The 109,824-nt window shown below is 67.1% G+C and carries 118 protein-coding genes, 1 tRNA gene and 1 riboswitch (2 of these 120 only partly in view); of the genes, 59 read left to right on the top strand and 60 right to left on the bottom strand.

The genetic code is table 11. The annotated features are described in order from the left end of the window. Window positions 1-112 carry the final stretch of a hypothetical protein gene (locus ASG75_RS00860; protein WP_056384850.1) on the top strand. Its footprint begins 269 nt before the window's first position, so only the last 112 of its 381 coding nucleotides appear in the window; its start codon lies off the left edge, out of view; its stop codon occupies window positions 110-112. Window positions 113-233: 121 nt separating this feature from the next. On the opposite strand, the gene ASG75_RS00855 is transcribed toward ASG75_RS00860, so the two are convergent. The 3 genes from ASG75_RS00855 to grxC all read right to left on the bottom strand — a co-directional run bounded on the left by ASG75_RS00855 (window position 234) and on the right by grxC (window position 2,053). After that, window positions 234-1,247 carry an isocitrate dehydrogenase gene (locus tag ASG75_RS00855; RefSeq protein WP_056384848.1) on the bottom strand — a complete coding sequence of 338 codons (1,014 nt, stop codon included), beginning with the start codon at window positions 1,245-1,247 and terminating at the stop codon, window positions 234-236. Between the two features lie 168 nt (window positions 1,248-1,415). Continuing rightward, window positions 1,416-1,793: a carboxymuconolactone decarboxylase family protein gene (locus ASG75_RS00850; protein WP_056384846.1), complete on the bottom strand. Its 378-nt coding sequence runs from the start codon at window positions 1,791-1,793 to the stop codon at window positions 1,416-1,418. Continuing rightward, on the bottom strand, window positions 1,790-2,053 hold the full coding sequence (grxC, locus tag ASG75_RS00845; RefSeq protein ID WP_056384845.1) for a glutaredoxin 3: 264 nt from the start codon (window positions 2,051-2,053) through the stop codon (window positions 1,790-1,792). Before grxC ends, ASG75_RS00850 begins: the two co-directional genes overlap by 4 nt. A 111-nt stretch (window positions 2,054-2,164) precedes the next feature. Here grxC and ASG75_RS00840 point away from each other — a divergent pair, with 111 nt between their 5' ends. From ASG75_RS00840 to ASG75_RS00805, 8 genes are all read left to right on the top strand, one after another. After that, window positions 2,165-3,787 carry a M48 family metalloprotease gene (locus tag ASG75_RS00840; RefSeq protein WP_200935568.1) on the top strand — a complete coding sequence of 541 codons (1,623 nt, stop codon included), beginning with the start codon at window positions 2,165-2,167 and terminating at the stop codon, window positions 3,785-3,787. A 73-nt stretch (window positions 3,788-3,860) separates the two neighbouring features. Then, on the top strand, window positions 3,861-4,550 hold the full coding sequence (gene phoB, locus ASG75_RS00835; protein ID WP_056384841.1) for a phosphate regulon transcriptional regulator PhoB: 690 nt from the start codon (window positions 3,861-3,863) through the stop codon (window positions 4,548-4,550). Window positions 4,551-4,623: 73 nt separating this feature from the next. Continuing rightward, a complete protein-coding gene (gene phoR, locus ASG75_RS00830) occupies window positions 4,624-5,892 on the top strand; it encodes a phosphate regulon sensor histidine kinase PhoR (RefSeq protein WP_056384839.1) in 1,269 nt (422 codons plus the stop codon). A 52-nt stretch (window positions 5,893-5,944) separates the two neighbouring features. After that, the gene (gene ppk1, locus ASG75_RS00825) at window positions 5,945-8,047 is read left to right on the top strand and encodes a polyphosphate kinase 1 (RefSeq protein ID WP_056384837.1); all 2,103 of its coding nucleotides are present in this window, start codon (window positions 5,945-5,947) and stop codon (window positions 8,045-8,047) included. An 85-nt stretch (window positions 8,048-8,132) separates the two neighbouring features. Further along, window positions 8,133-9,650: a Ppx/GppA phosphatase family protein gene (locus tag ASG75_RS00820; RefSeq protein WP_056384835.1), complete on the top strand. Its 1,518-nt coding sequence runs from the start codon at window positions 8,133-8,135 to the stop codon at window positions 9,648-9,650. Between the two features lie 69 nt (window positions 9,651-9,719). Further along, window positions 9,720-10,430, top strand: a complete 711-nt coding sequence (locus ASG75_RS00815; protein ID WP_056384833.1) for a peptidylprolyl isomerase — start codon at window positions 9,720-9,722, stop codon at window positions 10,428-10,430. A 7-nt stretch (window positions 10,431-10,437) separates the two neighbouring features. Further along, window positions 10,438-11,166 (top strand): UDP-2,3-diacylglucosamine diphosphatase, encoded by a 729-nt coding sequence (locus tag ASG75_RS00810; RefSeq protein WP_056384831.1) that lies wholly within the window; start codon window positions 10,438-10,440, stop codon window positions 11,164-11,166. 37 nt (window positions 11,167-11,203) lie between these two features. Beyond that, window positions 11,204-12,037, top strand: a complete 834-nt coding sequence (locus ASG75_RS00805; protein WP_056384829.1) for a methyltransferase domain-containing protein — start codon at window positions 11,204-11,206, stop codon at window positions 12,035-12,037. A 413-nt stretch (window positions 12,038-12,450) separates the two neighbouring features. On the opposite strand, the gene ASG75_RS00800 is transcribed toward ASG75_RS00805, so the two are convergent. The 6 genes from ASG75_RS00800 to ASG75_RS00775 all read right to left on the bottom strand — a co-directional run bounded on the left by ASG75_RS00800 (window position 12,451) and on the right by ASG75_RS00775 (window position 18,076). Next, window positions 12,451-12,543, bottom strand: a tRNA-Ser gene (locus ASG75_RS00800). A 77-nt stretch (window positions 12,544-12,620) separates the two neighbouring features. Continuing rightward, window positions 12,621-12,827 carry a carbon storage regulator CsrA gene (csrA, locus tag ASG75_RS00795; protein ID WP_056384827.1) on the bottom strand — a complete coding sequence of 69 codons (207 nt, stop codon included), beginning with the start codon at window positions 12,825-12,827 and terminating at the stop codon, window positions 12,621-12,623. A 270-nt stretch (window positions 12,828-13,097) separates the two neighbouring features. Continuing rightward, window positions 13,098-15,725 (bottom strand): alanine--tRNA ligase, encoded by a 2,628-nt coding sequence (gene alaS, locus ASG75_RS00790; protein ID WP_056384825.1) that lies wholly within the window; start codon window positions 15,723-15,725, stop codon window positions 13,098-13,100. 84 nt (window positions 15,726-15,809) lie between these two features. Continuing rightward, a complete protein-coding gene (locus ASG75_RS00785; RefSeq protein ID WP_056384823.1) occupies window positions 15,810-16,346 on the bottom strand; it encodes a regulatory protein RecX in 537 nt (178 codons plus the stop codon). 32 nt (window positions 16,347-16,378) lie between these two features. Further along, window positions 16,379-17,416 carry a recombinase RecA gene (gene recA / locus ASG75_RS00780; protein WP_056384821.1) on the bottom strand — a complete coding sequence of 346 codons (1,038 nt, stop codon included), beginning with the start codon at window positions 17,414-17,416 and terminating at the stop codon, window positions 16,379-16,381. Window positions 17,417-17,566: 150 nt separating this feature from the next. Continuing rightward, the gene (locus ASG75_RS00775) at window positions 17,567-18,076 is read right to left on the bottom strand and encodes a CinA family protein (protein WP_056384820.1); all 510 of its coding nucleotides are present in this window, start codon (window positions 18,074-18,076) and stop codon (window positions 17,567-17,569) included. A 90-nt stretch (window positions 18,077-18,166) separates the two neighbouring features. Here ASG75_RS00775 and mutS point away from each other — a divergent pair, with 90 nt between their 5' ends. Further along, window positions 18,167-20,743: a DNA mismatch repair protein MutS gene (gene mutS / locus ASG75_RS00770; protein WP_056384817.1), complete on the top strand. Its 2,577-nt coding sequence runs from the start codon at window positions 18,167-18,169 to the stop codon at window positions 20,741-20,743. A 190-nt stretch (window positions 20,744-20,933) separates the two neighbouring features. Then, the gene (locus ASG75_RS00765; RefSeq protein WP_056384814.1) at window positions 20,934-22,376 is read left to right on the top strand and encodes a catalase; all 1,443 of its coding nucleotides are present in this window, start codon (window positions 20,934-20,936) and stop codon (window positions 22,374-22,376) included. A gap of 9 nt (window positions 22,377-22,385) precedes the next feature. On the opposite strand, the gene ASG75_RS00760 is transcribed toward ASG75_RS00765, so the two are convergent. The 4 genes from ASG75_RS00760 to ASG75_RS00745 all read right to left on the bottom strand — a co-directional run bounded on the left by ASG75_RS00760 (window position 22,386) and on the right by ASG75_RS00745 (window position 25,128). After that, window positions 22,386-23,045: a response regulator gene (locus ASG75_RS00760; protein WP_056384813.1), complete on the bottom strand. Its 660-nt coding sequence runs from the start codon at window positions 23,043-23,045 to the stop codon at window positions 22,386-22,388. Between the two features lie 98 nt (window positions 23,046-23,143). Continuing rightward, the gene (locus ASG75_RS00755; RefSeq protein ID WP_056384811.1) at window positions 23,144-23,542 is read right to left on the bottom strand and encodes an RNA-binding S4 domain-containing protein; all 399 of its coding nucleotides are present in this window, start codon (window positions 23,540-23,542) and stop codon (window positions 23,144-23,146) included. Between the two features lie 34 nt (window positions 23,543-23,576). Next, the gene (locus tag ASG75_RS00750; protein ID WP_056384810.1) at window positions 23,577-24,164 is read right to left on the bottom strand and encodes a response regulator; all 588 of its coding nucleotides are present in this window, start codon (window positions 24,162-24,164) and stop codon (window positions 23,577-23,579) included. 70 nt (window positions 24,165-24,234) lie between these two features. After that, window positions 24,235-25,128, bottom strand: a complete 894-nt coding sequence (locus ASG75_RS00745; RefSeq protein ID WP_056386898.1) for an AEC family transporter — start codon at window positions 25,126-25,128, stop codon at window positions 24,235-24,237. A 141-nt stretch (window positions 25,129-25,269) separates the two neighbouring features. Between ASG75_RS00745 and ASG75_RS00740 the strand changes: the two genes are divergently transcribed. From ASG75_RS00740 to pnuC, 3 genes are all read left to right on the top strand, one after another. Beyond that, window positions 25,270-26,406 carry a phosphotransferase gene (locus tag ASG75_RS00740; RefSeq protein WP_056384808.1) on the top strand — a complete coding sequence of 379 codons (1,137 nt, stop codon included), beginning with the start codon at window positions 25,270-25,272 and terminating at the stop codon, window positions 26,404-26,406. A 32-nt stretch (window positions 26,407-26,438) separates the two neighbouring features. Continuing rightward, window positions 26,439-26,534, top strand: a riboswitch (TPP riboswitch). A 55-nt stretch (window positions 26,535-26,589) separates the two neighbouring features. Further along, window positions 26,590-28,773 (top strand): TonB-dependent siderophore receptor, encoded by a 2,184-nt coding sequence (locus tag ASG75_RS00735; protein ID WP_056384804.1) that lies wholly within the window; start codon window positions 26,590-26,592, stop codon window positions 28,771-28,773. Between the two features lies 1 nt (window position 28,774). Beyond that, a complete protein-coding gene (gene pnuC / locus ASG75_RS00730) occupies window positions 28,775-29,362 on the top strand; it encodes a nicotinamide riboside transporter PnuC (RefSeq protein WP_056384802.1) in 588 nt (195 codons plus the stop codon). A gap of 66 nt (window positions 29,363-29,428) precedes the next feature. On the opposite strand, the gene ASG75_RS00725 is transcribed toward pnuC, so the two are convergent. Further along, window positions 29,429-31,126: a hypothetical protein gene (locus ASG75_RS00725; protein ID WP_056384800.1), complete on the bottom strand. Its 1,698-nt coding sequence runs from the start codon at window positions 31,124-31,126 to the stop codon at window positions 29,429-29,431. A 27-nt stretch (window positions 31,127-31,153) separates the two neighbouring features. Between ASG75_RS00725 and ASG75_RS16110 the strand changes: the two genes are divergently transcribed. After that, window positions 31,154-31,306, top strand: coding sequence for a hypothetical protein (locus tag ASG75_RS16110; protein WP_157616859.1), 153 nt, complete (start codon window positions 31,154-31,156; stop codon window positions 31,304-31,306). Window positions 31,307-31,636: 330 nt separating this feature from the next. Next, complete coding sequence (locus tag ASG75_RS16105) at window positions 31,637-31,867, top strand: hypothetical protein (protein ID WP_157616858.1); 231 nt, start codon at window positions 31,637-31,639, stop codon at window positions 31,865-31,867. Window positions 31,868-31,964: 97 nt separating this feature from the next. On the opposite strand, the gene ASG75_RS00720 is transcribed toward ASG75_RS16105, so the two are convergent. Both ASG75_RS00720 and ASG75_RS00715 read right to left on the bottom strand, forming a co-directional pair. After that, the gene (locus tag ASG75_RS00720) at window positions 31,965-32,363 is read right to left on the bottom strand and encodes a hypothetical protein (RefSeq protein WP_056384798.1); all 399 of its coding nucleotides are present in this window, start codon (window positions 32,361-32,363) and stop codon (window positions 31,965-31,967) included. 80 nt (window positions 32,364-32,443) lie between these two features. Continuing rightward, the gene (locus tag ASG75_RS00715; protein WP_235580120.1) at window positions 32,444-34,777 is read right to left on the bottom strand and encodes a toll/interleukin-1 receptor domain-containing protein; all 2,334 of its coding nucleotides are present in this window, start codon (window positions 34,775-34,777) and stop codon (window positions 32,444-32,446) included. Between the two features lie 204 nt (window positions 34,778-34,981). Between ASG75_RS00715 and ASG75_RS00710 the strand changes: the two genes are divergently transcribed. Beyond that, window positions 34,982-35,602 (top strand): DUF4124 domain-containing protein, encoded by a 621-nt coding sequence (locus ASG75_RS00710; RefSeq protein ID WP_200935567.1) that lies wholly within the window; start codon window positions 34,982-34,984, stop codon window positions 35,600-35,602. Window positions 35,603-35,621: 19 nt separating this feature from the next. Here the strand turns inward: ASG75_RS00710 and ASG75_RS00705 are convergent, their stop codons facing one another. After that, complete coding sequence (locus ASG75_RS00705) at window positions 35,622-36,245, bottom strand: phosphatase PAP2 family protein (RefSeq protein WP_056384795.1); 624 nt, start codon at window positions 36,243-36,245, stop codon at window positions 35,622-35,624. 261 nt (window positions 36,246-36,506) lie between these two features. Here ASG75_RS00705 and ASG75_RS00700 point away from each other — a divergent pair, with 261 nt between their 5' ends. Next, window positions 36,507-37,076 (top strand): hypothetical protein, encoded by a 570-nt coding sequence (locus tag ASG75_RS00700; RefSeq protein WP_056384792.1) that lies wholly within the window; start codon window positions 36,507-36,509, stop codon window positions 37,074-37,076. Between the two features lie 274 nt (window positions 37,077-37,350). Here ASG75_RS00700 and ASG75_RS00695 read toward each other — a convergent pair whose 3' ends face one another. Next, complete coding sequence (locus ASG75_RS00695; RefSeq protein WP_200935566.1) at window positions 37,351-38,010, bottom strand: TetR/AcrR family transcriptional regulator; 660 nt, start codon at window positions 38,008-38,010, stop codon at window positions 37,351-37,353. Window positions 38,011-38,175: 165 nt separating this feature from the next. On the opposite strand from ASG75_RS00695, the gene ASG75_RS00690 reads away from it, so the two are divergent. Beyond that, window positions 38,176-38,676 carry a hypothetical protein gene (locus tag ASG75_RS00690; protein WP_056386892.1) on the top strand — a complete coding sequence of 167 codons (501 nt, stop codon included), beginning with the start codon at window positions 38,176-38,178 and terminating at the stop codon, window positions 38,674-38,676. Window positions 38,677-39,099: 423 nt separating this feature from the next. Here the strand turns inward: ASG75_RS00690 and ASG75_RS00685 are convergent, their stop codons facing one another. Then, window positions 39,100-39,789 (bottom strand): hypothetical protein, encoded by a 690-nt coding sequence (locus tag ASG75_RS00685; protein ID WP_056384790.1) that lies wholly within the window; start codon window positions 39,787-39,789, stop codon window positions 39,100-39,102. Between the two features lie 89 nt (window positions 39,790-39,878). Here ASG75_RS00685 and ASG75_RS15795 point away from each other — a divergent pair, with 89 nt between their 5' ends. After that, the gene (locus tag ASG75_RS15795) at window positions 39,879-40,832 is read left to right on the top strand and encodes an HNH endonuclease (protein ID WP_082547450.1); all 954 of its coding nucleotides are present in this window, start codon (window positions 39,879-39,881) and stop codon (window positions 40,830-40,832) included. A 106-nt stretch (window positions 40,833-40,938) separates the two neighbouring features. After that, window positions 40,939-42,159: a hypothetical protein gene (locus ASG75_RS16100; RefSeq protein ID WP_157616857.1), complete on the top strand. Its 1,221-nt coding sequence runs from the start codon at window positions 40,939-40,941 to the stop codon at window positions 42,157-42,159. 599 nt (window positions 42,160-42,758) lie between these two features. Here the strand turns inward: ASG75_RS16100 and htpG are convergent. Both htpG and htpX read right to left on the bottom strand, forming a co-directional pair. Then, the gene (htpG, locus tag ASG75_RS00665; RefSeq protein ID WP_056386890.1) at window positions 42,759-44,630 is read right to left on the bottom strand and encodes a molecular chaperone HtpG; all 1,872 of its coding nucleotides are present in this window, start codon (window positions 44,628-44,630) and stop codon (window positions 42,759-42,761) included. Window positions 44,631-44,769: 139 nt separating this feature from the next. Then, entirely contained in the window at window positions 44,770-45,672 is a 903-nt protein-coding gene (gene htpX, locus ASG75_RS00660; RefSeq protein WP_056384782.1) for a protease HtpX, read from the bottom strand. Window positions 45,673-45,778: 106 nt separating this feature from the next. On the opposite strand from htpX, the gene gluQRS reads away from it, so the two are divergent. Continuing rightward, window positions 45,779-46,642 (top strand): tRNA glutamyl-Q(34) synthetase GluQRS, encoded by an 864-nt coding sequence (gluQRS, locus tag ASG75_RS00655; RefSeq protein WP_056384780.1) that lies wholly within the window; start codon window positions 45,779-45,781, stop codon window positions 46,640-46,642. 111 nt (window positions 46,643-46,753) lie between these two features. Continuing rightward, window positions 46,754-47,494, top strand: a complete 741-nt coding sequence (gene phbB / locus ASG75_RS00650; protein ID WP_056384778.1) for an acetoacetyl-CoA reductase — start codon at window positions 46,754-46,756, stop codon at window positions 47,492-47,494. An 18-nt stretch (window positions 47,495-47,512) separates the two neighbouring features. Here the strand turns inward: phbB and ASG75_RS00645 are convergent, their stop codons facing one another. Then, complete coding sequence (locus ASG75_RS00645) at window positions 47,513-48,370, bottom strand: tRNA threonylcarbamoyladenosine dehydratase (RefSeq protein WP_235580119.1); 858 nt, start codon at window positions 48,368-48,370, stop codon at window positions 47,513-47,515. 76 nt (window positions 48,371-48,446) lie between these two features. On the opposite strand from ASG75_RS00645, the gene ASG75_RS00640 reads away from it, so the two are divergent. Then, entirely contained in the window at window positions 48,447-48,836 is a 390-nt protein-coding gene (locus ASG75_RS00640) for a cytochrome c (RefSeq protein WP_056384776.1), read from the top strand. 58 nt (window positions 48,837-48,894) lie between these two features. Here ASG75_RS00640 and ASG75_RS00635 read toward each other — a convergent pair whose 3' ends face one another. The 6 genes from ASG75_RS00635 to ASG75_RS00610 all read right to left on the bottom strand — a co-directional run bounded on the left by ASG75_RS00635 (window position 48,895) and on the right by ASG75_RS00610 (window position 52,935). Then, entirely contained in the window at window positions 48,895-49,197 is a 303-nt protein-coding gene (locus ASG75_RS00635) for a DUF962 domain-containing protein (RefSeq protein ID WP_056384774.1), read from the bottom strand. Between the two features lie 59 nt (window positions 49,198-49,256). Beyond that, a complete protein-coding gene (locus tag ASG75_RS00630) occupies window positions 49,257-50,132 on the bottom strand; it encodes a pirin family protein (RefSeq protein ID WP_056384773.1) in 876 nt (291 codons plus the stop codon). Window positions 50,133-50,142: 10 nt separating this feature from the next. After that, a complete protein-coding gene (locus ASG75_RS00625) occupies window positions 50,143-51,204 on the bottom strand; it encodes an NADH:flavin oxidoreductase/NADH oxidase (protein WP_056384771.1) in 1,062 nt (353 codons plus the stop codon). Between the two features lie 51 nt (window positions 51,205-51,255). Then, window positions 51,256-52,173: an alpha/beta fold hydrolase gene (locus ASG75_RS00620; protein WP_056384769.1), complete on the bottom strand. Its 918-nt coding sequence runs from the start codon at window positions 52,171-52,173 to the stop codon at window positions 51,256-51,258. A gap of 86 nt (window positions 52,174-52,259) precedes the next feature. Beyond that, entirely contained in the window at window positions 52,260-52,469 is a 210-nt protein-coding gene (locus ASG75_RS00615) for a cold-shock protein (protein ID WP_007507924.1), read from the bottom strand. A gap of 256 nt (window positions 52,470-52,725) precedes the next feature. Next, entirely contained in the window at window positions 52,726-52,935 is a 210-nt protein-coding gene (locus tag ASG75_RS00610; protein ID WP_056384767.1) for a cold-shock protein, read from the bottom strand. 339 nt (window positions 52,936-53,274) lie between these two features. On the opposite strand from ASG75_RS00610, the gene ASG75_RS00605 reads away from it, so the two are divergent. Beyond that, a complete protein-coding gene (locus ASG75_RS00605; RefSeq protein ID WP_056386886.1) occupies window positions 53,275-53,733 on the top strand; it encodes a hypothetical protein in 459 nt (152 codons plus the stop codon). A 27-nt stretch (window positions 53,734-53,760) separates the two neighbouring features. On the opposite strand, the gene ASG75_RS00600 is transcribed toward ASG75_RS00605, so the two are convergent. Beyond that, complete coding sequence (locus ASG75_RS00600) at window positions 53,761-54,996, bottom strand: crosslink repair DNA glycosylase YcaQ family protein (RefSeq protein ID WP_056384765.1); 1,236 nt, start codon at window positions 54,994-54,996, stop codon at window positions 53,761-53,763. A 183-nt stretch (window positions 54,997-55,179) separates the two neighbouring features. Between ASG75_RS00600 and ASG75_RS00595 the strand changes: the two genes are divergently transcribed. Both ASG75_RS00595 and ASG75_RS00590 read left to right on the top strand, forming a co-directional pair. After that, the gene (locus ASG75_RS00595; RefSeq protein ID WP_235580118.1) at window positions 55,180-55,662 is read left to right on the top strand and encodes a hypothetical protein; all 483 of its coding nucleotides are present in this window, start codon (window positions 55,180-55,182) and stop codon (window positions 55,660-55,662) included. A gap of 114 nt (window positions 55,663-55,776) precedes the next feature. Then, a complete protein-coding gene (locus ASG75_RS00590) occupies window positions 55,777-56,874 on the top strand; it encodes a phospholipase A (RefSeq protein ID WP_056384763.1) in 1,098 nt (365 codons plus the stop codon). Window positions 56,875-56,955: 81 nt separating this feature from the next. Here the strand turns inward: ASG75_RS00590 and ASG75_RS00585 are convergent, their stop codons facing one another. Beyond that, entirely contained in the window at window positions 56,956-57,438 is a 483-nt protein-coding gene (locus ASG75_RS00585) for a peptidylprolyl isomerase (RefSeq protein WP_056384760.1), read from the bottom strand. Between the two features lie 145 nt (window positions 57,439-57,583). Then, entirely contained in the window at window positions 57,584-58,069 is a 486-nt protein-coding gene (locus tag ASG75_RS00580; RefSeq protein WP_056384758.1) for a glutathione peroxidase, read from the bottom strand. A gap of 99 nt (window positions 58,070-58,168) precedes the next feature. Between ASG75_RS00580 and ASG75_RS00575 the strand changes: the two genes are divergently transcribed. From ASG75_RS00575 to ASG75_RS00565, 3 genes are all read left to right on the top strand, one after another. After that, entirely contained in the window at window positions 58,169-59,179 is a 1,011-nt protein-coding gene (locus tag ASG75_RS00575) for a methionine ABC transporter ATP-binding protein (RefSeq protein WP_056384756.1), read from the top strand. Then, window positions 59,176-59,853, top strand: coding sequence for a methionine ABC transporter permease (locus ASG75_RS00570; protein ID WP_056384754.1), 678 nt, complete (start codon window positions 59,176-59,178; stop codon window positions 59,851-59,853). The genes ASG75_RS00575 and ASG75_RS00570 overlap by 4 nt, the downstream gene beginning before the upstream one ends. A gap of 65 nt (window positions 59,854-59,918) precedes the next feature. Continuing rightward, complete coding sequence (locus ASG75_RS00565; protein WP_056384753.1) at window positions 59,919-60,713, top strand: MetQ/NlpA family ABC transporter substrate-binding protein; 795 nt, start codon at window positions 59,919-59,921, stop codon at window positions 60,711-60,713. 185 nt (window positions 60,714-60,898) lie between these two features. On the opposite strand, the gene pncB is transcribed toward ASG75_RS00565, so the two are convergent. Beyond that, a complete protein-coding gene (pncB, locus tag ASG75_RS00560; protein WP_056384751.1) occupies window positions 60,899-62,080 on the bottom strand; it encodes a nicotinate phosphoribosyltransferase in 1,182 nt (393 codons plus the stop codon). 334 nt (window positions 62,081-62,414) lie between these two features. On the opposite strand from pncB, the gene ASG75_RS00555 reads away from it, so the two are divergent. Beyond that, window positions 62,415-63,224 (top strand): cytochrome c, encoded by an 810-nt coding sequence (locus tag ASG75_RS00555; RefSeq protein WP_056384749.1) that lies wholly within the window; start codon window positions 62,415-62,417, stop codon window positions 63,222-63,224. 47 nt (window positions 63,225-63,271) lie between these two features. On the opposite strand, the gene ASG75_RS00550 is transcribed toward ASG75_RS00555, so the two are convergent. The 4 genes from ASG75_RS00550 to ASG75_RS00535 all read right to left on the bottom strand — a co-directional run bounded on the left by ASG75_RS00550 (window position 63,272) and on the right by ASG75_RS00535 (window position 66,291). Further along, window positions 63,272-64,288 carry an aminopeptidase gene (locus tag ASG75_RS00550; RefSeq protein WP_235580153.1) on the bottom strand — a complete coding sequence of 339 codons (1,017 nt, stop codon included), beginning with the start codon at window positions 64,286-64,288 and terminating at the stop codon, window positions 63,272-63,274. 78 nt (window positions 64,289-64,366) lie between these two features. Further along, a complete protein-coding gene (locus ASG75_RS00545) occupies window positions 64,367-64,831 on the bottom strand; it encodes a hypothetical protein (protein ID WP_082547448.1) in 465 nt (154 codons plus the stop codon). Window positions 64,832-64,966: 135 nt separating this feature from the next. After that, window positions 64,967-65,587, bottom strand: a complete 621-nt coding sequence (locus ASG75_RS00540) for a histone H1-like repetitive region-containing protein (protein WP_056384746.1) — start codon at window positions 65,585-65,587, stop codon at window positions 64,967-64,969. A 95-nt stretch (window positions 65,588-65,682) separates the two neighbouring features. After that, window positions 65,683-66,291 (bottom strand): rhomboid family intramembrane serine protease, encoded by a 609-nt coding sequence (locus ASG75_RS00535; RefSeq protein WP_056384744.1) that lies wholly within the window; start codon window positions 66,289-66,291, stop codon window positions 65,683-65,685. A gap of 201 nt (window positions 66,292-66,492) precedes the next feature. Here ASG75_RS00535 and ASG75_RS00530 point away from each other — a divergent pair, with 201 nt between their 5' ends. After that, entirely contained in the window at window positions 66,493-67,371 is an 879-nt protein-coding gene (locus ASG75_RS00530; protein ID WP_056386882.1) for a PhzF family phenazine biosynthesis protein, read from the top strand. Between the two features lie 49 nt (window positions 67,372-67,420). Here the strand turns inward: ASG75_RS00530 and ASG75_RS00525 are convergent, their stop codons facing one another. After that, the gene (locus ASG75_RS00525) at window positions 67,421-68,599 is read right to left on the bottom strand and encodes an NAD(P)/FAD-dependent oxidoreductase (RefSeq protein WP_056384742.1); all 1,179 of its coding nucleotides are present in this window, start codon (window positions 68,597-68,599) and stop codon (window positions 67,421-67,423) included. 119 nt (window positions 68,600-68,718) lie between these two features. On the opposite strand from ASG75_RS00525, the gene ASG75_RS00520 reads away from it, so the two are divergent. Then, window positions 68,719-69,201, top strand: a complete 483-nt coding sequence (locus ASG75_RS00520; RefSeq protein WP_056384739.1) for a YajQ family cyclic di-GMP-binding protein — start codon at window positions 68,719-68,721, stop codon at window positions 69,199-69,201. A 2-nt stretch (window positions 69,202-69,203) separates the two neighbouring features. On the opposite strand, the gene ASG75_RS00515 is transcribed toward ASG75_RS00520, so the two are convergent. Both ASG75_RS00515 and ASG75_RS00510 read right to left on the bottom strand, forming a co-directional pair. Further along, on the bottom strand, window positions 69,204-69,857 hold the full coding sequence (locus ASG75_RS00515) for an NrsF family protein (protein WP_056384737.1): 654 nt from the start codon (window positions 69,855-69,857) through the stop codon (window positions 69,204-69,206). Between the two features lie 4 nt (window positions 69,858-69,861). After that, window positions 69,862-70,449: a sigma-70 family RNA polymerase sigma factor gene (locus tag ASG75_RS00510; protein ID WP_056384734.1), complete on the bottom strand. Its 588-nt coding sequence runs from the start codon at window positions 70,447-70,449 to the stop codon at window positions 69,862-69,864. 205 nt (window positions 70,450-70,654) lie between these two features. On the opposite strand from ASG75_RS00510, the gene ASG75_RS00505 reads away from it, so the two are divergent. From ASG75_RS00505 to ASG75_RS00495, 3 genes are all read left to right on the top strand, one after another. Next, window positions 70,655-72,376, top strand: coding sequence for a cytochrome c biogenesis protein DipZ (locus tag ASG75_RS00505; RefSeq protein WP_056384733.1), 1,722 nt, complete (start codon window positions 70,655-70,657; stop codon window positions 72,374-72,376). A 33-nt stretch (window positions 72,377-72,409) separates the two neighbouring features. After that, window positions 72,410-73,012 (top strand): peptide-methionine (R)-S-oxide reductase MsrB, encoded by a 603-nt coding sequence (msrB, locus tag ASG75_RS00500; protein ID WP_056384729.1) that lies wholly within the window; start codon window positions 72,410-72,412, stop codon window positions 73,010-73,012. A gap of 100 nt (window positions 73,013-73,112) precedes the next feature. Then, on the top strand, window positions 73,113-73,940 hold the full coding sequence (locus ASG75_RS00495) for an SH3 domain-containing protein (RefSeq protein ID WP_056384727.1): 828 nt from the start codon (window positions 73,113-73,115) through the stop codon (window positions 73,938-73,940). A gap of 24 nt (window positions 73,941-73,964) precedes the next feature. Here ASG75_RS00495 and ASG75_RS00490 read toward each other — a convergent pair whose 3' ends face one another. Continuing rightward, window positions 73,965-74,423, bottom strand: a complete 459-nt coding sequence (locus tag ASG75_RS00490; protein WP_056384725.1) for a hypothetical protein — start codon at window positions 74,421-74,423, stop codon at window positions 73,965-73,967. Between the two features lie 88 nt (window positions 74,424-74,511). On the opposite strand from ASG75_RS00490, the gene trxC reads away from it, so the two are divergent. Next, window positions 74,512-74,955: a thioredoxin TrxC gene (gene trxC, locus ASG75_RS00485; RefSeq protein WP_056384723.1), complete on the top strand. Its 444-nt coding sequence runs from the start codon at window positions 74,512-74,514 to the stop codon at window positions 74,953-74,955. Here the strand turns inward: trxC and ASG75_RS00480 are convergent, their stop codons facing one another. Next, the gene (locus ASG75_RS00480; RefSeq protein ID WP_056384721.1) at window positions 74,956-75,861 is read right to left on the bottom strand and encodes a LysR substrate-binding domain-containing protein; all 906 of its coding nucleotides are present in this window, start codon (window positions 75,859-75,861) and stop codon (window positions 74,956-74,958) included. Window positions 75,862-75,953: 92 nt separating this feature from the next. On the opposite strand from ASG75_RS00480, the gene ASG75_RS00475 reads away from it, so the two are divergent. The 3 genes from ASG75_RS00475 (at window position 75,954) to ASG75_RS00465 (ending at window position 78,790) form a co-directional block, all read left to right on the top strand. Then, the gene (locus ASG75_RS00475) at window positions 75,954-76,550 is read left to right on the top strand and encodes a LysE family translocator (RefSeq protein ID WP_056384719.1); all 597 of its coding nucleotides are present in this window, start codon (window positions 75,954-75,956) and stop codon (window positions 76,548-76,550) included. A 25-nt stretch (window positions 76,551-76,575) separates the two neighbouring features. Further along, the gene (locus ASG75_RS00470) at window positions 76,576-77,202 is read left to right on the top strand and encodes an NADPH-dependent FMN reductase (protein ID WP_056384717.1); all 627 of its coding nucleotides are present in this window, start codon (window positions 76,576-76,578) and stop codon (window positions 77,200-77,202) included. Window positions 77,203-77,284: 82 nt separating this feature from the next. After that, a complete protein-coding gene (locus tag ASG75_RS00465) occupies window positions 77,285-78,790 on the top strand; it encodes a peptidase S10 (RefSeq protein ID WP_056384715.1) in 1,506 nt (501 codons plus the stop codon). 44 nt (window positions 78,791-78,834) lie between these two features. Here the strand turns inward: ASG75_RS00465 and egtD are convergent, their stop codons facing one another. Then, window positions 78,835-79,824: an L-histidine N(alpha)-methyltransferase gene (gene egtD / locus ASG75_RS00460; RefSeq protein ID WP_056384713.1), complete on the bottom strand. Its 990-nt coding sequence runs from the start codon at window positions 79,822-79,824 to the stop codon at window positions 78,835-78,837. Beyond that, a complete protein-coding gene (egtB, locus tag ASG75_RS00455; RefSeq protein ID WP_056384712.1) occupies window positions 79,821-81,071 on the bottom strand; it encodes an ergothioneine biosynthesis protein EgtB in 1,251 nt (416 codons plus the stop codon). Before egtB ends, egtD begins: the two co-directional genes overlap by 4 nt. 236 nt (window positions 81,072-81,307) lie before the next feature. On the opposite strand from egtB, the gene ASG75_RS00450 reads away from it, so the two are divergent. Continuing rightward, on the top strand, window positions 81,308-81,754 hold the full coding sequence (locus ASG75_RS00450; protein WP_056384709.1) for a DUF6491 family protein: 447 nt from the start codon (window positions 81,308-81,310) through the stop codon (window positions 81,752-81,754). Window positions 81,755-81,840: 86 nt separating this feature from the next. On the opposite strand, the gene ASG75_RS00445 is transcribed toward ASG75_RS00450, so the two are convergent. The 3 genes from ASG75_RS00445 to ASG75_RS00435 all read right to left on the bottom strand — a co-directional run bounded on the left by ASG75_RS00445 (window position 81,841) and on the right by ASG75_RS00435 (window position 85,036). Then, window positions 81,841-82,263, bottom strand: a complete 423-nt coding sequence (locus tag ASG75_RS00445) for a hypothetical protein (protein ID WP_056384708.1) — start codon at window positions 82,261-82,263, stop codon at window positions 81,841-81,843. A gap of 62 nt (window positions 82,264-82,325) precedes the next feature. Continuing rightward, on the bottom strand, window positions 82,326-84,512 hold the full coding sequence (gene rlmKL / locus ASG75_RS00440; RefSeq protein ID WP_056384706.1) for a bifunctional 23S rRNA (guanine(2069)-N(7))-methyltransferase RlmK/23S rRNA (guanine(2445)-N(2))-methyltransferase RlmL: 2,187 nt from the start codon (window positions 84,510-84,512) through the stop codon (window positions 82,326-82,328). Next, window positions 84,509-85,036, bottom strand: a complete 528-nt coding sequence (locus ASG75_RS00435) for an alpha/beta fold hydrolase (protein WP_056384704.1) — start codon at window positions 85,034-85,036, stop codon at window positions 84,509-84,511. Before ASG75_RS00435 ends, rlmKL begins: the two co-directional genes overlap by 4 nt. Before the next feature lie 90 nt (window positions 85,037-85,126). On the opposite strand from ASG75_RS00435, the gene ASG75_RS00430 reads away from it, so the two are divergent. The 8 genes from ASG75_RS00430 (at window position 85,127) to ASG75_RS00405 (ending at window position 90,105) form a co-directional block, all read left to right on the top strand. After that, window positions 85,127-85,681 (top strand): N-acetylmuramoyl-L-alanine amidase, encoded by a 555-nt coding sequence (locus ASG75_RS00430; RefSeq protein WP_056384703.1) that lies wholly within the window; start codon window positions 85,127-85,129, stop codon window positions 85,679-85,681. Between the two features lie 28 nt (window positions 85,682-85,709). Further along, entirely contained in the window at window positions 85,710-86,546 is an 837-nt protein-coding gene (locus ASG75_RS00425; protein ID WP_056384700.1) for an AraC family transcriptional regulator, read from the top strand. 83 nt (window positions 86,547-86,629) lie between these two features. Continuing rightward, window positions 86,630-86,767, top strand: coding sequence for a hypothetical protein (locus ASG75_RS16565; RefSeq protein ID WP_200935565.1), 138 nt, complete (start codon window positions 86,630-86,632; stop codon window positions 86,765-86,767). Next, window positions 86,764-86,964, top strand: a complete 201-nt coding sequence (locus ASG75_RS16095; RefSeq protein WP_235580117.1) for a hypothetical protein — start codon at window positions 86,764-86,766, stop codon at window positions 86,962-86,964. Before ASG75_RS16565 ends, ASG75_RS16095 begins: the two co-directional genes overlap by 4 nt. Next, complete coding sequence (locus ASG75_RS00420; protein WP_056384699.1) at window positions 86,961-88,004, top strand: saccharopine dehydrogenase NADP-binding domain-containing protein; 1,044 nt, start codon at window positions 86,961-86,963, stop codon at window positions 88,002-88,004. The genes ASG75_RS16095 and ASG75_RS00420 overlap by 4 nt, the downstream gene beginning before the upstream one ends. A 55-nt stretch (window positions 88,005-88,059) precedes the next feature. Continuing rightward, complete coding sequence (locus ASG75_RS00415) at window positions 88,060-88,926, top strand: acyl-CoA thioesterase II (RefSeq protein WP_056384697.1); 867 nt, start codon at window positions 88,060-88,062, stop codon at window positions 88,924-88,926. A 35-nt stretch (window positions 88,927-88,961) separates the two neighbouring features. Beyond that, complete coding sequence (locus ASG75_RS00410) at window positions 88,962-89,354, top strand: hypothetical protein (protein ID WP_056384695.1); 393 nt, start codon at window positions 88,962-88,964, stop codon at window positions 89,352-89,354. A 43-nt stretch (window positions 89,355-89,397) separates the two neighbouring features. Further along, window positions 89,398-90,105 (top strand): arginyltransferase, encoded by a 708-nt coding sequence (locus tag ASG75_RS00405; protein WP_056384691.1) that lies wholly within the window; start codon window positions 89,398-89,400, stop codon window positions 90,103-90,105. A 1-nt stretch (window position 90,106) separates the two neighbouring features. On the opposite strand, the gene ASG75_RS00400 is transcribed toward ASG75_RS00405, so the two are convergent. Beyond that, complete coding sequence (locus ASG75_RS00400; RefSeq protein ID WP_056384689.1) at window positions 90,107-91,633, bottom strand: FMN-binding glutamate synthase family protein; 1,527 nt, start codon at window positions 91,631-91,633, stop codon at window positions 90,107-90,109. Between the two features lie 102 nt (window positions 91,634-91,735). Next, entirely contained in the window at window positions 91,736-92,917 is a 1,182-nt protein-coding gene (gene purT / locus ASG75_RS00395) for a formate-dependent phosphoribosylglycinamide formyltransferase (RefSeq protein WP_056384687.1), read from the bottom strand. Between the two features lie 131 nt (window positions 92,918-93,048). On the opposite strand from purT, the gene ASG75_RS00390 reads away from it, so the two are divergent. Genes ASG75_RS00390 through ASG75_RS00380 form a run of 3 tightly spaced genes read left to right on the top strand, consistent with a single transcriptional unit; the run spans window position 93,049 to window position 94,924 of the window. Next, entirely contained in the window at window positions 93,049-93,924 is an 876-nt protein-coding gene (locus ASG75_RS00390) for an SPFH domain-containing protein (protein ID WP_056384686.1), read from the top strand. A 9-nt stretch (window positions 93,925-93,933) separates the two neighbouring features. Further along, window positions 93,934-94,128, top strand: coding sequence for a hypothetical protein (locus ASG75_RS00385; RefSeq protein ID WP_056384684.1), 195 nt, complete (start codon window positions 93,934-93,936; stop codon window positions 94,126-94,128). Window positions 94,129-94,153: 25 nt separating this feature from the next. Further along, window positions 94,154-94,924, top strand: a complete 771-nt coding sequence (locus ASG75_RS00380; protein ID WP_056384682.1) for a CPBP family glutamic-type intramembrane protease — start codon at window positions 94,154-94,156, stop codon at window positions 94,922-94,924. On the opposite strand, the gene ASG75_RS00375 is transcribed toward ASG75_RS00380, so the two are convergent. Both ASG75_RS00375 and ASG75_RS00370 read right to left on the bottom strand, forming a co-directional pair. Next, window positions 94,921-95,334: a hypothetical protein gene (locus ASG75_RS00375; RefSeq protein ID WP_056386880.1), complete on the bottom strand. Its 414-nt coding sequence runs from the start codon at window positions 95,332-95,334 to the stop codon at window positions 94,921-94,923. The two genes, ASG75_RS00380 and ASG75_RS00375, sit on opposite strands and share 4 nt — an antisense overlap. A gap of 49 nt (window positions 95,335-95,383) precedes the next feature. Further along, window positions 95,384-95,761: a DUF423 domain-containing protein gene (locus tag ASG75_RS00370; RefSeq protein WP_056384680.1), complete on the bottom strand. Its 378-nt coding sequence runs from the start codon at window positions 95,759-95,761 to the stop codon at window positions 95,384-95,386. A gap of 81 nt (window positions 95,762-95,842) precedes the next feature. Between ASG75_RS00370 and ASG75_RS00365 the strand changes: the two genes are divergently transcribed. Both ASG75_RS00365 and ASG75_RS00360 read left to right on the top strand, forming a co-directional pair. Continuing rightward, window positions 95,843-96,460, top strand: a complete 618-nt coding sequence (locus tag ASG75_RS00365) for an SCO family protein (protein WP_056384678.1) — start codon at window positions 95,843-95,845, stop codon at window positions 96,458-96,460. Beyond that, window positions 96,457-96,966, top strand: coding sequence for a copper chaperone PCu(A)C (locus ASG75_RS00360; protein WP_056384676.1), 510 nt, complete (start codon window positions 96,457-96,459; stop codon window positions 96,964-96,966). The genes ASG75_RS00365 and ASG75_RS00360 overlap by 4 nt, the downstream gene beginning before the upstream one ends. Window positions 96,967-96,980: 14 nt before the next feature. Here the strand turns inward: ASG75_RS00360 and ASG75_RS00355 are convergent, their stop codons facing one another. The 7 genes from ASG75_RS00355 to ASG75_RS00325 all read right to left on the bottom strand — a co-directional run bounded on the left by ASG75_RS00355 (window position 96,981) and on the right by ASG75_RS00325 (window position 105,306). After that, window positions 96,981-97,862, bottom strand: a complete 882-nt coding sequence (locus tag ASG75_RS00355) for a cytochrome c oxidase assembly protein (RefSeq protein ID WP_056384674.1) — start codon at window positions 97,860-97,862, stop codon at window positions 96,981-96,983. A 112-nt stretch (window positions 97,863-97,974) separates the two neighbouring features. Then, window positions 97,975-99,891: a Gldg family protein gene (locus ASG75_RS00350; RefSeq protein ID WP_056384672.1), complete on the bottom strand. Its 1,917-nt coding sequence runs from the start codon at window positions 99,889-99,891 to the stop codon at window positions 97,975-97,977. A gap of 3 nt (window positions 99,892-99,894) precedes the next feature. Beyond that, the gene (locus ASG75_RS00345; protein WP_056384670.1) at window positions 99,895-100,629 is read right to left on the bottom strand and encodes an ABC transporter permease subunit; all 735 of its coding nucleotides are present in this window, start codon (window positions 100,627-100,629) and stop codon (window positions 99,895-99,897) included. Further along, entirely contained in the window at window positions 100,626-101,573 is a 948-nt protein-coding gene (locus ASG75_RS00340) for an ABC transporter ATP-binding protein (protein ID WP_056384668.1), read from the bottom strand. The genes ASG75_RS00345 and ASG75_RS00340 overlap by 4 nt, the downstream gene beginning before the upstream one ends. Window positions 101,574-101,737: 164 nt before the next feature. Next, window positions 101,738-103,105, bottom strand: coding sequence for a hypothetical protein (locus ASG75_RS00335; RefSeq protein WP_056384666.1), 1,368 nt, complete (start codon window positions 103,103-103,105; stop codon window positions 101,738-101,740). A 229-nt stretch (window positions 103,106-103,334) separates the two neighbouring features. After that, on the bottom strand, window positions 103,335-103,976 hold the full coding sequence (locus ASG75_RS00330) for a response regulator transcription factor (RefSeq protein ID WP_056384664.1): 642 nt from the start codon (window positions 103,974-103,976) through the stop codon (window positions 103,335-103,337). A gap of 106 nt (window positions 103,977-104,082) precedes the next feature. Continuing rightward, a complete protein-coding gene (locus tag ASG75_RS00325) occupies window positions 104,083-105,306 on the bottom strand; it encodes a sensor histidine kinase (protein WP_056386878.1) in 1,224 nt (407 codons plus the stop codon). 198 nt (window positions 105,307-105,504) lie between these two features. Between ASG75_RS00325 and ASG75_RS00320 the strand changes: the two genes are divergently transcribed. The 5 genes from ASG75_RS00320 to ASG75_RS00300 all read left to right on the top strand — a co-directional run bounded on the left by ASG75_RS00320 (window position 105,505) and on the right by ASG75_RS00300 (window position 108,618). Continuing rightward, entirely contained in the window at window positions 105,505-106,125 is a 621-nt protein-coding gene (locus ASG75_RS00320) for a GNAT family N-acetyltransferase (protein ID WP_056384662.1), read from the top strand. Further along, complete coding sequence (gene minC / locus ASG75_RS00315; RefSeq protein ID WP_056384659.1) at window positions 106,122-106,892, top strand: septum site-determining protein MinC; 771 nt, start codon at window positions 106,122-106,124, stop codon at window positions 106,890-106,892. Before ASG75_RS00320 ends, minC begins: the two co-directional genes overlap by 4 nt. A 37-nt stretch (window positions 106,893-106,929) precedes the next feature. Continuing rightward, complete coding sequence (gene minD, locus ASG75_RS00310; RefSeq protein ID WP_056384657.1) at window positions 106,930-107,745, top strand: septum site-determining protein MinD; 816 nt, start codon at window positions 106,930-106,932, stop codon at window positions 107,743-107,745. A gap of 5 nt (window positions 107,746-107,750) precedes the next feature. After that, window positions 107,751-108,035 (top strand): cell division topological specificity factor MinE, encoded by a 285-nt coding sequence (gene minE, locus ASG75_RS00305; protein WP_056386876.1) that lies wholly within the window; start codon window positions 107,751-107,753, stop codon window positions 108,033-108,035. A gap of 88 nt (window positions 108,036-108,123) precedes the next feature. Further along, window positions 108,124-108,618 carry a hypothetical protein gene (locus tag ASG75_RS00300; protein ID WP_056384655.1) on the top strand — a complete coding sequence of 165 codons (495 nt, stop codon included), beginning with the start codon at window positions 108,124-108,126 and terminating at the stop codon, window positions 108,616-108,618. Here ASG75_RS00300 and chaB read toward each other — a convergent pair. The 3 genes from chaB to ASG75_RS00285 form a co-directional block, all read right to left on the bottom strand. Continuing rightward, window positions 108,593-108,859: a putative cation transport regulator ChaB gene (gene chaB / locus ASG75_RS00295; protein WP_056384653.1), complete on the bottom strand. Its 267-nt coding sequence runs from the start codon at window positions 108,857-108,859 to the stop codon at window positions 108,593-108,595. The genes ASG75_RS00300 and chaB overlap by 26 nt on opposite strands. A 188-nt stretch (window positions 108,860-109,047) precedes the next feature. Further along, window positions 109,048-109,638, bottom strand: a complete 591-nt coding sequence (locus ASG75_RS00290; protein WP_200935564.1) for a DNA-3-methyladenine glycosylase — start codon at window positions 109,636-109,638, stop codon at window positions 109,048-109,050. Continuing rightward, a protein-coding gene (locus tag ASG75_RS00285; RefSeq protein ID WP_056384649.1) for an isocitrate lyase/phosphoenolpyruvate mutase family protein crosses the window boundary here: on the bottom strand, window positions 109,631-109,824 show its 3' portion. Its footprint extends 646 nt past the window's final position; the window shows 194 of its 840 coding nt (coding positions 647-840); the start codon falls outside the window, past its right edge; its stop codon occupies window positions 109,631-109,633. The genes ASG75_RS00290 and ASG75_RS00285 overlap by 8 nt, the downstream gene beginning before the upstream one ends.

The following is a 109,824-nucleotide window of genomic DNA, read 5'->3' as shown; positions in this document are numbered from 1 at the left end:
CGTCGAACGCGAGTTCAACGGCTGCGCCGAGTGCCAGCAATGTAGCCTGCACCGCAGCAGCGATGCAGGCGAAAGCCCAGAACACACAAGCCAGGCTGGGGATCACCCGTGATGGCATCGTGGATTTCAGCGGTCGCGTGGCGCAGCCCGGGAGCCTAACCGCTCGACCGGCGTCGATCCAACAAAAAAGCCGCGGAGCGACCGCGGCCTTTTTGGCGACCAGCGTGCCCGGATCAGGCCGCGAGGCGCTTCACGATCGCGTCGGCGAAGCTGCTGGTGCTGCCCTTGCCGCCCAGGTCCGGCGTCACGCTGTCGCGGTCGTTCGTCATGGTGTCGCGGATCGCCTGGCGCAGCCGGTCGCCCTTGGCCACCATGTCCAGGTAGTCGAGCATGTCGGCCGCGGCCAGCAGCAGCGCGCAGGGGTTGGCGATGCCCTTGCCGGCGATGTCCGGCGCCGAACCGTGCACGGCCTCGAAGATCGCCGCGTTGGCGCCGATGTTGTCGCCCGGCGCCAGGCCGAGGCCGCCGACCAGGCCGGCGCACAGGTCCGACAGGATGTCGCCGAACAGGTTGGTGGTGACGATCACGTCGAACTGCTCGGGCTTCATCACCAGCTGCATGCAGGTGTTGTCCACGATCATCTCGTTGAACTCGATCTGCGGGTATTCCTTCGCGATCTCGCGCGCCACGTTGAGGAACAGGCCCGAGCTGGTCTTCAGGATGTTCGCCTTGTGCACCGCGGTGACCTTCTTGCGGCCCTTCTTCACCGCCAGCTCGAACGCGTAGCGCACGATGCGGCTGCTGCCCTTACGCGTGTTGCGCGCGACCGACTCGGCGATCTCGCCGTCGGCGGACAGGGTCTGCCCCTCGGAGCGGTACGCGCCCTCGGTGTTCTCGCGCACGGTGATGATGTCGATGTTCTCGTAGCGAGACTTGGTGCCCGGGAAGCTCACCGCCGGACGTACGTTCGCATACAGGTCGAAGTGCCGGCGCAGGGTCACGTTGACCGAGGTGAAGCCGCCGCCGATCGGCGTGGTCAGCGGGCCTTTCAGGGCAACCTTGTGCTCGGCGATCTTGTCCAGCGTGGCCTTGGGCAGCAGGTCGCCGTGCTTGTCCAGCGCGACCATGCCGGCGTCGACGAAGTCATAGGAAAGGCCGCAATCCAGCGCGTCGAGCACGCGCAGCGTGGCGGTCATGATCTCCGGGCCGATGCCGTCGCCGGGGATCACGGCAATCGTCTTGCTCATGGGGGGAACTCCTTGAAACGAAAACTACGGGCGGCACGTGCGCATGGGGATGAGCACGTGCCGAAACCGGTCAATTATCGCCGATAAGCCCCCGCGCGAACAGGGCGGGCGCCCCGCAAGACGTTGAAAATACTCGCACGCAGCATTGCAAAAAGCCGCAGGCGTCGCTCAGGCGTGGTCGGCGCATTCCGGCGCGGCGGACTCGCCGGCTTCCAGCTTGTCGAGAAAATCCACCGCGCGGCGCAGATGCGGGATCACGATCGAGCCGCCCACCACCAGACCCACGCTGAATACCTCGAAGAACTCGTCGCGCTGCACGCCGGCGTCCTTGCACTGGGCCACGTGGTAGCTGATGCAGTCGTCGCAGCGCAGCACCATCGAGGCGACCAGGCCCAGCATCTCCTTGGTCTTCACGTCCAGCGCGCCGGCCTTGTAGGTCTGCGTGTCCAGCGCGAAAAAGCGCCGCACGACCTGGTTGTCCTCGGCCAGGATGCGCTCGTTCATGCGCTGGCGGAACGCGGTGAATTCGGCAAGTTTGTCGCTCATGCCGCCTGCTCCAGCAGCTCGGCCAACTTGCCGCTGCGGTCGGCGGCAACGAGGTCGTCGTAGCCGCCCACGTGCCGGTCGTTGATGAAGATCTGCGGCACCGTGCGGCGGCCGCCGCTGCGCGCCAGCATCGCGTCGCGCTGTGTCGCGTCGGTGTCGACGCGCACTTCGGTCCACTCCAGCCCCTTGGACTTGAGCAGGTTCTTGGCCGCCACGCAGTACGGGCACACCGCGGTGGAATAGACCTCGATCTTGGACATCACAACACTCCGCAACTAGGGAAAGGCCGTCACTAAATGGGGTCGCGCGCCGGCAGCTCAAGCGGAACCGACACGGCGGACCACGGTCACAATGCTATTGTCACTCACCTTATGAGCATGGCACCACGACCACTCGCACCGCGCCTGCTGACGGCGCTGATCACCGCCGGGCTGGCTTGCGCCGCCGGCGCCCAGCAGGACGTGCGCCTGCCCGACCTGGGCAGTTCGGCGAACGCGCTGATCTCGCCGCAGGAAGCGCAGGATTACGGCGCCTCCATGCTGCGCCAGATGCGTGCGCTGGACATGGTGGTGGACGACCCGCTGCTGGACGACTACATCAACGACCTCGGCTACCGGCTGGCCGCCAGCAGCGACAAGCCGAAGGAACACTTCGCGTTCTTCGTCGTCAAGGACCAGGAAATCAACGCGTTCGCCGCACCCGGCGGCTACATCGCGGTGAACGCCGGGCTGATGACGATCACCCGCGACGAAAGCGAGCTGGCCGGCGTGGTCGCACACGAAATCGGCCACATCACGCAGAACCACCTGCAGCGCGCGTTCGAGGATTCGAAGAAGGACGCGCCGCTGATGGCGCTGGTGCTGCTGGGCGCGATCGCCGCCGGTGCCGGCAGCGGCAGCGGCGACGCGCCGATGGCGGTGCTGGCCGGCGGCCAGGGCCTGATCGCGCAAAAGTCGATCAACTTCACCCGCAAGGACGAGATCGAGGCCGACCGCGTCGGCATCCAGACGCTGGCCAAGGCCGGCTTCGACCCGAACGCGATGGCCGGCTTCTTCCAGCGCATGCAGGACGTCATGAGCGCCGGCGCCGGTGGCGAGGATGTGCCGGCCCTGCTGCAGACGCACCCGGTGACGACGATGCGGATCAGCGACGCGAAGGCGCGCGCCGGCGCGCTGATCGCCGCGCAGAAGCTGCGCCCCGCCGGCACCATCATGGACAAGCTGCAGTGGGAGAAAAACACCGCGCCGATCGCGTTCGTGAAAGACCCCACGACGTTGTTCCAGCCGCCCGCCCGCGGCCACCTGGACAGCTACGCCCTGATGCGCGAGCGCGTGCGCGTGTTGGCCGGCGATGCGACCAAGCTGGCCACCTACTACAGCGCCAGCCTGCAGTCCCGGCAGGATTTCGACACGCCGCCGAACCGCTACGGCTACGCGCTGGCGCTCACCCGCAGCGGCCGCGGCGCCACGGCGATCGAACAACTGCAGCCGTTGCTGCAATCCCACCCGGAAAACCTGATCCTGAAACTGGCGCTGGCCGACGCCCGCCTGCAGGCCGGGCAGCGCGCCGCGGCGCTGACGATCTACAGCGAGCTCAATACCCAGTCCCCACGCAATCGCGCCGTCGCGCTCGCCTACGCCAAGGCACTCACCGCCGGCGGCGACCAGGAGCAGGCCCATCTTGCCGCCAACCTGCTGCGGCCGCTGCTGGACAATGCCAGCGAGCCGGAGATCTACAGCACCTACGCCCGCGCCAGCGACAAGGCCGGCGACAGCGTGCGCGCCGGCGAGGCCTTCGCCGACGCCAGCTACTATTCCGGCCGTCCGTACGACGCGATGGAACAGCTCAAGCGGCTGCTCAAGCGCGACGACCTGGACTACTACGCGCGGGTGCGCATCCAGGCGCGCATCGCCGAGCTGACCCCGCTGGTGCTGGAACTGCACAAGCGCAAGATCAAGACCGAAGACAGCCCGGACAGCGGCTCCCGGCAGTAGGCACACCACTGTCATCGACACGTAACATCCATCCGCTGCAATATGCCCGTCACAAGCCAAGGCAGACCACGGCGTGCACAAACGCATCCTGATCGTTGAAGACGAGACCTCGATTCGCGAAATGATCGCCTTTGCCCTGCGCAAGGCCGGCATGGACGCGATGCAGGCCGCCGATGCCCGTGCCGCCCAGCTGGCGCTCGCCGAACAGGTGCCCGACCTGATCCTGCTGGACTGGATGCTGCCGGGCATGAGCGGCCTCGAACTGGCCCGGCGCCTGCGCAAGGAAGAGCTCAGCCGCGAGATCCCGATCATCATGCTCACCGCACGCGGCGAGGAGATGGATCGCGTCAACGGCCTCGAAGCCGGCGTCGACGACTACGTGGTGAAACCCTTTTCCACCCGCGAGCTGGTCGCCCGGATCAAGGCCGTACTGCGGCGCAGCCAGGGCGACGACGGCTCCGGCGTGGTCGAACTGGGCGGCCTGCGCATCGACGGCCCGGCACACCGGGTGTTCGCCGGCGACGAGCCGGTGCCGATCGGCCCCACCGAATACCGTCTGCTGTACTTCTTCATGACCCATGCCGAACGCGTCTACTCGCGCACGCAGCTGCTCGACCACGTCTGGGGCGGCAGCGTGTACGTGGAAGAGCGCACCGTCGATGTGCATATCCGCCGCCTGCGCAAGACACTGGAGCCGTGGAAGCTGGACGAGCTGGTGCAGACCGTGCGCGGCACCGGCTACCGCTTCTCGACCAGCACCTGAGCCGGCGCGGGCAAGCTTGCGGTCTTCGCGGCTTTTGCCGATGCTGGCTCGCCCTCCACACTCCGGCGCCAGCATGACCCCGCCCAGCACGTCTTCCTGGAAACTGCCCGCGGCACTCGCCGCGGCGCTGTGCGCCGGCGCCGTGCTGGGCTGGCTTGCCGGTGGGCGCGTGGCCGCAGGCGTCGCCTTGGTCGCCGTGGTCGAAGTCGTCTTGCTGCTGACCCGGATCCGTCATCAAGCGCGGGCCATGATGACTGCATCGACTGCCGGCAGCCCTCTCCAGCATGACCGTTTCATGACGCGTTCCCGCCGCCTTGCCTCCTCCCTGCGCGATCTTCGCAACGTTGCCGGCCAGTTGCCGGATGCGGTGGTGCTGCTCGACCGGCAGCAGCAGATCCGCTGGTTCAACCATGCCGCCGAGAACCTGCTCGGGCTGCGCCGCCCGGATGATCGCGGCGCGGCGCTGCAGCAGCGGCTGGCCGGCTCGGAGCTGGCCACCTGGCTGCGCGACGGCGCGCGCGAGCCGCTCGCCGATGTCACCGCCCCCGGCCGGGCGGACAGCCAGCTCAACGTCAGCCTGCTGCCGTTCGGCGATCAGGAGCAGTTGCTGCTGGCGCACGACATCAGCCATCTGAACCGGCTCGAACAGGTGCGCCGCGACTTCGTGGCGAACGTGTCGCACGAGTTGCGCACGCCGTTGACGGTGATCCATGGCTACCTCGAACTGCTCGACCCGGAGGACGTGCCCGAGCTGGCGGCGGTGCTGGGCGAGATGCGCACGCAGTCGAAACGGATGGGCCAGATCGTGGAAGACCTGCTGACCCTGTCGCGGCTGGAAACCCAGCACGAAGTGATCGACGAACGCGTGCCGATGGCGGCGCTGCTGGCCACCGTGCGCAAGGAAGCCGAGGCGCTCAGCCAGGGCCGCCATCGCATCGTGCTGGAATCCACCGCCGAGGCGGACCTGCTCGGCTCGCCGAAGGACTTGCACAGCGCGCTGTCGAACCTGGCCAGCAACGCGGTGCGCTACACCCCGGCCGGCGGCAGCATCACGATCCGCTGGCAGCGCGTACCCGACGGCGCGGTGTATTCGGTCAGCGACACCGGCTTCGGCATTCCGGCCTCGCACCTGGCCCGGCTCACCGAACGCTTCTACCGGGTCTCCTCCAGCCGCTCGCGCGACAGCGGCGGCACCGGCCTGGGCCTGTCGATCGTCAAGCACGTGCTGAACCTGCACCGGGCACAACTGCGCATCGAGAGCGCACCGGGTGTCGGCTCCACCTTCTCCTGCCATTTCGGCGCGGCCCGCCTGCTCACTCCCGGCAGCGGCGACGAAAGCTGAAAGCCGCGGCGGCGCGGCATGCAATGGCCCGGGGCATGCGCCAGAATGCGGCATGGCCCAGCCTTCTCCCACATCACCCGCATCGCCCGACGCCACCGACCTGACCACCCCCGGCCTTTACCTCAGCCGCGAGCTGGCCGCGCTGGAGTTCAACTTCCGCGTACTGGCGATGGCTCGCGAGACCGCCGTGCCGCTGCTGGAGCGGCTGCGCTACCTGAGCATCGTGGCGAACAACCTCGACGAGTTCTTCGAGGTGCGCGTGGCGATGCTCAAGCATCACCACGCCTACGGCTCGGCCGCCCCGGGACCGGACGGCATTCCTTCCGGCGAGCTGCTGGCGCGTATCCGCAGCCGCGTGCTGGATCTGGTCGCCGAGGTCTACGCCGCCTGGCAGGAACAGATCGGCCCGCAACTCGACGCCGAGCAGATCCACATCCTCACCCGCAAGCGCTGGAACCCGCGCCAGCACCGCTGGCTGCGCGGCTACTTCGAGCACGAGGTGCTGCCCGTATTGTCGCCGCTGGGACTGGACCCGGCGCACCCGTTCCCGCGCATCCTCAACAAGACGCTGAACATCGCGGTGGTGCTGCGCGGCCGCGACGCGTTCGGCCACGAGGGTCACATGGCGCTGGTGCGCGCGCCGCGTTCGCTGCCGCGGATCATCCGCGTGCCGGCCGAGGTCAGCGGCCCGGGCGAGCATTTCGTGTTCCTCGCCGAACTGCTGCAGGCCTTCGTCGACCTGATGTTCCCCGGCCTCAAGGTGGTCGGCTCGTACCAGTTCCGGGTCACCCGCAACAGCGAGCTGATCGTCGAGGAGGCCGAGGTGGAGAACCTCGCGCTCGCCCTCAGCGAGGAGCTGGTCGGGCGCGGCTATGCGCGCCCGGTGCGGCTGGAGATCGCCAACGATTGCCCGCAGGCGATCACCGCGATGCTGACGCAGAACTTCCAGTTGGATGACGCCGACGTGTACCGCTGCGACGGCCCGGTCAACATCATCCGCGCGGGCCTGATCTACGACTGGCTGGACCGGCCGGAACTGAAGTTTCCGCGCTTCAACCCGCAGCTGCCGCCGGCGCTCGAAAGCGGGCGCAACAAGTTCGACCTGATCGGCCAGCGCGACGTGCTGCTGCACCACCCGTACCAGAGCTTCGCCGCGGTGATCGACCTGCTGCGTCAGGCCACCGCCGACCCGCAGGTGCTGGCGATCAAGCAGACCCTGTACCGCGCCGGCGAGGACACGCCGCTGGTCGATTTGCTGGTCGAGGCGGCGCGCAACGGCAAGGACGTCACCGTGGTGATCGAGTTGCGCGCGCGTTTCGACGAGGAGGCCAACATCCGCCTGGCCACGCGCCTGCAGGAGGCCGGCGTGCAGGTGGTCTACGGCGTGGTCGGCTACAAGACCCACGCCAAGATGATGCTGATCGTGCGCCGCGAGGGCGACACGCTGCGCCGCTACGTGCACCTGTCCACCGGCAACTACCACCAGGCCAACAGCCGGATGTACACCGACATCGGCCTGATGACGGCGAACCCGGAGATCGGCGAAGACCTGCACAAGGTGTTCCAGCAGTTGTCCGGCCTGGGTCCGATCATCGAGCTGAAACGGCTGCTGCATTCGCCGTTCACGCTGTACCCCAGCGTGCTGGCGAAGATCGAGCGCGAGACCGCGCACGCGCAGGCCGGCCGCCCCGCGCGCATCGTCGCCAAGCTCAACGCGTTGAACGAGGCGCGCGTGATCGAAGCGCTGTACCGCGCCTCGCAGGCCGGCGTGGAGATCGACCTGATCGTGCGCGGCGCGTGCACCCTGCGCCCCGGCCTGCCCGGCATTTCCGAGCGCATCCGCGTGCGCTCGATCGTGGGGCGCTTCCTCGAGCACAGCCGGGTGTACTGGTTCGCCAACGACGGCGACCCCGATATCTACTGCGCCAGCGCCGACTGGATGGAGCGCAACCTGATGCGGCGGATCGAGGTGGCGTTCCCGATCCTCGACCCCGAACTGGCCGCGCGCGTGTTCGAGGAAACCCTGGCCAACGGCCTGGCCGACAACACCCAGGCCTGGCTGCTCGGCAGCGACGGCCGCTACGTGCGCGCCGAGCCCGGCGACAACCCGCCGTACAGCGCGCAGTCGGGCCTGCTCGAACGCTACCGCCAATGAACCGGACGATCCGCATGAGCCGCCGTTTTCTTCCGTTCGCGCATGCATGCGAGAATCCGCGCTTTGCCGTCGCCGGAGCCCGGGCGTGAGTCCAGCCGAACAGACACCGATCCGCGACGGCGAACTGATCGCCGCCGTGGACATGGGCTCGAACAGCTTCCACATGGTGGTGGCGCGCATGGAACACGGCGAGCCGCGCGTGATCGACCGCCTGCGCGATACCGTGCGGATGGCCGCCGGCCTGCGCGCCGACGGTACCCTGGACGCCGAACGGCGCGCCCGTGCGATGGCCTGCCTGGCCCGTTTCGGCCAGCGCATCGCCGGCCTGCCATCGATGCGGGTGCGCGCGGTGGCCACCAACACGGTGCGCCGGCTGGCTTCGCCGCAGACTTTCCTGACCACCGCCGAGGCCGCGCTCGGCCATCCGATCGAGGTGGTCTCCGGGCGCGAGGAAGGCCGCCTGATCTTCCTCGGTGCGGCGCACGACCTGCCTGCTTCGCGCGAGCCGCGGCTGGTGATCGACGTCGGCGGCGGCAGCACCGAGTTCATTATCGGCCGCGGGCTGGCGCCGCTGCACACCGAGAGCGTGCAGGCCGGCTGCATCGCCTCGACGTTGCGCTTCTTCCCCGGCGGCAAGCTCACCCGCAAGCGCTGGCAGCGCGCGCGCAGCGAGATCGGCGTGCTGCTGCAGCAGTTCGCCGAGGACTTCCGCGAGTCGGGCTGGCAGGATGCCTATGGCTCCTCCGGCACCGCCAAGTCGATCGGCGCGGTGGTGCAAGCGATGAAATTCTCCGACGACGGCATCACCCCGGCCTCGCTCGCCGCGCTGCGCGACGTGCTGATCGAGCAAGGCCAGATCGGCACGCTGAAGCTGCCCGGCCTGATCGAGGACCGCGCGCCGGTGATCGCCGGCGGCGTGGTGATCTTCGAGGCGGCCTTCGCCGCGCTCGGCATCGAGCGGCTGCGCGTGTGCGAAAGCTCGATGCGCGAAGGCCTGCTGTGGGACCTGCTCGGCCGCGCCGGCGGCAGCGATCCGCGCACCGCCAGCATCGACGCGCTGGCCACCCGCTACGGCGTGGATCGCGCCCAGGCGCGCCGGGTCGAGTCGACCGCATTGATGCTGTTCGACCAGGTCGCGCGCGCCTGGAAACTGGACGCCGAGGCCCGCGAGTGGCTGTCGTGGGCCTCGCGCGTGCACGAGATCGGCCTGGCCATCGCGCACAGCCAGCATCACCATCATGGCGCCTACATCCTGCGCCACGCCGACCTGGCCGGCTTCTCGCGGCAGGAACAGCAGCTGCTGGCCGCCGTGGTCGAAATGCACCGGCGCAAGCCGGACAAGGCGGTGCTCGCCACCTTGCCGCAGCGCTATCGCCAGCTGGCCCGCTACACCACCGCGCTGCTGCGCCTGGCGGTGCTGTTCCGCCGCGCACGCCGGGCCGAGTCGCTGCCGCAAATGAAGCTCACCGCCAGCAGCAAATCACTGCGACTCACCCTGCCGCTGGTCTGGTTCGAGCAGCACCCGCTCAGCGAGGCCGATCTGCAGCAGGAACAATCGCCGATGGCTGAGTTGGGCGTCAAGCTGGACATCTCCAGCAGCTGAGCGCGCCGACAAACCAGGTTCCGCCGCGGCCGCGTATCATGTCCGGACGCCCAAACAGCCTTGATGCCCATGTTGAAATTCCTGCTCGCCACGCTGCTCCTGATCCTGCCGCCGACGCTGGCGGCACAGACCGCCAAACCGACGCCGGCCGCCACGCCATCGCCGCAGGTCGTGCTGCGCACCTCGCAAGGCGACATCACGCTGGAGCTGTACCCGGACAAGTCGCCGAAGAGCGTGGCCAACTTCCTGCAATACGTACGCGACGGTTTCTACGACGGCACCCTGTTGCACCGTGCCATCCCCGGCTACCTGGTGCAGGGCGGCCTGTACACCCGCGACCTGCAACCCAAGCGCACGCGATCGGCCGTCGCCAGCGAGGCGGACAACGGCCTGTCCAACCTGCGCGGCACCGTCGCCGTCGCCCGCGGCGCCGACCCGAATTCCGGCACCGCGCAGTTCTTCTTCAACCTGGTCGACAACCGCCGGCTGGATTTCGTCGGCAACCAGAGCGGGCTGACCTGGGGCTATACCGTGTTCGGCAAGGTGACCAAGGGCATGGACGTGGTCGACAAGGTCGCCGCATTGCCCACCCGCGCACTCGGCCCGTTCGCCGGTGACGTGCCGAACCCGCTGGTGCTGATCGAAAGCGCCCGCGTGATCGGCGAGGAAGCCCCGGCCCCCGCCGCCAGTGCGGCAGCGCCGGCCACGGCTGCGTCGGCGCCGACCAGGCCCGCCGCCAAACCAGGCAGGAAAGCCGCCAAACCAGCCGACAAGGGCTGACGTCGCGATGGCCACCTTGTTCATCGCCGACCTGCACCTGGACCCCAGCCGCCCGCAGATCACCGATCTGTTCGAACGCTACCTGGCCGACGATGAAGTCCGCCACGCCGGCGCGCTGTACATTCTCGGCGACCTGGTCGAGGCCTGGATCGGCGACGACGACGACGCGGAGTTGCCCGCGCGCATCGCCGCCGCCACCCGTACCGTGCGCGACGCCGGCGTGCCGGTATACTTCATGGCCGGCAACCGCGACTTCCTGCTCGGCCCGGCGTTCGCCGCACGCGCCGGCCTGACCCTGCTCGACGACGGCACCGTGCACGACATCCACGGCTGCCGCACCCTGCTGATGCACGGCGACGTGCTGTGCACCGACGACATCGCCTACCAGGCAGTGCGCAAACAGGTACGCACGCCCGAGTGGCAGGCGCAGATTCTGGCGATGCCGCTGCAGGCGCGCCGCGCGTTCGCCGCCAAGGCGCGCGAGGACAGCAAGGCGCACACCGGCAACACGATGGAAAGCATCATGGACGTCAACGCCGACGCCGTGGCCGAAGCCGTGCGCAAGGCGGGTGTGACCCGGCTGATCCACGGGCATACGCACCGCCCGGCCGTGCACGATTTCCAGCTCGACGGCGCGCCCGCGCAACGGATCGTGCTGGGCGACTGGTACGAGCAGGGCTCGGTGCTGCGGGTGGATGCGGACGGCGTCGAACTGCGCGGGCTGGCAGTGAAATGAAGCGCCTCGCGCAGGACAACCTGGGCATGGTGACCGGATGAGTGCATCGCCTGGCCTGCTCGGCGATACGGCGGCTCGCGACTACTCGCACAAGCTGCGGCTGTTCAATGCATTCGCGGAACCCGAACTTCACCGGGTCATCGCCAGCCTGGAGCTGAAACCCGGGGCGCGCGTTCTCGACGCGGGATGCGGCACCGGCGAGGTGCTGCGCTGGTTCGCCGACGAAGTGGGGCCTGATGGCGCCATCGTCGGGATCGACCTGGCGACGGCGCACGCGGCAGCCGCCCGCGCGAGCGCCCCGCCGACGGCGCTGGTGCTGCAGGCGGATCTGCTGAAGACGCCGCTGCGCAGCGAGAGCCTCGATCTGATCTGGTGCATGAACACGATCAACCACCTGCACGACCCGGTCGCCGGGGCGCGGCAGCTGGCCTCCCTGCTGCGTCCCGCCGGTCGTATCGCGCTGTGCCAAAGCTCGGTGCTGCCCGACATGTACTTTGCCTGGGACGCGAGGCTCGAACGCGTAGTCAACGAGGCGGTGCGCCAGTACTACCGTGATCGTTACGGCGTCAGCGAACGGGATCTGGCAGCGGTCCGATCCATGGTCGGCGTGTTGCGCCAGGCGCAGTTGCGCAACGTCAGTGCGCAGACGTTCGTGATCGAACGCGTCGCCCCTCTCGGAGCGGCGGACGAGGCTTATCTTGTCGAGGCCATTTTCCGCAACACCTGGGGAGCGCGGCTGCAGCCGTACCTGTCAGGCGACGACTACGACGAGCTCACGCGTCTTTGCGATCCGCAGCACCCGCAGTTCGCGCTGCGTCGAGCGGATTTCCACTTCGTGCAGACTTTTACGGTGGTGGTTGGGGAGCGGTGAGGCTGGTAATACGCAAAACGCCGCTTCGATGAAGTGCGCGATAGCGTGAAGTCCGCAGGGGATTGTTCGGCCCATCCATGGGCCTCACCCCTCCGCGCTGGCGCGCTCCAGGGCCAGCCTGCGGCTGTCCGAATTTGTTCCTGACAAATTCGTCGAACCCACTAGGGTTCGTCCACCACCTCTCTCCGCCAGATACGCAAAACGCCCCTTCGATGAGGTGCGCGATAGCGTGAAGTCCGCGGGGGATTGTTCGGCCCATCCATGGGCCGAACCCCTCCGCGCTGACGCGCTGCGGGGCCAGCCTGCGGCTGTCCGAATTCGCTCCTGGCGAATTCGTCGAACCCGTCAGGGTTCGTCCACCACCTCTCTCCGCCAGATACGCAAAACGCCCCTTGCGGGGCGCTTTGCGTATCTGGCGGAGAGAGAGGGATTCGAACCCTCGATAAGGTTTTTGACCCTATACTCCCTTAGCAGGGGAGCCCCTTCGGCCACTCGGGCATCTCTCCGGGGTTTTCTTCGCATTGCTGCGGAGCCGGCAAGGATACCGACCGACGCGGACGAGGTAAAGCCTTAATTCACGCGATCAATGCTCGGCGGAATCGTCGGGCGCGGCGCCACCGGCATCGTGCTCGCCTTTGATCCGCTGATAGATCTCTTCGCGATGGACGGCCACGGTTTTCGGTGCATTGATGCCGATGCGCACCTGGTTGCCTTTCACGCCAAGAACGGTAACGGTCACCTCGTCGCCGATCATCAGGGTTTCACCGACCCTGCGGGTCAGAATCAACATGATTGCTACTCCATAAATGCTGTTGGTCACAGGCCTGCGGATTGACGGTGCCTCACCCCTGAGCGTCCGTCCGTCCACAGTTCGACGATTGATCCGCCGAAGGCCCTACCGCCTTCCCGGCTCACAGCCAAAACACTCCTGAGCGTCCTGACTGGCGACACCACCGTTACCGATTGCGCCGACACTTGGTCGATAGTAACTGAGCCTGATTCTTCTGTGCAATGCGCCCGAACCGCTACAAACGTAGCGTTCAGCTTGCGCCGACGCAGGTTACTGGGCCGAAATCCAATCCGGCAATGCCGACAGGATGACGGGCAGGTTCGGCGCATCCGTTCCACCGCCCTGGGCCATGTCCGGCCGCCCGCCGCCCTTGCCGTCGATCTGCGCGGCGACGTGCGCCACCACGCTGCCGGCCTTGACCCTACCCAGCGCCTTGCCGTGCACGCCGGCGATCAGCGAGACACGGCCATCGGCCGCACCGGCCAGCAGGATCACGCAGTCGCCAAGCTGCTGCTTGAGCTGGTCCACGCTGTCGCGCAGCGACTTCGCGTCGAGCCCTTCCAGCCGCGCCGCCACCACCTTGATGCCATCGACATCCTTCGCGGCCCCCGCCAGGTCGGCGGTGGCCGAACCGGCCGCCTTGCTGCGCAGCGATTCAAGCTCGCGCTCGAGCTTTTTCTGGCGGTCGAAAAGCTGGCGCAGCTTTTCCACCGCCTCGTCGCCGCTGCTGGAAAGCAGTTGCGAGAACTCGGTCAGGCGACGCTCCTCGTCGGCTACCCAGGTCAGCGCGCCGGCACCGGTGACCGCCTCGATGCGGCGCACGCCGGAAGCCACGCCGGCCTCGCTGACGATCTTGAACAAGCCGATGTCGCCGGTGCGCCCGACATGGGTGCCACCGCACAACTCGGTGGAGAAGTCGCCCATCCTCAGCACGCGCACTTCGTCGCCGTACTTCTCGCCGAACAGCGCCATCGCGCCGAACTCGATCGCTTGGTCGTAGCCCATGTTGTGCACTTCGGCGACCGCGTTGCGGCGCACCTCGGTGTTCACCAGCGCCTCGACCCGGGCCAGTTCGTCATGACTCATCGGCTTGAAGTGCGAAAAATCGAAACGCAGCCGTTCCGGCGCTACCAGCGAGCCCTTCTGCGCGACATGGTCGCCCAGCACCTTGCGCAGCGCCGCATGCAGCAGATGAGTGGCCGAATGGTTGAGCACGATCGCCTGGCGCCGCGATGCATCCACCTGAGTCTCGACCACGTCACCGGTACGCAACGGCTGCCCACCACGCCAGCGGCCGGCATGGCCGAAGAACACGCCACCCATCTTCAACGTATCGCCGACCTCGAAGCGGCCGGCCGCGTTGGACAGCGCGCCGGTGTCGCCGACCTGGCCGCCGGACTCGGCGTAGAACGGTGTGCGATCGAGGATCAGCAGGCCCTCCTCGCCTTCGCCCAGCTGATCGACCTGCTTGCCGCCGCGCACGATGCCGAGCACCTTGCTGCCTTCACTCTGCAGCGCCTCGTAGCCGAGGAAAACCGTGGGCTTGAGCTGGCTAGCCAGCTCGGCCGGCATCTGCCCCTTGGCCTCGAACTTGCCGGCGGCGCGGGCGCGCTCGCGCTGTTCGTTCATGGCCTGCTCGAAGCCGTCCATGTCTACCTCGAGGCCGCGCTCGCGCGCGATGTCGGCGGTGAGGTCGACCGGAAAGCCGTAGGTGTCGTACAGGCGGAAGGCATCCACGCCTGGGATGGTCTTGCCCGACTTCGCCGCGACTTCGTCGAACAGGCGCATGCCGTGTTCCAGCGTCTCGCCGAAACGATGCTCCTCGGTACGCAGCGCGTCTTCGACGAACGCCTGCTTCGCCGGCAGCTCGGGATAGGCCGCGCCCATTTCCTCGACCAGCGGCTGCACCATCTTCCAGAAGAAATCGCCGCGCACGCCGAGCATCCAGCCGTGCCGCAAGGCGCGGCGGATGATCCGGCGCAGCACGTAGCCGCGCCCCTCGTTGGACGGCAACACGCCGTCGACGATCAGGAAGGCGCAGGCGCGGATATGGTCGGCGATTACGCGCAGCGACTTGTTGGCCAGGTCCTTCGTGCCGGTCAGCTCACTGGCGACGCGGATCAGGTGCGCGAACAGGTCGATCTCGTAGTTCGAATGCTTGTGCTGCAGCACCGCGGCGAGACGCTCCAGGCCCATGCCGGTGTCCACGCACGGCGCCGGCAGCGGGCTCAGCGTGCCGTCGGGCGCGCGGTCGAACTGCATGAACACCAGATTCCAGATCTCGATGTAGCGGTCGCCGTCCTCGTCCGGCGAACCGGGCGGACCGCCGGCAATCTCCGCGCCGTGATCGTAGAAGATCTCGGTGCACGGACCGCACGGACCGGTGTCGGCCATCTGCCAGAAATTGTCGGACGCATACGGCGCGCCCTTGTTGTCGCCAATGCGCACGATGCGTTCGGCCGGCACGCCGACCTGCTTGTTCCAGATGTCGAAGGCTTCGTCGTCGGTGTGATAGACGGTGACCCACAGCTTGTCCGCCGGCAGCTTGAAGACTTCAGTCAGCAGCTCCCATGCGTAGGCAATCGCGTCGCGCTTGAAATAGTCGCCGAACGACCAGTTGCCCAGCATCTCGAAAAACGTGTGATGGCGCGCGGTATAGCCCACGGCGTCCAGATCGTTGTGCTTGCCGCCGGCGCGCAGGCAGCGCTGCACGTCGGCTGCGCGCACGTAGGGCAGCTTCTCGCTGCCGAGGAACACGTTCTTGAACTGCACCATGCCCGAGTTGGTGAACAGCAGGGTCGGGTCGCTGGCCGGCACCAGCGAGCTGGACGGCACGATGGTGTGGTCCTTGGAGCGGAAGTAGTCGAGGAAGGCGGAGCGGATGTCGGAGGTTTTCATGCGGATCAAAGGTGGCAGGCGATAAAGGCCACGCCGCGGCCAGGCCACCCGACCCGTCAACCCATCATTTGCGGATGATGGATTTCAGGAAATATCGTCGGCTTCGTCCACATCGGCGTGGGTAACACTTCGTACTGTGGCGGCGGCAAAGCCGCGGCGCAAGAGGAATTGCGCCCGCCGGGTACGTTCGGCGGGGTCTGCCGTGCCCGCGCCACCGTAGCGGCGACGCAGTTGGGCGGCGGCCGAAGCGGCCCAGTCGACCTCGGCTTCGTCCAGCAGCTCGCGGATGCGTGCGTCGGCCAGGCCGTGGCTTTTCAGCTCCACGCGCAGGCGCAGCGGGCCGTAGCCCTGAGCGATCCGGCTGCGCAGCAGCACCTCGGCGAAGCGGTCGTCGTCCTGGTAATGCTGCTCGCCGAGCCGGTCCAGCGCGGCGGCGGCTTCGTCGCCCTCGTAACCGCCCTGGCGCAGCTTGGTCTTCAGCTCCTTGCGCGAATGCTCGCGACGCGCCAGCAAGCCCAGCGCCTTGTCGTACGCGCTGCGCTTCGGCCTGGCCGGATCGTCCTTGCCGGGCGGGCGTTTCATGACCACGCAAACGGACATGGCCCGGGCAAGCCGGGCCATGTCTTCCGCCGGGGAACGCCAACGATCACCGCTCAGACTTCCTCGAGCGCCTCTTCCGGCGCGGCAGGGGCCGGCTTGCCGACCGGCACCAGCAGGCGCTCGCGCAGCTGCTTGTCGATCTCGTTGGCGATCGCCGGGTTGTCGCGCAGGAACTGGCGCACGTTCTCCTTGCCCTGGCCGATGCGGTCGCCGTTGTAGCTGTACCAGGCGCCGGACTTGTCGATCAGGTTCTGCGCCACGCCCAGTTCGATGATCTCGCCCTCACGCGAGGTGCCCTCGCCGTACAGGATTTCGAACTCGCACTGGCGGAACGGCGGCGCCACCTTGTTCTTGACCACCTTGACGCGGGTTTCCGAGCCGATGATCTCGTCGCCCTTCTTCACCGCGCCGATGCGGCGGATGTCCAGGCGAACCGAGGCGTAGAACTTCAGCGCGTTGCCGCCGGTGGTGGTCTCGGGGCTGCCGAACATCACGCCGATCTTCATGCGGATCTGGTTGATGAAGATCACCAGGGTGCCGGACTTCTTGATGTTGGCGGTGAGCTTGCGCAGCGCCTGGCTCATCAGGCGGGCGTGCAGGCCGACATGGGAGTCGCCCATCTCGCCCTCGATTTCCGCCTTCGGGGTCAGCGCGGCGACCGAGTCGACCACGACCATGTCCACCGCGCCCGAGCGCACCAGCATGTCGGCGATTTCCAGCGCCTGCTCGCCGGTGTCCGGCTGCGACACCAGCAGGTCGTCGACCTTGACGCCGAGCTTTTCCGCGTAGGTTGGATCGAGCGCATGCTCGGCGTCGATGAACGCGGCGGTGCCGCCGGCGCGCTGGCAGCTGGCGATCGCCTGCAGCGTCATGGTGGTCTTGCCGGACGACTCCGGCCCGTAGATCTCGACCACGCGGCCGCGCGGCAAGCCGCCGACGCCGAGCGCGATGTCCAGCCCCAGCGAACCGGTGGACACCGTCTCGATCGCCTCGTTCACACGATCGCCCATGCGCATGATCGCGCCCTTGCCAAACTGCTTTTCGATCTGGCCGAGGGCGGAAGTGAGCGCCTTGCGCTTGTTGTCATCCATCGTCTGTATTCCGGTTGGGCTGTGAATGGGTTGCATGATGCCCGGATCGAATCTCACCGGCTGCGATCACGCTGGCGCGATCGCGGACGATCGGCACTGACGCGGCCAGTATCCCACACCGGTCAAGCCGGTCTGGCGGCAGACGGCGCGTCATTCCGTCAGCGTTCTACGCAAACCGATGAGCGCCGCCGCCACGGTCTGCCGCCGCACCGCCTCGCGGTCGCCCGGAAAGTGGAACAACTGCGCATGGCCATAGCCGCCACGGCGCTTCCAGCCGATCCAGACCGTGCCGACCGGTTTGTCCGGGGTGCCACCCGATGGCCCGGCGATGCCGGTCACCGCCACCGCCACGCCGGCGCCAAAGCGCGCCAGCGCGCCGGACACCATTTCCAGCACGGTTTCCTCACTGACTGCGCCGGTGTGCTCCAGCGTGCGCGGGTTGACCCCGAGCAGCGCCTCCTTCGCCTCGTAGCTGTAGGTCACCACGCCGGCATCGAACCAGGCCGAGCTGCCCGGCAGGTCGGTCAGCGTCTTGGCGATCCAGCCACCGCTGCAGGACTCGGCCGTCACCAGCATCAGCCGGCAGCGTTGCACCTCGTCGGCCACCTCGCCGGCCAGTGCCAGCAACTCGGCATCGGTAGGAACAGACGACAACTCCATGCGAGACTCCCGAACTTGAACGAAACTTTGCGCCACGCGCAGAGGCACCGTTCTACCTGTTCCGCGCGACCACGCCAAGACTTGCATTGCATGAACCAAGACGATCTCACCAAGCACACCCCGTTCATGCGGCAGTACCTGTCGGCCAAGGCCGAGCACCCGGACGTGCTGCTGTTCTTCCGCATGGGCGATTTCTACGAGCTGTTCTACGACGACGCGCGCAAGGCGGCGCGACTGCTCGACATCACCCTGACCCAGCGCGGGCAGTCGGGCGGCGCGCCGATCTCGATGGCCGGCGTGCCGTATCACGCGGTGGAAAACTACCTGGCGCGGCTGGTGCGCCTCGGCGAATCGGTGGCGATCTGCGAGCAGATGGGCGACCCGGCGCTGGCCAAGGGCATCGTCGAACGCAAGGTGGTGCGCATCGTCACCCCCGGCACGGTGACCGACGCGGCGCTGCTGGAGGAACGCCGCGACAACCTGCTGCTGGCGATCGCCGCCGGGGCGCATGGCGCGTACGGGCTGGCCTGGGTCGACCTCAGCAGCGGCCGCTTCCTGCTCACCGAAATACCGAACGCCGAGGCGTTGGCCGCCGAGCTGGCACGGCTGCAGCCGGCCGAGACCCTGATCGGCGAGGACGTGGCGTGGCCGAAACTGGTTAGCACCCTGCCCGGCCTGCGCAAGCGGCCGCCATGGCACTTCGACAGCGATGCCGCAAAACGCGAACTGAACCGCTTCTTCGGCACCCGCGACCTTGGCGGCTTCGGCGTGGACAAGTTGCCGCTGGCCGTCGCCGCCGCCGGCTGCCTGCTCGGCTACGTCGAGGAAACCCAGAAAAGCGCGCTGCCGCACCTCACCGGCATGGCGGTGGAAAGCGCCAGCGAGACGATCGCGCTGGACGCGGCCACGCGCCGCAACCTGGAACTGGATACCCACCCCAGCGGCCGCACCGAACACACCCTGCTCGGCGTGCTCGACGAAACCGTGACGCCGATGGGCGCGCGAGCGTTGCGCCGCTGGCTGACCCGGCCGCTGCGTTCGCGCGAGCTGCTGCGCCAGCGCCACCAGGCGATCGGTACGCTGATCGACAGCCGCCGTTACGACAGCCTGCGCGAACAGCTGCGCGGCATCGGCGACCTCGAACGCATCCTCGCCCGCGTGGCGCTGCGCTCGGCGCGCCCGCGCGACCTGTCCACCTTGCGCGACGGCCTTGCCGCGGCGCCCATGTTGCGCGAACAGATCGCCACGCTGGACAGCCCGCTGCTGCACGCCCTGGTCGAACGCATCGGCGACCACGCGGACAGCGCCGCCCTGCTCGCCCGCGCCGTGGTCGAACAACCGCCGGTATTGCAGCGCGACGGCGGCGTGATCGCCGACGGCTACGACGCCGAACTCGACGAGCTGCGCCGCCTGTCCACCCACGCCGACCAGTACCTGGTCGAGCTGGAGGAACGCGAGAAGGCCTCCTCCGGCATCACGACGCTGAAGGTCGGCTACAACCGCGTGCACGGCTACTACATCGAGATCACCAAGGCGCAGTCGGACAAGGCGCCCACGCATTACACGCGCCGGCAGACGACGAAGAACGCCGAGCGCTACATCACCGAGGAACTGAAGGCATTCGAGGACAAGGTGCTGTCGGCGAAGGAACGCTCGCTGATGCGCGAACGCGCGCTGTACGAGGCGCTGCTCGACACGCTGACCGAAAAACTCGAACCGCTGAAAACCGCCGCCGCCGCGATGGCCGAGCTGGACGTGCTGGCCACCCTGGCCGAGCGCGCCGAGGCACTGGACTGGAGCGCCCCGCAGCTCACCGACGAACCCGGCATCGCGATCGAACGCGGCCGCCATCCGGTGGTCGAGAAAGTCCGCGACGAGCCGTTCGAGCCGAACGACCTGAAGCTCGACGACACCCGCCGCATGCTGGTGATCACCGGCCCGAACATGGGCGGCAAGTCCACCTACATGCGCCAGAACGCGCTGATCGTGCTGCTCGCGCACATCGGCAGCTACGTGCCGGCGGCGAGCGCGGTGATCGGCCCGATCGACCGCATCTTCACCCGCATCGGCGCCGGCGACGACCTCTCGCGCGGCCAGTCCACCTTCATGGTGGAAATGAGCGAGACGGCGAACATCCTGCACAACGCCACCGCCGACAGCCTGGTGCTGATGGACGAGGTCGGCCGCGGCACCAGCACCTACGACGGCCTGTCGCTGGCCCGCGCCGCCGCCGTGCACCTGGCGCGCAGCAGCCGCGCCTACACGCTGTTCGCCACCCACTATTTCGAGCTCACCGAACTGGCCAACGAGTTCGCGGCGATCGCCAATGTGCACCTGGACGCCGTCGAATACGGCGAGCAACTGGTGTTCATGCACGCGGTGAAGGAAGGCCCGGCCAACCGCAGCTTCGGCCTGCAGGTAGCGGCGCTGGCCGGTTTGCCGAAATCGGTGATCGCCGATGCGAGGCGCACCCTGGCCGAACTCGAGCGCGGCATGCACCAGCACGCCAGCACATCCGCGCCGGCCGCCGATGCCTCGCCACAACTGGGCCTGTTCGCCCCGGCGCAACCCTCCGCCGCCGAACGCGCGCTGGAACAGATCGACCCGGACGCACTGACCCCGCGCGAGGCGCTGGAAGCGCTGTACCGCCTGAAACAGCTGGGCTGACCACGACGGCAACCGACGTTGCCGCTACCACGTTGCGCTAACACCCCATCGGCGATGCTGACCTGTCGAGCCCGGCCGCGGCCGTCTCAACCATAGACATGGGCTATGGTCTACATCAGAACATTCGAATTCCGCTTATCGCCACGCCTGCGTACATTGGCCGAACACCCAAGCCCCACAGGAGCCCACCATGAGCCAGGACCGCAAGACCCTGACCACCGACGCCGGTGCACCGCTGGCCGACAACCAGAACAGCCTCACCGCCGGCCCGCGCGGCCCGCTACTGGTGCAGGACGTCGCGCTGTTCGAGAAGCACGCGCACTTCAACCGCGAGCGCATCCCCGAGCGCGTGGTACATGCGAAGGCCTCCGCCGCGTTCGGCACGCTCACCATCACCCACGACATCACGAAATACACTCGCGCCAAAGTGTTCAAGCCGGGGGAGCAGACGCCGATGCTGGCGCGTTTTTCTACCGTGGCCGGCGAGCGCGGCGCGGCGGATGCCGAGCGCGACGTGCGCGGCTTCGCGCTGAAGTTCTATACCGGGGAAGGCAACTGGGATCTGGTCGGCAACAACACGCCGGTGTTCTTCATCCGTGACCCGTACAAGTTCCCCGACTTCATCCACACGCAGAAGCGCGACCCGCGCAGCAACATGCGCAATCCGACCGCGATGTGGGACTACTGGTCGCTGTCGCCCGAGTCGCTGCACCAGGTGACCACGCTGATGAGCGATCGCGGCATCCCCGCCACGCTGCGCCACATGCACGGCTTCGGCAGCCACACCTACAGTTTCTGGAACGAGGCCGGCGAGCGTTACTGGGTGAAGTTCCACTTCAAGACCCGGCAAGGCATCAGGAACCTCACCAATGCCGAAGCGGCGACGCTGATCGGCAACGACCGCGAATCGCACCAGCGCGACCTGTACGAGGCGATCGAGCGCAAGGATTTCCCGCAGTGGACGCTGTACGTGCAAGTGATGCCCGAGGCCGACGCGGAGAACACCTGGTACAACCCGTTCGACCTGACCAAGGTATGGCCGCACAAGGACTACCCGCTGATCGAGGTCGGCGTGATGGAACTGAACCGCAACCCGGACAACTACTTCGCCCAGGTCGAGCAGTCCAGCTTCTCACCCGCCAACGTGGTGCCCGGCATCGGCTTCTCGCCGGACAAAGTGCTGCAGTTCCGCCTGTTCTCCTACGCCGATGCGGCGCGTTACCGGCTCGGCGCGAACCACGACCAGCTGCCGGTGAACCAGCCGCGCTGCCCGGTGCACAACTACGCACGCGACGGGTCGATGTGCTACGGCGACAACGGCGGCGGCAGCGTGAACTACGAGCCGAACTCGTTCGGCGGCCCGGTCGAGGACCCCTCGGTGAAGGAGCCGCCGCTGCGGATCTCCGGCGACGCCGATCGCTACGACCACCGCGCCGACAACGACGATTACCGGCAACCCGGCGACCTGTTTCGTTTGATGAGCGATGCGCAGAAGCAGCAGTTGTTCGACAACATCGCCGCGGCGATGCAGGGCGTACCGGAGGAAATCATCCGCCGTCAGCTCGGCCACTTCGCCAAGGCCGACCCGGCCTATGCGGCAGGCGTAGCCAAGGTGCTGGGGTTGGCGATCTAACCCGAACCGTCAGCCGATGCCGTGAACCACCTGCAAGGTGGCTTGCGGCATCGCGACCGCGCCGGTCAGGTGCGGCGTGGCATCCGCATCGGGCATCGCGATATCCGGAATGTCGGCCAGGTCGTCGGCCGACAATTCCTCGGCCGACAGCACCGGCGGCGACGCCAGTTCGACCGGCTCCGGCGGCAACCGGCCGGCCAGCCGCCCTGACTGCACCAGCTGGCCGATGCGCAGATACACCTCGTCGCGGTCGAAGGGCTTTTGCATGAAATCGTCGGCACCGAAGCGCTGCACGTAGAACTGCTCGGTCGCCTGCGGGTTGCCGCTGATCATCACGATCGGGATGCCCCGGGTCAGCGGGTCGTGGCGCAGCGCGCGCAACACCGCAAACCCGTTCATGCCCGGCATCACGATGTCCAGGAAGATCAGCTCCGGCTGCTCGCTGCGGGCCAGCTCGATCGCATCCTTGCCCTCGGTGGCCTTGAGCACGGCGTAACCGTCCTGGCGCAGCATCTTGCCGAGCACGGCGCAGATCGTGGGCGAATCGTCGACCACCAGCATGCGCGCGCCCAGCGCCGCCTGCGGCTCCACCCGATGCTCGACGGCTGCGTGGTTGCCCAGCAGGCGTTTGAAAAAACCGATGCCATTCATCAGCGCGTGCCCGTCCATGCAAGCCTCCCGGCTCTGTGGGATGACGCGGCGGCGCCAAGCCCGTGGATTTACATGGATATTCCCGCAGATCTGGCCGGTATTCTGCGATGTACTGCTCAGCGCGCATCCTTGAGCCGTCGCAATTCGCGCCGTGCCTGCTTATCCGGCCGCTTCAGCGGGCCGCTCGCGCCAACCAGCCGATGCTGTTCACGCACCGCTTCGCGGGCGGCACGGCTGGCGTCGGTCTCGCGGTACAGCGTCTGCGCCGCGCTGGCCGGACCGCGTTTGTCGGACAGCACCAGCAGCTCGACTTCCAGCCGCTCCTCGCCGCGGCTGATCTTCAGGCGGTCGCCGACGTGCAGTGCCTTGGCCGGCTTGCAGCCCATGTCGTTGACGTCGACGCGGCCGCCGTCGATCGCCTGCCGGGCCAGGCTGCGCGTCTTGAAGAAACGCGCCGCCCACAGCCATACGTCGGCGCGGGTATCGGTCGTCGGGTGGGTGGGCGGCTTGTTCATCGCGGGGATTATCGCGCCCCCGCGAACGCGGTACTCATGCCTGCCCGGTGGGCGGCACGATCAGGTCCTGCGGATCCGGCATCGCGATGTCGGGGATGGCGGCGTGTTCGGCGGCGGTGTGTTCGGGCTCGGCCGGCAACGATTCCTCCGCCGTGCGCTGGCGCACCACCAGTCGGCCGCGGCGCGTGAGGTGTTCGATGCGCGCGAACACTTCACTGCGGCCGAACGGCTTCTTCATGAAATCGTCCGCGCCGAAACGCTGCACGTAGAACTGCTCGGTCGCCTGCAGGTTGCCGCTGATCATCACGATCGGGATGTCCCGGGTCAGCAGGTCGTGGCGCAGGGCGCGCAATACCGCGAAGCCGCTCATGCCGGGCATCACGATGTCGAGGAAGACCAGGTCGGGGCGTTCCGTGCGCGCGATTTCCAGCGCGCTTTCGCCATCGGCCGCCTTCAGCACCACGTGACCGTTCTGCGCCAGCATCTTGCCGAGCACGGCGCGGATGGTGGCCGAGTCGTCCACCACCAGGATGCAGGCTTCCTTCGGCTCGCCGCTGCGGGGCACCGCACGGCGCTCGCCGTGATCGCCGAACATGCGCTTGATCAGATCGAAACCTGCCATGACACGAGCTCCCCCTGCCCATGAGATTCCGCCGCTAGTCTCGGTGTAGCGCAGACCGGACGCAAGCTGCTCAAGCACCCAGCAGCAGGTTGCCCAGCGGGATGGTGAGCAGCGACAGCACGATGCCGGCGCCGAGCACGGTGTTCGCCAAGGCCGGTTCCAGTCCGTACTCGTCGGCCAGGATCGTCGCCGACACCATCGGCGCCATCGCTGCCTGCAACACGCCGACGGTGAGCACCAGCCCGTCGACACCGGCGGCCGCGCCCACCGCCCAGCACAGCAACGGCGCCAGCAGCAGCTTCCAGCCCAGTCCCCAGCTGGCTGCGCCGAGTTGCCGCTGACCCGGATGGAACTTGAACTGCAAGCCGACCGAGAACAGCGCCAGCGGCGTCAGCGTGGCGCCGATCGGTGCGAACACGCCATTCAACAGCTCGGACCAGCCGCCGCACAGGCCGGCGACGATGCCCACCACCAAGGCGATGAAAGCCGGAAACGTGACGATGCGCCGGACGATCAGACGCGGCTGCAGCGTGCGCCCCGAATAGACCGAAGCCACCACGATGCCGGCCGACGCCAGCACCGGAAACGCACCGATCTGATCGGCCACCACCGCCAGCGCCAGACCCGCCTTGCCGTGCAGGGCCTCGATCATCGGATAGCCCATGTACGCCGTATTGCCCAGCCCGCAAACCAGGGTCAGCGCCCCCGTGCGCTGCCGCGACCAGCCCAGCCGCGGCCCGAGCAGGCCGAACAGCAGCCACGCGCCGCCGAAGGTGAGCCACATCGCCGCCACCAAAAACCACAGCTGCGGATCGAACTTCACCTTCGGGATCAGTTCCAGCACCAGCGCCGGCAACGCCACATTGAGCACCCACCAGTTGATGCCCGGCACGATTCCCGCCGGCGGTTTCGCATAGCGCGCCACCAGGGTGCCGAGGATCAGGCAGACGAACAGCAGCAACATCGCACTCATGGAACGGGGCCACGGGGAAAGTCGGCCATTATAGGGATGGCACGCCGTGTACCGATGGCGGCCGCACGTGACGCCTTGTCCTTTCGGGGATAATCCACGGCCTGCCCTGCCTGCGGATATCTCGCCATCTCCATGAACGACCCGCTCCACCTCGCCCACGGGCTGGCCGGCGACAACACGCCGCCGGACTGGCCGCCGCTGACCGCCGGCGAGGTCGAGATGCTGCTACGCGGCTACCCGGCGCTCGGCGCCCCGGCCCGCCTCGACTGGCACAGCCCGCGCCCGCTGTCGGCCGCCTGCCTGGTCGAGACGGAGCACACCACCGTCTTCGTCAAGCGCCATCACTGCAGCGTGCGCTCGGCCGCCACGCTCGCCGAGGAGCATCGCTTCATCGCACACCTGCGCGACCGCGGCATGCCGATCCCGGCGGTGCTGCGCGACGCGCACGGGCAGACCGCAGTGGCATCCGGCGACTGGGTCTACGAAGTGCACGAACGAGCCGCCGGCATCGACTTGTATCGCGAGGCGATCTCGTGGGAGCCGCTGCCGAACCACGCGCACGCGCTCACCGCCGGGCGCATGCTGGCCGCGCTGCACGACGCGGCGACGGACTACCGCGCGCCCCAGCGCGACACCCACATCCTGGTCGCGCGCAGCGAGCTGATCGCGGCGCCCGATCCCGTCGCCGCGCTGCGCGCGCAACTGCCGCAGCGCCCAGGCCTGGCCGACTACCTGCGTGATCGGGACTGGCCGAACGACTTCGCCGAACTGCTCGCCCCGTGGCACGCCGCCGCCCAGCCACAGCTGGCGCAGCAGGCGCGGTTGTGGACGCACGGCGACTGGCACGTCTCCAACCTGTGCTGGAACGGCGGCGACAGCGACGTGCGGATCAGCGCCGTGCTCGACTTCGGCCTCGCCGCCGCCAACTTCGCGCTGTTCGACCTCGCCACCGCAATCGAACGCAACGCGATCGCCTGGCTGGCGCTCGACAGCGGCGCCAACGCCGCCCACCCCGACATCGCCCGCACCCTGATCGAAGGCTACCGCCGGCAACGTGCGCTGAAGGCGGCCGACCTGCACCTGCTGGCGGACCTGCTGCCACTGGTGCACGTGGATTTCGCGTTGTCCGAGGTGGAGTACTACCACGCCATCACGCACTCGCGTGCGAACGCCGACGTGGCCTACGGCACCTTCCTGTGCGGTCACGCCGCGTGGTTCCGCACGCCGGCCGGCCACGCCATGCTGCAGGCCATCCGCGAGCTCGCCTGACCACGCCGCGGCGATTCGTGGTTCAATAGACGTTCTTGAAGCGGGGGTGCCCGGCGTTGCCGGGCTGAGAGAGTCCCTTGGAACCTGACCCGGTTAGTACCGGCGTAGGGAGCTTGCAGATCCGGCATGTCCTCGCGACAGCCGGGTCGCCGTCGCTTCGTCCGTACTCCCTTGACGACGACGATGACGATGCCACTTCCCCGCACTCCCCTGATCCTTGCCCTGCTCGCGGCCATGGCGCCCGTCCATGCCGGCGACACCAGCAGCGAACCGCAAGCCACGCGGCTGGCGCCGGTGCACGTACAGGCCGACAGCACCAAGGGCTACCACGCCGACAACTCGCAGTTGGACACCTTCGGCAGCTTCGGCAACGCGCCGCTGCAGGACACGCCCGCCGCGATCACGGTGATCACCCGCGACCAGATCGACGACCGCCAGCCGCGCACCCTGAGCGAACTGGCGCGCGCCGACGCCGCGCTGGGCGACAGCTACGCGCCGGTCGGCTACTACCAGGACATCGCGATCCGCGGTTATGCGCTGGATCCGGCTACCGGCTTTCGGTTCAACGAAATGAGCATGGCCGGCGAACAGCTGCAGCCGCTGGAAGACAAAGAGCGCGTGGAAATCCTCAAGGGCCTCGGCGGTCTCGAAGCGGGCGTGGTCGCGCCGGGCGGGCTGATCAACTACGTCAGCAAGCGCCCGGCCGACGTGCACAGCGCCACCGTCGGCACCGACTCGCACGGTTCACGTTACCTCGCGATGGATGTCGGCGCCTGGCTGACGCCCACCTTCGGTGTGCGCGTGAATGCCGCCCACGAGGACATGAACTCCTATGTGCGGCACACCGATGGCCGCCGCACGTTCCTCTCGCTGGCCGCCGACTGGAAGATCAATTCGAACGCCACGCTGCGGCTGGACACCAATTACCAGACCAGCGGGCAGCGCTCGGTCTCCGGCTACCAGCTGCTCGGTGGCAGCATGATTCCGGCGCATCCCAGCCGCAGCCGCATGCTCGGCTTCGAGCCGTGGCAGCGGCCGGTGGGCATCGACGCCAGCAACAGCACGCTGCGCTTCGACTACCGCTTCAGCGACCGATGGAGCGCGCAATTGTCGGCCGGCCACAGCCATGTCGTGATCGACGACAACGTGGCGTTCGCCTACGGCTGCTTCTACTCGCCGGCCTGCGCCAGCGGCGCCACACCCGGCTGGTTCTTCGCGCCGAACGGCGACTACGATGTCTACGACTACCGCAGCCCCGACGACACCCGCGTCAACGACGAGGCACGTGCCGTATTGAAGGGCTCGTTCGACACCGGCCCGCTCAACCACGAAGTCAGCCTCGGCGCCAGCGCGTTCCGCCGCACCATCGACCGCCGCCCCTACGTCTACGACTACGTCGGCACCGCCAATATCGACGAAGTCGATCCGCCCTACTTCGCGCCTTCGCCGAACCAGCCCGGACTGTCGGCACGCCGGCTGACCAGTTGGCAGCATTCGATGTTCGCGCTGGACCGCGTGCACCTCGGCCCGCAGTGGCAGGTACTGCTCGGCGGCCGCTTCGTGCGCCTGCACGAGCGCGCCTACGACGACACCGGCGCACCCGAACGCGACACCCGCCTCGGCAAGGCGCTGCCGCAGGCCGCCGTGCTGTGGCAGCCCACCACGCAACTGACCACCTACGTCAGCTACAGCGAAAACCTGTCGCTGGGCAACGAAGCGCCGTACTGGACCTCCAACGGCGGCACCACGCTGGCCCCGCTGCTGGCGCGCCAGGCCGAAGCCGGCGTGAAGTACGCCTGGAGCGACGCGCTGAGCCTTTCGGCCGCGCTGTACCGTCTCCGCCAGCCGTACCAGTTCGCCCAGCCGGACAGCACCGCCGAGGGCTTCACCTTCGTGCAGCAGGGCAACGAGGTGCACAGCGGACTGGAACTCAACGCCGCCGGCCAGGTCACCGACAACCTGCGCCTCACCGCCAGCCTCAACCTGATCCAGGCGCGCGCCGAGAGCACCGGCGCCCCGGCCTACGAAGGCCACCAGGTGGTCAACGTGCCGCGCCTGCGCAGCGCGTTGTATGTCGACTACCGCCTGCCGTTCGCACCCCGGCTCGGTCTGCTCGGCGGCTGGCGCTACGCCAGCCCCAACGTGGCCACGCCGAACGGTCTGACCCGCGTGCCGGCGTACCACGTGTTCGACGCCGGCCTGCGTTACGCCAGCCAGTGGAACGGCCATGCGCTGACCTGGCGGCTCAGCGTCGACAACGTGTTCAACCGCTTCTACTGGCGTGACACCGGCAGCTCCGGCGGCGACAGCTACCTGTTCCCGGGCGCACCGCGGCTGGCCCGGCTCTCGCTGACCGTCGCGTTCTGAGATGACCTGGGTCGAACTCATCGCCGCGCTGGTCAGCGCCTGGGGCGTCTGGCTCACCACCCGCCGGCGCCCGTGGTGCTGGCCGGTGGGATTGATCTCGGTGCTGGTCTACGCGTGGGTATTCGTCCACGCGAAGCTCTACTCCGACGCTCTGCTGCAGCTGGCGTTCGCGCTGCTGATCGGCTACGGCTGGTACCGCTGGCTGCAGCACATGGGCGAGGACGGCCGCGTGGAAGTGGCCGCGCTGCCGCGACGGCAAGCGATCGTGCACCTGGCGATCGGCAGCCTCGGCGCGCTGGCGCTGGGCGCGTTCATGCACTACCGCACCGACGCCGCCCTGCCCTGGCTGGACGCGGCACTCACCGCCTTCAGCCTGGTCGCGCAATGGTGGCAGGCCAAGCGGCACGTCGCCGCGTGGTGGCTGTGGATCGTGGTGGACGTGATCTACGTGGGCGAATACGTCTACAAGCACCTGCTGATCACGTCGGTGCTGTATGTGGGGTTCGTGGCACTGGCGGTGATCGGCCTGCGCGCATGGCGACGCGTGAACAAGGCGCCCACGCCACCTCTCCCCATCCCACCTCGCTGAAGCTGGCCGTACCGCGACATCGCTCCCCGGAAGCCCTCCACTCGGGCGCCCGCCAAGCCGGAACGATCAGAGCTTGCTGTGCTCCACCTGGCGTTCGCGCTGCATCAGCGTCCATTCGGCGTGTTCGGTGAGTGCCGCGTCGCCGAGCGAAAGCAGGATCTGTCGCTGCAGCACGGGATCGTGCGTGCGGTCCAATGCCGCGCGTGCGTTGGCGAAGATGCGCTGCATGAAGCGGTACTGTCTGATCAATTCCTTGTCGGCCTTGCGGTAGGCGTAAGCCTCGCGCACGGCGGCGATGATCGATAGCACCGCCATGACCATCACCAGGGTGGTCTTGGTTTCCTGCGACAGCTTGAGCACGAATACGGCGAGGAACACGCTGATCGCCACGCCGCCCCACAGGCTGAGCGAGCCGATCGCTTCGGTCACATGGTGCAGGCCGGTGCGCTCGATGGTCTTGCGCTCGTAGTAATGAAGCTGCCCGGACTTTCCCGATTCCCCCACCCACTCCGCAATGACGTCCGCCAGCGCAGTCGGTGGGGACGCCGCCACACCGACCACCACGTCGAGACCGGCGGCACGCATGACGTTGCGGATCCAGCCCAGCTCGATGTTCTGCTTCTGCAGGAAGTTGTCATGCGCGAACTCGTGGTCGGCATTCGCCGAGATGCCCGCCCGTCGCCAGTACGACTGGATCCGCAAGCCCTCCGCCAGCGCGCGGTAATCCAGATACTTGCGGTGCCAGCCGCGATACCGGGCCAGCGCCGCCACCGCGCCGCCGCTGGCGAACAGGAACAGGAACAGGTAGATCAGGAAGTTCTGCGCGGGCATGTGCGCATAGAACGTGAAGGCGATGCCCATCAAGGCCGCCAGCGTGTAAGTCAGGCGCATGGCCAGCAGTACCCGCCGCTGGAAATGCATCGCCAGCCAGTCGGCGGCATGGAACAGCCGATCGATCGCCGCGGTGTCGCGCGTTCCGGCGGCCGGTTGCGCGGGCGCGGCCGCCTCGATCTCGTCGGCGTATTTGTCGCACTCGCGATTGAACTCGACCATGCGCGCGAACATCACCCGGAAATCCGCCGGCAGGCTATCGGCGGCGGAAGCCGTGTCAGCGGTACGCCATAGCGCCTGCAAAGGCAGTAGCCCGGCAGCCGGCGCTCCATCGAGCCCGTCGCGCGAACAGATGATGTGATAGAGCAGGCTCTCGTCGCCACCGCCCAGCACGTGGCGCGTATCCCGGCGACGGTCGATCAGGCCCGGCATGCTGCCGCTCAGATGGTATTTCACGATCTGCGCGGTGCCGCCGAGCCGGCCCGATTCTTTGCCGTCCCAGATCGCCAACAGGACATGGCAGTGGCTGGCGATATACACGCCGGCCTTGGCGTATTGACGATCGCGCGCGAGGCCCGGCGTGCCGAGATCAAGCAGCGACTGTGCCTTCGGCAACGGCAGCGGCAGCGGCACGATCTCGGCCTGAGCGCACAGCGCGTCGAAACTGGCGCGCACCGCCGGGTCGGCAAAGTCGTCCACGTACAGTTCCCGCGGCAACGGCAACGGCGCGACCAGGCGCGCACCGGCGGCGAGCGCCTCGTGCGCCACCAACTGGTCGCCGCCCTCGGCCAACGCAGACAGCACCACCAGCGGCAGCTCGGGGAAATCGCGCCGAAGTTGCGCCAGGAAATCCCGCACGCGCTGCCGGATCGGCTCGATCTCGTCGGCGGGGATGTTGCGATGGCTGGTGACGCCGATGACCAGGGGAGTCATGTGGCTTCCGGGCGATGAATGGTCACGATGGACAGGTCACGCACAGCTTCACAAACCCATGCTCCGGAAAAAGCCATGCGGCTGCTTTCTCACGAAACCGCACGAATTCTGCTGGATGCCTGGAGTGGTGTTGGCGCCGACGCGACCTACCTGTTTTTTATCATCGGTTCGGTGGCTTGATTCGGAGTTGGCGTTCTTGTCAGCTCGGATTCCAGATCGGGTTCGCTGTTTGCCCCGTCATTCTCGTTCTCGACTGGTAGAGGCGCAGCCGTGGTGTTCTGATTTTCAGTATTGGTCTTTGACATGACGGTCTCCAGAGTGGTTGAAGTAAATGGGTGCTAGCCGTGTCTGCGTCCTTAGCTTTGTTTCGATGCCGTGTAGGGCTTCAGTTGGCAAGAGAGAAGAGACGGTTGAGATGCGACGCTGATCAGCGTCGCAGAGCCATACGGCGGATGGCGGATGGCGGGCCGCAGTCTTGGACAAGGCTTGCGGCCCGCGCAGTCTTGCTAATTGTTTTTGATCGATGGGTTCGTACTTGTTTCGGTAGACACGCAACTCTGGCTGCCAATCGCGCAAGCGAACCAGTTGCTGATGGCAGCCGTAAACGAGCCCGAGGAACTCGTGATCGGCGTACTGGCACTGGCAAGTACCGAAGTCGCCGCCAAGGCGACGCCCAGAACCACAGACAATACAATGCGCTTCATGATTTCATCCTCACATTGTGCGGCGATGCCGCGTTGAACATCGATGGCTTTCAGTACAACGAATCGGGTTTCCTTGTTATCCGCTCATGGCGCACCTCCTTGGGTTCGATGGCTGATCCAGGTGTAAGCAGGTATCAACGATTTTTGATCGTCGGATCCGTGGTCTGCTCCGTGATGGATGTCTTCTTCGACTGATAGGGCACATTGCCGATCGTGGCGCTCAGCTGATAGATCCAGTCTCCCGCCGTGCTGGCGCTGTTGTTGAGGTCGCTCATGGTTATTTCGTTGCCGTTCGGACTCAGCGTTGGGGGCCCGAAGATACCTGCGGGTGGCGGCGTGCCGACCCAGGCGAAACCAGGTTCCGGATCGCTTTGCGTATTGAACGATCCCGAGGCCGCATTGCCGGTCAGCTGCCAGGTGATGGTTTGCGCGTTGGGACTACGGCTGACGTGGTTCGCGCCGTTACTCTGGTCGATATCGAGATACGGCGGGGTCGTGCTCGTGTCGAGCGTGACATGGAGATTGTTCGGCATGATGGATTCCTTGGTGATGAGGGTTTGATCCGACACCGCACTTGCCGGTGTTGCCTGTCCCCTGTTCGTTGCGCCCGGCCTTACTGGCGGGTGCTGGTGTCGGTTGCCGCCAGCAGTTTTTGCTGGAATGCCGCATTGACCGGATAGTCGATCCGCGCGTGCAGCAGCACGGCCAGCAGCGCCGCATCGCGGTAGCCGCTGCCCCACAGTTGCCGGATCACAACCTGCGCCTCGGCTTTCATGCCCAGCGCCAGCAGCGCCTCGACCTGCAACGCCCGCAGACGCGGATCGTCGCCGCCGCTTTTCACCGCCTGCATCGCGTTCAAGGCATCGCTGCGCAGTTGCCGAGTGGCCCGCGCGTCATCGGATACCGCCGCGAGCAAAAGCTGCGCTCCTGCCGTCGCCAGCAGGGTGGCGCGGTCGTCGGGCTGCTTGACGAACAAGGGGGCGAGGATGGCCAGTGCAGCCTGCGCCTGCCTGCGCGCTGCGTCGGTTTGGCCGGACGCCTGTGATTGCGCAGCTTGCTCAAGCTGCGCCTCGGCGAACTCGCGCTGCCTGCCGACGTTCGCCGGATCCTGTTTCGTCAAGGCAAGGAAAATGGCCAGCGACTGCGCATTCAGCGCCTGAGCCGCGGGCAGATCACCGTTCAGGCGCCGCAGCCGGCCCGTTTGCGAGGCATACAGTGCCAGATCATCCTGGAAGCTGGTGTTGTTCGGATCAACCTTCGTCAATTGCGTGGCGATGTCGACAGCCTGCTGCAGGTCGCGCATGCCCGTATCGATGTCGCCGGTCAGGGCCAGCGTGCGCCCCAGAATGGCGCGAACCGTAAGCATGTTCTCGCGCTGGTCGTTGTTCTGCGGATCGCGTGCGGAAAGTGTGGTCTCGATTGCGTCATCGGCAGCGTATTCGGCGATGGCCGTCGCAAGGTCGCCGCGCATCAGGGCCAGCTTGCCAAGATTGTTGTGTGCAACACCCAATTTCACCGCCCACTCGGTCTTGTCGGGCTTGACCGCCACCAGCCTCTGGGACAGCGTCAGCATGCGGCGGTATGGGACGATTGCCTCGTCCAGCCGGCCGCGTGCTTCGAGCACATGACCGATATTGTTGTCGATTATTGCCAGCTCATACTGCAACGGCAGATTGTCCGCGGCCCCCGGCTTGGCCCGCTGCAGAACGGTTTGAGCTGATTCAAAACTCCGTTGCGCGGCGTCGAGCTGCCCCTGATACCAGTGGGTCATGCCGACGAAGGCCAGGACCTGCGCATACGCGAGCTGTCGCGTGGTGTCGGCGGGAGCCTTCTCGGCCAGCGTGGCCGCGAGCTTCGAGGACGCTTGATACGACTCCATCGCCGCCGGCAGATGCCCCTGATCCAGCCGCACACTGCCGATCTTCTCCAGCGCCTTGGCGCGCTGCGTTAGTGCTTCATCGGTGACATCGGTAATCGGTAGTGACTGGAAATAGCTCATCGCCTGGTCGTCAACTGTCTCCAGGATGTCCAGGCGCGATACTTGCCGTAGCTTGTCGTTGAGATCGCCCAGCATGAAATCGACCAGGCCCTCGGCCTGCTTCTGCCGGCGCTCGGCGGCCTGGCTGGCGACCACCGCGGCGTGGCGGGCGATCATGGCGGTGATCGCCAAAGTGGTGGTCGCCGCCATCACGATCAGCGCCAGCGTGGCCAGCGCGGCCATGCGCCGGGCGCGTCGCTGCAGCTCGCGCCGCTTCAGCGCATCGAAGCCGAGGTCGAGCATGCCGGCGATCAGCTTCAGCTTGGCGTTGGCCTTGCCGTCCTTGCCCGCGCGCGCGTCGGCGGCGATCGGCTCGGTGCGCTCGTGGCTCAACGCACCGTCGGCGCCAAGCCGACGACGCAGCGCCGGCGCGAAACATTCCTCGGCGGCGCGGCCGGGCAGCTCGCTGGCGTCGGGTTCACCATCGACGATCAGGCAGAAGATGCGCTCGCTGCGGCCGAGCCGCTTGAACGCCAGCACTTCCTCGTTGACCCAGTGCGAAGTCGCCGAGTTCGGCGAGCAGATCACCAGCAGGTTGGCCGATTGCGCCAATGCCTCGTTGACCTTGCGGCCGAGATCGGTGGCACTGGCCAGCTCGTCGCGATCGCGGAAGATCGGCGCGAGGCGGGCGGGGATCTCGCCGAACGCCGTCGCCTGGCCGACCAGGCGCTTCGGAACCGCATAGGTTTCCAGCGCCCGATGCAGCCAGCCCGCCCAGGTTTTGTCCCGGTGGCTGTAGCTGATGAAGGCGCGGTACCGGAATACCGGCACCGCGGAAGCTTGCGTCATGACGCATTGGCTCCCGCACGAGGTGACGCATTCCCTTGCCGGGAAGTCCCCATCCACTCGACCTGACCCCGGGCGCCAGCCAGTCAGGACACTCCAGCAGGCACCCGTGACGCGGGACAATAGCACCAGAAATGTGACGCAAGTCACATTTTCGAAGGTTTGGCAGCGATTCCGAGGCTACGAACAGCGCGATTGCCCCTCCGGCACGCCGGCAGGCAAACCGCGGTATTCCGCTGGTCAAACCGCCAGGCCGCACGCTTGGTGGCTTTCCGTTCCGGACCCATGGGTGCAGGCGACGCCGGCCGGATGCAGAATGTGGCCACCATGAAAAGCCTGACGATGGGAATCCGCTTCTCGGCTGCCGCCCTGCTGCTGGCCGCAGTGGGAACGGCCGGCGCGCAGAACATCTACAAATGCACGCAGGGCGGGCAAGTCGCCTACACCGACCACCCCTGCCCGGGCGGCAACGGCGAGTTGCTGCACCAGGCCGACGACACCGAGGTCATCGACCGCTACCTGCGCCTGGGCCAGGACGACCTGGCGAAGCGCTATGCGGATTCACGCCATCTCGAAACGCTCTACCAGCAGCGCCTCGACGCCCGCCAGCAGGCGCTGGACGACAAGGCCCAGCGCCAGGCCGACGAAGCCTACGCGGCGGAACAGCGCGCCGAGGAAACGCGGCAGCAGACGCTGGCCGACCAGGCCGCGGAGCGCGACCGGCTGCAGGCCGAGAACGAGGCGCTGCGCCAGCAGAACGACGCCTACCAGGATCAGCTGAACCAGCCGGTCTACAACGCCCCGCCCGCCTACTGGGTCGCCCCGCCGTACCGGAACCGCCATCGCGACCGCGATCACGACGGCGACCACGACCATCGCCCGCCGCCGTCGGACGAACCCGTCTTCCACCCGTGCAAGCAACTGGCTGGTGGCCGCACGCAGTGCTGAAGCTAGCGCCTGTCGCGCGTCACTTGAACCGATGGATGAAACCGACCCGGAAACCGCCGGGCAGCCAGCTGACGATCAGCGGCGAATCCCGGTGCGCCGCCCACAGGCCGACCCCGGTGCCGAGTGCGGCGCCGACCAGCACGTCGCTCTGCCAATGGCCATGCGTCTTCACCCGGGCCACCGCGTCGTAGGCCGGCAGCAGGGCCAGCGCATACACGGCCGGGTGGTCGCGGCCGTAGGTGACGATGAACGGCGTGACCGCCGCCGATATCGCCGCCACTTCCCCGCTGGGAAAACTCTCCGCGTGGCTGCCGCTGAAGAAGCGATCGGGGTTGTCGGTTTGCGAAGGCCGCTCGCGCTGGAACGTGTATTTCATCGCCTCGGCACCGACGCTGGTGATCACCATGGCATCCACCGAGCGCCAGAACGTATCGCCCAGCTGGTCGTTGTCGCCGAAGACCAGGGCGCCGCCGACGACCGTGGTGATCGTGCCGTAGATCAGCACGTCCTGGTTGGAACGTTTCCAGATGCCGCTGTCGTCGTAGTGGACGCGGTGGTCGATGCCGAACGGGCCGCCTCCCGCATGGGCAGCGCCCGAAACCAGGATGGCGGCGGCGCACAGCCAGAATCGCAAAGCAGGCATCTCGCGGCTCCCACATGGCAGGCAGCGCCTGTCTTCCTGCCCGCAAGCTACGCCGCCCAGCTTTCGCTCCGCTTATGGAAACGGGCCGGATAGGCATCGAAGCCCGGCGCATCGCAGGCCTGGCGGCGGCTTGCCAGAGGCAACCACGACCTCCTTTCCGGTTGACGCAGCAGCACCGCGCGAGGACAGTTGGAACACGGGACAGAGGCACCATGCGGGACGTCCCACAACGCGGTTCCGTGATGCTCCAAGGAGGTCACCATGAAACGGTTCCAAACCACCCTGCTTTTCGGAATGCTGTCGGTCGCGGCAAGCGCGGCCCTGGCTTCTTCGGGCTCGATCAACGAATTCAGACCCAAGGTCATGCCGGTGCTGGTGCAGGTGAACGCCCACGGCAAGGTCACCGACGCCTCGCCGGCGATGGAACTCTCGCCGCGACTGCGCCGCCTGCTGCTGCAGAACCTGGATGAAATAATCGTCGGGCCGGCGACCGACCATGGGCGCCCCGTGTCCAGCCAGTTCGTCGCCAACATGGTCCTGCAGTCCACACCTCGCAAGGAAGGTGACTACGATGTCCAGTTCGCCCTCGCATCAAGCTCGCCCGTGCCTTCGGGGTCCTGGTATTGGGTCCATATCGATGGCCACCGGCTGGTGCTGGCAAACAGGAACTCCTTCCATCGCGAAACACGGATCCCATTCAACGACAACCGGAGAATGGACCGGTCCTCGAACCCCATGAACTATCGGTCCGCACCGACTCCGCCCATTCAAAACACTACCCGCAGCGCACCCAGCCCTGCACCCGCACGCACCACCGGGCGCGAGCGGTAAACCGGCCAGGACGAAAGCCGCCTGCTCCCGGGCGGCTCTTGCCGGAAGCGGAACGTGACGGCCCCGGCATCATTCACTTGTTCGAGGGCTGGCTACGCCCGCATCCCGACAACGGCACCCCGGTGCCCGTCCTCGAACCCTGGCGGCAAAGCTTCAGCGGCCCGTTCCTGCACGGCTCCGGCCGCCGTCACCGGCCCTCACCACGGCGCGCGTTCGTGGACTTCATCCGCGAGAGCCGATTCACGCTGAAGACACTGCGCTCCCTTGAGCCTCTTCAGCCGCGGCTCTGCCTTCTTGGGCGAGCCGGGCTTTTCGGCTCGGGGTAGAGAGACAGGAAATCCTCGGCGGCTTTTCTGACCCGACGATCAATTTCCGCCGCGCCCGGCGCTTCGCGTATGCGCAGCAGAATGCTCACCATCAGGTCGCCCCACAGCAACGCGAGGTAACGGTTGCCCATGTCGCTCGGGTCACCCGCACCGATCAGTCCGGCAGACTGCGCCTCCACCAGAATGTCGCGGACCACGGTTCGGATTGACTGGCGAGCAGCCTCCAGCGTCACGGCCACCTCGGGCGCACGCTGCGCCTCCACAATGGCCAGCCGGAAGACGGCCATCACGGCGGGATGGCTCACCTCGCGCAGTGCGGTCGCGCCAAGCCTGGAGAGCATGGCCGCAAGCTCTTCGCGACTGGATGGTGGCGGCAGCAGGCTTGGAAACTGCATGCGCCCTGCCCGATCGGCGATGCATGCGGAAAGCATGGCTTGCTTGTTGCCGAACAAGGCGTACAGCTCGCGCTTCGACACCTGAGCGCGCGTCGCGATCTTCAGCGTGCTCGCCTCGACGTAGCCATGCTCCATGAATGTCTCCATGGCGGCGTGCAGGATCCGTTCGCGCAGCGGCTGCGGACCGGATTCGACGTTTACCTGCTTCTTCACGAAGACCCCCTTGCATTGGTACCGACAGGTACCGTAGCATGAGCGCACCGGTACCAGCCGGTACCAATCAACCCAACAGCCACGCTGGAGGGCCGCATGGCGTGCGCATCCTCTATCGCACGCCATGGCCCAAGCCGTGGCAACCAACCGTTGATGGGAGTCCCCATGCCGCCGGCAAACATCTTCACCATGCAACTCGTCCTGGGCTATATCGCCTGGCTGCTCTGCTTTCGCGCGTACATCTGGCCGCGCCTCAAATCGATGGATCGGATCGAAGCGCAGCGGGCCATCGCGACCTTGCACAGCTTTCGATTCTTCGGACTCGTCTTTGTGGTCCCCGGCGTCGTCGGCCCTCACCTGCCGAGTGCCTTTGCCACATTCGCCGCCTACGGCGACCTGGCAACCGGGCTGCTCGCCATCCTCGCGCTACTCGCCGTGAAGACGGGACCACTCTTCTGGCTGTTCGTCGTCGCCTTCAATGTCGTAGGCATAGGCGACCTTTCCCTGGATTATTTCCACGCCATTCGGGCCAACCTTCCCGCGATGGCCGGAGAGCTCGGCGCCGCCTACGCGATCCCGATCATCTATGTCCCGCTACTGATGATCACGCACATCGCCGCGCTCTACATGCTGGTGCGCCCTCCGGCCCGGCACGCGTCGGTATAGGCCGAACCAGCCCAGGCAATTTCCGCAACCGCCACAGGAAAAGTCCGATGCGCCGAGCTTGTTGCCCGGCGCATCGGTGAAAAAGCTCCGCGCGTCGAGAAAATAGCCTGGCCGGCCGAGTAAATAACTCGGCGCGCCGAACAGGTGAACTCGGCACGCCGGGGAAAAAGCGGGAACCGCCGAGCTCGTTGCTCGGCGATCCGGGAAAAAAGCTCCGCACGCCGAGTAAAAAGCTCGGCCGGCCGAGCAAATAACCCGGAGCGCCGAGCTGGTGACCTCGGCGCTCCGAGAAAAAAGCTCGGGTTACCGGGCAATTTGCCTGGCCAGCCGAGAAAATTTCTCAGGGTGCCTGGGAAAAGGGGCGGCGGGGCGAGTCCAGCGTCCAAAACGCCGGAAGATCGGCAGGACAACCCCGGTATTTCCTCACTCGTCGCAAGTCGCCTCGATCAGCAACGCCTCGTAGGCATCCCAGCGCGTGCCCAGCCCCACCGCCCACCATGAAAGGAGGTAGGTAAGGAATAGTGCCCATAGCAGCAGACCGCCCAGCATGTGTACCTGTCCAAACGCCTGCCAGTCACCAAACCGCCAGTCCTTGAACTGCACGTAGAGAATCGCCAGCAATGGCAGGATGCCCAGTCGCTGCACGCTACCGGTGACGAGCCCCAAGCGATACACAAGCGACGACTTGCGCGTGCTCAAGTAGCGTAGTCGACGCGCAAGTTCGGCCCTCGGGAAGCGCCTCACGGCGGCCACCAACTCGCGCCATTGGTCATAGTCGCGATCCAATTCGCGAGATAACTTGTCGTGTTTGCGATGGAACGTGCGCCACTCGCGTCGTACAAAACAAACCATGCTGACTCCCAACGCGATCAGAGGGAGCACTGTGCATGCTGCGAGGACGATAACTGCTACCTGAGACTTCGCGAATTGGGTCGCAAGCAACAACGGCATCCACGACACCATCGTCGTCCCAAAGGCCAAACGTTCCACGATGCCCGGCTTGTCATCCCCGACATCCTTGACGTACTGGTCGATCTTTTTCTCGATCAGTGCATAGGTAAGTGATTCGTTCGTCATTGGCGTCCCTGCAGGCGATTTCAGCAACTCCATCATCGCGCAATGCCCGGCGTACAGCGAGGGCGCGACACGCTATTCCCTGCTCGCTCGCTCCTTTTCGGCTAACCTGGTGCAAGGGGTACGAAATGGCTTACTGGTGGGTCAACCACAAACAGACTCGCGACCACGAAGTTCGTGGCGGCTACCTGTGGTCGCCCTACCGAAACACGAACGGCGCCTTCAACCAGACCTACGAAAACATGAAGCTCGTAAGTCCGGGGGATATCGTGTTCTCGTATGCTCATGGTCGCATCGGTGCCGTGGGCCGTGTCACCGAAGCCGCCTCACCCAGTCCCAAGCCGATCGAATTTGGCAATGTGGGCGACTACTGGGCACACGAAGGCAGGTTTGTAAAAGTCGCTTATCAAGACACACGCCGTCCGTTACGCCCGAAGGAACACATCGACGCCATCGGTCCAATGCTTCCCAATCGCTACTCTCCTTTGCAGAAAAACGGGGACGGCAATCAAGGCTGCTACCTGGCCGGCATCTCCGATGCGCTCGGCCACGTGCTGATGGCGCTGTTGGGCATGGATCAAGTGCGTGAGTTTGATCAATTGCCTCGCTACGTGATCAACCAAGAGCCCAATGCGCAAGTATTGAACGACATTCAACGTATCGAGTCCGACACGTCCATTCCGGAAACCCAACGCCTACAGCTCACCAGAGCCCGGATAGGTCAAGGCGTTTTCCGGACACGCGTGATTTTGCTCGACAAGGCGTGTCGCGTCACCGGCGTCACTGACACTCGTCTGCTGATCGCCAGCCATATCAAACCTTGGCGCGAAGCCAACAACGCCGAACGCCTCAGCGGTTACAACGGCCTGCTGCTATCTCCGCATGTCGACGCACTGTTCGACGAGCAGTTCATCAGCTTTGAAGATAGCGGGCGGATGCTGGTGCATTCGTCGCTGTCGCGCGACGTGCTTGAACGGTGGTCGATTGATCCATCGAAGCAGGTTGAGCGGTTTCGACCAGAGCAGACTACGTTCCTCGCGCACCACCGGGAGCTTTTCGCCCGAAAGGCGACATCCGGTTAGCAACTCGAAAAGTTCACACTGACCTTTGTGTCAGCCCCGCACTCTTTGAAGCCATGGCTCTCATCGAGAGCTATCATTGCGCCACGCCAATCAAGGGAGAGGCCCAATGTCGCGATGGACGGACCAGTTCAAGGATCACCCATTTAAGGGGGTTTGGCAGTCGGTCAAGGAAACATCAGCACAAGTCATCTTGCCCGATGAAGCGGGCATCAGCGATGCGGAAGAACTTTCACGCCTGAGAAAGTTAATCGTTTACCTTGACGCAATGCTTGATGGTGCTGATCCGGAACTGATAAGCAGTGATGCATTTGGAGGCTTGCATAACGGAGCTCGGGCAATCCTTGGAGAGATTCAAGCTTATATCAGCAACAAAAATATTGGGCATGTGCGGAATGCCAACGCCCAGGCGGATGCCCTTGCGGACCTTTTTCACAAATATGTGGGGGGACCAATCACCCAAAAAACGGCCGCAGCGGCTAAGGCTGTTGCTGCCGCCGCGGACTCGCTTAGCAAATACGTTTCTGACTGGCACAACCGAACCAGTCAACTGGTCGGTCGCTTGGACGAGCAAGTAAAAGAAGTTGCACGGCATTCCGTAAGAGCTAACGAGGCAGTCGATAAACTCGATCAGCGCTTGGCCGCGCTTGAAACCCAACTTCAGACTCAGCTGGCGGGATTCAACACTGCATTTCAAACCAGCGAATCGTCACGCGCTGAACGATATGACAAATGGATGGAAGCTCAACAATCGAAGGTGGATGAACAATTCACTTTAGTTGCAGCGAAACATGCAACTGGCCTTGTAGTTCTTGGGGGCTACCAAGATCAGGCTGGAAAGGTTCTCGGTTCTGTCGTGGATACGTCCCAAGCAGGTGCATACGCCACTTACGCATCCGAGGAAAAGAAAAACGCAAACACCTACAGACGCCTTGCTATCAGCATGATGGCTGTCGCCGCACTGGTCCTCTTTCTTCCGGAAATCGGGCATTTTGCTCAAACGCTCAACGGATACACCGTCGACTGGCAAAAGGCCTTATACCGCCTTCCCTTTTCCCTCATTCTCTTTGCCCCAGCCGTCTATCTCGCTAGGGAGTCGAGCAAACATCGAAACAACGAAGTGGTCAATCGTCGGCGGCAGCATATCCTTACTACGATTGGTCCATATCTCGCCCTCCTCGATGTGAAGAAAGCCGAGGAAATTAAAGCCGAGGTGGCTAAAAGCATCTTCGCGGACACACTTCCGATTGGTGGCGACAAGGCAGGAGAAACAGGGAATGTTCTTGCCCAGATTTCAAACCTCGTCACCACACTCATGAAGAACCGCTAGGAAGGTCCTCGCTGTACCGTAAACCGTCACCGGGGTCAGCCCCTTTCTATTCGGGCTCTTCGGATTCTTTCTCGTTCATCGTCACACATTGAGGGGCCGAGTTGACCAACCGGCAGACCTACTGAGTGTGGGCCAGGATGGCCCGCCGCTCTACCCAGGGCCCCTGTGCGGCGGTGAGTCGGGGTCGACAGGCCACGCAGCGGGAGTCGACAGGGATGTCGACTCCTTTTCGCACGGGCAGGATGCCCGTTCGAAAAGCCCGGCCCCGGCTCACGGACTTGCCGCCCATGGAAGGGCGGCAAGCGCCAAGCGGGGTGGCCTTCTCTTTGGGTTACTTTTCTCTTGGCCACGCAAGAGAAAAGTGACTCGGGCGCTGAAAGCGTACGAAAGCTCTTGGCTCTGATGCCGAGGTGAAGAAATGCAGATGCGATTCCTGCCTTCGCAGGAATGACGAGTGGGGAGAATGTGGCGAGAGCCGAACCCTCACCCCAACCCTCTCACCCACAAGGGGACTCCCTTCGGTCGCCAGAGGGAGAGGGAGCAAAGAAAAAGCCCGCCGAGTAGGCGGGCCTTTTCACATCAGCAAGGCGCCCCGCGCCTCACCCCAGCAACACCCGATTCATCCGCTGCACGAACGCCGACGGATCCGGCAACTGCGCACCCACCGCAATCTCTGCCTGCTCCAGCAACAGGGTGGCCAGATCCTTCGCCTTCGCCTCGTCCGCTTCCGCCTCGACGCGCTTCAGCAATGCGTGCTGCGGGTTGATCTCCAGCGTGGGCTTGCTCTCGGGCATGTCCTGGCCGGCTTCGCGCAGCAGGCGGGCCAGGTGCGGGGCCATTTCGTAGTCGCTGAGGGCCAGGCATGAGGGCGAGTCGGTGAGGCGGGCGGAGACTTTCACCTCGCCCACGCGGTCGCCGAGCAGGTCCTTCAGCTTCTTGAGCAACGGCTCGGCTTCTTTCGTCGCCTCTTCCTGCTTCTTCTTGTCGGCCTCGTCCAGCGGCACGTCGCCTTTGGCGACGCTCTTGAGCTTCTTGCCGTCGTATTCGCTCAAGCTGCCGATCATCCACTCGTCGATGCGGTCGGACATCAGCAGCACTTCGATGTCCTTGGCCTTGAACGCCTCCAGTTGCGGGCTGCCGAAGGCGGCGGCGTAGCTGTCGGCGGTGATGTACCAGATCGCGTCCTGGCCAACGGCCATGCGGCCGATGTAATCGTCCAGCGAGGTGGTCTGGTTGGTGCCGTCACCCTTGGTGCTGGCAAAGCGCAGCAGCTTGGCGATGCGCTCGCGGTTGTTGGCGTCTTCGCTGATGCCTTCCTTGAGCGTGTTGCCGAACGCCTTGTAGAAGGTGGTGAACTTCTCCGGCTCGTCCTTCGCCAGCTTCTCGATCAGGTCGAGCACGCGCTTGACGCAGGCAGCCTTGATGCGCTCGAGTTGGCGGTTGTGCTGCAGGATTTCGCGGCTGACGTTGAGTGGCAGGTCGTCGGCGTCGACCACACCGCGCACGAAGCGCAGGTAGTTCGGCAGCAGCTCTTCGGCGGCATCCATGATGAAGACGCGCTTGATGTAGAGCTTCAGCCCCTTGCGTTCGTCGCGGCCGCCCATCATCAGGTCGAACGGCGGCTGCGCGGGGATGTACAGCAAGGTGGTGAAGCTCTGGCTGCCTTCGACGCGGTTGTGCGTCCACGCCAATGCGTCGTTGAAATCGTGGCCTAGCGACTTGTAGAAGCTCTGGTAGTCCGCGTCGCTGATCTCCGACTTCGGCTTGGTCCACAGCGCCGAGGCGGCGTTGATGGTCTCGAACTCGTCGGTGGGTTTGCCGTCCTTCTCGGTCGGCATGCGGATCGGAAACGCCACGTGGTCGGAGTAGCGGGTGATCAGCGCGCGCAGTTGCCAGCGGCTGAGGAACTCGTCCTCGTCGGCCTTCAGGTGCAGGATCACGGCGGTGCCGCGCTCGGCCAGCTCGGCCGGCTCCAGCGAGTACTCGCCCTTGCCGTCGCTCTCCCACTTCACGCCCTCGCCCGCCGGCGCGTCGGCGCGGCGGCTCAGCACGGTGACCTTGTCGGCGACCACGAAGGCGGAGTAGAAGCCCACGCCGAACTGGCCGATCAGGCGCGCATCGGCCTTCTGCTCGCCCGACATCGCCTCCAGGAAACGGCGCGTGCCGGAGCTGGCGATGGTGCCGATGTTGGCCACCACCTCGTCGCGGTTCATGCCGACGCCGTTGTCGCGGATGGTGACGGTGCGCGCGTCCGGATCCCAGCTCACGTCGATGTGCAGCTCGCTGTCGCCGGCCATCAGCTCGGGGTTGGCGATCGACTCGAAACGCAGCTTGTCGCAGGCGTCGGAGGCGTTGGAGATCAGCTCGCGCAGGAAGATCTCCTTGTGCGAGTACAGCGAGTGCGTGACCAGGTGCAGGACCTGGGCGACTTCGGCTTCGAACTTGCGGGTTTCGGCGACGGGTGCGTTCATGCGTGGATGTTCCGTTGATGCGTTGATGTCTTTGATCGTCATTCCGGCGAAGGCCGGAATCGCACTTGCACCTTTGCGTCATCGTGCCGGAAGTGCGATTCCGGCCTTCGCCGGAATGACGGACTTGAAAGTGTACGGTTTAACCTGCCTGGCTGGCGTTCTGCAGCGCGGCGATCCGCTCCTCCAGCGGCGGATGGCTCATGAACAGGCGCTTGAAGCCGTCGGCCAGCGGGCCGGAGATGCCGAACGCGGCGATCGTGCTCGGCAGTGTACTTTCGCCGTGGTTGCCTTGCAGCCGCTGCAGCGCGGAGATCATCGCACCGCGGCCGGCGAACTGCGCGCCCGCCGTGTCGGCGCGGAACTCGCGCCAGCGCGAGAACGCGGCCACGATGATCGAGGCGAACAGGCCGAACACCACCTGCAGCACCATCACCACCACGAAGTAACCCATGCCGGTGCCGCCTTCGCGGTTGTCGCGGCCGCCCGACATCCAGCTGTCGACCAGCCGGCCCACGATGCGCGCAGCCAGGATCACCAGCGTGTTCAACACGCCCTGGATCAGGGTCAGGGTGACCATGTCGCCGTTCGCGACGTGGCCGATCTCGTGGCCGAGCACGGCGCTGACCTGCTCGCGGTTCATCTGCTGCAGCAGGCCGGAACTGACCGCCACCAGCGAGCTGTTCTTCGTCATGCCGGTGGCGAACGCGTTCATTTCCGGCGCGTCGTAGATCGCTACCTCGGGCATGCCGATGCCGGCGGCCTGCGCGTGGCGGCGCACGGTGTCGACCAGCCAGCGCTCGGTCTCGTTCTGCGGCTGCTCGATCACCCGCGCGCCGGTGGACCACTTGGCGATCATCTTGGACATCGCCAGCGAAATGAACGCGCCGCCCATGCCGAATACGGCGGCGTAGGCCAGCAGGCCGCCCATGCCGCCGTAGCCGCGGGCGGCGGCCATCTGGTCGATGCCGAACAGGTGGCAAACGATGCTCAGCAGGAGCAGGACGGCAAGGTTTGTACCAATGAATAATGCGATGCGACGCATGGCTGTCTCTCTATCGTGGCAGTCATGAAGGGGACTGGGGTGGGTTGGGAATTCGGGGCGACGGCCGGCGCTTTCAAGGGTTCGGCACGGCATCTAAGATGCGCCGATGAGCTATCGCGGCCGCTTCGCCCCCTCGCCCACCGGATACCTGCACTTCGGCTCGCTGGTCGCCGCGGTGGGCAGCTGGCTATGCGCGCGGCATGCCGGCGGCGAGTGGCTGCTGCGGATGGAAGACATCGACCCGCCGCGCGAGGTTCCCGGCTCGGCGGCGAGCATCCTGGCCGCGCTGCCGGCGTTCGGCCTGGTCGCCGACGCGCCGGCGCTGTTCCAGTCGCAGCGCAGCGCGGCGTACGAGGCAGCGTTCGAACAATTGCGCGCGGCGCAGCAGGTGTTCCCGTGCTGGTGCAGCCGCAGCGAGCTGGCCGGCAACGGCGGCATCCATCGCGACGGTCACTGCGTTGCGTCGCCGCAGCCGGATCAACCGCCGGCCTGGCGGTTGCGCGTGCCGGATATCGCCATCGCATTCGACGACGCGCTGCAAGGCCCGCAGCGGCAGAACCTGCGCGACGAGGTGGGCGACTTCGTGATCCGCCGGGTCGAGGGTTTCTATTCCTACCAGCTCGCCTGCGTGGTCGACGACGCCTACCAGGGCATCACCGAGGTGGTGCGCGGGCAGGACCTGCTCGACTCCACCGCGCGGCAGATCTGGCTGCAACGCTGCCTGGGCCTGCCCACGCCGGCTTATCGCCACCTGCCGCTGGTGCTGGATGGCGAGGGGCTCAAGCTGTCCAAGTCCGAACAAGCCTTCCCGGTCGACCCGGCCGACCCGTTGCCGGCGCTGCGGCGGGCGCTGGCGTTCCTGCGGCTGCCGCCTTCGGGCGCAACAAGTGTGGGCGACCTGCTGACACGGGCACTGGCGAATTTCGATCCGGCCGCTTTGCCGCACTGCAGCGGTCACTCTCTCGCCTGAAACGCTATAAATGTGCGGACGCACCGGCTCGCACGGCAACGGCTGCAACATCGGCTTGCCATGCTTCGGCGCGACAGCCCTCCGCTACACCTGCACAGGAGATTCAAGGATATGACTCAGCGCACGGCATTGGTCACAGGCGGCACTGGTGGCATCGGCAGCGCGATCGTTCGCTACCTCGCCGGACAGGGACATCGGGTGGCCACCAATTATCGCGACCCGGACAAGGCCGAAGCCTGGCGCAAGGCGATGGCGGCGGACGGCATCGAGGTGTGCATGGTGCAGGGCGACGTCTGCGACCCGGTCGCCTGCGAAGCGATGATCCGCGCGATCGAGGCCAAGTGCGGGCCGGTCGACATCCTGGTCAACAACGCCGGCATCACCCGCGACACCACCTTCCACAAGATGACCTACGAGCAGTGGACCGACGTGGTGAACACCAACTTGAACGCCTGCTTCAACGTCACCCGCCCGGTGATCGAAGGCATGCGCGCGCGCAAGTGGGGCCGCATCGTGCAGATCAGCTCGATCAACGGCCAGAAGGGCCAGTACGGCCAGGCCAACTACGCCGCGGCGAAGGCCGGCATGCACGGCTTCACCATCTCGCTGGCGCAGGAGAACGCGAAGTTCGGCATCACCGTGAACACCGTGTCGCCCGGCTACGTCGGTACCGACATGGTGATGGCGGTGCCCGAGGAAGTGCGCGAGAAGATCGTGGCGCAGATCCCGGTGGGCCGCCTCGGCCGGCCGGACGAAATCGCCCACGCGGTGGCGTTCTTCACCGGCGACCAGGCCAGCTGGATCACCGGCGCGAACCTGGCGATCAACGGCGGACACTACATGGGCTGGTAAGGCCGCATAACCGAGCCGCTAACCGCCCAGTAACTTCTCCAGTACCTTGCCCACGGCCGCGAATGCGAACGCACCGGTGATGTGGGTGGCCGCGCCCAGCCCGCCGCCGCAGGCCAGGTTCATCGTGTCGCCGCCGGGCGGGCGGGTGCCGCAGACGGTGCCATCGGGTTGCGGGTACTGCACGTTCTGCAACGAATAGACGGCTGAAACGCCGAAGTAGCGATCCGGGTTGCGCGGAAAATTGAAATCCGTGCGGAGCTTCTTGCGGATCAGGCTGAACATCGCGTCGTGCTCGGTGCGCGACAGGTCGCGCACGCGGATCTGGGTGGCATCGGTGCGCCCGCCGGCCGAACCCACGCTGACGATCGGCAGCTTGCGCCGGCGACACCAGGCGATCGTCTCCAGCTTCACGCGGAACGCGTCGCAGGCATCCAGCACCACGTCGTAGCCGTGGTCGAGCAGCTCGTCCAGCGTGGACGGGGTGAGGAAGCGTTCGATCGCCTCCAGCCGGATGGTCGGGTTGATCGCGTGCGCGCGCGCCGCCATCACGCCCACCTTGGACTTGCCGTACTCGCCGTCCAGTGCGTGCAGCTGGCGGTTGGTGTTCGACACGCAGACCTCGTCCGCATCGATCAGGGTGAGTCGGCCCACGCCGCTGCGCGCCAGTGCCTCGACCGCCCACGAACCGACGCCGCCGATGCCGATCACGCAGACATGCGCGCGCGCCAGCGCAGCCACGCTGCCGCTGCCGTACAGGCGTTCGACGCCGGCGAAGCGCTCGGCCGGAAAAGTCGTCTCGTCCACGGCATCGCCGCTGGTGTACGGGGTCGTATCTGCGTGTGTCACGGGCCTGCCTTGCTGCTGCGTATCCGCCATTTTATCGCGCCCGCGTGGCTGCAACGCGTCTGCGGGGGTTATCCTTGCGGCCATCTTCATTCCTGGAATCGTAACGATGCGCGTAGCTTTGATGATCCTGCTCGGCCTGGCGATCGGCGTGATCGGTACGGCCAACGTGATGAATGCGCTGGCCGCGCGCAACCCGATGCCGAAAGCCGTGATGGAAACCATGGGCTACCACATGGGCGAACTGAAGAACGCCATGAAGGCGAAGCAGTGCGATCCGGTCAAGGTCCAGCATCACCTGGCCCGCCTGCAGTCCACTGCCACGGATATCGTGCCGGTATTCGGCATCGACGAGAAAATTTTCACCGACGACGCCACCCAGCTGCAGAACCGCTTGCAGCAGGCCGTGCAGGGTGCGCCCGCCACCTGCGAGGCGCTGGCCGCGGCGGTCAAGCCGGTCGGCGAGACCTGCAAGAGCTGCCACCAGCAGTATCGCTGAAAGATCAAGAGCACCCCTCCCCAACCCTCCCCTGCGAGCAGGAGAGGGAGAAAAGCGCTCAGAAGCGGATCTTTCCGCGCAGCATCTGCCCGTACATCACCCAGTCGCCGGCCAGGCTGTACAGCGGGTGCTTGAACGTGGCCGGGCGGTTCTTCTCGAACCCGAAGTGGCCGATCCAGGCAAATCCGTAGCCGAACACCGGCGCCAGCCACAGCCAGCGCAGCTGGCCGCTCGCCAGGGCCAACACGATCACCGCGATCACCAGCGTGCTGCCGACGAAATGCATCCGGCGGCAACTGCGGTTGCTGTGCTCGCTGAGATAGAACGGATAGAACTCGGCAAAGCTGCTGTAGCCGGACATGTTTCTGCTCCGTGGCGAGATGGCCCGATTCTGCCACGCAGACACACCGTGCGCTCCGCCTATTCCGGCAGCGGAATGAATTCCTTGTCGTCGCCGGCCACTTTCGGAAAGCGTCCTTCGCGCCAATCGGCCTTGGCCTGCTCGATGCGCTCGCGCGTGCTGGCCACGAAGTTCCACCACAGGTGCCGTTCGCCATCCAGCGGCGCGCCGCCGAACAGCATCAGGCGGCTCGCCTCGTGCGCGCGCAGCGGCGGCGCGGCGGGGCCGGCCTGCACCGCCATCTGTTGCGCGCCGACTTCCAGTTCGCCCCAGCGGATCGCACCCTCGACCACGTGCACGCCACGCTCGGCGTGCTCGGCCGGCAAGGCCAGTTCGGCGCCCGCGGCCAGTTGCACTTCCAGGAAGAACATCGGCGCGAACACCTTCACCGGCGAGCGCTCGCCGTAGGCCGTGCCGGCAATCAGCACGGCTTCCATGCCGGGCCGGCGGATCTTCGGCAGTGCGTCGCGGTCGTGGTGATGGAATTCCGGGTCCACCTCGGCATCGGTCTGCGGCAAGGCCACCCAGACCTGGATGCCGTGCAGCAGCTGGCCATCCTGGCGCGCTTCCGGCGGCGTGCGTTCGGAGTGGACGATGCCGTGACCGGAGGTCATCCAGTTCACTTCGCCGGGGCGGATGTCGGCCAGGCTGCCCAAGCTGTCGCGGTGGCGGATCACGCCGTCGAACAGCCAGGTCACCGTGGCCAGGCCGATATGCGGATGCGGGCGCACGTCCATGCCTTTGCCGGCGGCGAACGTGGCCGGCCCGACGTGATCGAAGAACACGAACGGGCCGACGTGGCGTGCCTGCAGCACCGGCAGCATGCGGCGCACCATGAAGCCGTCGCCCAGGTCGTGCACGCGGGCATCGGCAATCAGCATCGGGGCAGCTTCCATCACGCTCTCCTTACCAGGCCCGTTGATATTGCACTGGCGGGTCGATCTTCGCACCCAGCTGTTGCGCGGCGCGGCGCGGGAAGTACGGATCGCGCAGGCTTTCGCGAGCGATCAGCACCACGTCGGCGTCGCCGTTGGCGACGATCTGCGCGGCCTGCTCCGCGCCGGTGATCAGGCCCACCGCACCGGTGGCGATGCCGGCCTCGCGGCGGATCTGCGCCGCGAACGGCACTTGGTAGCCCGGCGCCGGCGCGATCTTCGCGTGCGGCAGCAGACCGCCGCTGGAGACGTCGATCAGGTCCACGCCCAGCGACTTCACCTGGCGCGCCAGCTCGACGCTCTGCCCGATGTCCCAACCGCCTTCGTCCACCCAGTCGGTGGCCGAGAGGCGCAGCCACAGCGGCAACTCGGCCGGCCACACTTCACGTACGGCGACGATCACTTCGCGCACCAGGCGGGTGCGGTTCTCGAAGCTGCCGCCGTAACGATCATCGCGCCGGTTGCTCAGTGGCGACAGGAACTGGTGCAGCAGGTAGCCATGCGCCGCGTGCACTTCGATCAACTCGAAGCCGGCCGCCAGCGCGCGTTGCGCGGCGGCGCGGAAGTCCGCGATCACCGTCTGGATGCCGACTTCGTCCAGCGCTTGCGGTGCAGGCCAGCCGGTATCGAACGGCAGCGCCGACGGCGCCACGGTGCGCCAGTCGCCCTGCCCGGCCGGCACCGGGCCGTGCCCGTCCCACGGCCGCAGCGTGCTGGCCTTGCGCCCGGCATGCGCCAGCTGCATGCCGGCGATCGCACCGTGCGCCTTGATGAAGCGGGTGATCGGCTGCCACGCCTGCAACTGGGCCTGGTTCCACAGGCCGGTGTCCTGCGGCGAGATGCGCCCCTGCGCGGAAACCGCCGAAGCTTCGGCGATCACCAGCGCCGCGCCGCCGACCGCACGGCTGCCCAAGTGCACCATATGCCAGTCGTTCGGCACGCCGTCGGTGGCCGAGTACTCGCACATCGGCGACACCACCAGGCGGTTGCGCAAGGTCAGGCTGCGTTGGGGGAACGGATCGAACAGGTTCATGGGGAATCCAGCGTCATGGAACTGCCGAGATGCAGACAAAGTCCCATGGAATCAAGCCGCCGTGCCGTCGCGCGCGGCGAACGCTGCGTCCGGCGCAGCCAGCCAGTCGGCGATGCGCGAAGCCATCGGCGCGGGCGTCTTCATCCAGCCGAAATGGTCGGCCGGCAAGCCACCCATGTCTTCCCGCGTGATCACATCCACGCGGCGCTCGCCCGGACCCAGCTTGCCCAGCAGCCACTCCAGCGACGCCGGCGGACCCAGCCAGTCCTGCTGCAGGCGCAGCGCCAGCAGCGGCAACTGCAACGCGGCCAGCTGACGCTCGAAATCCTGCGCCATCCCGGCCACCACATAGCGACCGCTGCGTCCGCTGCGCGCCCAGTCGGCGATCACCCCGCGCGCCTCGTTGCCGCCAAAGCCGATCCGCCGCCCGGGCAGATAACCCGCCAACCCGGCCAGCAACGGGGCTAGCGTGTAAGCCGCACCGATCAGCCAGCCACGCCGGAACCGGCGCCAGTACGGCGCGCCGCTGGCGACCAGCAGCAGGCCGGTGAAGTCGTGCGGATGCAGGCTGGCGTAAAGCAACCCGAGCTGGCCGCCGAGACTGTGTCCGCCCAACCAGCGGTGCGCCTGCGGCCAGCGTTGGCGCACCGCCGCCATGCCCGCGGGCAGGTCGTCCTGCAGCAACTCGCGATAGCCCCAGTCGCAGCCGCGGCCGGCGCGTCGATCGCTGGAGCCGATGCCGCGCCACTCGTGCAGCACCACCGCGACGCCCCGCGCCGCCAGCGCCTGGGCCAGCGGCAGATAGTGCCGGGCTGGTATGCCCATCGCCGGAATCCAGTACAGCAAGTACTGCCAGGCGTCGGCGGGAAGCACGGCCAACAACTCGTAACGGGCGCCGTCGGCAGCAGTTACCGGGATGACCAGCGGCTCGGCCGCTGCAGGAATGTTTTCGACGGAATGATCGGACATTCCGACAGGCTAGCGAATTGCCTTCGCCACTACAAAAAAGGAGGCCGGCTTGCGCCGGCCTCCTCAAACGGATTCCGCCACCGCGATCAAACGGGGGTGACGTCTTCGGCCTGCAGGCCCTTCTGGCCGTCGACGACCTTGAAGCTGACCTTCTGGCCTTCTTGCAGACTCTTGAAACCCGAGCCGGTGATGGCGCGGAAATGCACGAATACGTCAGGGCCATTTTCGCGGCTGATGAAACCGAAACCCTTGGCGTCGTTGAACCACTTGACGGTACCTACTTCACGATCCGACATGACTAACTCCGATCCTATCCAGACGCTGAGACAAACCGGCCCCAACGGGCCGACGGTTCACTGAGCATGCAGGGTCCGGTGCAACAGTCGGATTCAGGAAATCCTTACCGGGCACTCACGTAGCCAAGCAGACGCAGCGGCCCAAGCATAACGGATTTTCAGCCCGTGAGTGATTTGTCAAGCAGGTTATTTCGGACATGATCCGGGCAGGAAAAAACCGGGCATCTCTGCCCGGTTTCCCCTACAAACGCGGCGATCAGGCCGGGGTTACTTCTTCGGCCTGCAGGCCTTTCTGGCCCTGCACCACCTTGAACGACACCTGCTGGCCTTCCTGCAGGCTCTTGAAGCCGCCGCCGGTAATGGCGCGGAAATGCACGAATACGTCCGGGCCATTGTCGCGGGCAATAAAACCGAAGCCCTTGGCGTCGTTGAACCACTTGACGGTACCCATCTGACGATCAGACATGTTAATCACTCCACAGGTTTATAGACGCGACCCCCACGACGGCGGCCGGCCGGCTTGACTGGTGTGCAAGGAAACAACCCTGGGGTGAACGATGAGGCAGATCGCGGATCGGCTGCATCGGGTCACAAACTTTGCTGACCCCGGCAAACACAGTGGGCGGATCATAACGGCACAACGGGGCTGAACGGAATGGAGCCCATTCACGGTTTTTTGCCGATTCGGCGGTAAATTCAGATTTCCTTGACCTCCGCCGCGCTCTAGTGGCAGCCAGTCACCCGATCCATTACCCGCTGGCCGCCCCGGCCCGTCGGTATGGTCATCAAGTCGAGGAGCGCCATGATGCCTGCCCTGTCCCGCCTGACCCTGGCCAGCATGCTCGGAGGCCTGCTGCTGGCTGGTTGCGCACAGCACCCGGCCACCAAGACAACGACCACCTCCACCACGACAACCTCATCCACCTCCACCACGAAGGCCGCCAGCACCCCGCACCGGGAACACGCCGCGGCCACCAGCAGCAAGCCCGCCGCCGAACCCGACCTGTCCGGCAACACCGGTATTGCCGCCTGCGACGACTATCTCTCCAGCTATCTCGCCTGCCATCGCGCGGCGGCGATCTACGCGCCGGACCAGTTGCAATCCCGCTACGAGGCGATGCGCAGCAGCCTGCTGCGCGATTCGAAGAACCCGGATATCCGTCCGCAACTGGCGGCACGCTGCAACTCGCTGGCCGGCCAGCTGCGCCAGGCCCTGCACGGCAAGCCGTGTGCGGGGAACCCGGCACCGGCCGGCACGCCGTAAGTCCCATCGGGCGATAACGAGCGCGGGCTAGCCGGCTTCGCGCCAGGCCGCGCGCAGCAGCCGCGCCATCGCCGCGGGCTGAGTGCGGCCCAAACGGATCTCCGGAGTGCCGTGCCAGCGGGCGGTATCGGCGATCGCCCTGGCCACCGCCTGCACCAGCGGCGGTTCCGGCAACACGCCCGGCTCCAGGAACAAGGCCTTGACCTCGAACTGGTCGGTACTGCGATGGGCTTTCGCATCGAGCCGGCCGATCAATCGGCCCCGATGCAGGATCGGCAGCACGAAGTAGCCGTAGCGGCGCTTCGGCGCCGGCGTGTAGCACTCGATGGTGTACTCGAAATCGAACATCGCCAGCGCCCGTGCGCGATCCCAGACCAGCGGATCGAACGGCGACAGCAGTGCGGTGCGGGTGGCGCGCAGGCGGCCGGCCAGCGCCTTGTCCAGCGCCTCGGCGTGGTCGCGGTGCACATAGCCGGGCGTGCTCCAGCCCTGCACCGGCACCGCCAGCAACTCGCCGCTGGCCAGCAGCGGCGCCAGTTCGCGATCACTGACTTTCGGCTTCAGGCGAAAGTAGTCGGCGATCCAGCCGGCCGGCGTCACCCCCAGCGCACGCACGCTGTCGACGATGAAACGCCGGCGCAGTTGCGCCGCCGACGGTGCGGCGGCGGAATCGAACGGCGGGTCGAGCCGGGCCAGCACGTTCTCGGCCAGGTCATACACGCGCTGGAAGTTGTCGCGCCGCGCCACCATCAGCTCGCCCAGCGCGAACCACGCCTCCAGCCAGCGTTTTTCCGGTTTCCACTCCCACCAGCCCGGCTTGCTGGCGCCGTCTTTGCGCGCGAAATCCGCCGCACGTACCGGGCCGGACGCACGAACGGCTTCCAGCAACGCCTCCATCTCGGCGCGTTGTTCGCGATGCATCCGCGCCGCATTCCGATGCGCCCAGTGATGCGCGCGCTGACCGTGCCCGCCGCGATGCCAGGCGACATCGGCGGCGCTGACGAAGCACGCCTCGTGCGCCCAGCACTCGGCCAGCCGGCCCTGCGCCAGCGCTTCGTCCAGCCAGACCATCGGGTAGTCGCCCAGGCGCGAATGCAGCACCAGGTAGGGGCTGCGCGCGACCACGTGGATGGTGTCGATCTGCAGCAGGCGCATGCGCTCGATCGCCGCCACCACGTCGTCGCGCCGGGGCCGCCGTCGCGGCGACTGCAGCAGGCCCTGCGCGGACAGTTGCAGCGCCCGCGCCTGCGCCAGGCTCAGCACGCGACCATCACCTGAAGCGGCGCCCAATGGCGAAGTGTCTTCACAACCTCATGACCCGGATATTGAGCCGGCATTTACAAAGCCCCTGCTAGCGTGAAACTCGAGTTGGGCCGGACGGGAATCCCGCCCGATGGCGTGCGGACATCCGCACAACCTCGCCGATCATTCTGGCATGGAGTACCGATGATGAAATCCCGCAAACCCTTATTGACCGTCCTCGCCGCCGGCACCTTGCTGTTCGCCGGCAGCCTGATCGCGCAACAGGACCTGCCGACGCAGGCACCTCCGCCGCCGCCCACGGATACGATGCCCCAGCCGCCACCCGTTCCGCCGACGCCGCCTGCACCACCACCGCCGGCGCAATCGGGCATGCCGGCGACACCGCCGCCGGCGGCCAGTACGGCAGTCGCACCGCCGACCGGCCAGGCCGACACGGCCACCATGAACACGCCGGCCGGCGAGCTCACCGTGCATTCGAGCATGCCGCCGCCTCCGCCGGCCGGTCCGGCACCCGCTTTCGAGCAGTTGTCCGGCGGCGGGAAATACATCAGCGAGGACCAGGCCTCGGCCTATCCGTTGCTCGCCAACGACTTTCTCTATGCCGATCACAACCGCGATGGCCGCATCAGCAAGAGCGAGTACGCGCGCTGGACCACCGGCAAATAAACCTGCCCGCAGCAGACGCCGGCCGCACCCGCGGCCGGCGTTTTCATGTGCCAGTCACCGTCGCCCGCGGCCGCTCCGCTAAACTGACCCGCCGCCCGCCAGGAACTTTCCTTCATGAAGCGATTGACCGCGGCCGTCCTCCTGGCCTTGTCCGCCGGCACCCTGGCCACCGCCGCGCACGCGCAGAACCCGGACCCTACCGACATCCGCGCCTGCACCGCCATCGAGAGCGACGCCCAGCGGCTGGCCTGCTACGACCATGCGACCGGCCGGGTCAACCTGCCGATCGCGCAGAAGCGGGTGGACGAGGCAACCACGACGCCAAGCATCTTCAGCCGCGACCGCCAGAAGACGTCCAGCGCCGGCGTGGAACCCAACAGCGAAGTAGCCACGCCGCTGTCGCTGCTCGACAGCCGCTGGGAACTGTCGCCGGAAAGCAAGCTCGGCACCTACAACATCCGCGGCTACAAGCCGGTGTACGTGCTGCCAGCCTTCCTCACCAGCAACCAGAACAACCAGCCGCACAGCCCGAATCCGAACAATACGGTGACGGACCAGGGCGAACAGTTGGACAACGTCGAGGCGAAATTCCAGCTCAGCCTGAAGGCCAAGGTGTGGCAGGGCGTGTTCGGCGACGCCGGCGACCTGTGGGTGGGCTACACCCAGTCCTCGCGCTGGCAGGTCTACAACTCGCAGCTGTCGCGCCCGTTCCGCGAAACCAACTACGAGCCCGAGGCGATGCTGGTGTTCAACACCCACTATCAGGTACTGGGATGGGATGGGCGGATGCTCAGCATCGGCTTCAACCACCAGTCCAACGGCCGCAGCGATCCGCTGTCGCGCAGCTGGAACCGGGTGATCGCCAACGTCGGCTTCGAACGCGATGGCTGGACCGTGATGCTGCGCCCGTGGTGGCGCGTGCCGGAAGCCCGCAGCGACGACAACAACCCCGACATCGGCAACTACATGGGCCGCGCCGAAATGCAGGTCGTGCACGAATGGCACGGCCAGGAATTCGGCATGCTGCTGCGTCACTCCCTGCGCGGCGGCAGCCGCAGCCACGGCTCGGCGCGCTTCAGCTGGAGCTTCCCGATGGCCGGCAACCTGCGCGGCTACATGGAAGTGTTCAAGGGCTACGGCGAAAGCCTGATCGACTACAACCACAACGCCACCTACCTGGGGTTGGGCGTGTCGCTGCTCGACTGGTATTGACTCAAGTCGCAAACGACGAAGGCCCGGTGCAAATACCGGGCCTTCGCTTATCGGCGGATGGCGGCCTGGCCGCGCCGGCGATCAGTGGTGGTGACCGCCGGCGCCGTGCACGTGACCGTGCTCCCGCTCTTCCGCGGTGGCGCCGCGCACGTCGGTCACCTCGATGGCGAAGTGCAGGGTCTTGCCGGCCAACGGATGGTTGGCGTCGATGAAGACCACGTCGTTCTCGACCTTGCTCACGGTAACGTTGATCTGGCCTTCCGGGCCATGGCCCTGGAACTGCATGCCGGGCTGGATGTCCTCGACGCCCTGGAACGCCGCGCGCGGCACTTCCTGCATCAGCTCGTCATGGCGCACGCCGTAGCCCTCTTCGGGCGCCACGTCGGCAGTGAACTTGTCGCCGACCGAACGGCCTTCCATCTGCTTTTCCAGGCCCGGCACGATATGGCCGCTGCCATGCAGATAGGTCAACGGCTCGCGACCTTCGGAGCTGTCGATGACCTGGCCCTCGTCGTCGGTCAGCGTGTAGTGGAAAGCGGCAACGGAGTTCTGGGCAATCTGCATGAAATTCTCGCGAATAGGTTCAAGTCCGCCGGCCAGGCGCCGACACGAGCCGCGCAGAATACCAGAACCGCGCAAACCGGCCGCAGGCCGTGCAGCGCCATGCATGCGCCGGCGTGCTGCCGCGAGCGATCGAGAGGGAACCGGATCAGCCGGCGAGCCGGGCCTGCGTGTCCTTGCCGATCTTCTCCGGCGTGTCGGTGGAGGCGTAGCGCTTCACCACCTGGCCGTCCGCATCGATCAGGAACTTGGTGAAGTTCCACTTGATCGACTCGCTGCCGAGGATGCCCTTGCCTTCGCTCTTCAGCCACTTGTACAGCGGGTCGGCGTGCTCGCCGTTGACCTCGAGCTTGGCGAACAGCGGGAAGGTCACGTCGTACTGAGTGCTGCAGAAGGTCTTGATCTCGGCCTCGTCGCCGGGCTCCTGATGGCCGAACTGGTCGCACGGAAAACCGAGCACCACCAGGCCCAGGTCGCGCTGGTCCTGCCACAGCGTCTCCAGCCCCTGATACTGCGGGGTGAAGCCGCATTTGGATGCCACATTGACGATCAGCAGGGTCTTGCCGCGCCATTCGGCGAGCGAGCGCTGGTTGCCATCGATATCGCGAACGGTGAAATCGTAGACGCTGGACATGGACGGACTCCGTCTTGATGGATCAATCCGGCAGCATACGCCATCGACCGTGATGTCCGTGGCATAGAATGGCCCACCACCCGCAAGCCAGATTCCGCCGTGATCCGCTTCGTCGATGTCCACAAGTCCTACCGCGTCGACGGCAAGGACATTCCAGCGTTGCAGCCGTTCAGCCTCGACATCGCCGATGGCGAGGTGTTCGGCATCATCGGCTTGTCCGGCGCCGGCAAATCGACGCTTATACGGCTGATCAACTTGCTCGAACGACCCAGCGGCGGGCGCATCTTCGTGGGCGACACCGAGATGACCACGCTGGCCGAGCCGGCGTTGCGCGCACAGCGGCGCCGGATCGGCATGATCTTCCAGCACTTCAACCTGCTCGCCTCGCAGACGGTGGCAGACAACGTGGCATTCCCGCTGCGGCTGGCCGGCGAGCGCGATGCCGGCGCATTGCGCGCGCGCGTCGACGAGTTGCTGGCGCGGGTGGGGCTGACCGCGCACGCGGACAAATACCCGTCGCAGCTTTCTGGCGGCCAGAAGCAGCGCGTCGGCATCGCCCGCGCGCTCGCCAACCGGCCGTCCATCCTGCTGTGCGACGAGGCCACCAGCGCGCTCGACCCGCAGACCACCGCCTCGGTGCTGGAGCTGCTGGCCGAGATCAACCGCGAACTGAAACTCACCATCGTGCTGATCACCCACGAGATGGACGTGGTGCGCCGCGTGTGCGATCGCGTGGCGGTACTCGACGCCGGCGCGATCGTGGAGCGCGGCGCGGTCGCCGACGTGTTCCTGCACCCACAGCATCCCACCACCAAACGCTTCGTCAACGAGGCGCTGCCCGAGGAAGCGGCCAGCGAGCTGGCGCCGTTCGCCCAGGTACCCGGACGCATCCTGCGTCTGAGCTTTCGCGGCGACGCCACGCTGACCCCGGCGCTGGGCCGCATCGCCCGCGAGACCGGCGTGGAGTTCAACATCCTCGCCGGCCGCATCGACCGCATCAAGGACCTGCCCTACGGCCAGCTCACTCTGGCGATGCAGGGCGAACGGGTGGACGCCGCACTGGCCGCACTGCGCGAAGCCGGCATCGAGATCGAGGAGTTGCACCGATGAACCCGCTGCAGAAGCTCTTTCCGAACATCGACGACTGGGGCGAGATCGGCCGCGCCTGCATCGACACCCTGCTGATGCTGGGCGGCTCGCTGGCGCTCACCGTGCTGATCGGCCTGCCGCTGGGCGTGCTGCTGTATCTCACCGCCAAGGGCCAGCTGCGGCCGATGCCGAAGCTCTATGCGATCACCTCGCTGCTGGTGAACATCCTGCGCTCGGTGCCGTTCATCATCCTGATGATCGTGTTGATGCCGATCACGTACGCCCTGGTCGGCACCAAGCTGGGCATCCGCGGCGCGATCCCGCCGCTGGTGATCGGCGCGGCGCCGTTCTTCGCGCGACTGGTGGAGACCGCGCTACGCGAAGTGCAGCAGGGCGTGATCGAGGCCAGCCAGGCGATGGGCGCCAGCCTGTGGCAGATCGTGCGCCACGTCTTGCTGCCCGAAGCGCGTGGCGGCCTGTTTGCCGGCATCACGGTCACCGCGATCGCGCTGGTCGGCTATACCGCGATGGGCGGCGCGATCGGCTCCGGCGGCCTCGGCGACCTGGCCTACCGCTACGGCTACCTCAGCTACAAGTCCGACTACATGCTGGTCACCGTGGTACTGCTGATCGTGCTGGTGCAGCTGCTGCAGATGATCGGCGACCGCATCGTGGCGCGCTACGGTCGGCGCTGAACGAACGTCTTTGCATCTGGCGGTATAGACGGCTATTCTTGTGCGCCGCACAAGATCATGCCGCCATGAAACTGCTCCTGCCCATCGCCGCCCTGTCCCTGCTGTTGCTTGCCGGCTGCTCCGGTTCCGGCAAGCAGGGCGAGAACGTCCTCACGGTTGCCGCCACCGCCGTGCCCCACGCGGAAATCCTCAAGCAGGCCAAACCGCTGCTGGCGAAGGAAGGCGTGGACCTGCAGATCAAGGTGTTCGCCGACTACGTGCAGCCGAACACCCAGGTGGCCGAGAAGAACATCGACCTGAACTACTTCCAGACCAAGCCCTACCTGGATGCGTTCAACCGCGAGCGCGGCACCCAGCTCACCATCATCACCGGCGTGCACATCGAGCCGTTCGGTGCGTATTCGCACAAGTACAAGAGCATCGACCAGCTGCCCGACGGCGCCAGCGTGACGCTGCCGAACGACCCCAGCAACAACAGCCGCGCGCTGTTGCTGCTGGCGAAACACGGCCTGATCACGCTGAAGGATCCGACCGACGAGATGGCCACGCTGAAGGACATCACCGCGAACCCGAAACACCTGAAGTTCCGCGAGCTGGAAGCGGCGATGCTGCCGCGCACGCTGGACGAGGTCGACCTGGCCCTGATCAACACCAACTACGCGCTGGCCGCCGGCCTGAATCCCACCAAGGACGCGCTACTGATCGAGAGCAAGGACTCGCCCTACGTGAACTACCTGGTCGGCCGCCCCGACAACCAGCACGACCCGCGCGTGCAGAAACTGGCCCGGGTGCTGAACAGCCCGCAGATCAAGGCGTTCATCGAGCAGAAGTACCACGGCGCCGTATTGCCGGCGTTCTGACCACGCATCGCTCCCTCCCCTGACTCTTACACGCTCGGTCCCTCCCCCTGCGAAGCAGGGGGAGGTCAGGAGGGGGTGAGGCTTTTGATCTTGCTCGTACCGAAGAGCAACCCCTCCCCAACCCTCCCCTGCTTTGCAGGGGAGGGAGCAGAGCTTGGCGGCTTCTGACTCCTCCTGCCTGGGCCTCACCCCTGCGACGCAGGAATCTCGAACACCTGCCGCAGATACGCCACGTAGGCCTTGTCCTCGCACATGTTCTTGCCCGGCGAGTCGCTCAGTTTGGCCACCGGCTGGCCGTTGCAGCGGATCATCTTGATCACGATGTTGAGCGGCATGGGGCCCACGTCGTTGGTGAGGTTGGTGCCCACGCCGAACGCCAGCAGGCAGCGGCCGCGGAAGTGCGCGTACAGCTGCATCACCGTGGGGATGTCCAGCCCGTCACTGAACACCAGCACCTTGCTGCGCGGGTCGACGCGGTTCGCGCCGTAGTGCGCCAGCACTTTCTCGCCCCAGGCGAACGGGTCGCCGGAGTCGTGGCGGGTACCGTCGAACAGCTTGCAGAAGTACATGTCGAAATCGCGCAGGAACGCGTCGAGCCCGTACACGTCCGACAGCGCGATGCCGAGGTCGCCGCGATACTCCTTCGCCCACGCCTCCAGTGCCGCCACCTGCGAGTCGCGCAGGCGCGGGCCCAGCGCCTGGTGCGCCTGCAGGTATTCGTGCGCCAGCGTGCCCAGCGGGGTCAGGTTGAGCTTGCGCGCCAGCCACACGTTGCTGGTGCCGGCCAGCTGCTCGCCCAATCCCTCGCGCAACGCGGTCACCACCTCCTCCTGCCACATCCGCGAGTAGCGCCGGCGCGTGCCGTAGTCGGCGATCTTGCAGCCGGCGTAGTCCGGCGTGTCGCGCAGCAGTTCGATCTTCGCCTGCAACCGCCGGCGCCCCTCGGCAAGGTCGAGGCCGCCGCTGGTGTTGCGGAAGTACACCTCGTTGACGATCGCCAGCAGCGGCACCTCGAACAGGATGGTATGCAGCCACGGCCCGCGGATGCGGATCTCGATCTCGCCGTTGGCCGCCGCCGGTGCGATCTTCACGTACTTCTCATTGAGCTGGAACAGCCCCAGGAAATCCACGAAGTCGCTCTTGATGAAGCGCCACGTGCGCAGGTAGTCGAGCTCGTCCGGTGCGAAACGCAGCTGACACAAGGCTCTCAGCTCGGTGCGGATCTCGTCGATGTACGGCACCAGATCGATGCCCGGCGTGCGGCACTTGAAGCGGTACTCGACCTGGGCTGCCGGATACTGGTGCAACACCACCTGCATCATCGAGAACTTGTACAGGTCGGTGTCGAGCAGCGAATCGATGATCATCGGTAACCCAGGCGGGGAGCGGGATGGGCCATTATCCACGCGAACCGCGGCTTGTTTCGCGCAAAAAGAAACCCCATCAGCCAGGGGAGGACTGACGGGGTTTGTCAGGCGGCATCCAGGGGAGGAAATGCCGGCCCCTCAGTGACACGCTGTATTGCGCCGCTTCCTGTCGCCATCACGGCGATACACATGCTTAGTGTGGCCGGCAGCGCGTGAGTTCAACGTGCATGTCGAACTTTGTTCAGCTTCCCGACAGGCTTGCTGCAACGAAGCGGACGGGAACGGTTCGCGTACCCATCACCTACAATTTCTTTACTTCCGTGCGGAATCGACCATGAAGCTGTTCGCCATCTACCTGCTCGTGTGGTGCCTGGCCCTGCCTGCGGCGGCCGCCGAGCTGAAAGTCGACCTCGGCCATGGCGTCATCACCTATCGCACCGAAGCTCTACTCAAGCGCCACGACGCGCGCACGATCAGCGTGCCCGGCGATGTCGCGTTCCATCGCACGATGCACTACCGTGCCGTGCCGCTGGCCGCCCTGCTCGAGGGCATCGGTCCCGACGATCACCTGCAGTTCGTCGCCGGCGATGGCTTTGCCGCCGAGATCCCCGCCGCATTGCTGCTGAACACGCAAGGCAGCGCAGCCTGGCTGGCGATCGAGGACCCGTCCCGGCCCTGGCCCGCGCTGGACAAGAACCGCGGCAGCGCCGGGCCGTTCTACGTCGTGTGGACCCGGCCGCAGGCCGCCCGCGTGGGCCCGGAACAATGGCCGTACCAGCTGGCCCGCATCCGCAAGCTGGGCGGCGTGGCCGAACGCTTCCCGGCGATCCTGCCCGACCCTTCGCTGCCGGCGGGAGGCGACGTGCAACGCGGTTTCGCCGTCTTCCAGCGCACCTGTTTCGCCTGCCACACGCTCAACGGCCAGGGCGATTCGAAACTCGGCCCGGATCTGAACCTTCCGCACAACCCCACCGAATACCTGCGTGCCGACCTGTTGCGCGCCTTCATCCGCAATCCGCAGTCGCTGCGGCAGTGGCCGCAGGCGAAAATGCAGGGGTTCGACACGCACGCGCTGTCCGACGCCGATCTCGACACCGTGCTGGCCTATCTGCGGCACATGGCCGGGCGCAAGCCGGGGCATTGACTCCGCCGGATCAGCCGGTACGTCCACCGCGGACACGCCGCGCCAGGTCAAGAGCGTTGCTGCAACAGCGCCTGCAGTGCCTGGTCGCGCCGCACCTTCGGCTCGCGCGCCAGCTGGCGCACGCTGGCGTAGAACGCCGGCCAGCGGCGCCCGGCACGCTGGAACAGCACGGCGAACGCCGGCGTCCACCGGTCGTACAGGCCGAACGGCAATAGCCGTGCATTGTTGATCGGCATGGCGACCCAGGCGTCGTAACGGTGGTCGTCCGGCCAGTCGTGCTCGCGCCACTGTGCATAGCGGACGCGGAACGCCGCGATTTCGCGTTGCTTGTCCGCATCCATCGCCGATGCATCCACGTCGCTGGCATACAGGGCTTCCAGTCGTGTACGCAGGTCCAGCACCAGATGGGTGAAACCTTGCTCCATCGCCCGGGCATGCTCGTCCGGTGGCGGCAGGCCGCGCGACTGGCGCCATTCGCGCAGGCCTTCGCTCTGCACGAAGCTCGCGAAGGATTCGTTGAACGCGGTGTCGCCCTTCACGTAGATCAGCTGGTGCGCCAGCTCGTGGAAGATCGTGCCGTCCAGCTCGTCGTCGTCCCAGCGCAGCATGCTCGACAGGATCGGATCGGCGAACCAGCCCAGCGTGGAATACGCCGGCACGCCGCCGACCCAGACGTCGTCGCCGTGCGCCTGCAGCCGCGTCGCATCCGCCTGCGCATCGGCCTCCCTGAACCAGCCGCGATAGGCGACGCAACCGGCGACCGGAAAACACTGCGGCACTGCCTGCACCGAAAAGCGCGGCGCGGCGAACACGTTCCACACCACGTACGGCCGATCCAGCGCGACGTAGCCGGTATAGCTGCGGTTGTCCGGCAGGGCCAGCCGCTGCGAGGCGAACCGGCGTGCCTGCTGCGCCTGGCGCAGGCGCATGGCGAGTTTCGGATCGGTGGCCGGATCGCGCACCAGCTCGCTCACCGCGCGTCGGTGCACGATCAGCACGCCCTGCCCGTGCGCTGCCTGCGCGTAGTAGCGCAGGCTGCCGCAGGCGCACAGCAAAAGGCCCACCGTCGCGATGACGATGAGCCTTGCAATACGGGTGCGTGGCGGCACGAATCCGGGCATCCCCCGATTGTGCCTCAAGCCTCAGTCGCGATGATCGCGATCGCCGCTACGGGAGCCTCGCCGCTGCCGGTTGCCGTCGCGACTGCTTTCGCGACTGCCGCCGCGATAGTCGCTGCGGCCATCGCTGCGGCCATCGCTGCGTCCATCGCCACGGCCCCGCCACTGGCCGGCGTGGCTGCGATAGTCGCGGTAGTTGCGATGATCGCGATAGCCATCATGCCGATAACGCGAACCGCCGTACCACACGCTGCTGACGCCCACGCTCACGCCGGGTGCATAGCAGCAACCGTAATAACCGCCGCCGTAGCCACCGTAATAGCCGTCGTAGTAACCCGGCGCCACGTAGTAGGCATTGCCGCCGGCGCCATAGTAGGCATCACCGCTGTAGCCGGAACCACGTACATAACTGTAGCCCGGATCGTAATAGCAGCCCGACAACGTCGCCGCAGCGACGATCAGGACAAGACTGGCCAACAGGCGTTTCATGATCCGTCCCCGTTCTGGAGTAGCGATGTCACGCTAGCCCGCGGTGCTTGAACGCGCACTGAGTTCCAGCGTGTCGCCTACCGGCGTTCACCCGCCAGCCATGTAGCGCCGCCGCCCACCCGTCGACAAAGACCATCAATCCTTGCGCTTGCTCTGCTCGCCGCGTTCCGGCGCCAGCACGCGTCCGCCGGCAGCTTCGCCGCCGGCTGCACCCGCTACCGGCAGGTGCAGCTCCGCACTGCCCGATCCCGCTTGCGCCAGGTTGGCATCCGGCCAACTCGGCCCTTGCCTCACCCGATTCTGTTTGGCCGCCAGCAAGGCCTGGATTTTTGCCACGGCGTCTTCCTGGCTGATGTGCTGGACCGGTGCTTCCGCCGGCGGACGTTTGCGTGGAGCCGGCTTTTTCGCGGCAGCGACGGGGCGGGCGGCAGGTTTTGTCGCCAGCTTCTTCGCCACCTGTTTTGCTGCCGCGGCCTTCCTGCTTGCAACCGGTTTCGCCAGCGGCTTTTTCGCAGCCACCTTCTTTGCGGCGACCTTCCCGGCCACGGCCTTTTTCGCCACCGCCTTCTTCGTCGCAACTTTTCCTGCTGCGGGTTTCCGCGCTGCCGGTTTCTTCGTCGCGGATTTCTTCGCGGCGACTTTCTTCACCGCCGCCTTGCGCGGCGCGGGCTTCTTCGCGACCGTTTTCCCGGCCGGTGCCTTTTTGGCGGTTGCTTTCTTTGCCGCGGACTTCTTCGCAGCCGACTTGCGGGTCATAGCCATGCGTTCGTTCTCCTGCGGTGGTCGATGGAACCGTGCCCAGTATGCGCGCCCCGGCCGCGACGGGCATTACGCAGCGCAGGAAACGTTCATCATCGGAAGCTGGGCTGCATCAGCGCATTGAGAAAATGCGGCAACACCCGCGGCTCCGCCAGCAGGGTGAAAATCACGCCGTACGCCGCGCCCCACAGGTGCGCGCTGTGGTTGACGTTGCCCTGCCCGCGCCGGTCCATGTAGATCGAGTAGCCGGTGTACAGCACCGCGTAAACGATCGCCGGCATCGGTATCACCAGCACGATGATCCGCGACCACGGCGCCAGCAGGATGAAGGCGAACAGCACCGCCGACACCGCGCCCGAGGCACCGAGGCTGCGATAGTCCGGGTTGGCGCGATTCTTCAGGTAGGTCGGCAGGATCGAGATCACCAGGCCGCCGATATAGAACAGCGCGAAACCGAACGGCCCCATGCGCGCGGTGAAGAAGCCCTCCATCACCCGGCCGAAGAAGAACAGCGTGAACATGTTGAACAACAGATGCCCGAAGTCCGCATGCACCACGCCGTAGGTCACCAGGCGGTGGTACTCGCGCTGGCGGGCGATCGCTGGCGGCCACAGGATCAGGTCGTTCATCAGGCGGCTGTTCTTGAATGCCATGAACGAAACGATGCAGGTGATGGCGATGATGACCAGGGTGATCGGCATAGACGGTTCCGCGCCAGGTAACAAAAGCGGCCATCTTGGCGCCGCTGCCGCGACTTGTCGACTTTTCGTTGGCGCAGTTGCCGCTCTGCCGGCGCTCATGCCTCGCCGCCGCGTCGATATTCCGAAAGGCCACTGCCCGGACCGGCGGCAGGCGGTTATCATTCGGCGCTTTATGCGGCCACCAGCCGCTCGATGGATCCCATGACTTCGCTTCGCTACCTGCACCTGGACGTCTTTGCCGCCACTCTGGGCGGCGGCAATCATCTCGGCGTGGTGATCGGCGCGGACGGCTGGAGCAGCGCGGCGATGCAGCGCTTCGCGCGCTGGACGGCGCTGGTCGAGACCACCTTCCTGCTGCCGCCGACCGATCCGCGGGCCAGCTACCGCGTGCGCATCTTCACTCCGCACAAGGAGATCCCGTTCGCCGGCCACCCCAGCATCGGCAGTGCTCACGCCGTACTCGAATGCGGCCTGGCCGAGCCGCACGATGGCCTGTTGTGGCAGGAATGCGGCGCCGGCGTGCTGCCGATCCGCGTCGAAGGCAACGGTGCCAACCGCGAGCTATTGCTGCAGTCGCCCGGCGAGCGCGTGCTGGACACCGGCCGCGACGCGCACCCGCTGCTGGCCGCCACGCTGGCCGGCATCGAACTGGGTGCACTCCCGCCGGCGCTGGTCGATGGCGGGCGGCGCTGGTGGCTGGCCGAGGTGGCGGACGAAGCCAGCCTGCGCGCGTGGCAGCCCGATCACGCGGCGATCGCTGCGCTGGCCCAGGCCAGCGACAGCATGGGGCTGTGCGCATTCGCAAGAAGCGGACATCCCGACTACCAGCTGGTGGTGCGCGCGTTTCCGGCCGGTGTCGGCATCGTCGAGGACCCCGCCTCCGGCGCTGCCAACGGACTGATCGCCGCGTATATCGTGCACGCCGAACCACACGGCGCGCTGGCCCGCGGCTACCGGGTCAGCCAGGGCCGCGAGATCGGCCACGACGCGCAACTGATCGTGCACATCGACGGCAACGCGATCTGGGTCGGCGGGCGCAGCCATACGGTGATCGACGGCACCCTGGCGTGGCAGCCGTAACGCTGGTCGCCGTGGCAAGACAGGCACGGCCCACCGACGGGCGCCGTCCTCACACCACCTGCCCCGCCGCCTGCCCGGACGCCCACGCCCACTGGAAGTTGTAGCCGCCGAGCCAGCCGGTGACGTCGACCACCTCGCCGATGAAGTACAACCCCGGCACCAGCTTCGACTGCATCGTGCTGGAGGACAAACCGTCAGTGTCGACGCCGCCCAGGGTGACTTCGGCGGTGCGATAGCCTTCGGTGCCGCTGGCGGTGATCGGCCACGCATTGAGCTGCGTGCCGATCTGCTCCAGTTCGGCATCGCGGTACTGGCGCATCGGGCGGCTCTCAAACCATGGCTCGCACAGGCGTTGCGCGAGGCGTTTCGGCAGCGCGTCGCCGAGCACGGTCTTCAGTTCCGCCAGCGGCCGCGCCGCGCGCTGCTCGATCAGGTGCGCGCCGGCGTCCCGGTCCGGCAGCAGATCGATGCGCAGGTCGTCGCCGGGTTGCCAGTACGAGGAGATCTGCAGGATCGCCGGACCGCTGATGCCGCGATGGGTGAACAGCAGGCCGGCACGGAAACCCTGCTTGCCGACACGCGTCTCCACCGCGGGCAGCGCCACGCCGGCGAGATCCTGGTAATGCTCCTGGTGCTTGCCGCTCATGGTCAGCGGCACCAGCCCGGCGCGCGTGGGCAGCACGGCGTGGCCGAGCTGGCGCGCCAGTTCGTAGCCGAAGCCGCTGGCGCCCATGCTGGGGATCGACAGGCCGCCCGAGGCGACCACCAGCGATTCGGCATGCACCTCGCCGCGCGCGGTGTGCACGCTGAAACCTTCCGGCGTCTTGCGCACGCGCTGCACGCCGCAGTTCGCTTCCACTGTGACGCTGGCGGCGGCGCATTCATCCAGCAGCATGCGCACGATCTGCTTGGACGAGTCGTCGCAGAACAGCTGGCCCAGTTCCTTCTCGTGATAGGCGATGCGGTGCTTCTCGACCAGCGCGATGAAATCCCACGGCGTGTAGCGCGCCAGCGCGGACTTGGCGAAATGCGGGTTCGCCGACAGGTAGTTCGCCGGCGTCGCACCCGTGTTGGTGAAATTGCAGCGCCCGCCACCGGACATCAGGATCTTCTTGCCGACCTTGTTGGCGTGGTCGACCACCAGCACGCGGCGACCGCGCTGGCCGGCGGCGATCGCGCACATCAGGCCCGCGGCGCCGGCGCCGATGATCAACACGTCGGTTTTCAAAAACTCACCATGGCTACGCCGCTTTGCTTCTGTTCGTCATCCCGGCGAAAAGGGAAGTCGCGCATTATCACCCAGCCGCATGGCTTACACTTTGTGCCTGTTCCCAGCGAGCCGCCGCCATGCCTTCCTTTGACGTGATCTCCGAAGTCGACAAGCACGAACTGACCAATGCGATCGACCAGGCCAACCGCGAGCTGACCACCCGCTTCGACTTCAAGGGCGTGGACGCGCAGTACGTGCTGGACGATGGCGTGATCACCCAGAGCGCGCCCAGCGAATTCCAGCTGCAGCAGATGCTGGACATCCTGCGCGGCCGGCTGACCGCGCGGAAGATCGACGTCCGCGCGCTCGACGTGGGCGACCCGGAAACCAACCTGGGCGGCTCGCGGCAGAAGATCACCGTGAAGCAGGGCATCGAGCAACCGGTCGCGAAAAAGCTGGTGGCCGAGCTGAAGGCGGCCAAGCTCAAGGTCGAGGCGCAGATCAACGGCGACAAGCTGCGCGTCAGCGGCAAGAAGCGCGACGACCTGCAGGCGGCGATGGCCTTGCTGCGCAAGTCCGAGGTCGAGCTGCCGCTGCAGTTCGACAACTTCCGCGACTGAGCTCAGGTCCTCGACAGCAGCCGACCACCCATCGCGGCATTGGCCGCCACCACCGCCGCCACCGCCAGCGCATGCGTCAGCAGGTCGGTGGCAGCCGCGTCGAACGAATGGCAGATCTCCAGCAGGCTGGCCGAGGCCGCCGCGCTGGCCAGGCCGATCAGCACCGCGGCGAGCACCGGCCGCAGCGGGCAGGCGCGGCGCAGCAGCATGATCAGCAGCGCGGACAGCGGCACCGAGAAGCCGATGATGAAAAGCAGGCAGTCGGCGGACTGATGCACGCCGGCGAGTTCGGTGCCCGGCGCGATCCACGTGCGCAGGCAGCCGAGGCCGCTGGCACCGATCCACAACAGGGCCCCGGGCAGCGGCAGCCACGCCCACGCCGCACGGCGCCCCGGCACGCCCAGCGCGAACGCGGCCCACGCCGCGCAGATCGCGGTGATCGCCGCACCGATGCCGGCCCAGGCCAGGTCCGGCGTGGCGGCCCAGCGCCGCAGCATCGGGTCCGCGCCGTAATGCATCAGCAACCCGATCGCGAGCGCCACCACCAGCAGCAGCCAGCCGGCGGTACGCAGCCATGGCGGCAGCAGCCGCCGCACCGGCACCAGGCCGGTGCCCAGGCGGTCGATCAATGCCTCATGGGATGGCGGATCGGACATCACGTCAGGGTTCTCCATGGAAACGTTCGCGCAGCGCCTTCAGCGCGCGATGCAGGTTCACTTTCAGCGCGCCGGCGTTGCGCCCGGTCAGCTTGGCCGCCTCGCCGAGCGAACGCTCGCGCAGGCCCAGCTGTTCCACCGCTTCGCGCTGGCCTGGCGGCAACTCGGCGATCGCCTCGTGCAGGCGTTGCGCGCGCTGTTCGCTTTCGGTGGCGGCGCTGGCATCGCTGCTGTCCGGATGATTGTCGAGCGCGAAATCATCGTGCAGTTCGCGGCTGTCGCGACGGCCGCGGCTGCGCAGGGCGTCGATCGCGCGGCGGCTGGCGATCGCGGTCAGCCACGCATCGTACGAGCGAGTCGGGTCGTAGGTGTGGCGCACCCGGTGCACGGTGATCAGGGTCTCCTGCACCACGTCGTCCAGGTGATCCTGCGCCACGCCCTGGCGCCGCGCGGTGGCACGGATCAGCGCCACCGAATCGGCCAGCAGCTTTTCGTAGGCACGCCGGTCGCCGGCCTGCGCAGCCGCCATCCACGCCGCCCGGCGCTGGCCGGGCGATTCGCTGTCGTTCACCGTGGCGACGTCGGCTGGCATGGTCTGGTCGAGACTCGCCCGCAGGGAAAGTCCACTATCTAGACCCATGAAGCCGGTGGCGGTCAAGACTTGCGACATGCTTCGCTCCGCGGCGGAACGCCTGACAGGTATTCGCTGCGGCCGACGCCAACGTTACTTCGTGCCGGCGCGTAACCCTCGCCAGGGCAACGGCGAATAACCAGACAACCTTCCACGGATGCTCCCCATGCTCGTGTTGATCCTCGCCTACCTCGGCGGCGTACTGACCATCCTCAGCCCGTGCATCCTGCCGGTACTGCCGTTCGTGTTCGCCCGCTCCGACCGGCCGTTCATGCGCAACGGTTTCCCGATGCTGCTGGGCATGGCGATCACCTTCGCCGTGGTCGCCACGCTGGCCGCGCTCGGCGGCGGCTGGGCGGTGCACGCGAACCAGTACGGCCGCTACGTGGCGATGCTGGTGCTGGCCTTCCTCGGCCTGACCCTGCTGTCGACCCGGCTTGCCGAATGGATCACGCGCCCATTCGTGGCGCTGGGCAACCGGCTGTCGCAGCGGTCGGCCGGCGACGGCGATTCGGTCTGGGGCGCGGCCGGCCTCGGCGTCGCCACCGGCCTGCTGTGGGCGCCCTGCGCCGGGCCGATCCTGGGTCTGCTGCTGACCGGCGCGGCGCTGAACGGGGCCAGCGTGCAGACCACCTTGCTGTTGCTCACCTACGCCGCCGGTGCAGCCACCTCGCTGGGCCTGGCGCTGCTGATCGGCGGCAAGGTGTTCGCGCTGATGAAGCGCTCACTCGGCGCCGGCGAATGGGTACGCCGCGCGCTCGGCGCACTGGTGCTGTGCGGCGTCGCCGCGATCGCGCTGGGCCTGGATACCGGCCTGCTCACCCGCGTTTCGCTGGCCAGCACCGGCGGCATCGAGCAGAAGCTGATCAACGCCGTGCGCCCGGCACCGGCGCCGCAGCCGGTGTTGAAGGCTGGCGAACCGCTGCCGGTGGAAGGCACGCTCCCGTCGCTGGCCGGCGCCACGCAGTGGTTGAACAGCCCGCCGCTGACCACCGAGTCGCTGCGCGGCAAGGTGGTGCTGGTCGATTTCTGGACGTACTCCTGCATCAACTGCATCCGCGCGCTGCCGTACGTGCGCGGCTGGGCCGACAAATACAAGGACCACGGCCTGGTGGTGATCGGCGTGCATGCGCCGGAGTTCGCGTTCGAGAAGGATCCGGCCAACGTGGCCAAGGCGATCAAGGACCTGGGCGTCGACTATCCCGTCGCGCTGGACAACGACTACGCGATCTGGAAAGGCTTCAACAACGAGTACTGGCCGGCGCACTACTTCATCGACGCGCAGGGACAGATCCGCCATCACCACTTCGGCGAAGGCGAGTACCGGGAAAGCGAGGACGTGATCCGCCAGCTGCTGGCCGACGCCGGCCAGAAGAACCTGCCCGGCGGCTACGTCAGCGACGACCACAACGGCATCGAGGCGGCCGCGTCGAACGACCCCACCCGTTCGCCGGAAACCTACGTCGGCTACGCCCGCGCGATGAACTTCGTCGGCGGCCGGGTGGCGCGCGACGACGCCCACGACTATCACGCACCTGCCTCGCTCGCCGCGGACCAGTGGTCGCTCGACGGCCGCTGGACCGTGCGCGACGAAAACGCGCAACTGGAGCAGGCCGGCGGCGCCATCGTCTACCGCTTCCGTGGCCGCGACCTGCACCTGGTGCTCGGCCCGGCGGCGGACGGCAAGCCGATCCGCTATCGCGTGAGCATCGACGGCAAGCCGCCCGGCGCCGACCACGGCATGGACACCGACGCAGACGGCCGCGGCACGGTCACCACGCAGCGGCTGTACCAGTTGGTACGCCAGGCCCACGGCAGCGGCGAGCGACTGTTCGAGATCGAGTTCCTGGATCCGGGCGTGCAGGCATACGCGTTCACGTTCGGCTGATTGACCGCTGCATGCATCTCCACGGAGGCTGTCATGTCCCGCATCGATGAAACCCTCGCGATGGACCGCCGCCGCTTCCTGCGCGCCGCGCTTGGCGGCGGTGCATTGCTGGCCGTTGGCGGCGGCCTGCTGCTGCCGCGGCTGTACGCCGCGGCGAACGCGCCGGTCGGCACGCCGGGCGAGGTGTTGCTGGAAATCTTCGACGACGCCGGCCATGACCTCGGCGCGCGCAAGGTGGCGAAGCTGGTGCTGAGCGATGCGCAATGGCGGCAGCGGCTGCCGCCGGCGGCGTACGACATCATGCGCCGCGAGGGCACCGAGCGCGCGTTCAGCGGCGAGCACGAGCGCCCCGCCGTGCCCGGCCTCTTCCGTTGCGTGGCCTGCGCCACCGCGCTATACGACGCGGCCACCGAGTTCGACTCCGGTACCGGCTGGCCCAGCTTCTGGCAACCGATCGCTGCCCGCAACGTGATCGAGCGCAGCGATCATCTGTTCGGCATGCAGCGCACCGCGATCAGCTGCGCCGGCTGCGACAGCCACCTCGGCCACGTCTTCGACGACGGCCCGCGACCGACCGGGTTGCGCTATTGCATGAACTCGGTGGCGCTGCGCTTCGTGCCGCGTGCGACAGCCTGAGTCGGACCTGACTACACAACGCTTCAACAACGGCGTCCTCACATTCCCGCGTGCATAACCGCAGGCGACGGTCATTCGACGATCGCTGGAGTTCGCCTGCATGAAACGCCTGACCCGATTCGCCCTTGCCACGCTGTCGTTGACTGCAGCGTCACTCGCCCTCCCCGCGCTGGCGCAGGCAGCCGAGGGCTACGTCACCGGCAACGTCAACCTGCGTGCCGGCCCCGACCCGGGTTATCCACGGATCGCGCTGATCCTGGCCGGCACCTACGTCGACGTGCTGGGATGCACCGAGGGCTGGGAGTGGTGCGACGTGATCGTCTACGGCAACCGCGGCTGGGTCGCCGGCAACTATGTCGAGTACGAATACCAGGACCGGCCGGTGCTGCTGCCCGCCTATGGCGCGCAGATCGGTGTCCCGATCATCACCTTCGTGATCGGCAACTACTGGGACAGCTACTACCGCGGACGGCCGTTCTACCGCGAGCGCGAGCGCTGGTACCGCCGCCCGATCGTGCATCGGCCGTCGCCACCGCCGATGCGCTACCCGTACCGGCCGTCGGCACGCACGTCGAACGACTATCGGTCGCCGGGCAATGACCGGTCGCGGCCACCGGCATGGCCGCAGCCGCGCCCGGGCAGCACACAGCGCGACACGCGCCCGCAACAGGACCAGCAGCCACGGCGATACGACGACAACCAGAGGCCTCCCGTCACGAGCCAGCGCTCGCCCGTGTCGTCGCAACAGGACAACACGGCACGTCCGGCCCGGCAAAACCGACCGGAAGCGCACGGCGACAACCGGGCCAGCCAGCAAGGCAATCGCCCGTCGAACGCCGCGCATGGTCAGCCGGCCCGGTCCGACCGCGCCAAGCCGAAATCCGCCGACAAGAAGAAGAACGATCACGAGGACCGCGATGGCCATTGATCGCGGTGGTGGCGCCGTGCGCCATCACGGCCACCAGCCGCGCCCCGAGCGCGCATAGCGGTCGGCCGCGCGCTCGAACGGGTTGCGCGCGCTGACCCCGCCGCACAACAGGTACAGCGGCAGGAACAGCGGCCCCAGCAGCATGTACTGGTAGACGTGCGCGCGCTCGTGGTCGGCCAGCGACACCGGTGGCTCGATGCCGCGGCCGGCGCGATGCGCGTAGGTGAGGCATAACGTATCCAGCCGCTCGCCGGTATGCACGATCACATTGCCCAGGGTCAGCGCGCCACCGCGGCCCCACGGCCAGCGGCGCACCACCAGCGCCAGTTCGCGCGGCTGCCAGCGCATACGTGCGCCGAAAGCCAGGCCGACCACTCCCAGCAACAGGCCGAGCAGGCTGTTCGGCAAGGTCCACAGCATGCCCAGCGCGAGCAGGCTTCGCTGCGGCCAGCGTGAAGCGGAGGCATCGGGACGTTGCGGCATATCGGCTCCGCTTGGATTCGACGGTGGTCGTCGCCATCTTGTCGGCGTTGGCGCCCGGCGCCTGACCTGTCATCGGAGTGAGTCTGCCATGAGTACACCACGGGCCATCCCCTGTCCGCATTGCGGCGCGCTCAATCGCGTGCCGGCCGAACGGGTGGGCGAGCATCCGAACTGCGGCCGCTGCAAGCAGGCGCTGTTCGAGGGACACCCGGTAGAACTCACCGCGGCGAACTTCGACGCGATCGCCGGCCGCGGCGACCTGCCGGTGCTGGTGGATTTCTGGGCGCCATGGTGCGGGCCGTGCGTCGGCTTCGCGCCGGTGTTCGTGCAGGCCGCCGGCAAGTTCGAACCGCGCCTGCGGCTGGCCAAGCTGGATACCGAGGCGCAGCCGCAACTGGCCGGGCGTTTCAACATCCGCAGCATCCCCACCCTGATCCTGTTCAAGCAGGGCCGCGAGATCGCGCGGCAGTCCGGCGCGCTGAACGCGGCGCAGCTGCAGCAGTTCGTCGAGGGCGCGCTGGCGCGCGGCTGATCACATGGCTGGCTGGCCGGTACCCGCCGCCTGCCAGCGCAGCCAGTCGATCACCGCGGCCACCGCCGCACGCGGTTTTGCGGGCGGCCGCACGATCCAGTACGACGGCCCCAGCGCCACGGCGAGTTCACCGAACGGGCGCAGCAGACTGCCGTTCGCCACGTCGTCCGCCGCCAGCCGGTGCCGCGCCAGCGCCACGCCCTGGCCCTGCATCGCCGCGCGCAGCACCAGGTCGGACGAGGTGTAGCGCGCGCCGCCCTGCAGCGAAAGTTTCGCCGGCCCGTGCGCCTGCCGCCACAACTCCCACGCCGCCTGCGGATCGCGGTCGTGCAGCAGGCGCAGGCCGGCCAACTGGGCCGGTTTGGATGGACGTCCGGATGCCTGCCACAGCGCCGGACTCATCACCGGATACAGCGCGTCGTCCATCAGCGGTTCGGCGTGCAGTTCCGGCCACGGCCCCTTGCCCATGCGGATCGCCAGGTCGATGCGGCCGTCGTCCAGCGCATCCAGGCGCTGTTCCACCTGCACCGACAGCTCGATCTTCGGATGCGCCTTCTCCAGTGCGGGCAGTCGCGGCAGCAGCCAGCGGATCGCGAACGATGGCGAGGCGGACAGGGTCACCGCATGCGCCGGGCGGGTCTCGCGCAACGCTGCCACCGCCTGTTCGATCTCGCGCAGGCCGGACAGCGTGGCGCGACCCAGCGCCTCGCCCTGCGGCGTGAAAACCAGCGCGCCGCGCCCGGCTGCCGTGCGCAGCAGCGGCACACCCAGCCAGCGATCCAGCTCGCCCAGGTGGCGGCTTACCGAGGAGTGCGCCATGCCCAGCTCGCGCGCGGCGGCGCGTACGCCGCCGTGGGCGTAGACCATGGCGAAGGCACGCAAGGCATTCAGCGGCAGCTCGTTCATGGTCGCAATTCTAGACCATAAACCACACGGCACAGACCAACCAAAGCCCCGAGTATGTACTTCATCCGACCATTAGCGATGAGGGACATGCCATGGATCCGTTGCTTGCCGCGTGCGGCCTGCTCTGCGTGGCCGCGATCACGCCCGGCCCGAACAACCTGGTGGTGCTGCGCGCGGCAGGGCATGCCGGCCTGCGCGGCGCGATGCCGGCGATCGTCGGCATTGTATGCGGCGGCCTGCTGCTGCTCGCGGTGACGGCACTGGGTGCGGGCGCGGCTTTCGCCACACACCCGCCGCTGCGGCGCTGGACCGGCGCGATCGGCGCGTTGTACCTGGTCTGGCTCGGCGTATCGCTGTGCGCCGCCGGCATCGCGCCACGACACGCCGCCGCGACGTCGGCAGCCTTGCCGGCCGGCACCCTGGGCCTGATCGGCTTCCAGTTCCTCAACCCGAAAAGCTGGGTGATCGTGCTGACCGTGCTGGCGGCGATGCCGGCCACCGGCCTGCGCGATTACCTGCCGCTGGCCGGACTGTTCGTGCTGATCCCCGCCCTGTGCCTGCTGCTGTGGGCCGCGCTGGGCGCGTGGCTGGCCCGCTGGCTGGTGCGCCCCGCGGTCCGCCGCGGCGTCGACATCGTGATGGGCGCCCTGCTGGTCGCCTGCGCCTTCCTGCTGCTGATCGAACCCTGACGCTTTGCTCACCGGAGATACCGAGATGACCGCCTTCCATACGACTCCCGCCCGCCGCGTGCTGTGCCTTGCCGGCAGCCTGCGCCGCGATTCCTGGAACCGCCGCCTGCTGCAGGCGGCCGTGGCCCAGGCACCGGCGACGCTGCAGCTGGACGTCTACGACGCGCTGTCCGCCGTGCCGCTGTTCGACGAGGACCTGGAGCGGCGCGAACCGGCCGGCCCCGCCGGCGTACAGGCGCTGCGCGCGGCGATCGCCGCCGCGGACGGCCTGATCATCGCCACGCCCGAGTACAACCATGCCATGCCTGGCGTGCTGAAGAACGCGCTGGACTGGCTCTCGCGCGAAAGTCCCGCCGGCGACGTGCTGTCGGAAAAACCCGTCGGCGTACTCGGCGCCAGCAGCGGTCCGTGGGGTACGCGCCTGGCGCAGGCCTCGCTGCGCCAGGTGCTGCACACCTGCGGCGCCCTGGTGATGCCCACCCCGACCCTGTTCGTGGCGAACACGGCCAGCCGCTTCGATGCGGACGGCGTGCTGACCGACCTGGCCATCGTGCAGTCGCTGCAGAACTTCACGCTGGCATTCGAACGATGGATGGAGCGTGTGGCGCCATCGGTCGGCAAGCTGGAGCCCGCGGCGGTGGCAGCGCGCTGACCGCGATCACCCATGCCTTTACGCACACCCCCGCCACGGCGCGGCCGGTTAAGCTGGCCGCTTTCGCCCGCGAGGAAAAGCCGTGCGCAAGTCCCTGCAATCCGTTCTGCTGGCGGCCCTCGTGCTGGCCGGGTCCCACGCCGCCCCGGCCCTCGCCGCCGACGCCCACAAGCCGGCGGCGCCGGATGCGGCCAGCAGCGATGGCTTCCAACTGCCACCGTTGCCTGCCGATGCGCACGTGACGCAATCGGCCACGGTGGACGGCCGCACGCTCAAGTACACGGTCACCGTCGGCTCGCTGCCGGTGCGCGACGACAAGGGCAAGACCACCGGCGAAGTGGTGTTCACCGCCTACACCATGGCTGGCAAGGAACGGCCGGTGACGTTCGCGCTCAACGGCGGCCCGGGTGCCTCGTCGGTGTACCTGAACCTCGGCGCGATCGGACCGAAGCGGGTGAACTTCGGCGTCGAGGGCGACAACCCGTCCGACCCGGCGACGCTGCACGACAACCCCGGTACCTGGCTGGGCTTCACCGACCTGGTGTTCATCGATCCCGTAGGCACCGGCTACAGCCGCGCGCTGGTCGACGACAAGGAAGCGACCAAACAGTTCTACAGCACCGACAGCGACATCCAGTACCTGTCGCGCATCGTCTACGACTGGCTGGTCAAGAACGGCCGCATGAGCTCGCGCAAGTACCTGGTCGGCGAGAGCTACGGCGGCTTCCGCGGCCCGCGCATCACCGAGTACCTGCAGACCCGGCTCGGCGTGGCGATGAACGGCGTGGTGCTGCTGTCGCCTTATCTCGACCCGGCGGCATCGGACGACGAGAACGTGTCGCCGCTGCCGTGGATGCTCACCCTGCCATCGATCGCCGCCGCGCACCTGGAGCGCGAGCACAAGCTCAGCGCCGAGGCGATGGCGCCGATCATCGAGTACACCCGCGGCGAATACGCCAGTGACCTGATGCGCGGCCGCTCCGACCCGCAGGCCACCGATCGCGTGGTGAAGAAAGTCACCGAGCTGACCGGGCTCGATCCGCTGTTCGTGAGGCGCTCCGGCGGCCGCATCGAAACCCAGGCCTACTTGCGCGAGGTATATCGCGCCGAAGGCAAGCTGGGCAGCCGCTACGACTCCAACGTCACCGCCTGGGACCCGTTCCCGTACGCACCGCACCAGCAGACCGGCGACCCGATCCTCAACGGCATCATCGCGCCCACCACCACGGCAATGGTCAACTTCGTCACCCAGACCGTGGGCTGGAAATACGACGGCCGCTACAACGCGCTCAGCTACGAAGTGAACAAGCTGTGGCACGAGGACAAGGACGCGAACAAGGGTTCGGTCTCGCAACTGCGCGAAGCGGTCGCCAACGATCCGGGCCTGCGCGTGCTGATCGCGCACGGCTGGGACGACCTGTCCTGCCCGTTCATGGCCTCGGTGCTGATCGTCGACCAGATGCCGGCGATGGGCGACCCGACCCGCGTGCAGGTGAAGAACTACCCCGGCGGCCACATGTTCTACGCGCGGGCGGACAGTCAGGCCGCGTTGACCAGCGACGTGAAGGCGTTGTACGGCGTCAAATGAGATAAGCCGCCGGCAGGCCTGGATACGCGCGCCACGCCTCGCACTCAGCGCGCCAGCGTGCTGGCGCGCACCAGGTACTGCACGCTGAACATCCGTTGCGGGTCGGTCCACACGTGTTTCACGGCCAGCCCGGCGCGGGCGGCCAGCGCGGCGAAGTCTTCCAGCGAATACTTGCAGCTGTATTCGACCTGGATCGCCTCGTCGGCGCGGAACGGCACGTTCACGCGGCCCACCTTCACCTGCTGCTCGCGGCGGCTGACGAGGTGCGTCTCGATGCGCCCGGCCATCGGGTTGTAGTGCGCGCGGTGGGCGAACGCCGACAGCTCGAAGTGGCTGCCGATCTCGCGGTTCAGCCGCGCCAGCATGTTCAGGGTGAACTCGGCGGTGACGCCGGCGCGGTCGTTGTAGGCCGCCTCGATCAGCGCCGGATCCTTTTTCAAATCCACCCCGATCAGGATGCCGCCGGCATCGCCCATCTCGTTGCGCATCTTGCGCAGCAGAATGGCGGCCTCACGATTCTCGAAATTGCCGATGGTGGAGCCGGGGAAATACAGCACGGTGCGCCGCGGCGCACGCGGCGGAATCGGCAGCCGCAGCGGCTTGCTGAAATCCGCGCACAGCGGCTGCAGCGGCAGCTGCGGGAACGCCACCGCCAGCCGCTCGACACTTTGCCGCAACGGTTCCGGCGAAATCTCCACCGGCACGTAGGCCACCGGTGCATGCAGGTGTTCGAGCAGCATACGGGTCTTGTGCGCATTGCCGCTGCCGTACTCGACCAGGCGCACGTCGGCACCGAGTTCATCGGCGATGCCGGCCGCGTGTTCATCCATCAGCGCGATCTCGCAGCGCGTGAGGTAATACTCCGGCTGCTCGCAGATCCGCTCGAACAGCATCGAGCCGCGCTCGTCGTAGAACAGCCACGACGGCAGCCGCTTGGGCTTCGCGCCGAGGCCGCGCTGGACGACTTCCAGAAGATCGCTTGATGGCGGACGACGATCGTCGTCGCTGATGCCACAGGGTTGCACGCTGCTCATCGGTCCTGTCCCAGTCGTAGCCCGGCGAATTGCCAGCGGGCCTGGGGTGGAAAGAAATTGCGGTAGCTGGCGCGCAGGTGATCGCGCGGGGTGACGCAGGAACCGCCGCGCAACACCCACTGGCCGCACATGAATTTGCCGTTGTACTCGCCCAGCGAACCGGGCAGCGGGCGGAAGCCCGGGTAGCTGACGTAGGGCGAGGCGGTCCACTCCCACACGTCGCCGTACAGCTGCAGCAGGCCGGCGTCGCCGCTCGCCGCGCGCGGCTGGAAGCGCTGCGCGTCCTGCAGGTTGCCGTCGATCGCGACGCCGTGCGCCGCCGATTCCCACTCGGCCTCGGTGGGCAGCCGCGCACCGGCCCAGCGTGCGAATGCCTCAGCCTCGTAATAGCTGAGATGGCAGACCGGTTCGTGCGGATCGAGCGCGCGCACGCCAGCCAGGGTGAACTCGCTGGCCAGGTCATCCTGCCAGTAGATCGGATGCTGCCAGCCCTCGCGCTGCAGCGTGGCCCAGCCGTCGGACAGCCACAACCCGGGTTCGCGGTAGCCGCCTTCGCGCACGAACGCCAGGTATTCGGCATTGGTCACCGGGCGGTTGGCCAGTGCATGCGGCTGCAGCAGGGTGCGATGGCGCGGGGTCTCGTTGTCGAACGCAAAGCTCTCGCCGCGATGGCCGATCTCGACGATGCCCTCGCGGCCATCGACGAAGCGCAGCGGCACGGCTTTCGTATTCGCCGCCGCAGCGATCGGTGCGCGATAGGCCGGCTGCAACGGATTGCACCAGAACGCGTGCTTGATGTCGGTCAACAGCAGTTCCTGATGCTGCTGTTCGTGCTGCAGACCCAACTCGACCAGCCCAGGCAGCTCGGCATCCTCGGCGCGGCCGAGCAGTTCGCCCACCGCGTCGTCGATGCAGCGCCGGTAGTCGCGTACCTCGTCCAGCGACGGCCGCGACAGCAGGCCACGTTGCGGCCGTGCGTGCATCGGCCCGACCGACTGGTAGTAGGAGTTGAACAGGTAATGCCAGGCCGGATCGCGCGGCCGGTAGGCCGGGTCGCGGCCCAGCACGAACTGCTCGAAGAACCAGCTGGTATGTGCCAAGTGCCATTTGCCGGGGCTGGCGTCGGGCATCGACTGCAGTTGCAGATCCTCGGCGCTGAGGTTGGCACAGAGTTCAAGCGTTCGCTGCCGCACCTGCAGGAATCGGGCGGCGATGCCTGCAGGTGCGGACGAGTGCCAGGTCGTCATCGCGACTCCCTTGGTACGGCCGGCAAGGCGGTCGCGTGGCGGTGGGTATCGAGTGTCTTGTCGCTCAAACGCATGTCGGCCAGCATGCCGCGTCAACCGTTCACTTATTGTGATACGAAGATGGCAGATACTTTGCAGCGCCCTTCCCCCGTACCCGTGCCGATGCGGGCCGGCATGCAGTTCCCGTGACGGAATTCACGGTATGCGTATTACCCGAAACAGACGAGGTAACGCCCATGAAAACGATCCTCCCCACCCTGCTGCTTGCTCTCACCGTCGGCGTCGGCGCGGCGCAGGCCGCCGACACGGCGCCCGCCCGATCGCCGCTGCCTGCAGGTGATTGCATCGACACCACCCAGATCAACGAATGGCACATCGTCGACGCCCGCACCGCCATCGTGCGCACCGGTCCCAAGCGCTACCTGGTGACGTTGCAGAGCGACTGTCCGCGACTGGGTACTCCGCCGCCCGGGCTGATCTTCCGCGCCAACCCGTCCAATACCGTCGTCAATCGCAGCCGCATCTGCGGCGAGGTAGGCGAGACCGTGCACTCACGCTACCAGCCACCGTGCGCGATCCAGTCGGTCAGCAAGATCGACAAGGAGCGCTTCGATCAGCTCAGCGCCCGCGCCACGCGTCATGGCAGCGGTGCGGAGCAGCCGACGGCCATGCCCGCCCATTGAACGGGTGCGGTACCGATTGCGCTGAAACAGAAGGGCCCGGACATGCCGGGCCCTTCGTGTCATGCGTGATGACTTGACCGCTCGGCTCAGTCGCCGTCGTAATCGTAGCCATCGTCACGGATGTAGCGCGTCTGGTACGGGTCGTCGTACACCACCGTGCGGGTCTCGACCACGCGACGACGCACCACCGGGGCATCCTCGTAGATCACCGTACGCGGCGGGCCGTAGACCGGCGCGCCGTAGTACACCGGCGCCGGGCGCAGCGCATTGTCGACCAGGCCGATCACCGCACCGGTGACGATCGCGCCAGCGATCCAGCGACCGCCGCTCCAGTGACCGCCATGGCCACCGTAGTAACCGCCGTGATAGCCGCCATGGTAACCGCCGTGATAACCACCGCCGTGGTAGCCATGACCGCGCGCAGACGCGCTCAGTGGCATCGCCACCGCCGCCGCGACTGCCAGACCGATGGCTGCCAGCTTGCCTGCACCGCTGAAACGTTGGGTCATGATCGTTCTCCGTTGTACAGGGCGGATGCTCGTCGGATCACGCTTAATGTGAACTGAAGGGTTCACCTTTTGATGCGCGCCGTATCCCACGGGTTGATCCCCGGGTCAGCCTTGCGTCGGCGCAGCAGCCAGCAGCCGTGGATATCGGCGCGACGGGCGAAGTCGAACGGGATGCTGGGCGTGGTCCAGTCCTCGATCTCGAAGTGCTGTTCCAGCGCCTCGCGATCCAGTTTGAAGCGGCGGAAATTGTTCGAAAACACGATCACGCCGTCGCGGGTCAGCCGCTCATTGCAGGCTTCCAGCAACTTCACGTGATCACGCTGCACGTCGAAATCCTCGGCGCGCTTGGAGTTGGAGAACGTCGGCGGGTCGACGAAGATCAAGCCGTAATGGCCGCGATCGCGCTGCAGGAATTCCAGCGCGTCGAACTGCATCAGGCGATGGCTGGCGCCGCTGAAACCGTTCAGCGCGAGATTGCGCGAGGCCCATTCCAGGTAGGTGGCGGAAAGATCCACGCTGGTGGTTTCCAGCGCGCCGCCGGCCGCCGCGTGCACGCTGGCAGTGGCGGTGTAGGCGAACAGGTTGAGGAAGCAGCGCCCCTCGGCCAGCTCGCGCACTTTCGCGCGCACCAGCCGGTGGTCGAGGAACAGGCCCGTGTCCAGGTAATCGGTGAGGTTGACCAGGAACTTCAGGCCGCCCTCCTCCACTTCGATGAACTCGTTGCGCTGGTCGAGCTGGCCGTACTTGGAACCGCCCTTGCCGCGCTCGCGGGTCTTCAGCGCAATGCGTTCGCGCGGCACGCCGAGCACCTCGCCGGCGACGCGGGCGATCTCGCGCAGGCGCAGCCGGGCCACGTCAGGCGGCACATCGGCCGGTGCGCGATATTCCTGGATGTGCAGGTGGTCGTCGCCATTCGTGTCGCCGTAGACGTCGATCGCCGCGGCGTATTCGGGCAGGTCCTGGTCGTAGGCACGCCAGCAATGGATATCCTCGCGCAGCAGCCGCTTGCGCAGATGCTTGACGTTTTTTTCCAGCCGGTTCTTCAGCATCTGCGCGCCGGCCGACAGCGGTTTCGGCTCGCGTGGTTTTTCGTCGCGCGGCTTCAGGTCGAAGGTCAGCAACACGGTTTCCAGCGCGCCGTTGTACAGCGCGTAGCGCTTGTCGGCATGCAGTTGCATCGCCCGGCCCAGCTCCACGTCGCCGGCCAGCACCGCGGCACGCCAGCCGCTGAAGCGGTTGCGCAAGGTGTCGCCCACGGCGCGATACAGCTTCGGCATCTCGGCGCGGTCGCCGAGCCGCTCGCCGTACGGCGGGTTGGTGATGACCAGGCCGTAGTCGACGCCCGGCGGCGGCGCGGCACGCGCCACGTCCTGCTTGTCCAGGGTGAAGAAGCCGGCCACGCCCGCGGCCTGCGCGTTGCGTTTGGCCGTCTGCACCATGCGCGGGTCGGCGTCGCTGCCGAAGAACACGCTGCGCAGACCGCGCAGGCCGGTTTCGGCGCGCTGCTTCGCTTCATCCAGCAAGCCGCGCCACAGCGCGATGTCGTGCTGCTGCCAGCCGAGGAAACCGAAGTACTCGCGGCGCAGGCCGGGCGCCACGTCGGCCGCCATCAACGCGCCTTCGATCAGCAAGGTGCCCGAGCCGCACATCGGATCGAGCAGCGCGCCGCCGGCGGCGTACACCTCGGGCCAGCGCGCGCGCAGCAGCATCGCGGCGGCGAGGTTTTCCTTCAGCGGCGCCTCGCCCTGCTCCTCGCGCCAGCCGCGCCGGTGCAGTGGCGAGCCGGCCAGGTCCAGCGACAGCGTGGCGCGGTCGCGACGCAGGCGCACATTGATGCGGATGTCCGGCTCGTCAGTATCGATGCCCGGCCGGTTGCCGTCACGCTGGCGGAACTGGTCGACCACCGCGTCCTTCACGCGCAGGCCGATGAACTGGCTGTGGGTGAGCTTGCTCATCGCGGTGCCGGCATCCACCGCGAAGGTGGCATGCGCGGCCAGGTGCTGGCTCCAGTCGATCGTCTGCACGCCGCGATACAGCGCATCGTCGTCGGCCGCGTCGAACTCGGTCAGCGGCAGCAGGATGCGGCTGGCCAGGCGCGACCACAGGCAGGCCTTGTAGGCGGTTTCCAGCGTGCCGGAAAAATGTGCGCCGGCCAGTGCCTCGCGCACGTCGCTGGCGCCGAGCGCGACGAGTTCGTCGCGCAGCAGGTATTCCATGCCTTTCGGGCAGGTGGCGAAGTAGTGATTCATGCGGTGGTCGCCAGCTGATCGAGCATGTACCGGAACTGCGCCGTGATCATGGGCATGCTGGAACCCAGCCGGTGATCGTCATCCACCAGCAGCAGCGGCAACCGGCGCTTCGCGGCGAATGCGTGCACGCCGGCCAGCGGGCACACCTCGTCGCGCCAGCCGTGGATCAGGATGGTCGGCACATCCGGGCGCAGATCGAACGCCCGCGCATAGCCGGGAATCGCGCTGGGCGTGGCCAGCAGCAACAGGCCGGCCACCGGCACGTCCAGCGAGACCAGCCCGGAGACGAACGCACCCATGCTGGAGCCGACCAGCAGCGGCGGCGCATCCAGCGCCTCGATGGTGGCGCGCAGGCGGGCGATCCGCGGGGCCACCGATCCGGCGTGACCGCGCGCATCGTCGCTGCCGTAGTCCGGCCGTTGCGTGCGCCAGCCCAGCGATTCGGCCAGTGCGGCCAGCGCACTGACCTTGGTGGCGTCCGGACTGGAGTCCGAGCCGTGCGAAAGGATGATCTGGCCGCGCATGGCGCGTCTCCGTGAAACTGCTGGAAGCAAGGCGCGCATGGTAACAGGCGGCGTTTCCGCGCGGCCTTGCCGCGTGCGAAACTGCCGCGCATGAGCCTGAGCATCCACGAGCAGCCGCTGCCCTACGTCGACATCCTGCCCGAGCGCCCAGCCGACGCGGTCGAGCTGGTGGTAATCCACTGCACCGAACTGCCCGATCTGGCCACCGCACGCGAATACGGCGAACGCGTGCTGCATCCCAGCGGCGCCGGCAACAGCGGCCATTACTACGTCGACCGCGACGGTGCGGTGTACCGCTACGTGCCCGGCACCCGCGTGGCGAACCACGTGCGCGGCCACAACCCGAACTCGATCGGCATCGAGCTGGTCAACCGGGGCCGCTATCCGCACTGGTGGGATTCGTGCCACCAGCAAATGGACGAGCCGTACACCGATGCGCAGATCGCCGCGCTGAGTGCCCTGCTGGCGCAGTTGCGCGTGGCATTCCCGAACCTGCGCCAGATCGCCGGCCACGAGGACCTGGACACCGCGCTGATGCCGGCCAGCGACGATCCCGCGCTGCCGATCCGCCGCAAGCTCGACCCCGGCCCGCGTTTCCCCTGGCCTGCCATCGTCGAGGCCTGCGGCCTGCAGCGGCTGCGCTAGACTGCATCGCCCCCTTCGAGCCGCCGCCATGCCGGAGTTCGACGTCCAGCCGCTGCTGCAATCGACCACCGTCGCGGTGCACGACGTGTGCTGTCGCGGCGCCTGCCGCCATCGCAGCGCCGAGGAATGTGCGGGCTCGACCCAACTGGTGTTTCCGTATCGCGGGCTGTTCCTGCGCCACGTCGGCAGTACGCAATCGGTGGCCGACGCCAACCACGTGCTGTTCTTCAACGCCGGCGAGGGCTACCAGGTCAGCCACCCGGCGACCGGCGGCGACGCCTGCCTGTCGCTGTCGGTATCGCAGCCGCTGCTGCGCGAACTCGCGCCGGCCGCGATGCTGCAACGGCGCGACCAGCCCGTGTTTCGCCACCAGGCGCTGCGCATCGACGAGCGCGCGCAGGTGCTGGTGGCGCTGTTGCGCCACAGCCTGCGCAACGGCGGCATCGAGTCGCTGGAGGCCGAGAGCCTGGCGCTGACCCTGGTGTGCCGCAGCCTCGGCCCGCGCACCACCCATGCGCCCGGCGCGTCGCGCGCGCGGCAACGGCTGGTGGATCGGGCGAAGCTGCTGCTCGCCAGCGACCTCACCCGGCGCTGGGCGCTGGCCGACATCGCCGCGGAAGTCGGCGGTTCGCCGGTCTATCTCACCCAGGCCTTCCAGCAAGTCGAAGGCATGCCGCTGTACCGCTACCACCTGCGCCTACGCCTGGCGCGCGCGCTGGATCTGGTGGCCGACTGCGAGGACGTCGCCGCGCTGGCGCAGGACCTGGGCTTCTCCAGCCACAGCCATTTCAGCGCCGCGTTCCGCCAGGCCTACGGCCGCACGCCTACGGCCTTCCGCCAGGCCGCGCTGTCGCGATCGCTGTGAATCGCTAAAGATCCTGACAGCCGCCGCCGGCGGCTGGTGGTCTCCTGTGCCTGCCCGATCGCGGGCCCTACCGGAGACACGCCATGAACGAGAACACCTGCGCCGCCTGCGACTATCCGCTCGACGGCAACGCCATCAAGGTCACCATCGGCGGCCGCACCGTCGAGGTCTGTTGCGAGGAGTGCGCACAGAAGCTGCGCGAGGCGGAAGCGCAGTCGTGAGCGGCGGAACCTCATCACCCGCCGCACGACTGGCGGCGCCGGGCATGAACCGGCGCCGCTTCCTCGACCGCGCCTTCGGCCGTTCGCTGGGTGTGCGCCAACTCCAGGGCAGCAAGCTGTTCTGGCCCGAGGAGCGCCCCGACGTGATCGCCGAAGAAGCGCGCCGACTGTGGGCCGCGCAGGGAGACCAGGCATGACGACGCATCCTTCCCCCCGCATCGCGGTGTACGGCGCCTACGGCCATACCGGCCGCTTCGTGCTCGCCGAACTGCGCCGCCGCGGTTTCGTGCCGGTAGCCTGCGGCCGCGACGCGGCCCGGCTGCACGAACTGGCCACGGTCGTCGGCGTCGAGGTCCGGGTGGCCGCCACCGATGACCCCGCCGCGCTGGACGCCGCCATCGCCGGCACCGCCGCCGTCCTGCATTGCGCCGGCCCCTTTCTCGACACCGCCACGCCGGTGCTGGATGCGGCGCTGCGCGCACGCATCCACTACCTCGACGTGGCGGCGGAACAGCGTGCCGTGGCCGACACCCTGGCGCGCGATGGCGAGGCGAAAGCCGCGGGCGTGACGGTGGTGCCGGCGATGGCCTTTTACGGCGGCCTCGCCGACCTGCTGGCCAGCGCCGCGCTCGACGGCGCCACCGACGCGGACGCGGTGGACATCGCCGTCGCGCTCGACGGCTGGCATCCGACGCGCGGCACCCGCCTCACCGGCGAGCGCAACCATGACCCGCGCACGTACATCGAGCACGGCCGCACCCGCACCGTGCCCGACCCCGCGCCCGTGCGCGAGACCGATTTCCCGGCACCGTTCGGGCGGCTGGAAACGGTGCTGCTGCCGCTGTCCGAGGCTGTCGTGGTGCCGCACCACATCGCCTGCCGCAACCTGCACTCGTGGATGAACCTGGCCCCGCTGCGCGATTTGCGCGATCCGGCCACGCCCGCGCCGGTCGCCGCCGACGACAGCGGCCGCTCCGCGCAGCGCTTCGCGGTCGACGTACGCGTGCGCCGCGGCAACCACACTTGCCGCGCCATCGCCAGCGGACGCGACATCTACGCCGTCACCGCGCCACTGCTGGTCGAGGCGCTGCAACGCATCCTCGATGGCCGTGTCCGCGCTCGTGGCACGCTGGCCGCGGGTCAGGCCTTCGATGCACGCGACTTTCTGGCCGCGCTCGATCCCGCGGCAATCACAGTCACGTTCGAAGCCGGCGCAGGCTCGGCCGGCACCCGCTGAATGCGGGTTCGGGCAGCGCCACCGCTATACTGGCGGCCCCCTGCAAGGACACGCCATGAGCGAAGACCACGTTGCCGAACTTGTCGAGTTGCTGCACCTGGAACGGCTGGAAGACAACCTGTTCCGCGGCCAGAGTCGCGACATCGGCACCCGCTTCGTGTTCGGCGGCCAGGTGCTGGGGCAGGCGCTGGCGGCGGCGCAGCAGACGGTCGATCCGGCGCGCGAGGCGCATTCACTGCACGCCTACTTCCTGCGCGCCGGCGACATCGAGGCACCGATCGTCTACAGCGTGGAGCGCGCGCGCGACGGCGGCACGTTTTCGTCGCGACGCGTGCTGGCGATCCAGCACGGCCAGCCGATCCTGAACGGCTCGGTCTCGTTCCAGTTGCCCGAAGTCGGTGTGGAACACCAGACCTCGATGCCGGAAGTACCCGCACCGGAGGACCTGGAACCGCTGCGCCCGCTGCCGCCGGACGAACTGGCGCGACTGCCGGTGAAGCTGCAACGCTGGATGGGTATCGACGGCCCGTTCGAGTTCCGCCAGGTATGGCCGCGCGACGAACGCCACCCGGCCAAGCGCCCGCCGATCCAGCACATCTGGTTCAAGCTGACCTCGCCGATCGACGACTCGGCGATCCTGCACCGCGCGCTACTCGCGTATGCCTCGGATTTCCACCTGATCGGCACCGCCACCCTGCCACACGGCATCTCCTACCTCACCCACAACGTGCAGATGGCCAGCCTCGACCACGCGCTGTGGTTCCACCGCCCGTTCCGCGTCGACGAATGGCTGCTGTACTCGTTCGACAGCCCCACCGCGCAAGGCGGCCGCGGCCTGGCGCGCGGGCAGATTTTCAGCCGCGACGGCCGGCTGGTCGCCTCCAGCGCGCAGGAAGGGCTGATCCGCGTGCGCGGCGACTGAACACCGGTTCCGGGGCATTCGCGTAAACTGCGCCCATGCGCCAGATCTATACCTCACCCCGCCAGGAAAACATCGACACCGTGGTCGCCCTGATGGCCGAGCACGGCATCGAGGCCACCGTGGCCAATCGGTCCAACTACAACCGGCCGACCTGGCAGCGTTTCAGCTATTCGCAGCGGCGGGACGACCGCGGCAGCTGGGCACAGGTGTGGATCACCCACGCCGACGACTACACCAAGGCGCGCACCCTGCTGCGCGAGATCGGCATCGAGCCGGTGGTCCGCCACGGCGAGGAGCTGGCCGCCGCACGCAACCCCACCCCGGCCGACCGGCGCGCGCATACGGTGACCCGCGTGCGACGCATCGTGCTGCTGGCGGTGCTGGCCGTACTCGCCATGGCGATGCTGCGCTATTTGCGGGTGATCTGAGTTCGACAGTGCGACGCCCGTCACGCGGGCATAGAATCGGCGAATGCGCCGTTCCGACCAAGTCCGCCTGTTCCAGACGCTGCCCCACGCGTGCGGCTACTACGCCGACCGCACGGCGCAGAACCTGGTGCTGGACCCGGCCGCGCCGAATCTCGACCAGTTGTACGGCCCGGCGCTGGAGCGCGGCTTCCGTCGCGCCGGCGGCCATCTGTACTTCCCGAACTGCGCGCAGTGCCACGCCTGCACGCCGTGCCGCATCGACGTGGCGAACTTCCAGCCGGACCGCGCCCAGCGCCGCTGCCTGAAGCGCAACGCCGACCTCGCGGTCAGTGAGTCGATCCCCGGGTACAACCGCGAGCGCCACGCGCTGTACGAACGCTACCTGCAGAGCCGCCACGCCGGCGGCGGCATGGACGATGCGGAAGCCAGCGATTTCCGCCGTTTCCTCACCGCGCCGTGGAGCCCCACCCTGTTCATGGAGCTGCGTCTGGGCGAGCGCCTGCTCGCCGTGGCGGTCACCGACATCTGCCTCAACGGCGTCTCGGCGGTCTACACCTTCTACGACCCCGACGAAACCGCGCGCGGCCTGGGCACCTGCGCGATCCTGCAGCAAGTGGCGCTGGCGCGCCGCCGCGGCATGCCGTGGCTGTACCTGGGCTTCTGGATCGACGGCCATCCGAAGATGGACTACAAGCGGCGCTTCAAACCGCTGCAGATCCGCACAGCCGAGGGCTGGCAGGCCATGGCCTGAACTACGCGTCGACCCCGGCCTGCCGCCTTGCCGCCTGCGGATACGGAAATAGTTTCTCCAGCGGAATCGACAACCCGTCATCGCCGACCACGCGGCAGTGCCCGCGGTTGAGCTGGCGCGGTTCGCTGACGCCGCAGCTGTGCGCGATGATGCCGACTTCGTGCATCACGTTCTTCGCGTAGTGGAACACCCGCTCGCTCTTGTCGCTGACCACCAGGCCGCGCTGCAGTTTGGGGTTCTGCGTGGTGATGCCGGTAGGACAGGTGTTGCGGTTGCACTGCAACGACTGGATGCAGCCCAGCGCCAGCATGAAGCCGCGCGCGGAGTTGACGAAGTCCGCGCCGATCGACAGCGCCCACGCCACGTCGTAGGCGGTAATGCACTTGCCCGAACAGACCACCTTGATGCGCTCGCGCAGGCCCTTGACGATCAGCATGTCGAGCAGCGCCGGCAGCGCCTCGTGCAGCGGCAGGCCGACGCCTTCCATCAGGGTCTGCGGCGCCGCGCCGGTGCCGCCTTCGGAACCGTCGACGATGATGAAATCCGGCGCGCTCTCGATGCCGCGCTTGTGCACTTCATCGCACAGCTCGCCGATCCATTCCACCCCGCCCAGTACCGCCTTGAAACCCACCGGCTTGCCGGTGAGTTCACGGATGTGGCCGATACTGTCCATCAGCTGCGACACGTTGCCGATGTCGAGATGACGGTTCGGACTCTGCGAATCCTCGCCGACCGGGATGCCGCGGATCGCCGCGATCTCGGCGGTGACTTTGGCGCCCGGCAGCAGGCCGCCCATGCCGGGCTTGGCGCCCTGGCCCAGCTTGATGCTGACCATCTTCACCTGCGGGTGCGCGCAGATCGCCAGCAGCTTGTCGTCGTCGAGTTTGCCCTCGGGCGTGCGCACGCCGTACTTGGCGGTGCCGATCTCGAAGATGATGTCGCAGCCGCCTTCGAGGTGGTACGGCGCCAGCCCGCCCTCGCCGGTATCCATCCAGATGCCCGCCTTCGCCGCGCCGCGCGACAGCGCGCGTACCGCCGGCGCCGACAACGCGCCGAAGCTCATCGCCGAGATGTTGAAGAACGCCGCGTGGCTGTACGGCTCGCGCGCGTACGGACCGACTGTCACCGGTACCGGCTCGACGTGATCCACGCCCAAGTCCGGGAACGGCGCGTTGACGAAGAACGGCACGCCCTCCGCACGCAGGTCGCGGCTGGAGCCGAACGCGTTGGTGTTGTCGACGTTCTTCGCGGCGCGATAGACCCAGGTGCGCTGCGCGCGGTTGAACGGCATCTCCTCGCGATCGCTGGAATACAGGTACTGGCGGAAGAACTCGCCCAGGTGCAGGAACCAGTAGCGGAAGTGGCCGATGATCGGGAAGTTGCGCAGCACCGCATTACCGGTCTGGTTGCGGTCGACCACCCAGGTCACCAGCAGCACCACCACCGCCAACGCCAGCAGCAGCAGGGCAAAAGCCGCAACCAGTTCGACCATCACGACTAGCCAGTGCGCAAATCCCGTCGATTCCATCCTGCCACCCTCTGTCAGTCAGCTGTCACGGCAGACCGCCTGCGTGCTTGCAGGAGTCTCGTCACCCAAGCCTATCGCATCGAACCGAACCCATGCCTGCGCTCACAGCTCGATGCGCAGATGCCCGGCCGCGCGCACCGCCTTGCCCACCGCCGCCTCCAGCGACTCGGCGCGCGCCAGCGTCACCGCCATGCGCCGCCGCCCCTTCACCTCGGGTTTGCCGAAGATGCGCAGCTGCGTGTCCGGCTCGGCCAGTGCCGCAGCGACGCCGTGGTAGCGCGGCCCCGCGCCGTCGCCCTCGACCAGCACCGCGCACGAAGCCGACGGCCCGTACTGATGAATCACCGGAATCGGCAGACCGAGGATCGCCCGCGCATGCAAGGCGAACTCGGAGAATTCCTGCGAGATCAGCGTGACCAGGCCGGTGTCGTGCGGCCGCGGGCTGACCTCGGAGAAGATCACCGCATCGCCCTTCACGAAGAACTCCACGCCGAACACGCCCCAGCCGCCCAGCGCGCCGGTGACTGCAGCGGCCTGTCGTTGCGCCTCGGCCAGCGCGGCATCGCTCATCGGCTGCGGCTGCCACGATTCGCGGTAGTCGCCCTCCTCCTGGCGATGGCCGATCGGCGCGCAGAAGCTGACGCCATCGACGTGCCGCACGGTGAGCATGGTGATCTCGTAGTCGAAGTCGACGAAGCCCTCGACGATCACCCGGCCCTTGCCGGCGCGCCCGCCGGACTGCGCGTAGTCCCACGCGTGCTGCAGTTCGCCGGCGCCGCGCACCACGCTCTGGCCCTTGCCGGAAGAGCTCATCACCGGCTTGATCACGAACGGGTAGCCGATCGCCGCGACGGCCTCGCGGTACTGCACCTCGTCGTCGCAAAAACGATACGGCGAGGTCGGCAATTTCAATTCCTCGGCGGCCAGCTTGCGGATGCCTTCGCGGTCCATCGTCAGCCACGCCGCGCGGGCGGTCGGAATCACCCGCTGCCCTTCCTTCTCCAGCTCGATCAGGGTCGGCGTGTGGATCGCCTCGATCTCCGGCACCACCAGGTCGGGTTTTTCCAGCTCGATCACCGCGCGCAACGCCTTGCCGTCGAGCATGTCGACGACGTGGCTGCGATGGGCAATCTGCATGGCCGGCGCATTCGCATAACGATCCACCGCGATCACCTCCACGGCGTAACGCTGCAGTTCGATCGCCACCTCCTTGCCCAGCTCGCCGGCCCCGAGCAGCAGGACACGCAGCGCGTGGTCGGAATGGGGCGTGCCGAATGGCTTCATCGGGTTCTCCGGTGCTGGCAAACCGGCATTGTATGCGGCGATCCCGTCCGCGCAGCGGGCTACTGCCGCCGGCTCTTGCACTAGATATCATTTTGATATCTAATTCGCACACCCCAAGGGAGACAACATCCATGAACGAACGCAATGGCTTTTCCGTCGCAGGCATTCCCTTCATCGGACTGTGCCTGGTGCTGGCCGGCATCGGCGCGGCCTTGCTGATCTCGGCCATCCACGCCCAGCCCGAAGCGCCGCCGCTGACCAAGCTGCTGATGGGCGTGGTCCTGCTGGCCGTCGATGGCTTCATGCTCAAGGGCTTCTTCCAGGTCGCTCCGAACGAGGGCCAGGTGCTGCAGCTGTTCGGCAAGTACGCCGGCACCGTGCGCATGGAAGGCCTGCGCTGGACCAATCCGTTCTACAGCCGGCGGCGCATCTCGCTGCGCGTGCGCAATTTCGAGAGCGGCAAACTGAAGGTCAACGACAACGACGGCAACCCGATCGAGATCGGCGCGGTGGTGGTGTGGCAGGTGCTGGATACGGCCGAGGCGGTGTTCTGCGTCGACGACTACGAGAACTACGTGCACATCCAGAGCGAATCGGCGTTGCGGCAGATGGCGCAGAGCTACCCGTACGACGCCCATGACGACGGCAAGCCGTCGCTGCGCAGCCATGGCGACGTGATCAACTCGCACCTGCGCGACGAGATCCAGGCACGCCTGGGCAAGGCCGGCGTGCAGGTGGTCGAGGCACGCATCAGCCACCTCGCCTACGCCCAGGAAATCGCCCAGGCGATGCTGCAGCGGCAGCAGGCCGGCGCGATCATCGCCGCCCGCACGAAGATCGTCGAGGGCGCGGTGAGCATGGTCGAGATGGCGCTGGACCAGCTCAGCCAGCGCGGCGTGGTGAACCTGGACGAGGAGCGCAAGGCGGCGATGGTCAGCAACCTGCTGGTGGTGCTGTGCGGCGAGCGTGGTACCCAGCCGGTGCTGAATACCGGCACGCTGTACTGACGCGTCGCGATGGCCGTCGAGAAAAAAGCCTACCCGCTGCGCATCAGCGCCACGGTGCTGGACGCAATGCAGCGCTGGTCGGACGACGAGTTGCGCAGCGTCAACGCACAGATCGAATACGTGCTGCGCGAGGCGTTGCGCAAGGCCGGTCGCCTGAAGGCCGGCCCGACCAGGCCGGCAGTCGACGACAGCGACGCGGATTGAACCGCTCACGAGGAAGTACGCACGCATGTCTGCCAACCCGTCCATCCTGCCGGTCAACGGACCGCACCTGAAACTCGCCGCGCTGTTCGGCATCGCCGGCGTGCTGGCCACGCTGGCGTTGATGCCGTACCTGATGGCGCTGACGCCGCAGAAATTCGCCGCGCTGCCGTTGCCTTTGCCGGTCATCGTGCTGGCCGCGGCAGCGCAGACCGGCATGCCGTGCTGGCTGCTGGGCTGGCTTGGCCTGTACCTGGGCGCGCCGTACGGCCTCGATGCACCCTGGCTGCGCGCCTGGGTGTACCGGCGCCCGCGCGATCCGGCACGGCGCCCGCACTGGTGGCTGGCCGTCCTGATCGGTGTGCTGATGGCGCTGCTGGTGGGCGGTTTGTCGCTACTCGGCCCGAAGCATGCGGAGGACACCATACAGGTGTGGCGTGGCGTGCTGGCTTCGTTCTATGGCGGCATCGTGGAGGAAGTGCTGTCCCGGCTGCTGCTGGTCAGCGCGCTGGTGTGGCTGCTGGCGCGCTGCAACCGGCGCGTGGCTCGACCGTGGATGTTCGTGCTGGCGATCGTGCTGGCCGCGCTGCTGTTCGGCGCCGGCCACCTGCCCGCCGCGCAGGCTGCCGGCCTGCTCGGCTCGCCGCTGCTGGTGGCGCGCATCGTGCTGCTCAACGCCGTGGTCGGCATCGCCTTCGGCGGCCTGTTCTGGAAGTACGGGCTGGAGCACGCGATGCTGGCGCACTTCTGCGCCGACCTGATCCTGCACGTGGCCCTGCCGCTGGCCGGCGGTTTCTAGCGGCCGCTCATGGCAACCGCCTGCAGCTCCGGCAACTTCAGCAGGCGCACCTTCGGCTGCTGCCGGCCCGTCACGAACAACCACGACCCCTGCTGCGCGATCGACTGTACGTCCGGCAAGCCGTCGTCCGCGCCGAGCCGCTCCAGCGGGCGGCCGTCGGTGGCGTCGTAGACCACCAGCTCGCGGGTCGCCGGATCGACCACCAGCAGCCAATCGTGATCCGCGTCCTGCCAGTGCACGAGTTGCTGGGTCGAAGGCGCTTCCGCCGCACGATCGGCAGCCGGCCAGCACCACCACAGCAAGCCTGCCGACAACAGCGCGAGCAGCACGATGACCGGCAGGCTGCGGGGAAGGTGGCCGGGTGGCCACGCCGCAAGGGATCGATGGTGAAGGGCGATCTGCGTGTTCATGCCGGCACCATCGCAACCGGCCATGACCACGGGATGACGCCTGCAAGAATTATTCGTTACGCGTGCGCAACGCCCACCCGAGCGCGAGCCAGCCGGCAACGAAGGCGAGCCCGCCGAACGGCGTGATGATCCCGACCCAGCGCGGCGCACCCAACGCCAATGCGTACAGGCTGCCGCTGAACAGCACGATGCCGACGGCGAATGCCGCCACCGCGACGCGCCCACTGCGGCCGCGCCCCAGCCCGGCCGCCAAAGCCAGCGCCAGCGCATGCCACGCGTGGTAGCTCACCGCCGTATGCCACAACTCGGTGCCACGGGCATCGAGTACGCCGCGCAGCGCATGCGCGCCGAAGGCGCCCAGCAGCACCGCGCTGGCGCCGGTGATGCCGACCAGCAGGGCGATGCGGGTACTGACAGGTTGTCGCATCGGGTTCGTATCCCTGGTCGGCGGACCCGGCAACGCGGCCGGTGTCGTATGCTTGAACGGATGAAGACCCAGGATTCTCGCATGAAGCCTCGCCACTGGCTGCGCCCCGCCCTGCTGTTCCTGTTGCTTGCCGCCGGCCTGCTGTTGGGCGGCTGCCACCGCGGCGAACCGCTGCCGTTCCGGCTGACCAACATCAGCGGACACATGCCCGACCTCGACTTCAAGCTCACCGACGACAGCGGCAAGGCCGTCACCGGCGCCGACTACCGCGGCAAGGTGGCGGTGCTGTACTTCGGCTACACCCACTGTCCCGACGTCTGCCCGCTGACCCTGGCGCAATTGCACGTGGTGATGCAGCGGCTGGGGCCGCTGGCCGACGGCGCGCGGATCCTGTTCGTCAGCGTCGACCCGGCGCGCGACACCCCGGCGATCATGCATGCCTATGTCAACGCGTTCGACCCGCGCGCGATCGGCCTTACCGGCAGCGCCCGCGCGGTCGAAGCGCTGAGCAAGCGCTACCGCTCGGCGTTCACCCGCGAGCCCAGCTCCGCCGACGGCGCCTACGAAGTCAGCCACAGCTCGGCGATCTACGTGTTCGACCGCGACGGCCGCGCCCGCGTGCTGGCCACGCCGTCCGCCTCGCAGGACGACCTGGTGCACGACCTGCACCTGCTGCTCGACACCGGAGCCACCCCATGAAGTCATCCACGTTGTCGTTGCTGCTGGCCGGCCTGCTGCTGGCCGGCGGCGCCCACGCCACCGACGCCGACCACATCCGCGCCAGCCACGCCTGGATCCGCGTGCTGCCCGGCGCGCTGCCGGCCGGTGCCTACGTCACGCTGGAAAACGATGGCGAGCAGCCGGTCGCGCTGCGCGGCGCCGGCAGCACGGTGTACGCCGAGGTGATGCTGCACCAGAGTTCGCGCGCGGGCGGCATGAGCCGCATGAGCATGGTCGACGCGCTGAACGTGCCTGCGCACGGCAAGGCGGAGCTGGCGCCGGCCGGCTACCACCTGATGCTGATGCAGCCGAACGCGCCGGTGAAACCGGGCGACACCGTCACGCTGACGCTGCAGTTCGGCGATGGCAGCACGCTGGCTACCGACTTCATTGCGCGCCCGGCGAATGCGCTGGACGCCGGCGACGGACACACCGACCACGCGATGCCGGCGATGGACCACGGCGCGATGCCGCACGACCACTGAGCCCGCGGCGAAACTCAGTCCGGCACGACCGTATCGACCACGGCCGCGCGGCGCGCCGCGGGCCGACGCAGCGGCTTGCGCGGCAAGCGACCGTTGCGCGACAGCCGCAGCCACATGCGCAGCGCCATCAGGCCACCGATCGATTCCACCAGCGCCGACGGCACCCAGATGATCACGCCGCCGATCAGCTGTCCGGTCAGCACGTTGAAGGTGAACGCGCGGCCGCAGATCTCGAAGATCGGGTACAGGTCGGTCTTGGAAAACGTGATGATTGCGCCGGCGATGATCTGCGGCGTCATCGTGATCGCCGGCGACAGCACGCGCAGCCCGGCGGTCATCCGCCCCGGCGGATGCGGCCGGTGGTCCAGCACCAGCGACCAGTAAGCGAAGCCGCTGATCAACATGCTCCAGTTCATGAAGCGGTAGATGCGCCAGTCCAGCATCGCCAGCGTCTGCATGGACGGGATCAGCCAGACCAGGATGAAGGCGATGAACAGCAACGTCGCCACGGTGGGATTCAGCAGCACCCCGGCGGTCAGCCGCCACGGCCACGAACGCTGCAGCGGCCGCAGCAGGCGCACCCGCCAGGCCAGCGGCAGGCCGGCGCGCAACACCGTGGCCGGATACGCGGTGACGATCAGCAGCGGCGCCAGGTGATGCAGCAGCAGCTGCTGGATGCGGTGCATGAAGAACTCATGCTCGGCGTAGTAATCCAGGTACGTGTGCAGCGACAGGTAGATGATCGCCATGCCGCACCAGAACGCCAGCTTGCGGCCGAAGCTCACCGGCAGGCGGCGACTGCCGCGCAGATACAGCACGCTGGCCGACACGAAGCACGCGAGCAAGACCCACGAGAACTCCCACGGCACGATCCATTTCAACAAGATTGCGGTCACTGCACCGGCACTTCTGTCTGCGCCGGCAACGGCCGGCGACCTCCCAGCATAATGCCGCGCGTCGGCAGAGTCAGCCGCAGCGGTGCCGCGCTCTTGCGACAGATTGCCGCTCTCAACGCCGCTGGCGGCTGTACCTGGTGCGCCGCCAGCCGTACAGCAGGCCGAGCAGCACCACCAGCGCCGGCACCAGCACGATGTTGATGAACTTCAGGCGCAGGCCGAGCGCGTCGATCTCGGCGTTGAGCTGGTGCTGCACGTCACGCAATTCCTTGTTGATCGCCAGCTGGCGCTGGCGGAACTGCTCGATCTCGCGGCGCTGTTCGGCGGTGGCCGTGCTGGCGTGGCCACCCTTGGCCGGCTGCAGCTCGTCCAGCCGGCGCCGGGTGTCGGCCAGTTCCTGCTCCAGTTCCTGTTCCTTCTGCAGGAATTTCTGGTCGGCCACGTTGCGCAGCGCCTGCACCCGCGTGAACGGCCGCTGCGAGGTGGAGCGGCCGCGGATCGACAGCAGCGCCGAGGAACCGCTGAGGTTGTCCACCAGGTTGGTGACGAAATCCCCGTTGTTGGCGAAGATCCGCATCATGGTCTGGCCGAGGATGGTCTGCGGCTCCACCCACAGCCGGTCGCTGAGCAGGTCGGTGTCGGCGACCAGGATCACCTCGGCATTCGGCGCCGACTTGGCCCGATGGCCCGCCACGCCGGCCCGTTCGGGGAACGCGCTCTCGAAGGTGCCGCGCAGGCGCGCCGCCAGCACGTAATGCGCGTTGTCCGGCTTGTAATCCTGCAACAAGGTCGTGGGGTCGCTGCTCGCATCCAGCACCCGCTGGGTCGCCACCACCTCGGCCTCGGCACTGCTCTGCAGCAGCGGCACCAGCCGCGTGCGCGCATCCGCGGCCAGGTCGAAGTAGCCCGTGGTGGACACGTTGATGCGCTGCAGGCTGGCGGTAACCACGTCGTTGCGATTCAGTTCCTGCGCGCCCAGGTCGAGCATCGCCGGATGGTTGAGGCTGCTGCCGGCCAGCTCAATCTGCAGCGCACGCGCGCGGTCCAGCACCACCTTGTGCGGGTCGTAACTCACTCCCCAGGCCTTGAACAGCCGCGGCAGGTCCGAGCCGTGATCGGGGAAGGTGATGCTGTCGGGTCCGTACGGCGAGGTGTCAAGCTCCGCATCGGGATCGACGAACACCGCCAGGTGGCCGCCGCGCAGCACGTACTGATCGATCGCGTACTGCGCGTCGGGCGGCAGCCGCTTGGGATGGATCAGCAACAGCACCTTGATGCTGTCGTCGACCTTCCGCAGCGTGGATGAGTCCAGCGTCTTCACGTCGAACAGCTGGCCGAGCTGCTGCAGCACCGTCCACGGCTGCTCGCTGAGCATCGGGTTGCCCGCGACCGGCAGCGAACTGATCACCCCGATCGGCGGCTTGCTGGTCTGGTTCAACTCGTACAGCAGCTTGGCGATGTCGTATTCCAGGAAGGCTTCGCGGGCCGGGTCGAAGAACGCGATCGCCAGCGTCTTTTCCGGCACGCGGTCGTCCGTGCCCTCGCTCTCGAGGCCGCCGGACATGGCGCTGCCGGCCAGGCCGAAGAACACCCGCTCGCCGTTGCTGCCGCCGTTCGCCGCGGTCAGGCCGTTGCCTTCGGCGCTGGCCTCGTCGTCGGAATACGGCACCGGGTCGATGATCTGCAGGCGGATATGCCCGTGCGAGCGCGCCACCATTTCCTGCAGCATCTCGCGCACGCGCTGCTCGTAGCTGCGCAGTTGCGGCAGGTCGCGGGTGGCGTGTTCGGAGAAATACAGGGTCAGCCGCAGCGGCCGCTGCAGCGTATCGACGATGTGCAGCGTGCCCGGCGTCAGGGTGTACAGCTTGTCGGTAGTGAGGTCGACCCGCGACGCATGCAGCCAACGGCTGCTGGCCACGATCAACGGCACGAACAGCAACACCAGCAGCACCAGCGCGCCATACAGCACACCGCGCCGGGTCAGTTGCAGCGGCGTGGTAAGCAGGCGATGCAGGCGCGAGCGGAGCATGGCTCAACGCGTCCGTTTCAGGTCGAGCAGCAGCACGCCGGTGATCAGCCAACCGATCGTGCTGAGCAGGAAGTACGTCAGGTCGCGGATGTCCAGCACGCCGCGCGCGATCGCCTCGAAGTGCCGCAGCATGGACAAGTGCGCCACCGCGTTGATCAGCTTGCGCGGCAAGGTGCCGGAGAAGAAATCCAGCACCTGCGGCTGGCCGACCAGGATCAGCAACACGCACACCAGCGCGGTGAGGATGAATGCCACCACCTGGCTGCGCGTCAGCGCGGACAGACAGGCGCCGATCGCGATGAAGCTGCCCGCCATCAGCCAGCTGCCCAGGTAGCCGGCCAGGATCACGCCGTTGTCCGGCGAGCCCAGGTAGTTGACGGTGATCCAGACCGGAAACGTCAGCACCAGCGCCAGCCCGATGAACAGCCACGCCGCGAGGAACTTCCCCAGCATCGCCTGCCACAGCGTCAGCGGCAGGGTCAGCAGCAGTTCCAGCGTGCCGCCCTTGGCTTCCTCCGCCCACATGCGCATGGTGATCGCCGGCACCAGGATCAGGTACAGCCACGGGTGCATCATGAAGAACGGCTGCAGGTCGGCCTGGCCGCGCTCGTAGAAATCGCCCGCGTAGAACGTGAGGATGCCGGCCAGCACCAGGAAGATCACCAGGAACACGTACGCCACTGGCGTCACGAAATAGCTGCGCAGTTCGCGCCGCAGCACGGCGCTGACCGGACTCATGCGTGGCCTCCGGCAAGATCGCCGTCACCGCCGGTGGTGATCTGGCGGAACACTTCATCCAGCCGGCCGCGCTCAAGCTGGATCTCCGACACCTCCAGGCCCTGCTCGCGCAGCAGCGTCTCGACCGGCTCCAGGATCCGCTCGCCCGGCTTCGGGAACACCGTGATGCGGCCATCCAGCGGATCGACCTCGATCGCCGCCACCTGCGGCAGGCGGCCCAGCATCTCCTGCGACATGCCGCTGCCCGGTGCACTGAACGACACCGCGCCGTGATAGCGCGAGCGCGCCTCCAGCTCGGCCGGCGTGGCATCCGCCAGCAGCTTGCCGTGGGCGATGATCACCACCCGGTTGCACAGCGCATGCACTTCTTCCAGCAGATGGGTGGAGATCAGGATGGTGCGGTCGCGCGCCATCGCGTCGATCAGCTGGCGCACCGCATGCTTCTGGTTCGGATCGAGGCCGTCGGTGGGTTCGTCCAGCATCAGCACCGGCGGATCGTGCAGGATCGCCTGGGCCAGGCCGACGCGCCGGCGCAGGCCCTTCGACAGCGTGTCGATGCACAGCCCCAGCACTTCCTCCAGCTGCAGCTGCTGCACCACCGCGTCGAACTGCCGGTAGCCGGCTTCGGCCTTGAGCCCGCGCATGCGCACGATGAACTGCAGGAACTCGCGCACCGTCATCTCGCCGTAGCTGGGTGCGCCTTCGGGCAGGTAGCCAAGCGCGCGCTTCGCCTTCAGCGGCTCGCGGCCGACGTCATGGCCGCAAACCCGCGCAGTGCCCGAGGTGGGCACCAGGAACCCGGCGATCATGCGCATCGCGGTGGACTTGCCGGCGCCGTTGGGCCCGAGCAGGCCGAGCACCTGGCCGGGCTCGACACGAATGCTCAGCGCGTCCACTGCGGTCAGGTTGCCATAGCATCGGGTGAGCTGGTCGGTCTCGATCATGTCCGGCGGTGGGCTGTGGCGGGGGTCGCGTCGAGCGCGGGCGGGTCTGCTGATCGACGCCGCGGCTCGCCCTGCAATGTACCGCAAGACACTGGCCTGCGGCCTGAAAAGAAAAGGCCCTTCCGGATGGAAGGGCCTTTCGACGTACTGCAGCGGCGCCCGGCTTATTCGCCGGCGCTGGCTGCCTCGGCCGGCGCGGCAGCGCTGCCGGCCGGGGCCGGTGCCGAACCCGATGCGGCCGGAGCCGCTTCGTCCAGCGTCGGCGGCTGCAAGCCGGCTTCCTGCTCCGGGGTCTGCTCCGGCGCGTTGCTGATCGGCAGGAACACGTTGTACTTCGCGTACGTGGTGATGTTGCCGCCGGCGTCCTTCACTTCCGGCGTCGCGATCAGGTCGTAGGTGCGGTTGATCACGTCGTCGTACTTGTAGCCGTGGGTCTGCGCATAAGCCTTGAGCATGTCGCGGGTCTGCGGCACGCCGGCAAAGGTGCCGTTCCACACACCCTTCAACGCTGCACCGCCGAAGGCCAGCGTGGCGCGCACGTTGCCGTCCACCACCAGGCGACCGTAGCGGTCGCGGCCGCCGGCAGCGACGCTGGCATCCGCGGCAACGGCGGCGCTGCTGGCCTCGGCCGGCGCGCCGGAGGCGTCCAGCGACGGCGGGGTCGCCGCGGTCAGCTGCTCGCTCTGGCCGTTGATGGTCAGCGTGCTGGAGTCGATCGGGAACGCCACGTCGAAGCTGTAGGTCTGGTCGCCATAGTTGGTGGTGATCAGGATCCGCGAACCGGTGACGTTCACGCCGAGCTTCTTGGCCGCCGCCTGGACCTCGGTGTTTGCCTTGACGATGGCGTCTTCCACGGCCTCCATGCCGTCCTTGCGCTGGATCGAGGTGGACACCAGCAGCACCGGGGTCGGCTGGGTCTGTTCGATGTACGGGATCAGCTGGCTGTAGTCGATGTTCGGCACGCCGGCCAGCACGTTCTGCAGGTTGTTCAGGCTGAACTGGATGAACGAGTCGGGATCGCCATGGATGTACAGGTTGGCAAAGCGGTTGACCAGGTTCCAGCCGTAGGAAACGTCATACGACCAGGTGACCTGGGTCAGCTGGCCGCGGCTGCCCTGGCGCTCCAGGTCCAGCGTGAAATGCTTGTCCAGACCGCGCCAGCTGTTGTCCAGGTTCCAGATGATGCTGGCGGTCTTGGTGTTGCTGTCGATCTTGTCGAAATCCGGCGTGGCGCTGGCGATGGTCAGGCCGCCGTTGCCGACCTTGGGGTCGGTGCTGGTCCAGCTGACCTCGGCACCGGGGCCGTACGACTTGCCGGAGAAGCTGAACTGGATGTTCGGGTCGAACGAGCGCAGCACGGAGTAGTCCGGCAACCGGCGGTAGTTGTCGAGCACGTCGTAGACCTGCCGCATGTCCTTGCCGATGACCAGCTGGCGCTCCACATGACCGCTGCCGGGCATGACCACAGCCGCCAGGACACCGATGATCGCAACGATGACCAGGGCAACAAGAAATTCAAAGACACGCATCATTCCAGAGTTCTCCGAAGCGTCTTTACGCCATACCTAGATAGTGTTGCCCCAGCCGTCCGCGCGGGCCCGCCCGAGGGTTCACTCCGAGGGCCATGGCAGGGGGTCGGCAAACGCCGAAGCAACGGATGTTACTTGCTCACGGGCTGGAACGCTATCGTCGGCATTGCCCCATCCGGAAGGCCAAAAGCGGGCTGCGGCATGGCCGCCAGCGCCGGCTCCCGGGCTTGTTTCAGACGATGCCCATTTCCAGCGCTTTCAGCACGGCACGGGTGCGGTCGCGCACGCCCAGCTTGGACAGGATGTTGGAAACGTGGTTTTTCACCGTGCCTTCGGCCACCTTCAGCGAGTTGGCGATCTCCTTGTTGCTGTAGCCGCCGGACAGCAGCCGCAGGATCTCGGTCTCGCGCTCGGTCAGCGGATCGGGCTGCTCCAGGCTGGTGAAATTGTTCTGCATCCGCGCCACCCCGGCCATCAGGCGCTGGGTGACCATCGGCGCCACCAGCGAGCCGCCGCCGGCCACGGTGCGCACGGCCTCGACCAGCTGCTCCAGCGAGACGTCCTTCAGCAGGTAGCCGCGCGCGCCGGCCTTGAGCCCCTGCAGCACCAGCTGATCGTCGTCGAAGGTGGTCAGGATGATGGTCGGCGGCAGTTCGTTGCGGGCGGACAACGCCTGCAGCACTTCCAGCCCGCTCATGTTCGGCATGCGCAGATCCAGCAGCACCACGTCGGGCTTGATCCGCGGAATGTCCTGCACGGCCTGGGCGCCGTCGGCGCACTCGGCCACCACGCGGATATCTTCAGCCAGGTCCAGCAGCGAGCGAACGCCCTGGCGCACCAGATTCTGGTCGTCGACGAGACAAACGGAAATCATCGCGGATCCTCGGGCAAACATGACTCAAGAAAGTGATATTGGCAGCTGGCGGGCCGGGTCGTTGCCAACACCGGCGCACTTTGCGCCCCAGCGCGGGCCGCCAAGATTACGACACATTCAGCGCCGGCGGCTCAAACCGCGTCGGCGCGTGCGCCAGCGCGGTGTGCTCGCCCAGCGGTAGCCGTACGGTCAGTGCAAAGCCCTGGCTCAAGCCGGTTTCCAGCGTCACGCTGCCGCCGAATTCGGCCAGCCGCTCGCGCATGCCGGACAGGCCATTGCCCGGCTCGACGTTCTCGGCACCGCGACCGTCGTCGCGCGCGTGCAGGCCCAGCAGGTTTTCCCCGGCATAGGCGAAGTTCAGCCACAGGTTGCGCGCGCCGGCGTGCTTGGCGGTATTGGTGATGATTTCCTGGGCGCAACGCAGCAGCACCTGGGCGCGGCGCGGGTCCTCCACGCTGAAGCGCGGCGGCATGATCACGTGCACGCTCAGGCCGGGCACGCCCTCGGTGAGACTGCGCAGCGCCTGGGTCAGGTCGATCGCATCGTCCTGGCGCAACTCGCTGACCACCTCGCGCACGTCGGCCAGCAGCAGCTTGGCCGTGCTCTGCGCCTTGCGCACGTGCGCGCCAGCCGCCTCGTTGGTGAGGTGGCTGGCCACCTCCAGGTTCAGGCTCAGCGCGGTCAGGTGATGGCCGATCAGGTCGTGCAGGTCGCGCGCGATGCGCATGCGCTCGGCGATCCGGCTGGACTCGGCCAGCAGGGCGCGGGTAGCGCGCAACTCGGAGTTCAGCCGGCGCTGCACTTCGCGCTGTTCGGCTTGCTGGCTGGCCGCCATCGACGCAATGTAGGTCAGTGCGGAGATGCCCAGATAGATGCTGGTCTGCAGGAAAGCCAGGCCCACGCTATGGTCGTATTCGGGGAAGTTCACAAACACCGCAACCAGGCTGAGGTTCTGCAGCACGATGCAGAGCACGCCGAGCCAGACCGGCAGCAGCCACGGCAGCGCCACCGCGCTGATCGCCATCAACATGGCCGACAACCCACTGTGGCTGTACCAGCCCACCGCCATCGCGAAGGTGCTCATCGCGACGAGCCCCAGCAGGCGCAGCCCCTGGTAACGACGTGAGCCGAGGTTGCTGGTCACCACCCAGTACAGCAGCCCGAACAGCAGGTAGCACAGCGTCCACAACAGCAGGGCAAAGTTGGGGCGGTGCAGCAGGCTCACACGTTCGGCCGCCCAGTTGGTGATCAACGGCGTGCCGACGCACAGGTAGGTAAACAACCCGGCGTAGCGCAGCAGGCGGACGTGATTGAAATTGGACAATTGCATGTCCGGCATCATAGGGGAGCGCGAAGTCCGTGCAATGCGCGGGAAGTCACCCCCTGCCGAAAGCCATGCCGAACCATTTTACGAAGCTTTCACATGTGCCCTTGCGAGATGTACGGGCCACGGCCGCATGTCATAATGCGTCCTTGTGCGAGGCTGCGGCCCGACCTCGTCCCCGATTCCATCATTGCGGAGCAACGAATGGCCCTTGCCATCCGCGACGTGCGCGAGCACGACCTGGATGCCGTACTGGCGCTCAACAACGCTGCCGGTCGCTCCATCCTCGCCCTCGATATAGCCCAGTTGCGCTACTTCCACGAGCACGCCGAGTATTTTCGCGTGGCCGAGATCGACGGTCACCTGGCCGGGTTCCTGATCGCGCTGCGCGAAGGCAGCAGCTACGACAGCCCGAACTACCGCTGGTTTGCCGAACACTACCCGCAGTTCGTCTACATCGACCGCATCGTGATCGCCAACGCCTACCGCCGCCACGGCCTGGGCCGCATCTTCTATTGCGACGTGCACAGCTACGCCGAGGTGCGCGTGCCGCTGCTCACCTGCGAGGTGTTCCTGGAGCCGCGCGACGACGTGGTGGTGCTGTTCCACGGCACCTACGGTTTCCAGGAAGTCGGCCAGCAGCGCATGGGCGAACACGGCCCGCAGGTCAGCCTGCTGGCCCGCGACCTGCCCAGCTACGCCTACGTGCGCGACACCTGGCTCGAGCACGGCGGCCTGCCCGACGTGCCGTGGCTGGCCGAACGCGAGCACCGTTTCCTGCACGACAGCACCTCGCGCCGCGCCGCCGGGGAGCGGCACGCATGAGCGCAAAAATGGATACCGCCGACGCCTGCGATCTGCGCTTCGGCCAGGTCGGCATTGCCTGCGTGCGCGTGCGCCGGGTCGACGCCGCCGCGCTGTGCGACGAACTCGAACGCCGCGTGCGCGCCGCGCCGCAGATGTTTGCCCGCGCCGCCGTGGTGCTGGACCTGAGCCACCTGCTCGACCTGCCCGACGACGGCGCCGTCGATGCCTTGCTCGAAGCGGTGCGCAGCGCCGGCATGCTGCCGGTGGGCCTGGCCTACGGCACCAGCGAGACCGAGGCGCTGGCCAAGCGCATGGGCCTGCCATTGATCGCCAAGTTCCGCGCCGCCTACGAGCCGGCCCAGGGCAACGCGCCCGCCGCCGAACCGGCCCGGCACGCCGAACCCGCCCCGGCGGTGCAGCGCGAGCCGATCCTGTCCGCGCCGCCTCCCGGCAGCATGCAGGGCGCGCAGCACCATGCCGGCTCGGTGCGCTCGGGCCAGCAGATCTACGCGCGCGACCGCGACCTCATCGTCACCGGCGCCGTCGCCAACGGTGCCGAAGTGATCGCCGACGGCAACATCCACATTTACGGCGGCCTGCGCGGCCGCGCCATGGCCGGCGCGCAGGGCGACGCGAAGGCGCGCATTTTCGTCTCTGACTTTCGCGCCGAGCTGGTGGCGATCGCCGGGCAATATCGCGTGTTCGAGCAGATTCCCGACGACCTCGAGGGCCAGTCCGTGCAATGCTGGCTCGAAGGCGACAAGCTGTTGATCGCCAAGCTGTAATCACCTACAACAAAAACAACTATGCGGAGATGGGCCCTTGACTGCTGAGATTATCGTTGTCACCTCCGGCAAAGGCGGCGTCGGCAAGACGACGACCAGCGCCTCGCTCGCCACCGGCCTGGCCATGGCCGGCAAGAAAACCGCCGTCATCGACTTCGACGTCGGCCTGCGCAATCTCGACCTGATCATGGGCTGCGAACGGCGCGTGGTGTACGACTTCGTCAACGTCGTGCACGGCGAATCCACGCTGAAGCAGTCGCTGATCAAGGACAAGCGTTACGACAACCTGTACGTGCTGGCCGCCAGCCAGACCCGCGACAAGGACGCGCTGACCCAGGAAGGCGTCGAGAAGGTGCTCGACGGCCTGTCCGAAGACGGCTTCGACTACGTTGTCTGTGACTCCCCGGCCGGCATCGAGAAAGGCGCCCACCTGGCGATGTACTTCGCCGACCACGCGGTGGTGGTGGTCAACCCGGAAGTGTCCTCGGTGCGCGATTCCGACCGCATCCTCGGCCTGCTCGCCAGCAAGACCCGGCGCGCGGAGAAAGGCGAAAAGCCGGTCACCCAGCACCTGCTGCTGACCCGCTACAACCCGGCGCGCGTGGCGATCGGCGAAATGCTCAGCGTCAAGGACGTCGAGGAGATCCTCGGCATCGAGGTGGTCGGCGTGATCCCCGAATCGGAGAACGTGCTGACCGCCTCCAACAACGGCATTCCGGTGATCGTCGACGCCAACTCACACGCCGGCCAGGCCTACGGCGACACGGTGGCCCGCATCCTCGGCGAAGAGCGCCCGTTGCGCTTCATCGACGTGCCCAAGAAGGGCTTTCTCCAGCGCGTGTTCGGAGGTTGATCACGATGGGTATTCTCGATTTCCTGAAGCGCAAGCCCGAAGCCACCGCCACGGTGGCGCGCGAGCGCCTGCGCATCATCGTGGCGCAGGAGCGCTCCACCCGCGGCGCACCGGACTACCTGCCGATGATGCGCAACGAACTGCTTGAAGTGATCAAGAAATACGTCCACGTCGACCTCGATGCGATCAACATCAACTTCGAGCGCGACAGCGGCCACGAGATCCTCGAACTCTCGGTCACCCTGCCGGAAGGCAAGCTGGCCGCCAAGAGCGAAGCCAAGACCGGCTGAGCGATCGCCGACAGCCTGACCGCCGGGCGACCCCGCGTCGCCCGGCGCCCTTTCCCACCGAAGTCATCCGCGCCCGCCGCGCACACCCATGCACCCCGCCACTCCTCCTGTCTCCGGCGACCCGGCCAGCACCGTGATGCGTGTGGGCCAGGTCGGATTCGACGCGCCGGCCGCCCTGCTCGGCCGCTTCGGCCTGCAGCTTCAATGGGTGGCGCCGGGCGAACCGATCCCCGGCAGCTTCTGGGGCGACGAGGAGGCCGGCATCATCGGCGCCACCGTCTATGCCCGCGACGACACCCCGGTGCATTCGCTGCTGCACGAGGCCGGCCACCTGATCGTGCTGCCGCCGGAAAGACGTCCAGACGTCCATACCGACGCCACCGACTCGATCGAGGAAGAAGACGCCACCTGCTACCTGCAGATCGTGCTGGCCGACGAACTGCCCGGCGTGGGGCGCGAGCGCCTGATGGCCGACATGGACGCCTGGGGCTACACGTTCCGGCTCGGCTCGGCCCGCGCATGGTTCGAGCAGGATGCGGACAACGCCCGCGAATTCCTCAAGGCGCGCGGCCTGCCGTCCTGACCTTCCGCGACGGCGACTGCGCGTGCCAGTCGCCGTCGGCGCCCTTGCGGTACTGCTTCTTCACCGCCGCCCAGGCCACCTTGTGCGCGGCCTCTTCGCGCGACTCGTCGCCACGGCGCGCGTCCTTGTCGGCGTACTCGTTCCAAGCGCTGTTGAACGCCTCCTTGTAGATCTCCTGCGCGTGTTTCGGCACGTGATCGCGCACGGCATCGGGCAGCTCGCTGATGGATGCATATGGCATGGCTCGAGCCTCGCAGCTGAAGAAATGATGTGCCGCTACCGTGTGCCACGCGCGGTCAAGCCGTCGTCAACTTCATGTTGCCGCCGCGGTAACCGCGGCGCTCCGTCCTGGGAATCTCGAAAACTCCGATGCCGTCATTCCCGCGAAAGCGGGAATGACGAGAAAAAAGGGGGCATTCGCGGTTCCCTTCAGCGGCGCGAGACGTGCGGGTCGCCCGGCACGTACCAGCGCCAGGGCTCGTCGGCCGCGCGGGTGATGCCTACGCGCGTCGTCGCCACGGGAGCCGCGGGCGGCGGCATGCCGTCGTCGACGATGCTGAATCCGCTGGCGCCTCCGACCAGGTCGATGCCGTCCTGCGCGCGGCCGATGTCCAGCGCCTGGCACAGCCGCGCCGGCCCACGGCACAAGTCGCGATCGCTGCGGCAACTCGTTCGCGCCGCACGCATCGCGGGCAGTCCGTCCAGCGGCGCCAGCGCACGCAACAATACCGCGACGCCTTCGCCCTCCTCGCCGCACACCGGGTTGCAGCACCAGTGCATGCCATAGGTGAAATACACATAGAGCAACCCCGGCGCGCCGAACATCGTCGCATTGCGCGCCGTGCGGCCGCGCCAGGAGTGCGCCGCCGGGTCCACCGAGCCGCAGTAAGCCTCAGTTTCCACAATGCGACCGCTGCGGCCGTCCGCACTCAGCAGGATCTTGTTCAGCAGGTCGGGCGCGACCTCGCGCGGATCGCGCCGGTAGAACGCGCGATCCAGTGCCACGTGACGATCAGGCATGCACGAACATCCGCTGCACGTCCGCGTAGGTGAAGTCTGCAGCCAGGCTGTCGAAGCGGCCGCTTTCAAGCATGGCGCCTGCCGCCCGGTCGACCGCGGCCAGCGCCAGTGTGGCAAGACGCGTCGCCGTGCTCACGCGGGCCACGCCAAGGCGCGCCAACTCGGCCAGGCCCGGCACACCCGGTC

Origin of the sequence: Rhodanobacter sp. Soil772 (assembly GCF_001428385.1) — a bacterium.
Taxonomy (GTDB): domain Bacteria; phylum Pseudomonadota; class Gammaproteobacteria; order Xanthomonadales; family Rhodanobacteraceae; genus Rhodanobacter.
This window is presented reverse-complemented; position numbering and strand designations above follow the sequence as displayed.

Bases quoted from the DNA above. Each gene is read 5' to 3' on its own strand.
- ASG75_RS00425 (WP_056384700.1), top strand. From the start codon at position 85,710: ATGCCGGAGTTCGACGTCCAGCCGCTGCTGCAATCGACCACCGTCGCG.
- ASG75_RS00470 (WP_056384717.1), top strand. From the start codon at position 76,576: ATGACCGCCTTCCATACGACTCCCGCCCGCCGCGTGCTGTGCCTTGCC.
- ASG75_RS00475 (WP_056384719.1), top strand. From the start codon at position 75,954: ATGGATCCGTTGCTTGCCGCGTGCGGCCTGCTCTGCGTGGCCGCGATC.
- ASG75_RS00520 (WP_056384739.1), top strand. From the start codon at position 68,719: ATGCCTTCCTTTGACGTGATCTCCGAAGTCGACAAGCACGAACTGACC.
- pncB (WP_056384751.1), bottom strand. From the start codon at position 62,080: ATGATCATCGATTCGCTGCTCGACACCGACCTGTACAAGTTCTCGATG.
- ASG75_RS00630 (WP_056384773.1), bottom strand. From the start codon at position 50,132: ATGGAAGCTGCCCCGATGCTGATTGCCGATGCCCGCGTGCACGACCTG.
- ASG75_RS00580 (WP_056384758.1), bottom strand. From the start codon at position 58,069: ATGTCCAGCGTCTACGATTTCACCGTTCGCGATATCGATGGCAACCAG.
- ASG75_RS00300 (WP_056384655.1), top strand. From the start codon at position 108,124: ATGCACCCCGCCACTCCTCCTGTCTCCGGCGACCCGGCCAGCACCGTG.
- ASG75_RS00810 (WP_056384831.1), top strand. From the start codon at position 10,438: ATGGCCACCTTGTTCATCGCCGACCTGCACCTGGACCCCAGCCGCCCG.
- ASG75_RS00325 (WP_056386878.1), bottom strand. From the start codon at position 105,306: ATGCAATTGTCCAATTTCAATCACGTCCGCCTGCTGCGCTACGCCGGG.
- ASG75_RS00855 (WP_056384848.1), bottom strand. From the start codon at position 1,247: ATGAGCAAGACGATTGCCGTGATCCCCGGCGACGGCATCGGCCCGGAG.
- ASG75_RS00635 (WP_056384774.1), bottom strand. From the start codon at position 49,197: ATGTCCGGCTACAGCAGCTTTGCCGAGTTCTATCCGTTCTATCTCAGC.
- msrB (WP_056384729.1), top strand. From the start codon at position 72,410: ATGTCCCGCATCGATGAAACCCTCGCGATGGACCGCCGCCGCTTCCTG.
- gluQRS (WP_056384780.1), top strand. From the start codon at position 45,779: ATGAGCTATCGCGGCCGCTTCGCCCCCTCGCCCACCGGATACCTGCAC.
- ASG75_RS00785 (WP_056384823.1), bottom strand. From the start codon at position 16,346: ATGGCCCGGCTTGCCCGGGCCATGTCCGTTTGCGTGGTCATGAAACGC.
- ASG75_RS00690 (WP_056386892.1), top strand. From the start codon at position 38,176: ATGCCGCCGGCAAACATCTTCACCATGCAACTCGTCCTGGGCTATATC.
- ASG75_RS00685 (WP_056384790.1), bottom strand. From the start codon at position 39,789: ATGATGGAGTTGCTGAAATCGCCTGCAGGGACGCCAATGACGAACGAA.
- ASG75_RS00400 (WP_056384689.1), bottom strand. From the start codon at position 91,633: ATGGAATCGACGGGATTTGCGCACTGGCTAGTCGTGATGGTCGAACTG.
- mutS (WP_056384817.1), top strand. From the start codon at position 18,167: ATGAACCAAGACGATCTCACCAAGCACACCCCGTTCATGCGGCAGTAC.
- ASG75_RS00480 (WP_056384721.1), bottom strand. From the start codon at position 75,861: ATGAACGAGCTGCCGCTGAATGCCTTGCGTGCCTTCGCCATGGTCTAC.
- ASG75_RS00530 (WP_056386882.1), top strand. From the start codon at position 66,493: ATGACTTCGCTTCGCTACCTGCACCTGGACGTCTTTGCCGCCACTCTG.
- ASG75_RS00755 (WP_056384811.1), bottom strand. From the start codon at position 23,542: ATGAACAAGCCGCCCACCCACCCGACGACCGATACCCGCGCCGACGTA.
- ASG75_RS00840 (WP_200935568.1), top strand. From the start codon at position 2,165: ATGAGCATGGCACCACGACCACTCGCACCGCGCCTGCTGACGGCGCTG.
- ASG75_RS00765 (WP_056384814.1), top strand. From the start codon at position 20,934: ATGAGCCAGGACCGCAAGACCCTGACCACCGACGCCGGTGCACCGCTG.
- ASG75_RS00345 (WP_056384670.1), bottom strand. From the start codon at position 100,629: ATGAGTCCGGTCAGCGCCGTGCTGCGGCGCGAACTGCGCAGCTATTTC.
- ASG75_RS00405 (WP_056384691.1), top strand. From the start codon at position 89,398: ATGCGCCGTTCCGACCAAGTCCGCCTGTTCCAGACGCTGCCCCACGCG.
- ASG75_RS00760 (WP_056384813.1), bottom strand. From the start codon at position 23,045: ATGGACGGGCACGCGCTGATGAATGGCATCGGTTTTTTCAAACGCCTG.
- ASG75_RS00375 (WP_056386880.1), bottom strand. From the start codon at position 95,334: ATGAACACGCAGATCGCCCTTCACCATCGATCCCTTGCGGCGTGGCCA.
- ASG75_RS00420 (WP_056384699.1), top strand. From the start codon at position 86,961: ATGACGACGCATCCTTCCCCCCGCATCGCGGTGTACGGCGCCTACGGC.
- trxC (WP_056384723.1), top strand. From the start codon at position 74,512: ATGAGTACACCACGGGCCATCCCCTGTCCGCATTGCGGCGCGCTCAAT.
- ppk1 (WP_056384837.1), top strand. From the start codon at position 5,945: ATGGCCCAGCCTTCTCCCACATCACCCGCATCGCCCGACGCCACCGAC.
- ASG75_RS00775 (WP_056384820.1), bottom strand. From the start codon at position 18,076: ATGGAGTTGTCGTCTGTTCCTACCGATGCCGAGTTGCTGGCACTGGCC.
- ASG75_RS00705 (WP_056384795.1), bottom strand. From the start codon at position 36,245: ATGCCTGCTTTGCGATTCTGGCTGTGCGCCGCCGCCATCCTGGTTTCG.
- ASG75_RS00445 (WP_056384708.1), bottom strand. From the start codon at position 82,263: ATGACCCAACGTTTCAGCGGTGCAGGCAAGCTGGCAGCCATCGGTCTG.
- minC (WP_056384659.1), top strand. From the start codon at position 106,122: ATGAGCGCAAAAATGGATACCGCCGACGCCTGCGATCTGCGCTTCGGC.
- ASG75_RS00340 (WP_056384668.1), bottom strand. From the start codon at position 101,573: ATGATCGAGACCGACCAGCTCACCCGATGCTATGGCAACCTGACCGCA.
- ASG75_RS00565 (WP_056384753.1), top strand. From the start codon at position 59,919: ATGAAACTGCTCCTGCCCATCGCCGCCCTGTCCCTGCTGTTGCTTGCC.
- ASG75_RS00850 (WP_056384846.1), bottom strand. From the start codon at position 1,793: ATGAGCGACAAACTTGCCGAATTCACCGCGTTCCGCCAGCGCATGAAC.
- phbB (WP_056384778.1), top strand. From the start codon at position 46,754: ATGACTCAGCGCACGGCATTGGTCACAGGCGGCACTGGTGGCATCGGC.
- grxC (WP_056384845.1), bottom strand. From the start codon at position 2,053: ATGTCCAAGATCGAGGTCTATTCCACCGCGGTGTGCCCGTACTGCGTG.
- ASG75_RS00645 (WP_235580119.1), bottom strand. From the start codon at position 48,370: ATGGCGGATACGCAGCAGCAAGGCAGGCCCGTGACACACGCAGATACG.
- ASG75_RS00505 (WP_056384733.1), top strand. From the start codon at position 70,655: ATGCTCGTGTTGATCCTCGCCTACCTCGGCGGCGTACTGACCATCCTC.
- htpX (WP_056384782.1), bottom strand. From the start codon at position 45,672: ATGCGTCGCATCGCATTATTCATTGGTACAAACCTTGCCGTCCTGCTC.
- ASG75_RS00365 (WP_056384678.1), top strand. From the start codon at position 95,843: ATGAAGCCTCGCCACTGGCTGCGCCCCGCCCTGCTGTTCCTGTTGCTT.
- ASG75_RS00700 (WP_056384792.1), top strand. From the start codon at position 36,507: ATGAAACGGTTCCAAACCACCCTGCTTTTCGGAATGCTGTCGGTCGCG.
- ASG75_RS00290 (WP_200935564.1), bottom strand. From the start codon at position 109,638: ATGCCTGATCGTCACGTGGCACTGGATCGCGCGTTCTACCGGCGCGAT.
- ASG75_RS15795 (WP_082547450.1), top strand. From the start codon at position 39,879: ATGGCTTACTGGTGGGTCAACCACAAACAGACTCGCGACCACGAAGTT.
- ASG75_RS00490 (WP_056384725.1), bottom strand. From the start codon at position 74,423: ATGCCGCAACGTCCCGATGCCTCCGCTTCACGCTGGCCGCAGCGAAGC.
- ASG75_RS00380 (WP_056384682.1), top strand. From the start codon at position 94,154: ATGTCTGCCAACCCGTCCATCCTGCCGGTCAACGGACCGCACCTGAAA.
- ASG75_RS00370 (WP_056384680.1), bottom strand. From the start codon at position 95,761: ATGCGACAACCTGTCAGTACCCGCATCGCCCTGCTGGTCGGCATCACC.
- ASG75_RS00605 (WP_056386886.1), top strand. From the start codon at position 53,275: ATGCCTGCCCTGTCCCGCCTGACCCTGGCCAGCATGCTCGGAGGCCTG.
- htpG (WP_056386890.1), bottom strand. From the start codon at position 44,630: ATGAACGCACCCGTCGCCGAAACCCGCAAGTTCGAAGCCGAAGTCGCC.
- ASG75_RS00815 (WP_056384833.1), top strand. From the start codon at position 9,720: ATGTTGAAATTCCTGCTCGCCACGCTGCTCCTGATCCTGCCGCCGACG.
- ASG75_RS00640 (WP_056384776.1), top strand. From the start codon at position 48,447: ATGCGCGTAGCTTTGATGATCCTGCTCGGCCTGGCGATCGGCGTGATC.
- chaB (WP_056384653.1), bottom strand. From the start codon at position 108,859: ATGCCATATGCATCCATCAGCGAGCTGCCCGATGCCGTGCGCGATCAC.
- recA (WP_056384821.1), bottom strand. From the start codon at position 17,416: ATGGATGACAACAAGCGCAAGGCGCTCACTTCCGCCCTCGGCCAGATC.
- ASG75_RS00720 (WP_056384798.1), bottom strand. From the start codon at position 32,363: ATGCCGAACAATCTCCATGTCACGCTCGACACGAGCACGACCCCGCCG.
- ASG75_RS00570 (WP_056384754.1), top strand. From the start codon at position 59,176: ATGAACCCGCTGCAGAAGCTCTTTCCGAACATCGACGACTGGGGCGAG.
- ASG75_RS00390 (WP_056384686.1), top strand. From the start codon at position 93,049: ATGAACGAACGCAATGGCTTTTCCGTCGCAGGCATTCCCTTCATCGGA.
- ASG75_RS00535 (WP_056384744.1), bottom strand. From the start codon at position 66,291: ATGCCGATCACCCTGGTCATCATCGCCATCACCTGCATCGTTTCGTTC.
- alaS (WP_056384825.1), bottom strand. From the start codon at position 15,725: ATGAAAACCTCCGACATCCGCTCCGCCTTCCTCGACTACTTCCGCTCC.
- ASG75_RS00320 (WP_056384662.1), top strand. From the start codon at position 105,505: ATGGCCCTTGCCATCCGCGACGTGCGCGAGCACGACCTGGATGCCGTA.
- ASG75_RS00745 (WP_056386898.1), bottom strand. From the start codon at position 25,128: ATGTTGCTGCTGTTCGTCTGCCTGATCCTCGGCACCCTGGTGGCGCGC.
- ASG75_RS00555 (WP_056384749.1), top strand. From the start codon at position 62,415: ATGAAGCTGTTCGCCATCTACCTGCTCGTGTGGTGCCTGGCCCTGCCT.
- ASG75_RS00350 (WP_056384672.1), bottom strand. From the start codon at position 99,891: ATGCTCCGCTCGCGCCTGCATCGCCTGCTTACCACGCCGCTGCAACTG.
- ASG75_RS16110 (WP_157616859.1), top strand. From the start codon at position 31,154: ATGGACAGGTCACGCACAGCTTCACAAACCCATGCTCCGGAAAAAGCC.
- ASG75_RS00585 (WP_056384760.1), bottom strand. From the start codon at position 57,438: ATGCAGATTGCCCAGAACTCCGTTGCCGCTTTCCACTACACGCTGACC.
- ASG75_RS00360 (WP_056384676.1), top strand. From the start codon at position 96,457: ATGAAGTCATCCACGTTGTCGTTGCTGCTGGCCGGCCTGCTGCTGGCC.
- ASG75_RS00385 (WP_056384684.1), top strand. From the start codon at position 93,934: ATGGCCGTCGAGAAAAAAGCCTACCCGCTGCGCATCAGCGCCACGGTG.
- purT (WP_056384687.1), bottom strand. From the start codon at position 92,917: ATGAAGCCATTCGGCACGCCCCATTCCGACCACGCGCTGCGTGTCCTG.
- ASG75_RS00510 (WP_056384734.1), bottom strand. From the start codon at position 70,449: ATGCCAGCCGACGTCGCCACGGTGAACGACAGCGAATCGCCCGGCCAG.
- ASG75_RS00515 (WP_056384737.1), bottom strand. From the start codon at position 69,857: ATGTCCGATCCGCCATCCCATGAGGCATTGATCGACCGCCTGGGCACC.
- ASG75_RS00735 (WP_056384804.1), top strand. From the start codon at position 26,590: ATGACGATGCCACTTCCCCGCACTCCCCTGATCCTTGCCCTGCTCGCG.
- ASG75_RS00545 (WP_082547448.1), bottom strand. From the start codon at position 64,831: ATGAAACGCCTGTTGGCCAGTCTTGTCCTGATCGTCGCTGCGGCGACG.
- ASG75_RS00805 (WP_056384829.1), top strand. From the start codon at position 11,204: ATGAGTGCATCGCCTGGCCTGCTCGGCGATACGGCGGCTCGCGACTAC.
- ASG75_RS00610 (WP_056384767.1), bottom strand. From the start codon at position 52,935: ATGTCTGATCGTCAGATGGGTACCGTCAAGTGGTTCAACGACGCCAAG.
- ASG75_RS00495 (WP_056384727.1), top strand. From the start codon at position 73,113: ATGAAACGCCTGACCCGATTCGCCCTTGCCACGCTGTCGTTGACTGCA.
- ASG75_RS00725 (WP_056384800.1), bottom strand. From the start codon at position 31,126: ATGACTCCCCTGGTCATCGGCGTCACCAGCCATCGCAACATCCCCGCC.
- ASG75_RS00540 (WP_056384746.1), bottom strand. From the start codon at position 65,587: ATGACCCGCAAGTCGGCTGCGAAGAAGTCCGCGGCAAAGAAAGCAACC.
- ASG75_RS00335 (WP_056384666.1), bottom strand. From the start codon at position 103,105: ATGATGCGTGTCTTTGAATTTCTTGTTGCCCTGGTCATCGTTGCGATC.
- csrA (WP_056384827.1), bottom strand. From the start codon at position 12,827: ATGTTGATTCTGACCCGCAGGGTCGGTGAAACCCTGATGATCGGCGAC.
- rlmKL (WP_056384706.1), bottom strand. From the start codon at position 84,512: ATGAATCACTACTTCGCCACCTGCCCGAAAGGCATGGAATACCTGCTG.
- ASG75_RS00615 (WP_007507924.1), bottom strand. From the start codon at position 52,469: ATGTCGGATCGTGAAGTAGGTACCGTCAAGTGGTTCAACGACGCCAAG.
- ASG75_RS00750 (WP_056384810.1), bottom strand. From the start codon at position 24,164: ATGGCAGGTTTCGATCTGATCAAGCGCATGTTCGGCGATCACGGCGAG.
- ASG75_RS00430 (WP_056384703.1), top strand. From the start codon at position 85,127: ATGAGCCTGAGCATCCACGAGCAGCCGCTGCCCTACGTCGACATCCTG.
- ASG75_RS00740 (WP_056384808.1), top strand. From the start codon at position 25,270: ATGAACGACCCGCTCCACCTCGCCCACGGGCTGGCCGGCGACAACACG.
- ASG75_RS00450 (WP_056384709.1), top strand. From the start codon at position 81,308: ATGAAAACGATCCTCCCCACCCTGCTGCTTGCTCTCACCGTCGGCGTC.
- ASG75_RS00415 (WP_056384697.1), top strand. From the start codon at position 88,060: ATGAGCGAAGACCACGTTGCCGAACTTGTCGAGTTGCTGCACCTGGAA.
- phoR (WP_056384839.1), top strand. From the start codon at position 4,624: ATGACCCCGCCCAGCACGTCTTCCTGGAAACTGCCCGCGGCACTCGCC.
- ASG75_RS00710 (WP_200935567.1), top strand. From the start codon at position 34,982: ATGAAAAGCCTGACGATGGGAATCCGCTTCTCGGCTGCCGCCCTGCTG.
- ASG75_RS00595 (WP_235580118.1), top strand. From the start codon at position 55,180: ATGATGAAATCCCGCAAACCCTTATTGACCGTCCTCGCCGCCGGCACC.
- pnuC (WP_056384802.1), top strand. From the start codon at position 28,775: ATGACCTGGGTCGAACTCATCGCCGCGCTGGTCAGCGCCTGGGGCGTC.
- egtD (WP_056384713.1), bottom strand. From the start codon at position 79,824: ATGAGCAGCGTGCAACCCTGTGGCATCAGCGACGACGATCGTCGTCCG.
- ASG75_RS16100 (WP_157616857.1), top strand. From the start codon at position 40,939: ATGTCGCGATGGACGGACCAGTTCAAGGATCACCCATTTAAGGGGGTT.
- ASG75_RS00410 (WP_056384695.1), top strand. From the start codon at position 88,962: ATGCGCCAGATCTATACCTCACCCCGCCAGGAAAACATCGACACCGTG.
- ASG75_RS00330 (WP_056384664.1), bottom strand. From the start codon at position 103,976: ATGATTTCCGTTTGTCTCGTCGACGACCAGAATCTGGTGCGCCAGGGC.
- egtB (WP_056384712.1), bottom strand. From the start codon at position 81,071: ATGACGACCTGGCACTCGTCCGCACCTGCAGGCATCGCCGCCCGATTC.
- ASG75_RS00435 (WP_056384704.1), bottom strand. From the start codon at position 85,036: ATGCGCGGCCAGATCATCCTTTCGCACGGCTCGGACTCCAGTCCGGAC.
- ASG75_RS00625 (WP_056384771.1), bottom strand. From the start codon at position 51,204: ATGAACCTGTTCGATCCGTTCCCCCAACGCAGCCTGACCTTGCGCAAC.
- ASG75_RS16565 (WP_200935565.1), top strand. From the start codon at position 86,630: ATGAACGAGAACACCTGCGCCGCCTGCGACTATCCGCTCGACGGCAAC.
- ASG75_RS00590 (WP_056384763.1), top strand. From the start codon at position 55,777: ATGAAGCGATTGACCGCGGCCGTCCTCCTGGCCTTGTCCGCCGGCACC.
- ASG75_RS00620 (WP_056384769.1), bottom strand. From the start codon at position 52,173: ATGTCCGATCATTCCGTCGAAAACATTCCTGCAGCGGCCGAGCCGCTG.
- minE (WP_056386876.1), top strand. From the start codon at position 107,751: ATGGGTATTCTCGATTTCCTGAAGCGCAAGCCCGAAGCCACCGCCACG.